The organism is Pseudomonas sp. MBLB4136 (assembly GCF_051904765.1).
Taxonomy (GTDB): Bacteria; Pseudomonadota; Gammaproteobacteria; order Pseudomonadales; family Pseudomonadaceae; genus Aquipseudomonas.
Genome location: NZ_CP196713.1, coordinates 4,509,513 through 4,620,367 on the forward strand (window position 1 = coordinate 4,509,513; position 110,855 = coordinate 4,620,367).

General features: G+C 68.2%; 101 protein-coding genes, 1 tRNA gene and 1 pseudogene. 40 read left to right on the plus strand and 63 right to left on the minus strand.

Going from position 1 to position 110,855, the window contains the following annotated elements; genetic code table 11:
• Positions 1-362 precede the first annotated feature (362 nt).
• A tRNA-Arg gene (locus ACSX1D_RS20640) sits at positions 363-439 on the plus strand.
• A gap of 68 nt (positions 440-507) precedes the next feature.
• Here the strand turns inward: ACSX1D_RS20640 and arsJ are convergent.
• From arsJ to ACSX1D_RS20665, 5 genes are all read right to left on the minus strand, one after another.
• A complete protein-coding gene (gene arsJ / locus ACSX1D_RS20645) occupies positions 508-1,728 on the minus strand; it encodes an organoarsenical effux MFS transporter ArsJ (RefSeq protein ID WP_439860231.1) in 1,221 nt (406 codons plus the stop codon).
• Positions 1,729-1,828: 100 nt separating this feature from the next.
• Complete coding sequence (locus ACSX1D_RS20650) at positions 1,829-2,833, minus strand: ArsJ-associated glyceraldehyde-3-phosphate dehydrogenase (protein ID WP_439860232.1); 1,005 nt, start codon at positions 2,831-2,833, stop codon at positions 1,829-1,831.
• Positions 2,834-2,885: 52 nt separating this feature from the next.
• Positions 2,886-3,242 carry a metalloregulator ArsR/SmtB family transcription factor gene (locus ACSX1D_RS20655; RefSeq protein WP_439860233.1) on the minus strand — a complete coding sequence of 119 codons (357 nt, stop codon included), beginning with the start codon at positions 3,240-3,242 and terminating at the stop codon, positions 2,886-2,888.
• A gap of 131 nt (positions 3,243-3,373) precedes the next feature.
• Positions 3,374-4,597, minus strand: coding sequence for a CaiB/BaiF CoA transferase family protein (locus ACSX1D_RS20660; protein WP_439860234.1), 1,224 nt, complete (start codon positions 4,595-4,597; stop codon positions 3,374-3,376).
• Between the two features lie 145 nt (positions 4,598-4,742).
• Positions 4,743-5,921 carry an acyl-CoA dehydrogenase gene (locus ACSX1D_RS20665; RefSeq protein ID WP_439860235.1) on the minus strand — a complete coding sequence of 393 codons (1,179 nt, stop codon included), beginning with the start codon at positions 5,919-5,921 and terminating at the stop codon, positions 4,743-4,745.
• 191 nt (positions 5,922-6,112) lie between these two features.
• Here ACSX1D_RS20665 and ACSX1D_RS20670 point away from each other — a divergent pair, with 191 nt between their 5' ends.
• The 10 genes from ACSX1D_RS20670 (at position 6,113) to ACSX1D_RS20715 (ending at position 15,396) form a co-directional block, all read left to right on the plus strand.
• On the plus strand, positions 6,113-7,021 hold the full coding sequence (locus tag ACSX1D_RS20670) for a LysR family transcriptional regulator (RefSeq protein WP_439860236.1): 909 nt from the start codon (positions 6,113-6,115) through the stop codon (positions 7,019-7,021).
• A 550-nt stretch (positions 7,022-7,571) separates the two neighbouring features.
• Complete coding sequence (locus ACSX1D_RS20675) at positions 7,572-8,693, plus strand: Re/Si-specific NAD(P)(+) transhydrogenase subunit alpha (protein ID WP_439860237.1); 1,122 nt, start codon at positions 7,572-7,574, stop codon at positions 8,691-8,693.
• A gap of 14 nt (positions 8,694-8,707) precedes the next feature.
• Entirely contained in the window at positions 8,708-9,022 is a 315-nt protein-coding gene (locus ACSX1D_RS20680; RefSeq protein ID WP_439860238.1) for an NAD(P) transhydrogenase subunit alpha, read from the plus strand.
• 2 nt (positions 9,023-9,024) lie between these two features.
• Positions 9,025-10,461 (plus strand): NAD(P)(+) transhydrogenase (Re/Si-specific) subunit beta, encoded by a 1,437-nt coding sequence (locus ACSX1D_RS20685; protein ID WP_439860239.1) that lies wholly within the window; start codon positions 9,025-9,027, stop codon positions 10,459-10,461.
• 415 nt (positions 10,462-10,876) lie between these two features.
• On the plus strand, positions 10,877-11,092 hold the full coding sequence (locus ACSX1D_RS20690; RefSeq protein ID WP_208707469.1) for a DUF1127 domain-containing protein: 216 nt from the start codon (positions 10,877-10,879) through the stop codon (positions 11,090-11,092).
• Positions 11,093-11,343: 251 nt separating this feature from the next.
• Positions 11,344-11,550 carry a DUF1127 domain-containing protein gene (locus ACSX1D_RS20695; protein ID WP_439860240.1) on the plus strand — a complete coding sequence of 69 codons (207 nt, stop codon included), beginning with the start codon at positions 11,344-11,346 and terminating at the stop codon, positions 11,548-11,550.
• Between the two features lie 94 nt (positions 11,551-11,644).
• On the plus strand, positions 11,645-11,962 hold the full coding sequence (locus ACSX1D_RS20700) for a DUF2388 domain-containing protein (protein WP_439860241.1): 318 nt from the start codon (positions 11,645-11,647) through the stop codon (positions 11,960-11,962).
• Between the two features lie 159 nt (positions 11,963-12,121).
• Positions 12,122-12,442 carry a DUF2388 domain-containing protein gene (locus tag ACSX1D_RS20705; RefSeq protein WP_439860242.1) on the plus strand — a complete coding sequence of 107 codons (321 nt, stop codon included), beginning with the start codon at positions 12,122-12,124 and terminating at the stop codon, positions 12,440-12,442.
• On the plus strand, positions 12,439-14,391 hold the full coding sequence (locus ACSX1D_RS20710) for a DUF7844 domain-containing protein (RefSeq protein WP_439860243.1): 1,953 nt from the start codon (positions 12,439-12,441) through the stop codon (positions 14,389-14,391). Before ACSX1D_RS20705 ends, ACSX1D_RS20710 begins: the two co-directional genes overlap by 4 nt.
• 96 nt (positions 14,392-14,487) lie before the next feature.
• Complete coding sequence (locus tag ACSX1D_RS20715) at positions 14,488-15,396, plus strand: AEC family transporter (RefSeq protein ID WP_439860244.1); 909 nt, start codon at positions 14,488-14,490, stop codon at positions 15,394-15,396.
• 9 nt (positions 15,397-15,405) lie between these two features.
• Here the strand turns inward: ACSX1D_RS20715 and ACSX1D_RS20720 are convergent, their stop codons facing one another.
• From ACSX1D_RS20720 to recC, 4 genes are all read right to left on the minus strand, one after another.
• Complete coding sequence (locus ACSX1D_RS20720; RefSeq protein ID WP_439860245.1) at positions 15,406-16,176, minus strand: substrate-binding periplasmic protein; 771 nt, start codon at positions 16,174-16,176, stop codon at positions 15,406-15,408.
• A 121-nt stretch (positions 16,177-16,297) separates the two neighbouring features.
• Positions 16,298-18,136 carry an exodeoxyribonuclease V subunit alpha gene (recD, locus tag ACSX1D_RS20725; RefSeq protein WP_439860246.1) on the minus strand — a complete coding sequence of 613 codons (1,839 nt, stop codon included), beginning with the start codon at positions 18,134-18,136 and terminating at the stop codon, positions 16,298-16,300.
• A gap of 103 nt (positions 18,137-18,239) precedes the next feature.
• Positions 18,240-21,947: a UvrD-helicase domain-containing protein gene (locus ACSX1D_RS20730; RefSeq protein WP_439860247.1), complete on the minus strand. Its 3,708-nt coding sequence runs from the start codon at positions 21,945-21,947 to the stop codon at positions 18,240-18,242.
• Entirely contained in the window at positions 21,944-25,246 is a 3,303-nt protein-coding gene (gene recC, locus ACSX1D_RS20735; protein ID WP_439860248.1) for an exodeoxyribonuclease V subunit gamma, read from the minus strand. The genes ACSX1D_RS20730 and recC overlap by 4 nt, the downstream gene beginning before the upstream one ends.
• Before the next feature lie 174 nt (positions 25,247-25,420).
• Between recC and ACSX1D_RS20740 the strand changes: the two genes are divergently transcribed.
• The 4 genes from ACSX1D_RS20740 to ACSX1D_RS20755 all read left to right on the plus strand — a co-directional run bounded on the left by ACSX1D_RS20740 (position 25,421) and on the right by ACSX1D_RS20755 (position 28,886).
• Complete coding sequence (locus ACSX1D_RS20740) at positions 25,421-26,092, plus strand: haloacid dehalogenase type II (protein ID WP_208707479.1); 672 nt, start codon at positions 25,421-25,423, stop codon at positions 26,090-26,092.
• Positions 26,093-26,287: 195 nt separating this feature from the next.
• Positions 26,288-27,934: a Na/Pi cotransporter family protein gene (locus ACSX1D_RS20745; protein WP_208707480.1), complete on the plus strand. Its 1,647-nt coding sequence runs from the start codon at positions 26,288-26,290 to the stop codon at positions 27,932-27,934.
• Positions 27,935-28,050: 116 nt separating this feature from the next.
• On the plus strand, positions 28,051-28,656 hold the full coding sequence (locus ACSX1D_RS20750; RefSeq protein ID WP_208707482.1) for an RNA polymerase sigma factor: 606 nt from the start codon (positions 28,051-28,053) through the stop codon (positions 28,654-28,656).
• Positions 28,650-28,886 carry a hypothetical protein gene (locus tag ACSX1D_RS20755; RefSeq protein ID WP_208707484.1) on the plus strand — a complete coding sequence of 79 codons (237 nt, stop codon included), beginning with the start codon at positions 28,650-28,652 and terminating at the stop codon, positions 28,884-28,886. Before ACSX1D_RS20750 ends, ACSX1D_RS20755 begins: the two co-directional genes overlap by 7 nt.
• A gap of 34 nt (positions 28,887-28,920) precedes the next feature.
• Here ACSX1D_RS20755 and ACSX1D_RS20760 read toward each other — a convergent pair whose 3' ends face one another.
• The 3 genes from ACSX1D_RS20760 to ACSX1D_RS20770 form a co-directional block, all read right to left on the minus strand.
• Positions 28,921-31,494, minus strand: a complete 2,574-nt coding sequence (locus ACSX1D_RS20760; protein ID WP_439860249.1) for a TRAP transporter permease — start codon at positions 31,492-31,494, stop codon at positions 28,921-28,923.
• 129 nt (positions 31,495-31,623) lie between these two features.
• The gene (locus ACSX1D_RS20765) at positions 31,624-32,595 is read right to left on the minus strand and encodes a TAXI family TRAP transporter solute-binding subunit (RefSeq protein WP_439860250.1); all 972 of its coding nucleotides are present in this window, start codon (positions 32,593-32,595) and stop codon (positions 31,624-31,626) included.
• 178 nt (positions 32,596-32,773) lie between these two features.
• Complete coding sequence (locus ACSX1D_RS20770) at positions 32,774-33,736, minus strand: NAD-dependent epimerase/dehydratase family protein (protein ID WP_439860251.1); 963 nt, start codon at positions 33,734-33,736, stop codon at positions 32,774-32,776.
• A gap of 156 nt (positions 33,737-33,892) precedes the next feature.
• On the opposite strand from ACSX1D_RS20770, the gene ACSX1D_RS20775 reads away from it, so the two are divergent.
• Positions 33,893-35,005: a DUF5924 family protein gene (locus tag ACSX1D_RS20775; protein ID WP_439862377.1), complete on the plus strand. Its 1,113-nt coding sequence runs from the start codon at positions 33,893-33,895 to the stop codon at positions 35,003-35,005.
• Here the strand turns inward: ACSX1D_RS20775 and ACSX1D_RS20780 are convergent.
• The 3 genes from ACSX1D_RS20780 to ACSX1D_RS20790 all read right to left on the minus strand — a co-directional run bounded on the left by ACSX1D_RS20780 (position 34,987) and on the right by ACSX1D_RS20790 (position 37,729).
• Positions 34,987-36,216, minus strand: a complete 1,230-nt coding sequence (locus tag ACSX1D_RS20780) for a nucleoside recognition domain-containing protein (RefSeq protein ID WP_439860252.1) — start codon at positions 36,214-36,216, stop codon at positions 34,987-34,989. The genes ACSX1D_RS20775 and ACSX1D_RS20780 overlap by 19 nt on opposite strands.
• 146 nt (positions 36,217-36,362) lie before the next feature.
• A complete protein-coding gene (locus ACSX1D_RS20785) occupies positions 36,363-37,139 on the minus strand; it encodes an N-acetylmuramoyl-L-alanine amidase (protein ID WP_439860253.1) in 777 nt (258 codons plus the stop codon).
• Positions 37,136-37,729, minus strand: a complete 594-nt coding sequence (locus ACSX1D_RS20790; protein WP_208707507.1) for a MarC family protein — start codon at positions 37,727-37,729, stop codon at positions 37,136-37,138. The genes ACSX1D_RS20785 and ACSX1D_RS20790 overlap by 4 nt, the downstream gene beginning before the upstream one ends.
• Before the next feature lie 192 nt (positions 37,730-37,921).
• On the opposite strand from ACSX1D_RS20790, the gene ACSX1D_RS20795 reads away from it, so the two are divergent.
• A complete protein-coding gene (locus ACSX1D_RS20795) occupies positions 37,922-39,340 on the plus strand; it encodes a DASH family cryptochrome (RefSeq protein ID WP_439860254.1) in 1,419 nt (472 codons plus the stop codon).
• Between the two features lie 18 nt (positions 39,341-39,358).
• On the opposite strand, the gene ACSX1D_RS20800 is transcribed toward ACSX1D_RS20795, so the two are convergent.
• The 5 genes from ACSX1D_RS20800 to ACSX1D_RS20820 form a co-directional block, all read right to left on the minus strand.
• Positions 39,359-41,161, minus strand: a complete 1,803-nt coding sequence (locus ACSX1D_RS20800) for a diguanylate cyclase (protein ID WP_439860255.1) — start codon at positions 41,159-41,161, stop codon at positions 39,359-39,361.
• A complete protein-coding gene (locus ACSX1D_RS20805) occupies positions 41,158-42,039 on the minus strand; it encodes an endonuclease/exonuclease/phosphatase family protein (RefSeq protein ID WP_439860256.1) in 882 nt (293 codons plus the stop codon). The genes ACSX1D_RS20800 and ACSX1D_RS20805 overlap by 4 nt, the downstream gene beginning before the upstream one ends.
• A 23-nt stretch (positions 42,040-42,062) precedes the next feature.
• Positions 42,063-42,692 carry a thiol:disulfide interchange protein DsbA/DsbL gene (locus ACSX1D_RS20810; RefSeq protein ID WP_439860257.1) on the minus strand — a complete coding sequence of 210 codons (630 nt, stop codon included), beginning with the start codon at positions 42,690-42,692 and terminating at the stop codon, positions 42,063-42,065.
• 155 nt (positions 42,693-42,847) lie between these two features.
• A complete protein-coding gene (locus ACSX1D_RS20815; RefSeq protein ID WP_439860258.1) occupies positions 42,848-43,456 on the minus strand; it encodes a c-type cytochrome in 609 nt (202 codons plus the stop codon).
• A 46-nt stretch (positions 43,457-43,502) separates the two neighbouring features.
• Complete coding sequence (locus ACSX1D_RS20820) at positions 43,503-43,793, minus strand: c-type cytochrome (RefSeq protein ID WP_439860259.1); 291 nt, start codon at positions 43,791-43,793, stop codon at positions 43,503-43,505.
• 247 nt (positions 43,794-44,040) lie between these two features.
• Between ACSX1D_RS20820 and yihA the strand changes: the two genes are divergently transcribed.
• Entirely contained in the window at positions 44,041-44,679 is a 639-nt protein-coding gene (gene yihA / locus ACSX1D_RS20825; protein ID WP_439860260.1) for a ribosome biogenesis GTP-binding protein YihA/YsxC, read from the plus strand.
• A 319-nt stretch (positions 44,680-44,998) separates the two neighbouring features.
• Here the strand turns inward: yihA and polA are convergent, their stop codons facing one another.
• The gene (gene polA, locus ACSX1D_RS20830; RefSeq protein WP_439860261.1) at positions 44,999-47,782 is read right to left on the minus strand and encodes a DNA polymerase I; all 2,784 of its coding nucleotides are present in this window, start codon (positions 47,780-47,782) and stop codon (positions 44,999-45,001) included.
• A gap of 74 nt (positions 47,783-47,856) precedes the next feature.
• On the opposite strand from polA, the gene ACSX1D_RS20835 reads away from it, so the two are divergent.
• Together ACSX1D_RS20835 and ACSX1D_RS20840 are read left to right on the plus strand one after the other, a co-directional pair.
• Positions 47,857-48,141 carry a DUF2782 domain-containing protein gene (locus ACSX1D_RS20835; RefSeq protein WP_439860262.1) on the plus strand — a complete coding sequence of 95 codons (285 nt, stop codon included), beginning with the start codon at positions 47,857-47,859 and terminating at the stop codon, positions 48,139-48,141.
• A 12-nt stretch (positions 48,142-48,153) separates the two neighbouring features.
• Complete coding sequence (locus ACSX1D_RS20840) at positions 48,154-49,104, plus strand: homoserine kinase (RefSeq protein WP_439860263.1); 951 nt, start codon at positions 48,154-48,156, stop codon at positions 49,102-49,104.
• A gap of 80 nt (positions 49,105-49,184) precedes the next feature.
• Here ACSX1D_RS20840 and ACSX1D_RS20845 read toward each other — a convergent pair whose 3' ends face one another.
• The 3 genes from ACSX1D_RS20845 to znuA form a co-directional block, all read right to left on the minus strand.
• Positions 49,185-49,871, minus strand: coding sequence for a TSCPD domain-containing protein (locus tag ACSX1D_RS20845; RefSeq protein ID WP_439860264.1), 687 nt, complete (start codon positions 49,869-49,871; stop codon positions 49,185-49,187).
• 41 nt (positions 49,872-49,912) lie between these two features.
• Positions 49,913-52,054 (minus strand): adenosylcobalamin-dependent ribonucleoside-diphosphate reductase, encoded by a 2,142-nt coding sequence (locus ACSX1D_RS20850; RefSeq protein ID WP_439860265.1) that lies wholly within the window; start codon positions 52,052-52,054, stop codon positions 49,913-49,915.
• Between the two features lie 173 nt (positions 52,055-52,227).
• Entirely contained in the window at positions 52,228-53,235 is a 1,008-nt protein-coding gene (gene znuA / locus ACSX1D_RS20855) for a zinc ABC transporter substrate-binding protein ZnuA (RefSeq protein ID WP_439860266.1), read from the minus strand.
• Between the two features lie 66 nt (positions 53,236-53,301).
• Here znuA and zur point away from each other — a divergent pair, with 66 nt between their 5' ends.
• The 7 genes from zur (at position 53,302) to ACSX1D_RS20890 (ending at position 59,003) form a co-directional block, all read left to right on the plus strand.
• Positions 53,302-53,787 (plus strand): zinc uptake transcriptional repressor Zur, encoded by a 486-nt coding sequence (gene zur, locus ACSX1D_RS20860; RefSeq protein WP_439860267.1) that lies wholly within the window; start codon positions 53,302-53,304, stop codon positions 53,785-53,787.
• Positions 53,784-54,587, plus strand: coding sequence for a zinc ABC transporter ATP-binding protein ZnuC (znuC, locus tag ACSX1D_RS20865; protein WP_439860268.1), 804 nt, complete (start codon positions 53,784-53,786; stop codon positions 54,585-54,587). The genes zur and znuC overlap by 4 nt, the downstream gene beginning before the upstream one ends.
• Positions 54,580-55,368, plus strand: a complete 789-nt coding sequence (gene znuB / locus ACSX1D_RS20870) for a zinc ABC transporter permease subunit ZnuB (protein WP_208707547.1) — start codon at positions 54,580-54,582, stop codon at positions 55,366-55,368. Before znuC ends, znuB begins: the two co-directional genes overlap by 8 nt.
• Before the next feature lie 83 nt (positions 55,369-55,451).
• Positions 55,452-56,300: a PA5502 family lipoprotein gene (locus ACSX1D_RS20875; protein ID WP_439860269.1), complete on the plus strand. Its 849-nt coding sequence runs from the start codon at positions 55,452-55,454 to the stop codon at positions 56,298-56,300.
• Positions 56,301-56,502: 202 nt separating this feature from the next.
• Positions 56,503-57,510, plus strand: a complete 1,008-nt coding sequence (locus tag ACSX1D_RS20880) for a methionine ABC transporter ATP-binding protein (protein WP_208707553.1) — start codon at positions 56,503-56,505, stop codon at positions 57,508-57,510.
• Positions 57,510-58,175: a methionine ABC transporter permease gene (locus ACSX1D_RS20885; protein WP_208707556.1), complete on the plus strand. Its 666-nt coding sequence runs from the start codon at positions 57,510-57,512 to the stop codon at positions 58,173-58,175. The genes ACSX1D_RS20880 and ACSX1D_RS20885 overlap by 1 nt, the downstream gene beginning before the upstream one ends.
• A gap of 57 nt (positions 58,176-58,232) precedes the next feature.
• Positions 58,233-59,003: a MetQ/NlpA family ABC transporter substrate-binding protein gene (locus ACSX1D_RS20890; protein WP_439860270.1), complete on the plus strand. Its 771-nt coding sequence runs from the start codon at positions 58,233-58,235 to the stop codon at positions 59,001-59,003.
• A gap of 108 nt (positions 59,004-59,111) precedes the next feature.
• Here ACSX1D_RS20890 and ACSX1D_RS20895 read toward each other — a convergent pair.
• A pseudogene (locus ACSX1D_RS20895) lies at positions 59,112-59,960 on the minus strand (LysR substrate-binding domain-containing protein); the annotation flags it as partial.
• A gap of 113 nt (positions 59,961-60,073) precedes the next feature.
• Between ACSX1D_RS20895 and ACSX1D_RS20900 the strand changes: the two are divergent.
• The gene (locus ACSX1D_RS20900; protein ID WP_439860271.1) at positions 60,074-60,499 is read left to right on the plus strand and encodes a VOC family protein; all 426 of its coding nucleotides are present in this window, start codon (positions 60,074-60,076) and stop codon (positions 60,497-60,499) included.
• A 93-nt stretch (positions 60,500-60,592) separates the two neighbouring features.
• Here ACSX1D_RS20900 and ACSX1D_RS20905 read toward each other — a convergent pair whose 3' ends face one another.
• Genes ACSX1D_RS20905 through ACSX1D_RS20925 form a run of 5 tightly spaced genes read right to left on the minus strand, consistent with a single transcriptional unit; the run spans position 60,593 to position 64,524 of the window.
• Entirely contained in the window at positions 60,593-61,228 is a 636-nt protein-coding gene (locus ACSX1D_RS20905; RefSeq protein ID WP_439860272.1) for an SCO family protein, read from the minus strand.
• A gap of 12 nt (positions 61,229-61,240) precedes the next feature.
• Complete coding sequence (gene cyoE / locus ACSX1D_RS20910) at positions 61,241-62,140, minus strand: heme o synthase (RefSeq protein WP_208707571.1); 900 nt, start codon at positions 62,138-62,140, stop codon at positions 61,241-61,243.
• Between the two features lie 25 nt (positions 62,141-62,165).
• Positions 62,166-63,227 (minus strand): COX15/CtaA family protein, encoded by a 1,062-nt coding sequence (locus ACSX1D_RS20915; protein ID WP_439860273.1) that lies wholly within the window; start codon positions 63,225-63,227, stop codon positions 62,166-62,168.
• 9 nt (positions 63,228-63,236) lie between these two features.
• Positions 63,237-63,818 (minus strand): hypothetical protein, encoded by a 582-nt coding sequence (locus tag ACSX1D_RS20920; protein WP_208707577.1) that lies wholly within the window; start codon positions 63,816-63,818, stop codon positions 63,237-63,239.
• Positions 63,793-64,524, minus strand: coding sequence for an SURF1 family protein (locus tag ACSX1D_RS20925; protein WP_439860274.1), 732 nt, complete (start codon positions 64,522-64,524; stop codon positions 63,793-63,795). Before ACSX1D_RS20925 ends, ACSX1D_RS20920 begins: the two co-directional genes overlap by 26 nt.
• 74 nt (positions 64,525-64,598) lie before the next feature.
• On the opposite strand from ACSX1D_RS20925, the gene ACSX1D_RS20930 reads away from it, so the two are divergent.
• On the plus strand, positions 64,599-64,802 hold the full coding sequence (locus tag ACSX1D_RS20930) for a twin transmembrane helix small protein (protein ID WP_439860275.1): 204 nt from the start codon (positions 64,599-64,601) through the stop codon (positions 64,800-64,802).
• A 5-nt stretch (positions 64,803-64,807) separates the two neighbouring features.
• On the opposite strand, the gene ACSX1D_RS20935 is transcribed toward ACSX1D_RS20930, so the two are convergent.
• From ACSX1D_RS20935 to coxB, 4 genes are read right to left on the minus strand one after another with little or no spacing between them, the layout of a single operon-like run.
• On the minus strand, positions 64,808-65,695 hold the full coding sequence (locus ACSX1D_RS20935; RefSeq protein ID WP_439860276.1) for a cytochrome c oxidase subunit 3: 888 nt from the start codon (positions 65,693-65,695) through the stop codon (positions 64,808-64,810).
• Between the two features lie 11 nt (positions 65,696-65,706).
• Positions 65,707-66,270, minus strand: coding sequence for a cytochrome c oxidase assembly protein (locus ACSX1D_RS20940; protein ID WP_439860277.1), 564 nt, complete (start codon positions 66,268-66,270; stop codon positions 65,707-65,709).
• Positions 66,271-66,288: 18 nt separating this feature from the next.
• Positions 66,289-67,872 carry a cytochrome c oxidase subunit I gene (gene ctaD, locus ACSX1D_RS20945; protein WP_208707587.1) on the minus strand — a complete coding sequence of 528 codons (1,584 nt, stop codon included), beginning with the start codon at positions 67,870-67,872 and terminating at the stop codon, positions 66,289-66,291.
• A 4-nt stretch (positions 67,873-67,876) separates the two neighbouring features.
• Positions 67,877-69,001 (minus strand): cytochrome c oxidase subunit II, encoded by a 1,125-nt coding sequence (gene coxB, locus ACSX1D_RS20950; protein WP_439860278.1) that lies wholly within the window; start codon positions 68,999-69,001, stop codon positions 67,877-67,879.
• Between the two features lie 363 nt (positions 69,002-69,364).
• Between coxB and ACSX1D_RS20955 the strand changes: the two genes are divergently transcribed.
• Positions 69,365-70,021: a hypothetical protein gene (locus tag ACSX1D_RS20955; RefSeq protein WP_439860279.1), complete on the plus strand. Its 657-nt coding sequence runs from the start codon at positions 69,365-69,367 to the stop codon at positions 70,019-70,021.
• Between the two features lie 63 nt (positions 70,022-70,084).
• Here the strand turns inward: ACSX1D_RS20955 and ACSX1D_RS20960 are convergent, their stop codons facing one another.
• The 12 genes from ACSX1D_RS20960 to ACSX1D_RS21015 all read right to left on the minus strand — a co-directional run bounded on the left by ACSX1D_RS20960 (position 70,085) and on the right by ACSX1D_RS21015 (position 84,447).
• A complete protein-coding gene (locus ACSX1D_RS20960; RefSeq protein ID WP_439860280.1) occupies positions 70,085-70,798 on the minus strand; it encodes a carbonic anhydrase in 714 nt (237 codons plus the stop codon).
• A 278-nt stretch (positions 70,799-71,076) separates the two neighbouring features.
• Positions 71,077-72,333: a maltoporin gene (locus tag ACSX1D_RS20965; RefSeq protein WP_439860281.1), complete on the minus strand. Its 1,257-nt coding sequence runs from the start codon at positions 72,331-72,333 to the stop codon at positions 71,077-71,079.
• 177 nt (positions 72,334-72,510) lie between these two features.
• Complete coding sequence (gene pgi / locus ACSX1D_RS20970) at positions 72,511-74,175, minus strand: glucose-6-phosphate isomerase (protein WP_439860282.1); 1,665 nt, start codon at positions 74,173-74,175, stop codon at positions 72,511-72,513.
• A gap of 50 nt (positions 74,176-74,225) precedes the next feature.
• Entirely contained in the window at positions 74,226-75,167 is a 942-nt protein-coding gene (locus ACSX1D_RS20975; RefSeq protein WP_439860283.1) for a carbohydrate kinase family protein, read from the minus strand.
• A gap of 45 nt (positions 75,168-75,212) precedes the next feature.
• Positions 75,213-76,685, minus strand: a complete 1,473-nt coding sequence (locus ACSX1D_RS20980) for a mannitol dehydrogenase family protein (RefSeq protein WP_439860284.1) — start codon at positions 76,683-76,685, stop codon at positions 75,213-75,215.
• A gap of 33 nt (positions 76,686-76,718) precedes the next feature.
• A complete protein-coding gene (locus ACSX1D_RS20985; RefSeq protein ID WP_208707602.1) occupies positions 76,719-77,822 on the minus strand; it encodes an ABC transporter ATP-binding protein in 1,104 nt (367 codons plus the stop codon).
• A 15-nt stretch (positions 77,823-77,837) separates the two neighbouring features.
• Positions 77,838-78,671 (minus strand): carbohydrate ABC transporter permease, encoded by an 834-nt coding sequence (locus ACSX1D_RS20990; RefSeq protein WP_439860285.1) that lies wholly within the window; start codon positions 78,669-78,671, stop codon positions 77,838-77,840.
• A gap of 10 nt (positions 78,672-78,681) precedes the next feature.
• Complete coding sequence (locus ACSX1D_RS20995) at positions 78,682-79,614, minus strand: carbohydrate ABC transporter permease (RefSeq protein ID WP_439860286.1); 933 nt, start codon at positions 79,612-79,614, stop codon at positions 78,682-78,684.
• 92 nt (positions 79,615-79,706) lie between these two features.
• Positions 79,707-81,017: an ABC transporter substrate-binding protein gene (locus ACSX1D_RS21000; RefSeq protein WP_439860287.1), complete on the minus strand. Its 1,311-nt coding sequence runs from the start codon at positions 81,015-81,017 to the stop codon at positions 79,707-79,709.
• Positions 81,018-81,242: 225 nt separating this feature from the next.
• On the minus strand, positions 81,243-82,148 hold the full coding sequence (locus tag ACSX1D_RS21005) for an AraC family transcriptional regulator (RefSeq protein ID WP_439860288.1): 906 nt from the start codon (positions 82,146-82,148) through the stop codon (positions 81,243-81,245).
• 157 nt (positions 82,149-82,305) lie between these two features.
• Complete coding sequence (locus tag ACSX1D_RS21010) at positions 82,306-83,364, minus strand: PA0069 family radical SAM protein (RefSeq protein ID WP_439860289.1); 1,059 nt, start codon at positions 83,362-83,364, stop codon at positions 82,306-82,308.
• Positions 83,365-83,451: 87 nt separating this feature from the next.
• Positions 83,452-84,447 (minus strand): bile acid:sodium symporter family protein, encoded by a 996-nt coding sequence (locus ACSX1D_RS21015; protein ID WP_439860290.1) that lies wholly within the window; start codon positions 84,445-84,447, stop codon positions 83,452-83,454.
• A gap of 97 nt (positions 84,448-84,544) precedes the next feature.
• Here ACSX1D_RS21015 and ACSX1D_RS21020 point away from each other — a divergent pair, with 97 nt between their 5' ends.
• Positions 84,545-85,336 carry an AraC family transcriptional regulator gene (locus ACSX1D_RS21020; protein ID WP_439860291.1) on the plus strand — a complete coding sequence of 264 codons (792 nt, stop codon included), beginning with the start codon at positions 84,545-84,547 and terminating at the stop codon, positions 85,334-85,336.
• A gap of 16 nt (positions 85,337-85,352) precedes the next feature.
• Here ACSX1D_RS21020 and ACSX1D_RS21025 read toward each other — a convergent pair whose 3' ends face one another.
• Both ACSX1D_RS21025 and prlC read right to left on the minus strand, forming a co-directional pair.
• Positions 85,353-85,625, minus strand: a complete 273-nt coding sequence (locus ACSX1D_RS21025; protein ID WP_439860292.1) for a YheV family putative zinc ribbon protein — start codon at positions 85,623-85,625, stop codon at positions 85,353-85,355.
• A gap of 11 nt (positions 85,626-85,636) precedes the next feature.
• The gene (gene prlC / locus ACSX1D_RS21030; protein ID WP_439860293.1) at positions 85,637-87,685 is read right to left on the minus strand and encodes an oligopeptidase A; all 2,049 of its coding nucleotides are present in this window, start codon (positions 87,683-87,685) and stop codon (positions 85,637-85,639) included.
• A gap of 136 nt (positions 87,686-87,821) precedes the next feature.
• On the opposite strand from prlC, the gene ACSX1D_RS21035 reads away from it, so the two are divergent.
• Positions 87,822-88,367, plus strand: coding sequence for a gamma carbonic anhydrase family protein (locus ACSX1D_RS21035; protein WP_439860294.1), 546 nt, complete (start codon positions 87,822-87,824; stop codon positions 88,365-88,367).
• A gap of 23 nt (positions 88,368-88,390) precedes the next feature.
• A complete protein-coding gene (locus tag ACSX1D_RS21040; protein ID WP_439860295.1) occupies positions 88,391-89,038 on the plus strand; it encodes an HAD family hydrolase in 648 nt (215 codons plus the stop codon).
• 25 nt (positions 89,039-89,063) lie between these two features.
• Here ACSX1D_RS21040 and ACSX1D_RS21045 read toward each other — a convergent pair whose 3' ends face one another.
• Together ACSX1D_RS21045 and ACSX1D_RS21050 are read right to left on the minus strand one after the other, a co-directional pair.
• Positions 89,064-89,294 (minus strand): DUF1161 domain-containing protein, encoded by a 231-nt coding sequence (locus ACSX1D_RS21045; RefSeq protein WP_208707615.1) that lies wholly within the window; start codon positions 89,292-89,294, stop codon positions 89,064-89,066.
• A gap of 30 nt (positions 89,295-89,324) precedes the next feature.
• Positions 89,325-90,434, minus strand: coding sequence for an aminopeptidase (locus tag ACSX1D_RS21050; RefSeq protein ID WP_439860296.1), 1,110 nt, complete (start codon positions 90,432-90,434; stop codon positions 89,325-89,327).
• 84 nt (positions 90,435-90,518) lie between these two features.
• On the opposite strand from ACSX1D_RS21050, the gene ACSX1D_RS21055 reads away from it, so the two are divergent.
• Positions 90,519-90,941 carry a PA0061/PA0062 family lipoprotein gene (locus ACSX1D_RS21055; protein ID WP_439860297.1) on the plus strand — a complete coding sequence of 141 codons (423 nt, stop codon included), beginning with the start codon at positions 90,519-90,521 and terminating at the stop codon, positions 90,939-90,941.
• A 13-nt stretch (positions 90,942-90,954) separates the two neighbouring features.
• On the opposite strand, the gene ACSX1D_RS21060 is transcribed toward ACSX1D_RS21055, so the two are convergent.
• The 3 genes from ACSX1D_RS21060 to ACSX1D_RS21070 all read right to left on the minus strand — a co-directional run bounded on the left by ACSX1D_RS21060 (position 90,955) and on the right by ACSX1D_RS21070 (position 93,348).
• Positions 90,955-91,959, minus strand: coding sequence for an LLM class flavin-dependent oxidoreductase (locus tag ACSX1D_RS21060; protein WP_439860298.1), 1,005 nt, complete (start codon positions 91,957-91,959; stop codon positions 90,955-90,957).
• A 198-nt stretch (positions 91,960-92,157) separates the two neighbouring features.
• On the minus strand, positions 92,158-92,373 hold the full coding sequence (locus ACSX1D_RS21065) for a dodecin (protein WP_208707618.1): 216 nt from the start codon (positions 92,371-92,373) through the stop codon (positions 92,158-92,160).
• An 87-nt stretch (positions 92,374-92,460) separates the two neighbouring features.
• Positions 92,461-93,348, minus strand: coding sequence for a LysR family transcriptional regulator (locus tag ACSX1D_RS21070; RefSeq protein ID WP_439860299.1), 888 nt, complete (start codon positions 93,346-93,348; stop codon positions 92,461-92,463).
• A 106-nt stretch (positions 93,349-93,454) separates the two neighbouring features.
• On the opposite strand from ACSX1D_RS21070, the gene trpB reads away from it, so the two are divergent.
• A complete protein-coding gene (trpB, locus tag ACSX1D_RS21075; RefSeq protein ID WP_439860300.1) occupies positions 93,455-94,666 on the plus strand; it encodes a tryptophan synthase subunit beta in 1,212 nt (403 codons plus the stop codon).
• A complete protein-coding gene (gene trpA, locus ACSX1D_RS21080) occupies positions 94,663-95,472 on the plus strand; it encodes a tryptophan synthase subunit alpha (RefSeq protein ID WP_439860301.1) in 810 nt (269 codons plus the stop codon). The genes trpB and trpA overlap by 4 nt, the downstream gene beginning before the upstream one ends.
• 210 nt (positions 95,473-95,682) lie before the next feature.
• On the opposite strand, the gene ACSX1D_RS21085 is transcribed toward trpA, so the two are convergent.
• From ACSX1D_RS21085 to ACSX1D_RS21110, 6 genes are all read right to left on the minus strand, one after another.
• Positions 95,683-96,168 carry a redoxin domain-containing protein gene (locus ACSX1D_RS21085; protein WP_439860302.1) on the minus strand — a complete coding sequence of 162 codons (486 nt, stop codon included), beginning with the start codon at positions 96,166-96,168 and terminating at the stop codon, positions 95,683-95,685.
• A gap of 20 nt (positions 96,169-96,188) precedes the next feature.
• The gene (locus ACSX1D_RS21090) at positions 96,189-96,848 is read right to left on the minus strand and encodes a hypothetical protein (protein ID WP_439860303.1); all 660 of its coding nucleotides are present in this window, start codon (positions 96,846-96,848) and stop codon (positions 96,189-96,191) included.
• On the minus strand, positions 96,845-98,095 hold the full coding sequence (locus ACSX1D_RS21095) for a peptidylprolyl isomerase (protein WP_439860304.1): 1,251 nt from the start codon (positions 98,093-98,095) through the stop codon (positions 96,845-96,847). Before ACSX1D_RS21095 ends, ACSX1D_RS21090 begins: the two co-directional genes overlap by 4 nt.
• 1 nt (position 98,096) lies before the next feature.
• Positions 98,097-99,086, minus strand: coding sequence for a hypothetical protein (locus ACSX1D_RS21100; RefSeq protein ID WP_439860305.1), 990 nt, complete (start codon positions 99,084-99,086; stop codon positions 98,097-98,099).
• 161 nt (positions 99,087-99,247) lie between these two features.
• The gene (gene pbpG / locus ACSX1D_RS21105; RefSeq protein ID WP_439860306.1) at positions 99,248-100,159 is read right to left on the minus strand and encodes a D-alanyl-D-alanine endopeptidase; all 912 of its coding nucleotides are present in this window, start codon (positions 100,157-100,159) and stop codon (positions 99,248-99,250) included.
• A 136-nt stretch (positions 100,160-100,295) separates the two neighbouring features.
• The gene (locus ACSX1D_RS21110; protein ID WP_439860307.1) at positions 100,296-101,216 is read right to left on the minus strand and encodes a choline sulfate utilization transcriptional regulator; all 921 of its coding nucleotides are present in this window, start codon (positions 101,214-101,216) and stop codon (positions 100,296-100,298) included.
• A gap of 113 nt (positions 101,217-101,329) precedes the next feature.
• Between ACSX1D_RS21110 and betC the strand changes: the two genes are divergently transcribed.
• The 3 genes from betC to ACSX1D_RS21125 all read left to right on the plus strand — a co-directional run bounded on the left by betC (position 101,330) and on the right by ACSX1D_RS21125 (position 105,506).
• Positions 101,330-102,838 carry a choline-sulfatase gene (gene betC / locus ACSX1D_RS21115; protein ID WP_439860308.1) on the plus strand — a complete coding sequence of 503 codons (1,509 nt, stop codon included), beginning with the start codon at positions 101,330-101,332 and terminating at the stop codon, positions 102,836-102,838.
• A 79-nt stretch (positions 102,839-102,917) separates the two neighbouring features.
• Entirely contained in the window at positions 102,918-103,844 is a 927-nt protein-coding gene (gene choX, locus ACSX1D_RS21120) for a choline ABC transporter substrate-binding protein (protein WP_439860309.1), read from the plus strand.
• 90 nt (positions 103,845-103,934) lie between these two features.
• A complete protein-coding gene (locus ACSX1D_RS21125; RefSeq protein WP_439860310.1) occupies positions 103,935-105,506 on the plus strand; it encodes a SulP family inorganic anion transporter in 1,572 nt (523 codons plus the stop codon).
• A gap of 439 nt (positions 105,507-105,945) precedes the next feature.
• Here ACSX1D_RS21125 and aroE read toward each other — a convergent pair whose 3' ends face one another.
• Both aroE and hemF read right to left on the minus strand, forming a co-directional pair.
• Positions 105,946-106,770 carry a shikimate dehydrogenase gene (gene aroE, locus ACSX1D_RS21130; RefSeq protein ID WP_439860311.1) on the minus strand — a complete coding sequence of 275 codons (825 nt, stop codon included), beginning with the start codon at positions 106,768-106,770 and terminating at the stop codon, positions 105,946-105,948.
• Positions 106,770-107,690, minus strand: a complete 921-nt coding sequence (hemF, locus tag ACSX1D_RS21135; protein WP_439860312.1) for an oxygen-dependent coproporphyrinogen oxidase — start codon at positions 107,688-107,690, stop codon at positions 106,770-106,772. Before hemF ends, aroE begins: the two co-directional genes overlap by 1 nt.
• A 190-nt stretch (positions 107,691-107,880) precedes the next feature.
• On the opposite strand from hemF, the gene ACSX1D_RS21140 reads away from it, so the two are divergent.
• Positions 107,881-108,858 (plus strand): NADPH:quinone reductase, encoded by a 978-nt coding sequence (locus ACSX1D_RS21140; RefSeq protein ID WP_439860313.1) that lies wholly within the window; start codon positions 107,881-107,883, stop codon positions 108,856-108,858.
• 181 nt (positions 108,859-109,039) lie between these two features.
• Here the strand turns inward: ACSX1D_RS21140 and ACSX1D_RS21145 are convergent, their stop codons facing one another.
• Positions 109,040-109,597, minus strand: coding sequence for an L-threonylcarbamoyladenylate synthase (locus tag ACSX1D_RS21145; RefSeq protein WP_439860314.1), 558 nt, complete (start codon positions 109,595-109,597; stop codon positions 109,040-109,042).
• 73 nt (positions 109,598-109,670) lie between these two features.
• Positions 109,671-110,777 (minus strand): DNA-processing protein DprA, encoded by a 1,107-nt coding sequence (dprA, locus tag ACSX1D_RS21150; RefSeq protein WP_439860315.1) that lies wholly within the window; start codon positions 110,775-110,777, stop codon positions 109,671-109,673.
• Between the last annotated feature and the right edge of the window lie 78 nt (positions 110,778-110,855).

Here is a 110,855-nt window from a genome sequence, read left to right on the forward strand (position 1 = left end):
CCTTCAAGTTCCGACACCCAGGCGTCGGACGGTCGTTACGGGGTCATGGGGCAGTGCCCGGCGAAAACTCTGGTCCTCGCGATCGCGCGAGCTGGCGGCCCTGACGAGCCCATGCAGAGTTCGAACGGCTGGTGGCGCACGGAGTTCCGCACAGTTTCAATCTCTGCGTTTGAAATCTCAAACGAATCCTAGGGTCGACAAGGGTAAAGGGCAATAGGCTGTTCGAAAAAATTAACGACGCATAGCGCCAGCTGGCAGGTACTGGTCGGTCCAGGGCAGGCTCGTGGTACTCGTGCAGAATCGCGAACATCGCGCCAGCATGGACGCCTGCAGGCCAGATGCGTATGATTGCGCCCCGCAACGCATCCGTAGCTCAGCTGGATAGAGTACTGCCCTCCGAAGGCAGGGGTCGTGGGTTCGAATCCCGCCGGGTGCGCCATCTCAAACAAAAGGCCCAGGTGAAAACCTGGGCCTTTTGTCTTTCAGCGGCAGAGGCCGGGCATAGCCCTAGCCGTCCGTGGCGTGCCTCGGCAAAGCCAGGGAGATCAGCGCCGCCAGCAGCACGAAGGCCGAGGAGACCCACAGGCAGGCCGGCAGGCCATGGGCCTGGTACACCCAGCCGGAGAGCAGGGTGCCGAGCAGGCGGCCGAGGGCGTTGGACATGTAGTAGAAGCCCACGTCCAGCGACACCCCGTCCTCCCGCGCGTAGGAGACGATCAGGTAGCTGTGCAGCGAGGAATTGACCGCGAACAGCGCGCCGAACAGCAGCAGGCCGCCGATCAGCACCGTCTGTGCCGGCCAGTCGGCGCCTAGGCCCAGGGCGATGGCGGCCGGCAGCCCGGCCAAGGCCAGGGCCCAGGCGCAGGCGGCGCGGCCGTCCGGAACCTGGCCGCGGCGCTTGCCGGTGATGGCCGGGGCCAGCGACTGGATCAGCCCATAGCCGATGATCCACAGGGCGAGAAAGCCGCCGACCTGCCAGAAATCCCAGCCGAAGGTGGTCGCCAGGTACACCGGCAGGGCCACCACGAACCACACGTCGCGGGCGCCGAAGAGGAACAGCCGGGCCGCCGAGAGGCTGTTGATCGCCCGGCTCTTGGACAGCAGCTCGCGGAACTTCGGCTTGGCGCGCGCCTTGCCAAGGTCGCGCTCCAGGCTGAGCACGCTGCCCAGCCAGATCAGCGCCAGGGCACCAGCCATCAGCAGCAACGCGCCGCGAAAGCCGAGCAGCGCCAGCAAGGCGCCGCCGAGGAAGAAGCCAACGCCCTTGAGCGCGTTCTTCGACCCGGTGAGCAGCGCCACCCAGCGATACAGCCGACCCTGTTCGCCATCGGCCACCAGCAACTTGATCGAGCTCTTGGCGCTCATCTTGTTGAGGTCCTTGGCGATCCCGGACAGGGCCTGGGCGGCCATCACCCAGGCGATGCCCAGCCAGGCCGTCGGCACCGTCAGCATGAGCAGGGCCAGCACCTGCAGGGCCAGGCCGATATGCATGGTGCGGTTCAGGCCCAGGCGCGCGCCGAGGTAGCCGCCGAGCAGGTTGGTGACCACGCCGAACAGCTCGTAGCCGAGGAACAGGGCGGCGATCTGCAGCGGCGAGTAGCCCAGGCTGTGGAAGTGCAGCACCACCAGCATGCGCAGGGCGCCGTCGGTGAGGGTGAAGGCCCAGTAATTGGCGGTCACCAGCAGGTACTGGCGGACCTCGGGGGCCAGGCGGGACAAGGCGTGCATGGGTGAACCCCGGAAGCGGATGGAGGGTGGAAATACCCGCGCAGCGACCAGGCGCGCGGATCGGGGCGGGAAAGGCGGCAGGCCTTTCCCGCCCCTGGGCTCAGCCGGCCAGGCCGACCAGGCGCGCCAGTTCGGCGGTGCGGTTGGCGTAGCCCCATTCGTTGTCGTACCAGGCGTACAGTTTCACCTGGGTGCCGTTGACCACCAGGGTCGACAGGGCGTCGATGATCGAGGAACGCGGGTCGCTGCGGTAGTCGATCGACACCAGCGGCCGCTCCTCGTAGCCGAGGATGCCCTTGAGCGGACCGGCGGCGGCGGCGGCGAGCAGGCCGTTGACCTCCTCCACGGTGGTGGCGCGCTCGACCTCGAACACGCAGTCGGTCAGCGAGGCATTGGCCAAGGGCACGCGCACGGCGTGGCCGTTGAGCTTGCCGCGCAGCTCCGGGAAGATCTCGGCGATGGCGGTGGCCGAACCGGTGCTGGTGGGGATCAGGCTCATGCCGCAGGCGCGCGCGCGGCGCAGGTCCTTGTGCGGTTGGTCGAGAATACTCTGGGTGTTGGTCAGGTCGTGGATGGTGGTGATCGAGCCGTGGCGGATGCCCAGGTGCTCGTGGACCACCTTGATCACCGGCGCCAGGCAGTTGGTGGTGCAGGACGCGGCGGTGACGATGCGGTGCTGCGCCGGGTCGAACAGGTCCTGGTTGACCCCCATGACCACGTTCAGCGCGCCGGCTTCCTTGACCGGGGCGCTGACCACCACGCGTTTCACACCCTGGTCCAGGTAGGCCTGCAGCACGGCGACCGTCTTCATCTTGCCGCTGGCCTCGATCACCAGATCGCAGTCCGACCAGTCGGTATCGGCGATGGCCTTGTTGGCGGTGACGCGGATGCGCTTGCCGCCGATCAGGATGCTGTCCCCGTCGGCCCCGGCCTCGTGCTGCCAGCGGCCATGCACCGAGTCGAAATTCAGCAGGTGGGCGTGGGTCGCCGGGTCGCCGGCCGGATCGTTGATCCGCACGAACTCCAGCTCCGGCCAGTCCCAGGCGGCGCGCAGGGCGAGACGGCCGATGCGGCCGAAACCATTGATGCCTACTTTGATGCTCATGTGATGCTCCGGTGTGGATTGCAGTCGATTCGCTTGCCCGGCGGGGCGCCGCTCAGCAACAGGCCGCCGCCCGCAGCGGGCGCTCGCCCATGGCCTCGAGACGCTGGGCAGCGGGGCTGAGCCAGGGCCGATTGGCCTCCAGCGTGGTGCGCAGCAGCGCCTGCACCCAGTCTGGCAGCTCGGGATGCAGCCGATAGTAGACCCACTGCCCCTGACGCCGATCGGCCAGCAGGCCGGCGCTGCGCAACTGCGCCAGGTGACGGGAAATCTTCGGCTGGCTCTCGCCCAGGGCGCAGGTCAGCTCGCACACGCACAGCTCGCCCTCGCCCAGGATCAGCAGCATCAGGCGCGCACGGGTGTCATCGGCAAGGGATTTGAACAGGGCGGTCGGGGTCGGCTGGTCGGCCATGGCAGGGCTCGCAGGGGCGCCCGCCGAGGTCGGACGCCGAATATATATGGGTAACCGAATATACGAGTTCGCGCATATGCTGTAAAGCCTGCATTGCACCCGCTGCGCAGCGGCGCCGGTGGGCGTCCGCCTCAGATCACCCCGGCGCCGCGCAACGCCTCGATCTGCTCCGCCGTCAGCCCCAGGTGCTGCTGCAGCACCTGCTCGGTGTGTTCGCCGAGCAACGGCGGGGCGTTGCGGTACTCCACCGGCGTGGCCGACAGGCGCAGCGGGCTGGCCACCAGCGGCGTGCTGCTGCCCAGGCCGTTGGGCAGCTCGATCTTCAGGCCGCGGGCCTGCACCTGGGGGTCGGCGAAGACCTGGGCCAGGTCGTTGATCGGCCCGCAGGGCACGCCGGCCTCCTCCAGCAGGGCGATCCATTCGGCGGTGCTCTTGAACACCGTGGCCTGGCGCAGCAGCGGGATCAGTTCGGCGCGATGGGCGACGCGGGCCTTGTTGGTGGAAAAACGCGGGTCGTCGGCCAAAGCCGGAAGGCCAGCGACCGCGCAAAGCTTGCGAAACTGACTGTCATTGCCCACGGCTATGATGAAGTTGCCGTCGGCCGAGGGAAAATCCTGATAGGGCACGATGTTCGGGTGGGCGTTGCCCAGGCGCTTGGGCGCGACCCCGGTGTTCAGGTAGTTCATCGCCTGGTTGGCCAGGCAGGCCACCTGCACGTCGAGCAGGGCCACGTCGATATGCTGGCCGATGCCCGACTGTTCGCGCTGGTTCAGCGCGGCGAGCACGCCGACCGTGGCGTACAGGCCGGTGAGGATATCGGTGAGGGCCACGCCGACCTTGACCGGGCCGGCGCCTTCCTCGCCTTCGGGGCGGCCGGTCAGGCTCATCAGGCCGCCCAGACCCTGGATCATGAAGTCGTAGCCGGCGCGCTTGGCGTAGGGCCCGGTCTGGCCGAAGCCGGTGATCGAGCAGTAGATCAGGCGCGGGTTGAGCGCCTTCAGCGAGGCATAGTCGAGGCCATAGGCGGCCAGGCCGCCGACCTTGAAGTTCTCCAGCAGCACGTCGCAGTTCTGCACCAGTTCGCGCACCAGGCGCTGGCCCTCGGCCTGGGTGAAGTCCAGGGTCAGCGACTGCTTGTTGCGGTTGGCGCCCTGGAAGTAGGCCGCCTCGCGCGAGTCGTTGCCCTCGCCATCCTTGACGAAGGGCGGGCCCCAATGGCGGGTGTCGTCACCGCTGCCGGGGCGCTCGACCTTGATCACCTCGGCGCCGAGGTCGGCGAGAATCTGCCCGGCCCAGGGCCCGGCGAGCACACGGGACAGGTCGAGCACGCGGATATGGGACAGGGCGCCGGGCATGGAAACTCCGTAGGGTGCGCCACGCGCACCGACAGCAAACAGGACGTGGGTTGGGTTAGCCGCCAGGCGAGCTAACCCTTAGAGCGATCTGATAGCGGCTGTGCGCAGCGCCGTCAAAGCGTGGTGCGCACGGCGCGCCCTACCTTCAGAAGAACGCCTGGATGCCGGTCTGCGCGCGACCGAGGATCAGCGCGTGAACGTCGTGGGTGCCCTCATAGGTGTTCACCACTTCCAGGTTGACCAGGTGCCGGGCCACGCCGAACTCGTCGCTGATGCCGTTGCCGCCGAGCATGTCGCGGGCCATGCGGGCGATGTCCAGGGACTTGCCGCAGCTGTTGCGCTTCATGATCGAGGTGATTTCCACCGCCGCCGTGCCTTCGTCCTTCATCCGCCCCAGGCGCAGGCAGCCCTGCAGGGCCAGGGTGATTTCGGTCTGCATGTCGGCCAGCTTCTTCTGGATCAGCTGGTTGGCGGCCAGCGGGCGGCCGAACTGCTGGCGGTCCAGGCAGTACTGGCGGGCGGTGTGCCAGCAGAACTCGGCGGCGCCCAGGGCGCCCCAGCTGATGCCGTAGCGGGCGGAGTTGAGGCAGGTGAACGGGCCCTTGAGCCCGCGCACCTCGGGGAAGGCGTTCTCTTCCGGGCAGAACACGTTGTCCATGACGATCTCGCCGGTGATCGAGGCGCGCAGGCCGACCTTGCCGTGGATCACCGGCGCGGAGAGACCCTGCCAGCCCTTCTCCAGGACGAAGCCGCGGATCTCGCCGGCGTCATCCTTGGCCCAGACCACAAATACATCCGCTATTGGCGAATTGGTGATCCACATCTTGCTGCCGGACAGGCGATAGCCGCCGTCTACCTTCTTCGCCCGGGTGACCATGGCGCCCGGGTCGGAGCCGTGGTTTGGCTCGGTCAGGCCGAAGCAGCCGATGTATTCGCCGCTGGCCAGCTTGGGCAGGTACTTCTGCCGGGTCGCCTCGTTGCCGAACTCGAAGATCGGCACCATCACCAGGGACGACTGCACGCTCATCATCGAACGGTAGCCGGAGTCGATGCGCTCCACCTCGCGGGCGATCAGGCCGTAGCTCACGTAGTTCAATCCGCTGCCGCCGTAGGCCTCGGGAATGGTCGCACCGAGCAGGCCGGTTTCGCCCATCTCGCGGAAGATCGCCGGGTCGGTCTGTTCGTTGCGGAAGGCTTCCAGCACCCGTGGCGAGAGCTTGTCCTGGGCGAACTGCTGGGCGCTTTCGCGCACCATGCGCTCTTCTTCGGTCAGCTGCTGGTCGAGCAGCAGCGGGTCGATCCAGTTGAAACTTGCCTTGGCCATGCCGGGAACCTCGAGTTGGGTCGGTGACGCCGCAGGACGAGCGCCGCTCGCCTGCAACAGAGATGGCATTGATCCTAGGCGCCAATGGCAGGCCGGGCAAACGAGTTATTCGCACGATGTTGTGCGGATTACGCACTTCGAGATAGGTTTAATACCTCATTAACGCAAGATTCTGTGAGAGGGCCGCACAGATGCGCCGCAAGATCCCCAGCACCGCCGCCCTGGTCGCCTTCGAGTCGGCCGCCCGCCACCAGAGCTTCACCAAGGCCGCCGAAGAACTGGCGCTGACCCAGAGCGCGATCTGCCGCCAGGTCGCCAGCCTCGAGGAATTCCTCAACATCGAGCTGTTCCGTCGCTCGCGGCGCGGGGTCAAGCTGACCGAGGCCGGGCAGTCCTACGCCCGGCGGGTGGCCGCGCAGCTGGATGCGGTGGAACGCGACACCCTGGCGGTGATGGGCCAGCAGGGCGCGATGAGCATCGAGCTGGCGGTGGTGCCGACCTTCGGCACCCAGTGGCTGCTGCCGCGGCTGAAGGACTTCCAGCGCCTGCACCCCCAGGTCACGGTCAACCTGACCAACCGCACCCGGCCGTTCCTGTTCGCCGACACGCCATTCGATGCGGCGATCTACTTCGGCGACGCCGACTGGTCCGGCACCGACTCGCACCTGCTGATGCGCGAGAACCCCATGCCGGTGTGCAGCCCGGCGCTGCTCGCCGGGCGCCAGCAGCTGAGCGCCGAGCGGATCGCCGAACTGCCCCTGCTGCAGCAGACCACCCGCCCCTATGCCTGGCGCCAGTGGTTCGGCTCGCTGGGAATGAACGTGGCCAGGGACCTCAGCGGGCCGCGCTACGAGCTGTTCTCCATGCTCGCCCAGGCGGCCATGCACGAGATGGGCGTGGCCCTGATCCCGCCCTTCCTGATCCAGCGCGAGCTGGCCGAGGGCCGTCTGGTGCTGGCCCTGCAACATGCCTGCCGCAGCGACAAGGCCTATTACCTGATGATTCCCGAGCGCAAGGTGGAATCCGCCGCGCTGCAGAGCTTTCGGGACTGGCTGGTGGCCGAGGCGCGACATTATGCCGCGGCCAGCGACCTGCAATAGGGCTTTGCGCCGGGACCGCGCATGTAGTTAGGCTCTTGGGCGGCGACCTCCTGTTTGCCGATTGCGTCATCGTCGCCAGCGCGGGGCCGCTGGACTCGGACCTGCAGCATAGTTGACCCCGTAGTCAGCAAATACTGACGCTACACTTCGCCCCACCGCTACCCTTGCCGATGTTCGATTTCCTGCACAGAAAGGCTCGTCCAAGCCCCGACGATTCTGGGCTGACGATAAACGGACAGGAAAATGTCGCGCTCAGACAGCCGCGCCCGCGGCAATGTCGCCATTATCTGAAAAAAACCGCCTGTACCGTCTGAAAGGCCCAGCCCAGCGGCTGGCGCTCGAAAATGCAGAACAGCTGGTCACGCTATGACCTGTAGTTATCGCAAGGTTTTGCTCCAGAACTTCTTGAAGGCCTGGTGCTTCGCCTGCAAAATGCCGCGCCCGCCCCTTGAGAAGCGACTGCTCGGGCGGATTTGTGCTGATCCTCCCCTCGCCAGCGTGCCACCCGCAGTGCGCCGGTCCACTAAAAAGATCACGCAGGAGAAAAGAAGTGCACATCGGTGTTCCTCTCGAAACCCAGGCCGGTGAGACGCGGGTGGCCGCGACGCCGGAGACCATCAAGAAGCTGATCGGCCAAGGCCATCAGGTAACCGTACAGAGCGGCGCGGGGGTCAGCGCCAGCATTCCGGACAGCGCCTACGCGGCGGTCGGAGCCTCCATCGGCAGCGACGCAGCCGCGTTCGGTGCCGACCTGGTGCTGAAGGTGGTGGCGCCGAGCGAAGGCGAACTGGCGCACATGAAGGCCGGCGCGGTGCTGGTCGGCATGCTCAACCCGTTCAGCAACGAGACCATCGCGCGGATGAACGCCCGCGGCATTACCGCCTTCGCCCTCGAAGCGGCGCCCCGCACCTCGCGCGCGCAGAGCCTCGACGTGCTGTCGTCGCAGGCCAACATCGCCGGTTACAAGGCCGTGATGCTCGCCGCCAACCACTACCCGCGCTTCATGCCCATGCTGATGACCGCCGCCGGTACCGTTAAGGCCGCCCGCGTGCTGATCCTCGGCGCCGGCGTCGCCGGCCTGCAGGCCATCGCCACGGCCAAGCGCCTGGGTGCGGTGATCGAGGCCTCGGACGTGCGCCCGGCGGTGAAGGAGCAGATCGAGTCGCTCGGCGCCAAGTTCGTCGACGTACCCTTCGAGACCGACGAGGAACGCGAGTGCGCCCAGGGCGTCGGCGGCTACGCCCGGCCCATGCCGCAATCGTGGATGGAGCGCCAGGCCAAGGCCGTGCACGAGCGCGCCAAGCAGGCCGACATCGTCATCACCACCGCGCTGATCCCGGGCCGCAAGGCACCGACCCTGCTGCATGAGAGCACCGTCGAGCAGATGAAGCCCGGCTCGGTGGTCATCGACCTGGCCGCGGCCCAGGGCGGCAACTGCCCGCTGACCGTCGCCGAGCAGGTGGTCATCCACCACGGCGTGACCATCGTCGGTCACAGCAACCTGGCTGCAATGGTACCGGCCGATGCCTCGGCGCTGTACGCGCGCAACCTGCTGGACTTCCTCAAGCTGGTCATCGACAAGGACGGCCAGTTCCACCTCAACCTCGAAGACGACATCGTCGCCGCGTGCCTGATGTGCCGCGACGGCCAGGTCGTCCGCAACAACGGCTAAGGGGAGACGCGCACATGGATATGATTTCCGATGGCATCTACAACCTGATCATCTTCGCCCTGGCGATCTACGTCGGCTACCACGTGGTGTGGAACGTCACCCCGGCCCTGCACACCCCGCTGATGGCGGTGACCAACGCGATTTCCGCGATCGTCATCGTCGGCGCCATGCTGGCCGCCGCCCTGACCGTCACCCCGCTGGGCAAGATCATGGGCACCCTGGCCGTGGCCTTGGCCGCGGTCAACGTATTCGGTGGCTTCCTGGTCACCCGACGCATGCTGGAAATGTTCAAGAAGAAGGCGCCGAAAGCGGCTGCGGAGAAGCACTGACCATGAGCATGAACCTGATCACTGTTCTCTACCTCGTCGCCTCGATCTGCTTTATCCAGGCGCTCAAGGGCCTGTCGCACCCGACCACCTCGCGGCGCGGCAACCTGTTCGGCATGGTCGGCATGGCCATCGCCATCGTCACCACCGTCGGCCTGATCTACAAGCTCGGCGCCGAGCTGGCCACCGCCGGCATCGGCTACGTCATCGTCGGCCTGCTGATCGGCGGCAGCGTCGGCACGGTCATGGCCAAACGGGTGGAAATGACCAAGATGCCCGAGCTGGTCGCCTTCATGCACAGCATGATCGGTCTGGCCGCGGTGTTCATCGCCATTGCCGCGGTGGTCGAGCCGCAGTCGCTGGGCATCGTCGCCAGCCTCGGTGATGCGATTCCCTCCGGCAACCGCCTGGAACTGTTCCTCGGCGCGGCCATCGGTGCCATCACCTTCTCCGGTTCGGTGATCGCCTTCGGCAAGCTGTCGGGCAAGTACAAGTTCCGCCTGTTCCAGGGTGCACCGGTACAGTTCGCCGGCCAGCACATGCTCAACCTGGCGGTCGGCCTGGCGATCGTCGGCCTCGGCCTGGTGTTCACCTTTACCGGTGACCTCACCTCCTTCGCCATCCTGGTGGCCCTGGCCTTCGTCATCGGCGTGCTGATCATCATCCCGATCGGTGGCGCCGACATGCCGGTGGTGGTGTCGATGCTCAACAGCTACTCGGGCTGGGCGGCGGCCGGTATCGGCTTCTCGCTGAACAACTCGATGCTGATCATCGCCGGCTCCCTGGTCGGTTCTTCGGGCGCAATCCTCTCGTACATCATGTGCAAGGCGATGAACCGCTCGTTCTTCAACGTCATCCTCGGCGGTTTCGGTGGCGCGGCGGATGCCGCCGGTCCTGCCGGTGCCCAGGAAGCCCGTCCGGTGAAGTCCGGCTCGAGCGACGACGCCGCCTTCCTGCTGACCAACGCCGACAGCGTGATCATCGTTCCCGGCTACGGCCTGGCGGTGGCCCGCGCCCAGCACGCGCTGATGGAGTTGGCGGAGAAGCTGACCCATCGTGGCGTCAACGTGAAGTACGCGATCCACCCGGTTGCCGGCCGTATGCCCGGCCACATGAACGTGCTGCTGGCCGAGGCCGAAGTGCCTTACGAGCAGGTGTTCGAGATGGACGACATCAACTCCGAGTTCGGCCAGGCCGACGTGGTGCTGGTGCTCGGTGCCAACGACGTGGTCAACCCGGCGGCGAAGAACGATCCGAAGTCGCCGATCGCCGGCATGCCGATCCTCGAGGCCTACAAGGCCAAGACCGTGATCGTCAACAAGCGCTCTATGGCCAGCGGCTACGCCGGCCTGGACAACGAACTGTTCTACCTGGACAAGACCATGATGGTCTTCGGCGACGCCAAGAAGGTGATCGAGGACATGGTCAAGGCAGTCGACTGACCCGCCGCCAGCACTCGATGAAAAAGCCCGGCCGCGCGCCGGGCTTTTTCATGCCTGAGGTTTTTTCTCAAGCATTTCATAGAGATACAGAACCGCACCGTTTCAGGTGCCGTTTTGCGTGAAAGCTGAACTCCAGGTCAGGCACACATAGCAGTCAATTTGAGGCTGTACCTGTAGATAATCACTGAATAGCAGCTACAAAATCAGATGAATCCACTGCTAATTTTACATAAGCACGATATTTAACTTATGGCCGTTACAGTTTTCACCAGAACAACTGAAACAGTTACAAAGCGAGCTATCTAATAGTCGAACAATCAGTATCAGCTGTGACTACTGATTTATTGGCCAGGAGCGGAAAATGGCCTCCAGTCAAAACACTCTCTAGACCCGCCACAAGCGGAAGGATGTCACCATGGAACGTACACTCAGTTCCGACCTGTTCTACGACAACAGCACCGCCAACGCCGCCGGTTCCCAGCCCCTGCGCCTGCTCGCCAACCTGCTGCTGTGGCAGCGCCGCATCGTCAGCCGCCGCCAACTGGCCCGCCTGGATGCCCGCCTGCTGGCCGACGCCGGCATCAGCGAAAGCCAGCGCCAGGCCGAACTGCGCAAGCCGTTCTGGCGCTAAGCGCCGCGGCGAATAGCCGACCGCGCTCGCAGACAAGACCCGCCCACGCTCAGCGTCGGCGGGTCTTGTCGTTTCAGGACCAGGCATCCGGCTGCGGCGGTACAGTTGGCGCGGCTACCAGCAGAACAGATTTAATCAGCGCAATACTGGACCAGTACAATTAAACCCCGCTGTAGCTGCAAAGCATTCCTCCACGGCGCGACCATGGTGCTCCATATCCCACCCCCGCCGGACGCGGGAAGGTCAGCGCCATGGAGCACACATTCAGCAGCACCTCACCGATCCGCCAGACCAGTCAGCCGCAATGGCTCAGCCAGCTGCGTGCCACCCTAGCGGTCTGGCAGCGCAACGCCCGTACCCGCCGGCAGCTGGCCGCCCTCGATGACCGCCTGCTGTCCGACGCCGGCATCTCCCCGAGCGAGCGGCGCGGCGAGCTGGACAAGGCCTTCTGGCATTGAGCCGTGGTGCGGCGGGGCGTCGCTGGGCTAGGCTTAGGGCGATCGCACACAGTCAATCGCCGAGCCTGGCGACGACTTCTCGGGAGTCCGTACCATGAACCCAATCCCCCTGTGCGGCTTGACCGCGCTGCTGCTGATCAGCGGCGGCGCGGCGGCCTCCAGCTTCGTCGGCACCACCGATGCCATCGGCAATGCCCTGGTGGGCACCTTGGACGCCAGTTCGGATGCCACCTCCTCGTTGCGGGATGACAAGGTGGTACTCGACGCCCGCGACGACGCGGCCAGCTTCGTCGCCAGCGCCGGACAGATCCGCGGCGTGCACCTGGAAGCGGCCCTGGCGCACATCCGCCAACAGCAGCCCACGCTGCTGGCCGATGATCTGCAACTGGCCAGGGCCATTCTCAGCCTCTGAATGGGCTTCGTCCCCCGCCCGGGCACTGCCGCAGCCGAGCCGCGATGCCTCTGGCCGGGCGACACGCATTCGGCTAGCCTTGCCGCCGCCAGGCTGGCGCTGGAACCGCGCCAGCCGCCCCGCGTCCAATAACCACCGCTCGCCTCCCGGAGATCCTCCATGCATCGCCCGCTGCTCGCCGCCTTTGCCTGCCTCGCCCTTTCCGTCGGCAGCGCCCAGGCGCAGACCCTGGTCGCCACCAGCAACATCCTGGTCCGCGCGCTGGATCGCAGCCTCGACTTCACCTCGGACACCACCACCTCGATCCGCGACATGAAGGTCGTGATCGAAGCCCGCGACGACGCCGCCAGCTTCGTCGCCAGCCAGGGCGCGATTCGCGGCGCCCATCTGCAGGCGGCGCTCGTCGCCATTCGCAGCCGCGTGCCCGAAGCCCAGGCCGTCTCCGACCTGGAGCTGGCCGAAGCCATCCTCGCGCAGTGAACATCCTGCGCGGCTGGCTGCTGGCCCTGACGCTGCTGACCAGCGGCGTCAGTCACGCCGCGCTAAACCTGGCGCTGGAGGGCGACGCGCTGGACAGCCGGCAGCGCCAGGCCAGCCTCGACCTGCTCAACGAAGCCGTCGCCGCCTTGCCCCCGCGCCTGCTTCAGGGGCTCGACCGCCGCGTGGCGGTGCGCTGGCGCGAGATGCCGAGACAGGTCTACGGCCGCGCCGGACGCCTCACCGGCATCGAGCTGAACGCCGCGCTGCTGCCGGCCCTGAGCGACGGCAGCGCCGCCCGCGCGCCAAGCGGGCGCAGCCACGGCACCCTGCGCCGCGAACTGCTGGCGACCCTGGTGCACGAACTCGCCCACCTCTATGACCGTGCCCGCCTCTGGCAGCCCGCCGAACGCCGTCAGCTGCAACGCTGCCGCCGCCTCGCCGCCAGCCTTGGCCCGGTCGGCCAGCCAGCCGACTGCCGCGGCCAGGAGGCACGGCGCTTCACCCTCAGCGACGATCCCTACCTGCTCGACCTGGCCGGCTGGCCGCAGCGGGTCGGCAGCCGCGGCCAGCGCGAGCGCGACAACGCCCAGCTGGCGCGCAGCCCGGATGTCTACGAGCTGCGCAATCCGCGCGAATACGTCGCAGTGAACCTCGAGTATTTCCTCCTCGACCCCGGCTACGCCTGCCGCCGACCCTCGCTGGCGCGCTACTTCCGTGCCCATTTCGCCTGGACACCGCCGCACTCCCAGCCCTGCGCCGACGGCTACGCCTACCTCAACGCCGGCCGCGATTTTGCCCGCCAGCCCCTGGCCAGCCTGGACCCCGAGCGGGTCTACCAGGTCGACTACCTGCTCGCCGAGGCCAACCAGGCCTGGGCCAGCCGCTGGGGCCACAGCATGCTGCGCCTGGTGATCTGCGCCCCCGGCCGGCCCCGGGGCCCGGCCTGCCGGCTGGACCTCGACCAGCACCTGGTGCTGTCCTACCGCGCCTTCGTCGGCGACCTGCAACTGTCCACCTGGGACGGCCTGACCGGCGCCTACCCCTCGCGGCTGTTCGTCCTGCCCCTGGCCCAGGTGATCGAGGAATACACCAAGGTCGAGCTGCGCAGCCTCGCCTCGGTGCCGCTCAAGCTCGAGCGCGCGCAGCTGGAGGCGCTGGTCACCCGCGCCGCCGAGCAGCACTGGAGTTACGACGGCGACTACTACTTCATCGCCAACAACTGCGCGGTGGAGACCCTCAAGCTGCTGCGCAGCGGCATCCAGACCCCGGCGCTGCAGGCCTTCGACAGCATCCTGCCCAACGGCCTGCTCGACGGTTTGGTCGCGCGCGGGCTGGCCGAGCCGAGCGTGCTCGACGATCCGCGCGAGGCCCTGCGCCTGGGCTATCGCTTCGACTCCTTCCGCGAACGCTACCAGGCCATGTTCAAGGTGCTGGGTGAGCGCCTGCCGATCAGCCAGCGGCGGGTCGAAGACTGGCTGCAGCTGCCCGCCGAGGAGCGGCGCGCCTGGTTCGCCCGGGCCGACCTGCGCGCCAGCGCCGCCCTGCTGCTGCTGGAGCAGGCGGCCCTGCGCCGCCAGCTGCTGCTGGCCCAGGACCAGCTCAAGCAGCGCTACCTGGGCGAGCCCGGCAGCGCCGAGCCGAGCCTGCAGCGGGCCGGCGGCGCGCTGCAGCAGATCCTCGCCAACAGCGGCTTTCTCAGCCGCCCGGCAGAACTGCTCGACGGCGGCTACGGCCTACCGCAGGCCGGCGAGTGGCAACGCCTGCAGACCGAGAGCCAGGCCCGCCAGCAACAGTTGCGCCGCCTCAGCGACGACCTCGACCGCGAGGTGCGCCAGTTGCTGGAGCCGGCGCTGCTGGCCGAACTGCAGGCCGCCGAGGCCAATCTGGGCGAACTGCGCACCCGGCTGCGCGCCCTGCACGAGGCCGGCGGCGGCCTGCAACTGCCCTGAGACCGACCACCCTCACGGCCTGCCGCCAGCAACAGCGGCCTTGCGTCGCCGCGCGGCGCTGGCCAATATGGCCGTTTTTCTGCGGGCGAGGCTGTCGTGCTGGAGTTGCTGCTGGCCCTGTGGCCCCTGTTTGCCTTAATCGTCGCCGGCTACTACCTGCGCCGCTGGGCGTTTCCCAACGAAGCCTTCTGGCCCGGCGCCGAGCGGCTGAACTACTTCATCCTGTTCCCGGCCCTGCTGTTCAGCAGCCTGGCCAACGCGCCGCTGGACAACCCGGCGCTGCCGCGCCTGGCCCTGGCGGTGATGCTCGCCCTGGGCATCGCTTGGCTGGCCCTGCTGCTCACGCGCCGCCTGCGCGGCTGGCGCGCCGCGCGCTTCGGCGCCTTCACCCAGGGCGCCCTGCGCTTCAACACCTACCTGGGCCTGGCCGCGGTGGCCAGCCTGTTCGGCCAGGAAGGCCTGACCCTGGCGGCGCTAATGCTGGCGCTGATGGTGCCGACGGTAAACGTGCTGTCGGTCTGGTCGCTGACCGCCGAGCGCGGCGTCAGCGCCCGCAGCCTGTTGCTGCCGATCCTCAAGAACCCGCTGATCCTCGCCTGCCTCGGTGGCGCCTTGGTCAACTTCGCGGGCCTCGGCCTGCCCGGCGGCACCGGGCGCCTGCTGAGCCTGCTGGCGGCCGCCAGCCTGCCGCTGGGCCTGTTCTGCGTCGGCGCGGCGCTGAAGCCCGAGCAACTGGGTGGGGAGATTCCGGCCCTGGGCTGGAACAGCCTGCTGCGCCTGCTGGCGATGCCGCTGCTGGCCTGGGCGGTGGCCTACGGGCTGCGCCTGCCGGTCGTGGAAAGCAGCGTGCTGGTGCTGTTCTTCGCCCTGCCGACGGCGCCGACCGCCTATGTGCTGACCCGCCAGCTGGGCGGCGACAGCCAGCTGATGGCCGGCCTGATCACCCTGCAGACCCTGCTGGCGGCGGCCAGCCTGCCGCTGGTGCTGATGCTGCTGGCGGCTTGAGGCCCCGCCTCAGAGGCCGGCCTGCTCATGGCGCTGCTGCAGGTAGCGCTCCAGCATGGGCCCGTACTCGTTGCGCTCGTGCAGCCGAGCCAGGCCGGCGTTGAGGCGCTGCAGGATATGCCGGGCCTGCGGGTGGCGCCGCGGCACTATGAGATGCAGAGAACTGCTGCCGAAGGACTGCTGCGAACGGCGGAAACGCTCCGGCTCGCCTGTGGCGCGCAGGGCCGCCTCGCCCAGCGGGAGGTTGGCGATGAAGAAGTCATCGCGGCCGAGCAGCACCAGCCTGGCGCAGGCGTTCAGGCCGACCGGCGCATGCAGGCTCAGGTGTCCCTGCTCGAGCAACCGCTGGATGACCGCCGGCGGCTGCCAGCCCAGGGGATAGCACAGGCGCTTGCCCGTCAGCGACTCCGGCCGGTCGGCCTCCAGCTCGACGCCGGACGGGCCGAAGATATGCTGGCTGACGTTGATCAGTGCATCCGAGTAGAGGTAGTCCGCGGCCCGCTCATCCGTGCGGACATAGGGAAAGGTGGCGTCGTAGGCGCCCTGCAGGGTCATCCGGTAGCCGCGGTTCCACGGCCGCCAGTCCAGCGTGCTGGTCACGCCCTGGCTCGCCAGGGCAGCCTGCACCAGCTGCGTCAGCAGGCCGCCGCCGGGCAAGGCGCGGCCGGTGAAGGGCGCATAGTCGTCGCCGGTCACCAGGCTCACCTTGTCCACCCCGGCCCACACCGCACCGCAGAGACACAGACTCAACAAGCCGCTACACAGCACACGACCCCGCATAAACCTGCACTCCTCGAAACCATCGGGCAACGAACCCGGCAGCCGGCAGAGTTCGTCCGTATCGCTCGAGTGTACGCACCATTCCTCGCCGCCCCCATCGACCGAAGGGCTGATACTGCGATCAGTCGAACAAACCCAGCTGACCGGTGGCCGCGGCTTTCGACTCCTCTGCCGGGGTCGCGGGTCGCCGCGCCAGGCGCTCGGCCAGGCCCGCCGCCCGCTCGGCGCGGGTCGCCACCGCCTCGCCGAGGCGCGGGGCCAGGGCCCAGATCTCCACCCGCTGCTTGGCCCGGGTGATGCCGGTGTAGAACAGGCTGCGGGTCAGCAGCGGGCTGGGCTGCTCGGGCAGCGCCAGCAGCACCTCGGTGAACTCCGAACCCTGGCTCTTGTGCACGGTCATGGCGAAGGCGCTGTCGTGGCTCGGCAGGCGCGCCGGGGCGAAGGGGCGGAAGCCGTCCTCGCCTTCGCCCTCTCCTTCGAAGAAGACCCGCAGGCCGTGCTCGCCATGCAGGCAGATGCCGATATCGCCGTTGAACAGGCCCAGGGCGTAGTCGTTCTGCCGCACCATCACCGGCCGCCCGACGTACCAGCGCTCGCGGCTGGCGACCTGGGCGCGACGCTTGATCCGCGCCTCCAGCGCCTCGTTGATGCCGCTCACCCCCCAGGCCCCTTCGCGCTGGGCGCACAGCGCGCGGAAGGCATTGAAGGCGGCGAAGGCCGTGGCCGGATCACCACTCCGGGCGGCGGCGAGAAAGGGCGCGTAGCCCTGCTCCAGGCGCTCGAGCAGGGCCTGCGGAGTCGGCTCGGCGATCCACGCCAGGTCGCCGCGATTCTCCCGCAACAGGCCGAGGGTGCCGGCGACATCGCCGCCGTTGATCCGCCGCGCCAGCTCGCCGATGCCGCTGTCGCCGGCGAAGCGGTGGCTGTGGCTCAGCAGCACCACCGCATCGCCCAGGGCCGAGGTGGGTTGCTCCACCGCCACCTGCTGGCCGGTGATGCGCTCGAGCTCGGCCGCCGCCAGGGCATCGAAGCCGCGACCCTCGCAGAGTTCGGCGAACACCGCGCCGGCCTCCACCGCCGCCAGCTGATCCTTGTCGCCGAGCAGGATCAGCCGGGCGCCGGGCGGCAGGGCATCGACCAGCTTGGCCATCAACGCCAGGTCGACCATCGAGGCCTCGTCCACCACCAGCACATCCAGGGCCAGGGGATTGCCGGCGTGATGGCGCACGGCGGGGGAATCGCCGCGGCTGCCGAGCAGGCGGTGCAGGGTGCGCGCCTCTTCCGGCAGGGCCGCCTTAATCGCCTCGTCGACCGGCAGCGCCGCCTTGGCGCCGCGGATCGCCTCGGCCATGCGCGCCGCGGCCTTGCCGGTGGGCGCGGCCAGGCCGATGGCCAGGCGCTGGTCGCCCTGCTCCAGCAGCGCGGCGAGCAGGCGCACCACGGTGGTGGTCTTGCCGGTGCCGGGGCCCCCGGAGATCACCGCCAGGCGCCGGCGCACCGCCTGGGCGGCGGCCAGGCGCTGCCAGTCGGGTTGCTGGCTGTTGAAGGCGAACAGCCGCGCCAGGCTCTCGGCCAGGCGGGTCTCATCCACCGCCGGGCGATCGCCGGCGCGGCTCAGCAGCTGCTCGGCCAGGCGTCGTTCGTAGGCGTGATAGCGCGCCAGGTACAGGCGCTCGCCGTCGAGAGTCAGCGGGGTGAAGTCGCCCGGAGCGCCGACCAGGGACGATCCCTGCAACCGGCTGCGCCAGTCGCCCAGGGCCGGCAGCACGCAGTCATGCTCGGGCCAGGGCCGCCGGCCGGCCAGGCGCGCCAGCGGCAGGCACACGTCGCCTTCGTCCAGGGCGCTGCACAGCAGCGCCGCGGACAGCAGCACCAGCGGCTCGGCATCGGCCTCGAGGCGCCGCAGGCTGTCGACCAGGGCGCGCTCCAGCGGGCCCAAGGGCAGGTCATCGAGGTTCATGCCACTCTCCCATCGGGTGCCGCGGGGCCGCCTGGACCATGCGCACCGCCGGCGACCGGATTGGTGCGCACGACGCACCCTACGGCTTGAATGCGCTCGGGCATCAGTGCAAACCCTCGAACAGTCGATCCAGGGCGTCCAGCAGGCTGTCGGCCGGACGGGCGAAATACACCCCGGCCTGTGGCATGCCGCGCAGGAACAGGTAGTAGGCGCCGCCCAGCTGGCTGTCGTCGAAGTCGGCCAGGCGCTGGCGCAGGAAGCGCCGCAGCGCCACCAGGTAGATTAGGTACTGCAGGTAGTAATGCTCGCCAGCCAGGGCCTGCACCAGCCGCTCACCCTGGTAGTAGCCGGCATCCGGGCCGAGCCAGTTGGACTTGTAGTCGGCGATGTACCAACGTCCGTCATGCTCGAAGGTCAGGTCGATAAAGCCCTTGAGGAAGCCCTTGAGGTCGTCGAACTCCAGGCGCGCGGCGGCCTCGCGCATCGCCGTCGGCAGGCCGTGATCCGGGTCGGCGAGTATCGCCCGCAGGCGCTGCACCGCCAGATTCGCCACCGGGAAGGTGAAGCCCAGCTCGGGCAGGCGCCGCGTCGGCTGCAGGGCGGAAAGGCGCAGGCCGTTGCCGTCCAGGTCGGCGTCGAGCACCGCCTGCAACTGCGCGCTGGCCACCGCGCACCAGTCGCTGCTGATGCCGTGTCCGCTCAGCGCCGGCTCGACCAGCTCGCTCAGCGCGCCCTTGCCCCGCGCCCAGTCCTCGAGGATGGCGTGCAGGCAGGTGCCGGCGCGGGCGCCGCGGGGAAAGGCGAAGAAGCCGCTGCCCGGCTCGCCGGCATCCGGCAAGACCAGGCCGTCGCGATCCGGCGCCTCCAGGTGCAGGCCGGCGGCCAGGCCGGAGAAACTACCGATGCGCCAGGCGCTGTGCAGGCTGCGCTGCAGGCTGGCCAGGCCCTGCGGGGCCGGCGCGCGGCGCTCGCCGGCGGCGCTGGCCTCCTGTTCGAGCAAGGGCTGCAGGGCCATCTTGCCGGCGCTGGCGGCGACCAGCGCCTCGAGCTCGCCGCGCAACGCCGCAGGGCCCAGCTGTTGCAGGTGCGCCGCCAGTTCGCCCAGGGCATCCTCGCCCGGCAGCTGGCGACCGTGCAGCAGCCAGGCCAGGGCGCTGCTGTGCAGGCCCTCCTCGCCGAGGCTGCCGTCCTTCTTCGCCTTGCAGTCCACCGGCCCCCAGTGCAGCCACAGGCGATCGCGGGCCCGGGTCAGGGCCACGTAGGTCAGGCGCAGGCGTTCGGCGAAGCGCTCCTGGCGGGCGCGCTGGCGATGCTCGTCGAGCCGTTCGCCGCCGAGGTCGAGCAGCGGCGTGCCGTCGTCGGCGTGGCAGCTGATGTCCTCCTGCTTGCGCAGCAGGGCGCCGTCCCACAGGAAGGGGCAGAACACCAACGGGTACTCCAGGCCCTTGGAGGTGTGGATGGTGACGATCTGCACCCGCTCGGCATCGCTTTCCAGGCGCAGCAGGGCGTCCTCGCCATGGGCCTCGGCGCGGCGCTGGTCGTCGAACCAGGCGAGCAGCTGCTCCAGGCCGGGGCGCTGCAGGCTCTCGCTCTGCAGCAGCTCGGCCAGGTGCAGCAGGTTGGTCAGCCGCCGCTCGCCGTCGGCCAGGGCCAGCAGGCGCTCGGCCACCCGCTGCTCGTCCAGCCAGGCGCGGAAGGCGCGCATGAAGCCCTGCTGCTGCCACAGCTGGTGGTAGCGTTCGGCGGCCTCGCGCTCCTCGTCCCAGGCCCGCGCGTCGTCCTGGCAGGCGGCCAGGTCGCGAGCGCTGCGGCCCAGCAGGCGAGTGGCCAGGGCGTAGCGCAGGGCGCCCTCGCGTCCCGGTTCGGCATAGGCGGCGAGCACCGCGGCCAGGGCCTCGGCCTCCTCGCTGTGCCAGACGTTTTCCTTGCCGCGGCGCACGCTGGGCACGCCGCGTGCGGCCAGCTCGGCGGCCACCTCGGCGGCCTGGCGATGGCTGGCGACCAGCACGGCGATATCGCCGCCGGCCAGCGGAGTCCGCTTAAAGCTGCTGCGCCCCGCGATAGCGGCGTCAGGTTCTCGCGCCAAGCTCGCCGTATCTTCAGTACTGTCTCGCTCGTCGCTGCGATCCTTCCTTGCTTTCACGGTGCTCGCGACGCTTTGCACGGATGCCGAAGGGTTCTCTTCTTCGAAATAGGCCTCGCCGCGACCGCTGGCCGCCAACACCGCGGCGATCCGCCGCGCCGTGTCGCGGGCCGCCAGGGCGCCGGCCTGGCCCTTGGTCAGGTGTTCGTCGTCCAGCCAGACCAGCGCCAGCGGCGCCGCCTGGTCCTCGTCCGGCAGCACCAGGCGCGGGCGCGGCCGCTGGCTGGCGCCGACCGGCGGATACTCCAGGCCCGGCTCGGCGAAGGGCATGGGCCGGTCGAACAGCTGGTTGAGCGCGGCGATCAGCTCGGGGGTGGAGCGGTGGTTGGTGGCCAGGCTGTACTGGCGCGCCGCCTCGCGCCGCGCCTGCAGGTAGGTGGCCAGGTCGGCGCCGCGGAAGGCGTAGATGGCCTGCTTGGGGTCGCCGACGAAGCACAGGTCGCCGCCCTGGCTGCTGCCCGCGTCGCCGGCCGCGTCGGGGCTCGAATAGATGCGCCGGAAGATCTGGTACTGGATCGGGTCGGTGTCCTGGAACTCGTCGATCAGCGCCACCGGATACTGCGCGCGCAGGGTGCCGGCCAGGTGTTCGCCGCCCTCGCCATAGAGCGCCTGCTGCAGCTTGTTGAGCAGGTCGTCGAAGGCCAGCAGGCGCTGCGCCGCCTTGCGCTGCGGCAGCTGCTGGTTGAGCTGGCCGATCAGCCGCACCTGCAGGTCGATCAGCCGCTGCTCGGCCTGCGGGCGCGCCGCCTCCAGCGCCTCGCAGAGCCCTTGCAAGGCGTCGGCCAGGGGGCTCGGCGGCAACACCGCGCCCTTCTTGCAGGCCTTGAACAAGCCCTCGCGGGACAGCCGCGGCAGCGCGTCGAGGCCGGCGAACAGCGCGGCGGCGTCGCTGAAATAGCCGTCCAGCGCCTGCTGCCAGGCGCCCAGCTTGGTCGCGTCGACCATGTTGCCCTTGAAGCCGTCGAAGGCCTTGAGCCGCTCCAGACACTCGCCGCTGTCACGCTGCCAGGCGGCGCGCGCCTGCTGCCAGGCGGCGCGCAGGGCACCGAGGTCGCTGGACGCACCCGGCGCAGGCTCAATGCGCAGGTAGGGCTTGCCCAGGTGGCTGCGCAGGCGCTGGCGCAGGCGCTGCGGGGTGAGCTTGTGCTGCACCAGGAAGGCCGCCCACTCCGGTTCGGCCAGCGCCAGCTCATGGCGCCAGAGGTCGGCGAGCAGGGCGTCGAGCACCTCGCGGTCGTCCTGGGTCAGCTCGTTGTCGAAATCGCCGCCGGCCTCGAAGGCGGCATCCTGCAGGGCGCGCTGGCAGAAGCCGTGGATGGTGAAGATCGCCGCCTCGTCGAAACCGTGCACCGCCAGGAGCAGGCGGCGGTGGCTGGCGTCATCCGGGTACCGGGCGTGCAGGCGGTTGAGCAGCTCGTCCGGGCCGGGCCCCTGCTCGTAGACCGCCAGCAGTTCGGCCAGGCGCCGGCGGATGCGCTCGCGCAGCTCGGCGGTGGCCGCGGTGGTGTAGGTGACCACCAGGATCTGCGCCACCGACAGCCGCTTTTCCAGCAGCAGGCGGGCGTAGAGCGCGGTGAGGGTCCAGGTCTTGCCGGTGCCGGCGCTGGCCTCGATCAGCGAGCGGCCGGCGAAGCTGTCCTGCAGCAGGTCCAGGGTGGCGCTGCTCATGCGTCGTCCTCCTCGCCCTGCAGGGCATCCAGGGCCGGGCCGTAGAGTTGCTCGGCCAGGGCCTCGAAACGTTCGTCGAGCGGCTCGCGGTCGCGGAAGGCCAGGGCGTTCCAGGGGTCCTGGCTCTCGCCGGTCATGAAGTCGTTGCCCTGCCACATGAGCCGCGCCTCGCTGCGCGCCGCGTCGATCGGCTCCTTGCGCCCGGGCTTGCGCCATTTCCTGGCGAAGCCGTAGCTGCACTTGGCCAGCACCGGCAGCGGCTCGCACAGCGCCGACTTGTAGGCCTCCAGCCAGGGTTCGAGCAGCTGCCGGGCATCGGCCAGCGGCCCCAGGCGCCATTCGCTCTTGGGCGACAACAGGCGGCTGTCACGGGCGATGCCCGGGGTGGCGGCGCAGTTGAGCAGCAGGTGGCGCAGCCAGAACGGCGCCAGCTCCCAGGCGCCGAGATCGCGCAGGCGGTAGTCGAACAGGCCGTCGGGCGTGACCCCGTCGAGCCAGCCGTGGATGCGCACGCCCGCCAGTTCGAGGTCGACCAGCAGCGGTTGCGCCACGTCGGCGGGGCGCTCGTCGAACAGGGTCGGGGCGAAGGCGCGGATCGGCCCGCGGATCTGCCCCCAATGGGCCTGGCCCAGCTCGCCCACCGGCAGCCAGCCGGAGGCGGCCGCCACCGCGCGTTCCTCGGCCTCGCTCCAGCCCCGTTCGATGGCCTGCAGCGCCAGCTGGCGCAGGCCGTGGGTGCTGGTCCACTCGACGCTGAACGGCTCGTCGCCGGCCAGGGCTTCCTCGCTCTGCGCCAGGCGCAGGCCGAGACGCTGCTCCAGCAGGTAGCGCGCCGGGTGCTTGAAGCAGTGGATCAGCTGGCTGGGCTCCAGGGTCAGCAGATCGCCGCCCGGCCCGTCCGGACCGGGCGCGGGCAGGGCGCTGGCGAAGGGCTCGGGCTGCGCCTGCACCGGCTCGCTGAGGCGCTGGGCGGCGCGGAACCAGGACGCGGCGAAGCCGGCCCGGCGCCCGGCGGCGAAGTTGTCCGGGGCGAAGGGCTGCAGCGGGTGTTCAAGGGTGATGTGGGCACTGGCGGCGCCGCCGTCGGCGCACGCGGCGGTGAGGTCGACCACCTCCAGCAGCTCGCTGACCAGCACCGAGGGCGGCAGTTCGGCGTTGCTGCGCGGGTCGCGGCCGACGTAGCTCAGGTACAGGCCGCCGCGCGCCGAGAGCAGGGTCTCGAGCAGCAGGTAGCGGTCGTCCAGGCGCCGCGCGCGATCGCCGCGCCGCGGCTTCTGGGCGATCAGGTCGAAGCCGGCGGCCGGGGTACGCCGCGGCAGGGCGCCGTCGTCCAGGCCGAGCAGGCAGACCTGGCGGAACGGCAGGCTGCGCATCGGCACCATGGTGCAGAAGGTCACCGCGCCGGAGAGAAAGCCCGAGGCGCCGCTGCCCTGCTCCAGTGCGGCGGTCAGCTGCTGGCGCACCAGGGCCAGCTCCAGCGGCCGCTCGATGCCGGCCGCCTCGGCCTGCTCGGCCAGCGCGGCGCAGGCCTTGGACAGCAGCAGCAGGGTATCGCCGGCCTCGCGTTCGTCGAACAGCGCGTCGACCAGCGCCACCAGGGTCTGCGCCCACTCGGCCAGCGGCCGCGGCCGCTGCAGGTCCCGGGCCAGGGCGGCGAGGCGCTCGACGAAGGCGGCCAGGCGCCCGAGCAGCTGGGCGCGGCCGCCTTCCAGGGCATCCAGCGGCCAGCTGTCGCCGAGCAGCGGCGCGCCCTCACCGGCCAGCTGCGGCGGGGCGGCGAAGCCCAGCAGCAGGCGGTCCAGACCCTGGCGCCAGGTGAAGGCGGCATCGGCCGGCAGGCCGAGCTGGGCGCGGTGGCCGGCGTCGCGGCCCCAGCGCACGCCGGCCTCGCGCAGCCAGTCGCGCAGCAGGCTCAGGTCCTCGGCCTCGATGCCGGCGCGGCGGGCGAGGGCCGGCTGCTCCAGCCAGCCCAGCACTTCCTCGGCGGTGAAACGGCTGTCGGGCAGGGCGAGCAGGCCGAGGAAGGCCTCGATCAGCGGGGTTTCCGCGCGCAGGCTGCGATCGGCCAGGGTGAAGGGGATATACGCCGCGCCACTGCGTCCCACGGCATCACGGGGGGCGCCGCCTCTGGCGGAGAAGACCGCCTCGATATAGGGGGCGTAGCGCTCGATGTCGGGGGTCAGCACCACCACCTGATCCGGGGTCAGGGCCGGATCGGCGGCGAAGCGGGCCAGCAGCTGGTCGTGGAGGATTTCCACCTCGCGCAGCGGCGAGTGGGCGATGTGCACCTCCAGCGAGCGGTCGTCCTCGCGCAGCAGCAGGCGTTCCTCGGGTGCGCGGGTGCGCAGGCGCAGGATGTCGTTCTGCAGGGCCTGCAACAGGCTGCCGTCGTGCAGGTCGGCATCCTCCGAATAGATGCCGGTTTCCTCCGCGCCCTCGCTGGAGGCCAGGGCGAACAGCGAATCGAAGAAGTCCCGGCCCTGCTTGCCCAGGCTGGCCAGCAACGGGTGGCCGACGTCCAGGTACCAGTCGTCCGGGCTGGCCTCCGGCTGTCTCGCCAGCTCGCGGATGTCGCGGATTTCGCCCCAGGCCTCGCGGCAGGGGTTGAGGGCGAACACCACCACTTGCGTGTGCCGCGCCAGGCCGTCGAGCACGCGCAGGTGGTGCGGCGCCAGGGCGCTGATACCGAACAGCAGCAGGCGCTCGGGCAGGCCGGCGATGGGCTCATCGGCGTACAGGCGGCGCAGCAGCTCCTCGAGCAGGCGAGCGCGGTGCGGGTGGCCGTCGCGGGTCATCTCGCGCCACAGCAGGGCCTGCCAGGCTTCGTCCGGGCCGAGGCCGAGCAACTCGTTGCGCTCCCAGGCGGCCAGCCAGTCGTCGCGGTACAGCAGGTACTGGTCGAACACGTCGGCGATCTTGCCGGCCAGCGACAGCCGCCGGCGCTCGTCGCCGCCCTCCAGGTAGTGCGCCAGGCGCGGCGCCTCGGCCAGCCGGGCCGGCTCGCACAGCCAGTCGTAGAGCCGCCAGGTCAAGGTGGCGGGGGAGAATGCCGACTGCTCCGGCAACTGGCCGAGCACCTGGCGCGACAGCTCCCAGACGAACTTGGCCGGCAGCTGCACGTCCAACTGCATGGCGATACCCTGCTTGCGCGCCAGTTCCAGGGTCAGCCAGCGGCCGATGCCCTGGCTCGGCACCACCACCTGGGCGGCGGCGAACGGCTCGCGCAACGGTTGCGCCAGCAGGGTGGTCGCCAGTTCGCCGAGGGTTTCCAGGTCGGGGGCATGGTAGAGGTTGAGCATCGGGCAGGGTCGCTTCCGTTCAATCGGGCTAGGTTACCAGTTCGCCCAGCTTGCCGGGGTCGGCCGACAGCTTGTGTCGCCGACCGCCCAGCCGCGATCTGCGACCAATGGCCAAGTGTCGCCTGCGCCTGACTCTGCAACCCTGAAGCCGGATTCACAACCGAGGTATTGCCCATGACTCCCTGCCTGGCCTTCGATGTCTACGGCACCCTGATCGACCCCAGCGACGTCACCCGCCAGTTGCGCACATGGCTCGGCGAGCAGGCCGAGGACTTCTACCAGCGCTGGCGCGACAAGCAGCTGGAATACAGCTTTCGCCGCGGCCTGATGGGCGCCTACGTGGACTTCTCCCAGTGCACCCGCGAGGCCCTGGCCTTCACCTGCGCCAGCAGCCAGGCGCCGCTCGACGCCCAGGCGCAACAGCAGCTGCTGGACGCCTGGTCGAGCCTGCCGGCCTTCGCCGACAGCGCTGCCGGCCTGCGGCAGCTGCAGCAGCAGGGCGCGCGCCTGTACGCCTTCTCCAACGGCAGCCACCAGGCGGTCAGCGCCCTGCTGCAGCAGGCCGGCCTGGCCGGGTATTTTCAGGATGTCGTCAGCGTCGAGGAGGTGCGCAGTTTCAAGCCGGACCCGGCGGTGTACCAGCACCTGCTGAGCCGCACCGGCAGCGCGGCCGAGGCCACCTGGCTGGTCTCCAGCAACCCCTTCGACGTGCTCGGCGCCGGCCATGCCGGGCTGCGCACGGCCTGGGTCCGGCGCAGCGCCAAGGCGCGGTTCGACCCCTGGGGCACAGAGCCCGATCTGCAGGTCGCCAGCCTGGAGGAATTGGCCGCGCGCCTGGCCGACTGAACATGCCGAACGGCGACCCGCGGCTGGCGCCGCGGCCATTCGCCGTCTACAGCTTAAGAAGGGGCCGGTAGAAAACCATCAAGGCCATATCAATCACCTGCCCGGCGTGTCCGCCACCGGTTCGAGGCCTTTGCCCAGGTGCGCCACATCCGGTTGTTGCCCGTATTTGGGCGACCCAAGACAGGGAGATGCACGATGCTGACCCTGCTCAATCTGTTATCGGCCGTCGCCCTGCTGATCTGGGGCACCCATATCGTCCGCACCGGCATCCTGCGGGTGTACGGCTCGAACCTGCGCAAGGTACTCAGCCACAACGTCAGCCGGCTGCCGATGGCCTTCGCCGCCGGGATCGGCGTGACCGCCCTGGTGCAGAGCAGCAATGCCACGGCCCTGCTGGTCACCTCCTTCGTCGGCCAGGGCCTGATGGCGCTGCCGCCGGCCCTGGGCATCATGCTCGGCGCCGACGTCGGCACGGCGCTGATGGCGCGGGTGCTGACCCTCGACCTAGGCTGGCTGTCGCCGCTGCTGATCACCCTCGGGGTGATCTTCTTCCTCTCGCGCCGGCAGACCCGCGCCGGCCAGCTCGGCCGTGTGAGCATCGGTCTGGGCCTGATCCTGCTGGCCCTGGAGCTGATCGTCAGCGCCGCCACGCCGATCACCCAGGCCCAGGGCATCAAGGTGCTGTTCGCTTCGCTGACCGGCGACCTGCTGCTCGACGCCCTGGTCGGCGCGCTGTTCGCCCTGATCTCCTACTCCAGCCTGGCGGCCGTGCTGCTCACCGCGACCCTGGCCGGCGCGGGCCTGATCAGCCTGCCGGTGGCCATCGGCCTGGTGATCGGCGCCAACATCGGCAGCGGCCTGCTGGCCTTCCTCACCGCCAGCCTGCAGACCCCGGCCGGCCGGCGAGTGGCCCTGGGCAGCCTGCTGTACAAGCTGATCGGCCTGCTGCTGGTGATCCCCATCCTCGGCACCCTGGTCGACTGGCTGGACAGCCTGGAGTGGAGGCCGGCGGAGCTGGTGATCGGCTTCCACCTGTTCTACAACAGCCTGCGCTGCGTGCTGATGCTGCCCAGCGTCGGGCCCATGGCGCGCTTCTGCAACTGGCTGCTGCCGGACCGCCCCGAGGACTCCGGCGTGGCCAGCCCGCGCCACCTCGACCGCACCGCCCTGGCGACGCCGAGCCTGGCCCTGGCCAACGCGGTGCGCGAGACCCTGCGCATCGGCGACCTGATCGAGACCATGCTGCGCCATCTGCTGGAAGTGCTGCGCAGCAACCAGCCGGCCCTGAGCAAGGAGCTCAGACGCCTGGACGACGATGTCGACGCGCTGTACAGCGCGGTCAAGCTGTACTTGGCCCAGGTGTCCCGCGACGGACTCGGCGAGCGCGACAGCCGGCGCTGGGCGGAGATCATCGAACTGGCGGTGAACCTGGAGCAGGCCGGCGACATTATCGAGCGCATGCTCGGCAAGGTGCAGAACCAGAAGACCGCCCAGCGCCACTCGTTCTCCGAGAGTGGCCTGGAGGAGCTGGCGACTCTGCACGCGCAGCTGATGGCCAACCTGCGCCTGGGCCTGAGTGTGTTCCTTTCCGGCGATGCCGAAAGCGCTCGCCAGTTGCTGCGCGAGAAGCGCCGCTTCCGCGCCCAGGAGCGGCGCCTGGCCCACGCCCACGTCGGCCGCCTGCACCGCCAGGTGGTGCAGAGCATCGAGACCAGCGCCCTGCACCTGGAACTGATCGGCGACATGAAACGCCTCAATTCACTGTTCTGCAGCAGTGCCTACGTGGTGCTGGAGGCCGGCGAAACCGGCGCGCTGAAAGCCGAGGAGCCCGTCGGCGAATAGCCGGCGCGCGGACCGAAGGTGTAACAAGGGCCGCTGCGTGCCCTCGAATATCAGGACGGGTCGAGTCCAGCCGTACCGCCCGCCCTCTGCGGCAGTGTCCTGCCCAGGAGGACCCGATGGACAACGAGCAAGAGCTGATCCGCGGCATGCAACGGGGCGACCCGCAAGCCTTCGAGGCCGCCATCCAGGCCCATCACCATTTTCTCGTGCTGATGGCCACGCCGCTGGCGGGTCCCGAGCTGGCCAAGGATGTGGCGCAGGAGACCTGGATCAAGGCCTTCGCCGCCATCGAACAATTCCAGGGCCGCTCCAAGCTGCGCACCTGGCTGGCGCGCATCGCCCTCAACGAGGCCCGGGCGATGCTGCGCAAATACAAGCGCGAGGTGACCTGGGACGCCTGGGGTGCCGACGGCGGCTCACCCATCGAGGGCCGCTTCAACCGCGATGGCAGCTGGACCCGGCCGCCGATCCGCTGGCACCACGACTCGCCGGAGGCCCTGCTGACCGAGGAAGAACTCTACCAGTGCATCCGCGAGCACCTGCACAAGCTGCCCCACGACCAACAATCGGTGGTGCTGCTGCGTGAGGTCGCCGGCCTGGACTTCAGCGAAATCGCCCAGTCGCTGAAGCTGGCCGAAGGCAACGTGCGCGTGCTGCTGCACCGCGGACGCCAGCGCCTGCACGCCATGCTGGAGCACTTCGAGGAGGTAGGCACATGCTGAGCTGCCAGGAAATGTCGGAACTGGGGTCGGACATCATCGACCGCCGCCTGGGCTGGCGAACGCGCCTGGCGGTGCTGATGCACACGCGCAAGTGCGATCGATGCCAGCTGTATCTCGATCAGCTGCGGCTGACCTCGGAAACCTTGCGCCGACTGCCGCTGGACGACGAACGGGTGGACAGCGCGGCGATACTCGCCGCCAGCCGCAAGAACGCCGAGCCGGGCGCCTGAACCGGCGCCCCCTTGCGGGGCGCCGGGTTGGCACTCAGACGCCGCCGGCGCCAGGCGCAGAAGGCTGCCGCCGCCGGCGTTGCAGCCAGATCACCAGGCCGAACAGGGCGAAGCCCGGCAGCCACATCAGCTCCTTGGCCCAGCGCTCGGTCGGCGCCCGCACCACCAGGATCTGCTGGTCGAACTCCAGCCCCGCCTCGGCCGCCGGGCTGCCGAAGGCGACGCTGTCGATCAGCACCTTGTCGCCGTCCTCGTAGGTCAGCAGGCCCAATGCCTGCAGGCGCTCGGCGCCGCTGGCGCCGTCCGGCACCGGCAGCAGCAGGGCGAACTCGCGCGCATCGCCGACCGCATCCTCACCGCGAATGCGCAGGCGCAGCTGGCTGCCGGCCTCGACATCGCCCAGCGCCTGCTCCAGCTGCGCCGGCGGAATGTCGCGGTAGGGGTCGTGCAGCAGGTCCATCCAGAAACCCGGGCGGAACAGGGTGAAGGCCACCAGGAGGAGCAGCAGGCCCTCGTACCAGCGGCTGCGCACCAGGAAGAAGCCCTGGGTACCGGCGGCGAAGATCAGCATGGCGCAGGTGGCAACCAGGAAGATCAACAGGCCGTGCCAGAAGTCCACGTCGATCAGCAGCAGGTCGGTGTTGAAGATGAACAGGAACGGCAGCGCCGCGGTGCGCAGGCTGTAGTAGAAGGCGGTGATGCCGGTCTTGATCGGATCGCCCTTGGACACCGCGGCGGCGGCGAACGAGGCCAGGCCCACCGGCGGGGTGACGTCGGCCATGATGCCGAAGTAGAAGACGAACAGGTGCACCGCGATCAGCGGCACGATCAGGCCGTTCTGCTGGCCCAGGGTGACCACCACCGGCGCCAACAGGCTGGACACCACGATGTAGTTGGCGGTGGTCGGCAGGCCCATGCCCAGCACCAGGCTGAACACCGCGGTGAGCATCAGCATCAGCAGCAGGTTGCCCATAGACAGCAGCTCGACCAGGTCGGCCAGCACCAGGCCGACCCCGGTCTGCGACACCGCGCCGACGATAATCCCCGCCGCCGCGGTGGCGATGCCGATGCCGATCATGTTGCGTGCGCCGGCCAGCAGCCCTTCGCGCAGGTCGACCAGACCATCGATGAAGGTGCCGTGCTCGTGCAGGCCATCGGTGCGCATCCAGCTCAGCAGCGGGCGCTGGGTCAGCAGGATGATCACCAGCATGACGCTGCCCCAGAAGGCCGACAGGCCGGGCGACAGGCGCTCGATCATCAGGCACCAGACCAGCACCACCACCGGCAGCACGAAATGCAGGCCGGAAAGCAGCACCGCGCGGGTCTGCGGCAGGGCGTCGAGGGGCGCGTCCGGGTCTTCCGGCTCCAGCGGGGCGACGCTGGCGGCGACCTTCAGCAGGCCCAGGTAGACCAGCGCCAGCAGCGCGCCGATGCCCTCCAGGGCGTAGTCGCCGAGCGCCGGCTTGAGCCAGCCGAGGCCGTAGTACACCGCCAGGGACAGGCCGCTGATCAGCGCCGCGCCGAAGGCGAAGCCGGTCAGGCGACGCAGCCAGGGCTTGGGCTGGTGGCCGCCGATCGGCTGCAGGCCGAGCTTGAGCGACTCCAGGTGGACGATGTAGAGCAGGGCGATATAAGAGATCGCCGCCGGCAGGAAGGCGTGCTTGATGATGTCGACATAGGGCATGCCGATGTACTCGACCATCAGGAAGGCCGCGGCGCCCATCACCGGCGGCATGATCTGGCCGTTGACCGAGGACGCCACCTCGACCGCGCCGGCCTTCTCGGCGGAGAAGCCGGTGCGCTTCATCATCGGGATGGTGAAGGTGCCGGTGGTGACCACGTTGGCGATCGACGAGCCGGAGATCATCCCGGTCAGCCCGGAGGCGACCACCGCCGCCTTGGCCGGGCCGCCGCGCAGGTGGCCGAGCAGGCTGAAGGCCAGCTGGATGAAGTAGTGGCCGGCGCCGGCCCGCTCGAGCAGGGCACCGAACAGCACGAAGAGGAAGACGAAGCTGGTGGACACGCCGAGGGCGATGCCGAACACCCCCTCGGTGGTGATCCACTGGTGGTTGGCCAGGGCGGTGAAGCTCACCCCGCGATGGGCCAGCAGGCCGGGCATATAGGGACCGGCCAGGCTGTAGATCAGGAAGATCAGGGCGATGATCGCCAGCGGCGGGCCGAGGGCACGGCGGGTCGCCTCGAGCAGCAGCGGAATGCCGATGCAGGCGGTGACCAGGTCGGCGGTGGTCAGGCTGCCAGGGCGCTGGGCCAGGTCCTGGTAGAAGATGAACAGGTAGGCGGCGCTGGCCGCGGCGACCAGGCCGAGGGCGATATCCACCAGCGGTACGCGCTCACGGGGCGAACGCTTGAACGCCGGGAAGGCGAGAAACGCCAGCAGCAGGGCGAAGGCCAGGTGAATGGCCCGGGTCTCGGTGTTGTTGAGCACGCCGAAGTTGAAGATGAACGGCAGCGGCGAAGCGATCCACAGCTGGAACAGCGACCAGAGCAGCGCCAGGCCGGCGATCACCCGGGCCATGGCGCCCTCTGGGGTGCGCGCACCGACGTCCTGGGCGATCAGTTCTTCGGTGGACAGTTGCTTGTCATGCATGGGTGCAACCTGCATTCGGGAGGTGAAAAGAACGGCAAAACCCGCGGCCTGGCGGCGCGCGGGCTTGGTTCAAGCTTAGTCAAGATTGCCGCCCGGACGCTGCCGGGCGCGAGCGGGCGAGCGCTGCCGTTACAGCCAGCCGCGTTCCTTGTAGTAGCGCACGGCGCCTTCGTGCAGCGGCGCGGTGAGGCCGACCGTGATCATGTCCTCGGCCTTGAGATCGGCGAAGGCAGGGTGCAGGCGCTTGAAGCGGTCGAGGTTGTCGAACACCGCCTTGACCAGCTGGTAGACCACTTCCGGGTCGGCCTTGGCGGTGGTCGAGAGGACCGCCTTGCCGCCGATCGACGGGGTCGCGGCGTCATTGCCCTTGTACAGCCCGCCGGGGATCTCGGCCTTGGTGTAGTAGCTCTTCTCGGCCAGCAGCTTGTCGATGTCCGCGCCGGTCACCGGTACCAGCACGGCATCGGTGGTGGTGGTGGCTTCCTGGATCGCGCCGTTGGGATGACCGACGAAGTAGGTCATGGCATCGATGTTGTTATCGCCCAGGGCGGAGGCCTGCTCGGCCGGCTTGAGCTCTGCGGACAGGGCGAATACCGACTTGTCCCAGCCCTTCACGCGCATGATCTCTTCCAGGGTGTCGCGCTGCCCGGAGCCCGGGTTGCCGACGTTGACGCGCTTGCCCTTGAGGTCGTCGAGGCCGGCGATGTTGGCGTCGCGGCGGGCGAGGATGGTGAACACCTCGCTCTGCAGGGAGAACAGCGCACGAATGTCGTCCATCGCGCCCTCGGCCTCGAACGGGGCCAGCCCCTTGAGCGCCTTGTACTGGTGGTCCGACTGCATGACCCCGAGATTGAATTCGCCGCTGCGCAGGCCATTGACGTTGGCCACGCCGCCGCCGCTGGCCGGCGCGTTGCACTTGATCCCGTGTTCAGTCGTACCGCGGTTGACGAAGCGGCAGATCGACTGGCCAGCCACGTAGTACACGCCGGTCTGACCGCCGGTGCCGATGGTGACGAACTTCTCCTCGGCCTGCGCCGCGCCGCCGAGGGTGATACCCGCAAGAGCAGCCGACAGGACCCATGCGAGGGATTTGCCTTTCATGGGAATTCTCCTTTTTCTTGATTTCTGGGCCGGACGCGCCTTCTGGGCGGCACCCGGAACCCAACAAGTCTAACCGCTCGGACAGAATTTGCACGGCCGCGGAGCGTCTAGCACGGCACCAGGCCATGCCCGGTAGTGCTCGCCGTCCGCCGCGAGGCGGGGCCGTCCCCCCGGACAATCAGCCCTGCGCCGCGATGCCCCGGGCCTGGAGAAACGCCACGAACGCCTGTCGACTGGTGTAACGCGGCGTATAGCCGAAGGCCTCCTTCAGTCGCCGATTGGCCAGCAGCGGTCGATAGCGCAGGAAATCCAGTTGCTCGACGCCATGGCGGCTCAGTCCCAGAGGCCTGGACAGGCGCCAGGCCATGCGCAACACCGCGGCCGGCAATGCCCGGCAGGGCTTGCCCAGCAGGGCGGCGATCTCGCGCAGCGACAGGGCGCCATCGCCGGCCAGGTTGTAGATGCCCTCGCACCCTTGCTCCAGGCCCTGGCGAATGACGTTCACCACATCCTGATCCCAGATGAAGCCGAATCGACTGTCGTGCCCCTTCACCCCCAGCACCGTGCGCGTGCTGATCAGCTCGCCGACCCGGCTGTCGATGCGTTTGCCGAGGATGCTGCTGGGACGCAGGACCAACTGCCTGAGGCGCGGATGACGCGCCCGGGCGGTGGCCAGCAACAGCTCGATTTCACGCTTGTGGCGGGCATGGGCGAACGCGCCATCGCCGCGCAGCGGCTGGTCCTCGTCGAGCCATTCGGCGCTCTGCGGACAGAAGCCATAGGCGGCACCGGAGCTGGTGACGGTCAGGTGCTCGACACCATAGGCCAGGGCCGCCTCCAGCAGCGCCTGGGTGCCGCCCACCTCGATGGCGTGCAGTTGCGCCTCGCTCATGGCCGCGGGTGGATTGACGACCGTGGCCAGGTGCAGGATGGCCTGCGGCCGGTAGTCGGCGACGCAGGCCCGCACCTGGGCGGGACGGCCGATATCCAGCCGCACCGGTTCGACATTGAGCTGCAGGCCCTGCAGGGTGACCGGGCGGATGTCGGCGGCGATCAGCATCCACTGCGGATGCTGGATGGCCAGATCGCTGAGCACCTGCTGGCCGATATAGCCCGCGGCGCCGGTGATCAGTACACGCATGCAACCTACCCTCGCCCGAAAATGATCTGCCGCACCCGCCGGATCGGCTCCGCGTGCTCACAGCATAGGTCAGGCCGTCGCGGCCCGGAGGCGGCGGATGCAGTATCCTTGGCCCGTCCGTCGCCCTTCTCCGTGAGCCTGCCCTTGCCACCGTCCATGCTCCACCGCGGCCTCGCCAAGCTGCCGCGACTCATCGCCCTGATCCAGCGCCACCCCTGGCTGGTGGCGATCTTCGGCTTCGCCTCCGGCCTGGCCAGCTTCCTGCTGGTCGAGCGCCAGGCGCAGCTGGCCAGCGTGCTGGCCCTGGTGATGCTGGTCAGCTGGTTGTGGCTGACCCTGGAGAACCTGCTGCGCGCGAGCATCGCCCGCTGGTTCGGCCTCGAGCTGCCGCCGCCGCTGCTGCGCTACGCGACCCAGCTGATCCACCAGGAAAGCCTGTTCTTCGTCCTGCCGTTCTTCTTCATCACCACCACCTGGAACAGTGGCCAGGCGCTGTTCAGCGGCCTGCTCGCCGGCGCCGCGCTGGTGTCGATCATCGATCCGCTGTACTACCGCTGGCTGGCGCCGCGGCGCTGGCTGTTCCTGGCGTTCCACACCCTGACGCTGTTCGTCGTGCTGCTCACCGCACTGCCGATCATCCTCAAGCTGACCACGGCGCAGAGCTACCAGCTGGCCCTGGCGGTGGCGGTGCTGCTGTCGTTCCCCAGCCTGTACGGCAGCATCAACGTGACCCGCTGGTGGCGCGGCCTGCTGCTGCTCGGCCTGACCCTGGCGCTCGGCGCCAGCGGCTGGCTGGCGCGCTTCTGGGTGCCGCCGGCGACCCTGTGGCTGACCGAGGTGGCGCTGTCCAGCGAGTTCGACGGCTACCGGCGCACGCCGGGCAAGCGGGTCAAGCAGCTCGACCTCGAGCAGCTGCGCCGCCAGGGCCTCTACGCCTACGCCGCGATCAGCGCGCCGCGCGGCCTGGACGAGCGCATCTACCATGTCTGGCTGCACGAGGGTAAGGAAATCGAGCGCATCGCCCTGACCATCCACGGCGGGCGCAAGCAGGGCTATCGCGCCTGGACCCGCAAGCAGAACTTCCCCGGCGACGCCCTCGGTCGCTGGCAGGTCCAGGTCGTCACCGAGGCCGGGCAGATGATCGGCGTGCTGCGCTTCCAGGTCCTGGCGCCAACGGCCGCGGCGCCGTCAGCCACGCCCGTCACGCCGACGGACGCGGCCCTGGAGGTCGATGAGCTGGCGCTGCCGGTTCAGCCGAAGAACCAGTAGCACACCGCGACGGCGGCGACGATGCCGCTGAGGTCGGCCAGCAGCGCGCAGCCCACGGCGTGACGCGCGCGCTGGATGCCCACCGCGCCGAAGTACACCGCCAGCACGTAGAAGGTGGTCTCGGTGCTGCCCTGCACCGTGGCGGCCACCAGGGCCGGGAAGCTGTCCACGCCGAAGTTCTGCATGGTCTCGATGAGCATGGCCCGCGCCCCGCTGCCCGAGAAGGGCTTCATCAGCGCGGTGGGCAGGGCGTCGATGAAGCGGGTGTCCCAGCCGAGCGCCTGGACCAGCGCGCGCACCCCGTCGAGGCCCATGTCCAGGGCGCCGGAGGCCCGCAGCACGCCGATCGCGCAGAGCATCGCCACCAGATAGGGCAGCAGGCTCTTGGCCACGTCGAAGCCTTCCTTGGCGCCCTCGATGAAGTTCTCGTACACCGGCACCCGGCGCAGCGCCCCCACCAGCAGGAACAGCAGGATCAGGCCGAACAGGGTCAGGTTGCCGAGCAGCGAGGACAGCGCCGCCAGCGCCGTGGCGCTCATCCCGCCGAGCAGGGCCATGAAGCCGCCGAGCAACAGCGCCCCGGGAACCAGGTAGGCCAGCACCACCGGGTCCCACAGGCGCAGGCGCTGCACCAGGGCCACGGCCAGCAAACCGGCCAGGGTCGAGGCGCTGGTGGCCAGGAGGATCGGCAGGAACACCAGGGTCGGGTCGTCGGCGCCCTGCTGCACCCGGTACATGAAGATGCTCACCGGCAGCAGGGTCAACGACGAGGTGTTGAGCACCAGGAAGAGAATCTGCGCATTGCTCGCCACGGTCTGGCTCGGATTCAGCTCCTGCAACGCGCGCATGGCCTTGAGGCCGATCGGCGTGGCGGCGTTGTCCAGGCCCAGGCCGTTGGCGGCGAAATTGAGGGTGATGAAGCCCAGCGCCGGATGGCCCCGCGGCACCTCGGGCATCAGCCGCGCGAACAGCGGGCCGAGGGCGCGCCCGAGCAGGTCGACCAGGCCGGCCTTCTCGGCGATGCGCAGGAAGCCGAGCCAGAGGGTCAGGGTGCCGAACAGCACCACCATCACCTCCACCGACAGCTTGGCCATGGCGAACAGGCTCTCGACCATGGCGGCGAACACCGCCGGGTCGTCACCGAACAGCCAACGCGACAGGCCGGCCACCGCCGCCACCAGGAAAAAACTCAGCCACAGGCCATTGAGCATGATTCATCCCCCCAAACGATGCGGCGGATGATAGCGCGCCTGGCGGCGGGAGGCGCCAGGGCTGCTTGAGAAAGGAACTGCCGCACCCAAATGGCAGGGCATCAAGGCGATCCGGCCGGAGCCGGACGCCACCCGGGCGCCACGGCTCAGGCCTGCTCGTTGAGCAGCAGCAGCAGGGCCGCCGTCTCGGCATCCGGCTCGCCGTCGTAGCGCTGCGGCCGGTATTTCATCTGGAAGGCCGCCAGCACGTTGCGGGTGGCCTTATCCAGCTCGCCGTGAGCGGGTACCTCGTAGCCCTGGCGCGCCAGCTGGGCCTGGAACCAGGCCACGCTCGGCAGGCTGTTGGCAAACAGCGCCTGCTGCCGCGCCAGCGCCTGGGCGTCCGGCCAGGGCAGCAGGCCGGCCTCGGCCAGGCGCTTCCACGGGAACAGCGGGCCCGGATCGACCTTGCGCTGCGGCGCCACGTCGCTGTGGCCGATGATGCTGCCAGGCGCCAGCTGGTGGCGCCGCACGATGTCCTCGAGCAGCACGATCAGCGCATCGATCTGCTCCGGCGGATAGGCCTGCCAGGTGCGCCCGTCGGGGCCCTCGCTATAGCCCTGGTTGACCAGCTCGATGCCGATCGAGGTGCCATTGAGCCAGGTCCGACCCTGCCATTGGCTCTGCCCGGCGTGCCAGGCGCGCCGGTCCTCGTCGACCAGCCGGTAGATGGTCGCCGGCCCATCGCCGATCAGGTAGTGGCTGCTCACCTCGCCCTCGGTCAGCAGGCGCAACGAGCGCGCCATGTCGGTGGAGGTGTAGTGCAGGATGACGTACTGCACCCGGCTGCTCTGCCCGACGGCGCTGTACTGAGTATCGATGCGCGGGCCGTGGACGCAGCCGCCGAGCAGGGCCAGACAGAATGCAAGACACAGCACTCTCATGGGCGGATGTGCAACACGCTTTGCAGGTTGTCCAGCAGCATGTCGACGCTGAGCATGATCAGCAGCATGCCCATCAGCCGTTCCACCGCGGTCAGCCCGCGGGCGCCGAGAAAACGCTGCAGGAACGAGGCCTGCAGGAGGATGAAGGCGGTGGCCGCCCACGCCAGGACGACCGCCAGGTACAGCTCCCACAGCGGCCCCTCGTGGGTGTTGCGCAGGGTCATCAGCACCGCCAGGGCCGAGGGCCCGGCCACCGCCGGCGTGGCCAGCGGTACCAGCATCGGCTCGCCGTCCGGCACGTCGCCGAGCAGGCCCTGGGGGCTGGGAAAGATCAGGCGCATGGCGATGACGAAGAGGATGATGCCGCCGGCGATCGCCGTCGCCTCGCGCGACAGGCCCAGGCCGCTGAGCACCTTGTCGCCGAAGGTGAGGAACAGCAGCAGCAGGGCCAGGGCGAACAGCAGCTCGCGGCCGGCCACCCACAGGCGGCGCTTGGGCGCGACGTTCTTCAGGGCGGCGATATAGATGGCGATATTGCCGAAGGGGTCGGTGACCAGAAAGATCAACGCGGCGATGCCGAAAATTTCCATGCTGCACTCCTTAACGCATCGACACAGTTTAGTGACAAGCGCGGCGTCCGTCTGTCGGTAAAGCGTCCTTCAGCCGGCGGATCGGCCACGCCCGTCAGCCCGTGGCTGACAGGGCGGCAGCAGTGGGACAGAGTAGGGACGCCCCTGCAGTAGTTTCCCTTTGGGCTTTGTCAGGCTTGCGAGGACCCCGCTATGCACGCCCTGCTCTGGTTCAAACAGGATCTGCGACTCGACGACCACCCGGCCCTGCAGGCCGCCCTGAGCGCCGAACGCCTGCTGCCGCTGTTCGTCTTCGACCCGGCGCTGCTGCAGCCGGGCGAATACGGCATGCGCCGCCTCGGCGTGCACCGCACGCGCTTCCTCCTGGAGAGTCTCGCCGCGCTCAATGGCGCCTTGCGCCAGCGCGGCTCCCAGCTGCTGGTGCTGCCGGGCCGCGCCGAACAGCTGATCCCGCGGCTGGTCAGCCGCCTGGGCCTGGACCAGGTGCTGACCCTGGAGGAGATCGCCCCGGACGAGCGCGCCCAGCTCGAGCGGGTGCAGCGTGGCCTGGGCGAAGTGCCGCTGCAACGACTGGAGGGTAACGGCCTGCTGCGCAGCGCCGAACTGCCCTGCGCGGTCGATCAACTGCCGGCGGTGTACAGCCAGTTCCGCGAACTGATCGAGCAGCGCCTGCAGGTGTTCCAGCCACAAGCGGCGCCGAGCCGAATGCCGCCGCTGCCCGAAGGTGCCGAGGCGCTGATGCAGCCGTTGCCCGGCCTGTCCCGGCTGGGCCTCGGCGAGCCGCTCAGCGTGCCGGCCAGCGCCTTTCCCTTTTCCGGCGGCGAAGCGGCCGGCCAGGCGCGGCTGCGCGACTACCTGTGGGAAAGTCGCGGCGTGCGTCACTACCAGCAGACCCGCAACCAGCTGCTCGGCAGCGAGTACTCGTCGAAGTTCTCGCCGTGGCTGGCCAACGGCAGCCTGTCGCCGCGGCGCATCGTCGTCGAGCTGCGCCGCCATGAGGCCCAGGCCGGGCGCAACGACTCGACCTATGCGCTGTGGCTGGAGCTGTTGTGGCGCGAGTTCTTCCGCTGGACCCTGGTGCGCCACGGCGCCGCGCTGCTCCGCGCCGGCGGGGTGAAGGCCACCGAGCGTGCGCCGCGGCGGCTCGATCAGCGCTTCCAGCGCTGGTGCCAGGGGCGCACCGGCCTGCCGCTGGTGGACGCCAACATGCGCGAACTGGCGGCCACCGGCTTCATGTCCAACCGCGGCCGCCAGGTGGTCGCCAGCTATTTGATCAACGACCTGCAACAGGATTGGCGGCATGGCGCCGCCTGGTTCGAGGAGCACCTGCTCGACTACGACCCGGCCAGCAACTGGGGCAACTGGGCCTACCTCGCCGGGGTCGCCTGCGACCCGCAGCGCAGCCGGATGTTCAACGCCCTGCGCCAGGCCCGCGCCTACGACCGCGACGCCGCCTACGTCAGCCTGTGGTTGCCGGAGCTGCGCCACCTGCCCCCGCACCTGCGACACACGCCGTTCCTGCTGCCGCAGCGGCAACTGCAGGCACTGAACTATCCACGTCTGGAACAGATCCCGGAGACCTGGCGGCCCTACCTGCCGAAGGCCGCCTGACGCCGCAGGCGGCGCGCCTCAGCCGCGCTCGATGCGGTTGCGCCCGCCGCGCTTGGCGCGGTACAGCGCCTGGTCGGCGCGCTCGAGGACCTGGTCGCTGCGCTCGCCCTCGGCGAATGCGCTGATGCCGGCCGACAGGGTGATGCTCACCCGCTCGCCGCGGAAGTGGAACGGGCAGCCCTGGATTCCCTCGCGCAGCGTCTCCAGCAGCTGCAGGCCGCCGTCGAGCGGGGTCGAGGGCAGCAGCAGGACGAACTCCTCGCCGCCGAAGCGGGCGATGAAGTCGATCTTGCGCAGGCGCCTGCGCAGCTCCTGGGCGATGATCTTCAGCACCTTGTCCCCGGCCAGGTGACCGTAGGCATCGTTGATTCCCTTGAAGTGGTCGATGTCTACTATCGCCAGCAGCAGGTCGCCGCCATAGCGCTGCCAGCGGGCCAGCTCCAGGTCCAGTCGCTCGCCCCAGGCGGCGCGGTTGGGCAGTCCGGTGAGCGGGTCGAGCAGGGCCTTCTGCCGCTGCTCTTCCAGGTGCTGGCGAAAGCCCTTGGCTTCCTCCTCCATGTGCGCCACCCGCTCGACCAGCGTCTGCAACCGCCCGCCCACCTGCTGGTCGCGCTCATCGCGCTGGCGCTGGTACTGCTGCATGGTGTCGAGCAGGCCATTGAGGCGACTCTCCACCAGCTCCTTCAGGCTGCCCAGGTCGGTCGCCTGGCGCACGCTGCTGTGCAGGCCGTCGACCTGCTGGCGCAGTTCGCTGTCCAGCCCGCGCACCACGCTGAGGGACTCGGCGTAGTCCTCGTGGGCGTCCTGCAGGGAGCCCTGGAAGGTCGCCAGGCGCTCGTTGAGCTGCTTGAGATAGACCTCGAAGTCGCGCTGGCCGACATCGGCGATGGCCAGCATCAGCACCGCCAGGTCGTCCAGCACCGGCACCAGCTCGTAGAGGTTCAGGCCGGCGCGGATACGCTCGCGCAGCAGGTCGGCCTGGGCCTGGTGACGGTCCGGCAGGGGCAGCTCATCCAGCAGGCCGAGCAGGCTCGCCTCGACACGCTCGGCAATGGCGCTGTAGCCGGGTTCGGGCGGCGCCGGCAGGGCATATTCGACATCCGCCACCGGCTCGACTGGCGCAGGATCCATAAGCCCGGCATCGGCTGGCTGCTCCGTTTCTGGCTCTGGCTCTGGCTCTGGCTCCACAGCCTGCGCGCCCGGCAGCAGGTCCGCCGGCGCGGGCAGGCTGTCCAGCGGCGGCAGGCCAGGCGTCCGTTCGGCCATGGGCGCGGCGCCGGGCGCCAATGGCTCATTGCCGTCACGCCCACCGAACCAGCGTTGCAGCAGGCCAGGTCGCGCGGGCTGATCCTGGCTGCGCTCGGCCAGCGCCCGCTGCTGCAACTGCGCCAGCTCGGCGAGCAGCACCGGCAGCTCGCGCATCTGCCCGACGCGCGCGTCGAGCCCCTTGGCAAAGCGCTTCAGCGGCTTGTGCACCTCGCGCGGCAGGTCCAGGTCGAGCAGCGGCTCGACCAGCGCCGCCAGCGCGCCGGCGACCTGGGCGATGCGCTGCTGGCGCTGTTTTTCCGAGTCGAGCACCGCCCGTTCCAGCCGTGGCACCAGGGCCGCGAGGCCGACATCGATGTCGTCGCGGCGGAGGATCTCGCGCAGATCCTGCATGCATTGATCGACCGCCTTGTCGGCGCCCTCGGCGGCCAGGCTGCTGCGCACCAGGCCGCGGCGCATCAGGTCGAGGCGGGCGTCCCAGCGCCGCTCGAGTTTTTCCTGCTGCTCCAGGCTGGCCAGGTACTTGTCCTTCCAGCGCTGCGCGTCGTCGCTCATCTCAGGTCCCCCGCGCGGGTACCACTCAGCACCGGCGTGCGGCGCGACTCGGCACCGTTCGGCAGGCGAATCTCCACGGCCACCGGCAGGTGATCGGAGATCGGCAGCGACAGCACTTCGAAACGCTCCAGCTGCAGCTGCGGACTCAGCAGGATGTGATCGAGGCAGCGCTGCGGCCGCCAGCTGGGAAAGGTTGCCTCGAGCTGCGGCGCCAGCAGGCCGAGGTCGCGCAGCGGCGAGTGCTGCAGCAGGTCGCGGGCATGGGTGTTCATGTCGCCCATCAGCACCTGGTGACGGTAGTCGCCGATCAGCTCGCGGATATAGGCCAGCTGGCGCGTGCGGGTGCGCGCGCCGAGGGCCAGGTGCATCATCACCACCACCACGGCATCGGGCCCCTCGCCGAGGCGCAGGAGCATCGCCCCGCGCCCGGGCGGCCCCGGCAACGGGTGGTCCTCCAGCAGGCTGGGGCGCAGGCGGCTGAGCACGCCGTTGCTGTGCTGGGCCAGGCGGCCGAGGTTGCGATTGAGCTGCTGGTACCAGTAGGGGAAGGCGCCGAGGTGGGCCAGGTGCTCGACCTGGTTGACGAAGCCGGAACGCAGGCTGCCGCCGTCGGCTTCCTGCAGCGCCACCAGGTCGTAGTCGGCGAGCAGGGCACCGATGCGCTGCAGGTTGCCGGCGCGCCCGGGGTGCGGCAACAGGTGCTGCCAGCCGCGGGTCAGGTAGTGGCGATAACGCTCGGTGCTGATGCCGACCTGGATATTGAAGCTGAGCAGGCGCAGACGGCCGCCACTGGGCCAGTCGGCGGCAGGTGTGCAGCCCGGGTTGACCCGCGGATCACACAAGCCTGCCTGGCGTGCGTTGGACCACCTGCGCAACATGCTCGGCGCTCGCGGCGTGCCGCTTACTGCGCGGCACGCTCCTGGGCGATCAGGTGGTCAGCCACCTGCAGGGCCTGCTGCGGGCCGCCGGAGCTGCCGATGTCGAAGCGGTACTTGCCGTTGACGATCATCACCGGCACGCCGCTGATCTGGTAGGCCATGGCCAGCTTCTTGGCCTTCTCCATCTGGCCCTTCACGGCGAAGGAGTTGTAGGTGCTGAGGAACTTGTCCTTGTCGACGCCCTGGGTGGCGAGGAACTCGGCCAATTCCTCGGGGGTGGCCAGCTTCTTGCCCTGCTTGTGGATGGCCTCGAACACCGCGTCATGCACCTTCTGCTCGACCTTCATGCTTTCCAGGGTGATGAAGGCCTGGCCGTGGACGTTCCACACACCGCCGAACAGCGCCGGCACGCGCACGAAGTTGACGTCCTCGGGCAGCTGCTCGACCCACGGATTGATGGTCGACTCGAACTGATAACAGTGCGGGCAGCCGTACCAGAACAGCTCGACCACTTCGATCTGCCCCGGCTTGGACACCGGCACCGGGCTGGTCAGCTCGACGTACTGCTTGCCGGCCTGGATCGGCTCGGCCTGAGCAGCCATGCCAAACAGGCTGGCGGTGGTGAGGGCGGCACTGAGAATCAGGTTACGCATGTGTGACTCCTTGACGATTGAGCGGCGCCCTGTGGCGACCAGCGTTCGACCCGCCGGGGCGGTTCCGGGTTCCCAGCATTGTAGCGGGGCGACAAACGAAAAAGGGTGGCCGAAGCCACCCTTTCCCTGTCACAGCATTGCAGGCTGTTTCCGCATCAGTGCAGGCCTTGCACGTAGCTGGACAGCGCTTCGATGTCCTTGTTGCTGAGCTTGGCCGCGATGCCGCGCATGATCTGGCTGTCGCCGTCGTTGGTGCGGTTGCCTTCGCGGAAGTCGGTCAGCTGCTTGGCCACGTAAGCCGCGTGCTGGCCTCCCAGCTGGGGGAAACCGGCCGCGTCGAGGCCGGCGCCGTCCGGCGAATGGCAGCCGGTGCAGGCCGGCATGCCCTGGTCCAGCTTGCCACCACGGAACAGGGCTTCGCCCCGAGCCACCAGCTTCGGGTCCGCCGCGCCGACGCTCATCTTCTGGCTGGTGTAGTAGGCCGCGATGTCGGCCAGGTCCTGCTCGCTGAGGTTGTCCAGCAGGCCGGTCATTTCCACCACGCCACGATTGCCGGACTTGATGTCGTTCAGTTGCTTGAGCAGGTAGCGCTCGCCCTGACCGGCCAGTTTCGGGAAGTTCGGTGCAGCGCTGTTGCCATCGGCGCCATGGCAGGCGCCACACACGGCGACCTTGCCCTGACCGGCGGTGGCGTCACCGCCAGCGGCTTGGGCCAGGCCGGTGATGCCCAGGGTCAACAGCAGACTCACGAGTACTTTGTTCATCAGCTAATCCAACTACGGCTAAGAGAGAAAGAGTTTTGCGTCGGACCTACTCGGCCATCAATTCGATGACCGCCTGGTAGTCCTCGGCGCTGCAGTCCATGCACAAACCGCGGGGCGGCATCGCATTCAGACCATTGGTGACGTTCTGTACCAGTACGTCCATGCCCTTGGCCAGACGCGGCTCCCAGGCAGCCTTGTCACCCCGTTTCGGCGCCATCGGCAGTTGACCGTTATGACAGGCCGCACAGGCGCGCGCGTACACGGCCTCCGGGTCCTGAGCGGCCTGGACCTGGAGCGACAGCATCGACACAACGGCGGCTAGCACTATTTTTTTCATGAGATCGGCCTCATCGGGGAGGGGAACGGCCTGCTTTCTACGGGCAGATGATCTATCGCGTTCCCGTGAACACCTATCCAGCAGCTGGGACAAAGCGCACACAAAATCGCCGGCATTATATACTGGCGCCACTGAAACGGAAACGACGCCACTTGCCGCGCGCCGCTGCGCCCGGCAGGCTGCGCGCAAATGTCGCAAGGGCCACGCGCTGCCCCACCTCCCACGCCCGCCCTCAACGGATGCCCCGATGCAAGCCAAGAACCCCATTATCGGTCTGTGCCAACAGGCCAGCTTTCTCATCAGCGCCGCCAAGGTCGACCAGTGCCCGGACGACCTCGGCTATGAAGTGGCCTTCGCCGGCCGCTCCAACGCCGGCAAATCCAGCGCCCTCAACACCCTGACCCATGCCAGCCTGGCGCGCACCTCGAAGACCCCGGGGCGTACCCAGCTGCTGAACTTCTTCCGCCTCGACGACGAGCGTCGCCTGGTCGACCTGCCCGGCTACGGCTACGCCAAGGTGCCGATCCCGCTGAAGCAGCACTGGCAGAAACACCTGGAGGCCTACCTGGGCAGCCGCGAGAGCCTGCGCGGCCTGATGCTGATGATGGATATCCGTCACCCCCTGACCGAGTTCGACCAAATGATGCTGGACTGGTCGGGCGCCAGCCAGATGCCCATGCACATCCTCCTGACCAAGGCCGACAAGCTGGCCTTCGGCGCGGCCAAGAACGCCCTGCTCAAGGTCCAGCAGGAGATTCGCAAGGGCTGGGGCGAGCGGGTCAGCATCCAGCTGTTCTCGGCGCCCAAGCGCCAGGGCGTGGAAGAGGCCCAGGCGGTGCTGGCCAACTGGCTGGAGCTGGGCCGGACGGCCGCGGCCGAGGACTGAGCAGGCCGCCGGAGGGACGCGGAGACTTTTTTGCGGACAAAAAAAACCCCGAGCTTCGTATGGGGAGGGAGAAGTTCGGGGTTTAAGGCTCTGAACCGCTAGGGCGGGGTTCAGATGTCTGCCAACACTTAACACAACATCAGGAGCATCGAAGGGCCTGTCGGCCATTCCTAGACTCTGACTGCCCGCGCAAACGCAAAGTTCAGGCGCTTTTTAAAATCTATTGGCAATAAAAACCTCAATAGCTAAGAGATTCTGATTCTAAAGAGCCCGCGCCCGTGGCCCTGTGCCCCGGGCGCCGGCTCGACCAGCCCGGGGCTCAGTGCGCCTCGTCCCAGTTGTCGCCCACCCCGACCTCCACCAGCAGCGGCACGTCCAGCTCCGCAGCGCAGCCCATCAGCGCCTTGATCCGCTCGCCGACCTGCTCGACCAGGTCCTCGCGCACCTCCAGCACCAGTTCGTCGTGCACCTGCAGGATGACCTTGGCGTCCAGCGCGGACTCGCTCAGCCAGGCGTCCACGGCGACCATGGCGCGCTTCATGATGTCCGCGGCGGTGCCCTGCATCGGCGCGTTGATCGCCGTGCGCTCGGCGCCCTTGCGCAGGGCCGGGTTCTTCGCGTTGATCTCCGGCAGGTACAGGCGGCGGCCGAACAGGGTCTCGACGAAGCCCTGCTGGGCCGCCTGCTCGCGGGTGCGCTCCATGTAGGCCAGCACCCCCGGATAGCGGGCGAAGTAGCGATCGATATAGGCCTGGGACTGCTTGCGGTCGACGCCTATCTGCTTGGCCAGGCCGAAGGCGCTCATGCCGTAGATCAGGCCGAAGTTGATCGCCTTGGCGCTGCGCCGCTGGTCGGTGGTCACCTCGTCCAGGGCCACGCCGAACACCTCTGCGGCGGTGGCGCGGTGCACGTCGAGGTCATGGCGGAAGGCATCCAGCAGGCCGGCGTCCTTGGCCAGGTGGGCCATGATGCGCAGCTCGATCTGCGAATAGTCGGCGGCCAGCAGCTTGTAGCCCTCGGGCGCGACGAAGGCCTGGCGGATGCGCCGGCCCTCGGCGGTGCGGATCGGGATGTTCTGCAGGTTCGGGTCGCTGGAGGACAGCCGCCCGGTAGCCGCCACCGCCTGGTGGTAGCTGGTGTGGATGCGCCCGGTACGCGGGTTGATCTGCTCCGGCAGGCGGTCGGTGTAGGTGCTCTTGAGCTTACTCAAGGAGCGGTACTGCATCAGCACCTTGGGCAGCTCGAAGTCCTGCTCGGCCAGCTCGGCGAGCACCGCCTCGGCGGTGGACGGCTGGCCCTTGGCGGTCTTGCTGAGAATCGGCAGGCCGAGCTTGTCGTAGAGGATCACCCCGAGCTGCTTGGGCGAGGCCAGGTTGAACTCCTCGCCGGCGATGGCGAAGGCCTGGCGCTCCAGCTCCACCAGCTTGTCGCCGAGCTCCTGGCTCTGCTGACCGAGCAGCTTGGCGTCGACCAGCGCGCCCTGGCGCTCGATGCGCGCCAGCACCGGCACCAGCGGCATCTCGATCTCGCGCAGCACCTTGGCCAGGGACGGCTCGGCCTCGAGCCTGGCCCACAGGCACTGGTGCAGGCGCAGGGTGATGTCGGCGTCTTCCGCCGCATAAGGCCCCGCCTGCTCCAGGGCGATCTGGTCGAAGGTCAGCTGCTTGGCGCCCTTGCCGGCGATGTCCTCGAAGCGCACGGTGCTGTGGCCGAGGTACTTGAGGGCCAGGCTGTCCATGTCGTGGCGGGTCGCGGTGGCGTCCAGCACATAGGATTCGAGCATGGTGTCGAAGGCCACGCCCTGCACTTGGACCGGCGTGGAGGCGTTGGCCAGGACGTTGATGTCGTACTTGGCGTGCTGGCCCACCTTGGCCCTGGCCGGGTCCTCGAGGATCGGCTTGAGCGCCTGCAGCACCGCGTCGCGATCCAGCTGCTTGGGCACGCCCATGTAGGAGTGGGCCAGGGGGATATAGGCCGCCTCGTGGGCGCTGACCGCGAAGGACAGGCCGACCAGCTGCGCCTGCTGGGGGTCGAGGCTGGTGGTTTCGCTGTCGAAGGCGATCAGCTCGGCGCCCGCGAGCTTGCCCAGCCAGGCCTCGAACTGCGCCTGTTCGAGGACGATCTGGTAGTCCGACTCGACGGCGGCGGCCTCATCTGCCGCCGCGTCGGTTGGCGCGGCGAACAGGTCGCCGGCCGGCGCCGCGGCCTGCTCGGCCAGGCGCTTGTCCTGGCGCAGCAGCTCGTCCAGCCAGCTCTTGAACTCCAGCTCGGCGTACAACTCGGCCAGCGCCGCCCGGTCCGGTTCGCCCGGATGCAGGGCGTCGATCTCGATGTTCAGCGGCACGTCCAGCTTGATGGTCGCCAGCTCGTAGGACAGGTAGGCCATCTCGCGGTGCTCGGCGAGCTTGGCCGGCAGCGTCTTGGCGCCGCGGATCGGCAGTTCCGCGACCTTGTCGAGGTTGGCGTAGAGCACGTCGAGGCCGCCGCCGAGGCCGACCAGCAGGCCCAGGGCGGTCTTCTCGCCGACCCCGGGGACGCCGGGAATGTTGTCGACCTTGTCGCCCATCAGCGCCAGGTAGTCAATGATCAGTTCGGGACCGACGCCAAATTTCTCTTTCACGCCATCCACGTCGTAGACGCTTCCGGTCATGGTATTGACCAGCGTAACGTGCGGGCAGACCAGCTGCGCCATGTCCTTGTCACCGGTGGAGATCACCACGTCGCGGCCCTGGGCGGCGCTCTGCCGGGCCAGGGTGCCGATCACGTCATCGGCCTCCACCCCCTCGACGCACAGCAGTGGCAGACCCAGGGCGCGCACGCTGGCGTGCAGCGGCTCTACCTGCACCCGCAGGTCATCGGGCATCGACGGCCGGTTGGCCTTGTACTCGGCATAGAGTTCGTCGCGGAAGGTCCCGCCCTTGGCGTCGAAGACCACCGCGAAGGGGCTGTCCGGGTATTGCTTGCGCAGGCTCTTGAGCATGTTCAGCACGCCCTTGACCGCGCCGGTGGGCAGGCCCTTGGAGGTGGTCAGCGGCGGCAGGGCGTGGAAGGCGCGGTACAGGTACGAGGACCCATCGACCAGCACCAGGGGAGCGTTTGACATGAGCAGGATCAACCTTTTCGGCGGGGGCAGCGCTAGAATGACTGCACCATTGACGACAAAGGGACAAGGTTATCATGCGCACAGCCAATCGCCTGTTGCTGGCCAGCCTGCTGGCACTCGCCTCCGTCGCGGCTCACGCCGAGGACCCGGTGTCCGGCGATCCGGACGTAACCATTCGCCAGGAAGGCGACAAGACCATCGAGGAATACCGGGTCAATGGCTTCCTCTATGCAATCAAGGTCACGCCGAAAGGCGGCAAACCCTACTTCCTGGTGCGTGCCGATGGCAGCGATGGCAACTTCGTGCGCTCCGACCATCCGGACATGCTGATTCCGGCGTGGGAAATCTTCAAATGGTAAAGCGATCCTGATATGTCGGTTTTCACCCCCCTCGAACGCCATGAACTGGAAACCTTTCTCGCGCCCTACGGGCTCGGTCGCCTGCGCGACTTCCAGGGCATCGCCGCCGGTAGCGAGAACAGCAACTTCTTCGTCAGCCTGGAGCAGGGCGAATTCGTCCTGACCCTGATAGAGCGCGGCCCGAGCGGCGACCTGCCGTTCTTCATCGAACTGCTCGACGTGCTCCACGAGGCCGACCTGCCGGTGCCCTACGCCCTGCGTACCGAGGCCGGCGAGGCGCTGCGCGAGCTGGCGGAGAAGCCGGCGCTGCTGCAGCCGCGCCTGCCCGGCAAGCACATCACCCACCCCAACGCGCACCACTGCGCGGAGGTCGGCAGCCTGCTGGCCCACCTGCACCTGGCCACCCGCGGGCACATTCTCGAGCGCAAGAGCGACCGCGGCCTGGACTGGATGCTCGCCGAAGGCCCGAGCCTGGCCCTGAAGCTGCCGGAGGCCGACCTGCCGCTGCTGCGCGACGCCCTGGCCGAGATCGCCGCGCTCAAGGCGAAGATTCTCGCCCTGCCGCGGGCCAACCTGCACGCCGACCTGTTCCGCGACAACGTGCTGTTCGACGGCAATCACCTCACCGGGGTGATCGACTTCTACAACGCCTGTTCGGGGCCGATGCTCTACGACCTGGCGATCACCCTCAACGACTGGTGCTCGGAGCCCGACGGCAGCCTCGATCAGCCCCGCGCCCAGGCCCTGCTCGGCGCCTATGCCGCACTCAGGCCGTTCGGCGCTGCCGAGGCCGAGCTGTGGCCGGCCATGCTGCGTGTGGCCTGCGTGCGCTTCTGGCTCTCGCGGCTGATCGCCGCCGAGTCCTTCGCCGGCCAGGAAGTGCTGATCCACGACCCCAACGAGTTCCTCCGCCGCCTTGCCCAGCGCCAGCGGGTCGACCTGCCCCTGCCGTTCGCCCTGTAGCGGCCCGTAGGGTGCGCCCTGCGCACCGCTTGCCGGTTACGGTGTGACCGGCTCGCACGGCGCACCCTACGGCAGCTGCCTTAGCCGCACCGGGAATAGCCGCAATTGAGGCAGGTGGCGCAGCCCTCCAGCTGCACCACCGCCTGGGTCTGGCACTTGCCGCACAGCTGCGCCCCGGGTGGGAAGCCTTCGCCGGGTTCCACCGAGGCGGCGTCCTGGCTGGCCTGGTAGACCGCCCACTTCTCCGCCAGCAGGCGCCGTTGCTGCTCATCCAGCTCATGACCCTCGAGCAGGCCGATGGCGGTCAGGTGGCGTTCCAGCACCGCGCCGATCTCCGCCACCAGCGACGGCATGTAAACCCCACCGCGCTTGAGGTAGCCGCCGCGCGGGTCGAACACCGCCTTCAGCTCCTCGACCAGGAAGGTGCAGTCGCCACCCTTGCGGAACACCGCCGACATGATCCGGGTCAGCGCCACTATCCACTGGAAGTGCTCCATGCCCTTGGAGTTGATGAAGATCTCGAAGGGCCGGCGCTGCTCGTGGGGCGTGCCGGCGTTGAGCAGGATGTCGTTGATGGTGACGTACAGGGCATGCTCGAACAGCGGCGACTTGATCTTGTAGGTCACCCCGAACAGGGTTTCCGGGCGCTGCAGGGTCTCGTCCATCTGCACCAGGGCAGGCGTCGCCTCGGCCTCGGCGGCCGGCGAGGGCGGCGCCTCGTCGACCAGCTGGAAGCCCGTGATGCGTTGTTCGATCTTCACCACCATGCTCTTCTCCGCCGGGCTGCCCAGGATCGGCGCAGCGCCGCTCAGTACTTGCCGTAATAGCCTTCCTTCAGCGCCTCGAACAGGTTGGCGGCGCTGTGCAGCTGGCCGTCGTACTCCACCTGCTCGTCGCCCTGCAGTTCCACCTGGCTGCCATCCGCCAGTTCGAAGCGGTAGCGGGTGCGCGCCAGGTCCGCCTGCTTGACCAGCACCCCCTGGAACGCCGCCGGGTTGAAGCGGAAGGTGGTGCAGCCCTTGAGGCCCTGGCGCCAGGCGTACAGGTAGATGTCCTTGAACGCCTCGAAGGGGTAGTCGGTGGGCACGTTGGCGGTCTTGGAGATCGACGAGTCGACCCATTTCTGCGCCGCCGCCTGGATATCCACATGCTCGGTGGGGCCGATGTCCTCGCTGCTGACGAAGTAGTCGGGCAGGCGCTCGGCCGGGTCCTGCGAGCCGGGCATGGCCCGCGGGTTGACCAGGCTGCGGTAGGCCAGCAGCTCGTAGCTGAACACCTCGACCCGCTCCTTGCTCTTGCGCCCGGGGCGGATCAGGTTGCGCCAGTAGTGCTGGGCGAAGCTCGGCTCGATGCCGTTGGAGGCGTTGTTGGCCAGGCTCAGGCTGATGGTGCCGGTGGGGGCGATGGAGCTGTGGTGGGTGAAACGCGCGCCGCGCTCGGCCAGGGCATCCACCAGCTCCGGCGCCTGCCCGGCCAGATGCTGCATGTAGCGCGAATAGCGGGCGTGCAGCACCCGCCCGGGCAGGCGGTCGCCGACCTTGTGGCCATCGCGGGCCAGCTCAGGGCGCAGCCGCAGCATCTGCGCGGTCACCTCGAACTCCTCGGCCAGCAGCGGCGCCGGGCCCTTCTCCTCGGCCAGCTCAAGCGCCACCTGCCAGCCGGTCAGGGCCATTTCCCGGGCCACTTGCTCGGTGAATGCACAGGCCTCGGCGCCGCCGTAGCGCAGCTTGAGCAGGGCCAAGGTCGAGCCCAGGCCGAGAAAACCCATGCCATGGCGGCGCTTGCCGAGGATCTCGGCGCGCTGTTCGGCCAGCGGCAGGCCGTTGATCTCCACCACGTTGTCCAGCAGGCGGGTGAAGATGCGCACCACCCGGCGGAAAGCGTCCCAGTCGAAGCGCGCCGCGGCGCCGAAGGGGTCGAGGACGAAGCGGGTCAGGTTGACCGAGCCGAGCAGGCAGGAGCCGTAGGGCGGCAGCGGTTGTTCGCCGCAGGGGTTGGTGGCGCGGATGTTTTCGCACCACCAGTTGTTGTTCCACTGGTTGACCCGGTCGATGAGGATGAAACCCGGCTCGGCATAGGCGTAGGTGGCGGCCATCAGCTGGTCCCAGAGCTCGCGAGCCGGCAGGCTGCCGTGGACCTTGCAGGCCACCCGGCCTTCGTCGTCAACGCAGTAGCCCTGCTGCAGCGGCCAGTCGCGCCAGCGCACCTGGGCCGGATCGTCGAAGTCGAGGTCGGCACGCTCCTTGGGATGCACCGGGAACAGCAGCGGCCAGTCGGCGTCCTGCTCGACCGCCTGCATGAAATCGTCGCCGACCAGCAGGCTCAGGTTGAACTGGCGCAGGCGGCCGTTCTCGCGCTTGGCCTCGATAAACGCCTGCACGTCCGGGTGGGCGATGTCAAAGGTGGCCATTTGCGCGCCGCGGCGGCCGCCTGCCGAGCTGACGGTGAAGCACATCTTGTCGTAGATATCCATGAACGACAGCGGCCCGCTGGTCTGCGCCCCAGCCCCGGAAACCCGGGCGCCGCGCGGGCGCAGGGTGGAGAACTCATAGCCGATGCCGCAGCCGGCCTTGAGCGTCAGCCCGGCTTCGACCAGGCGACCGAGGATCGCCTCCATCGAGTCCTCGAGGGTCCCCGACACCGTGCAGTTGATGGTCGAGGTGGCCGGCTTGTAGGCCTCGGCACCGGCGTTGGCGACGATGCGCCCGGCCGGGATGACGCCGTGGCGCAGCGCCCAGAGGAACTCCCGGTACCAGTGCTCGCGCCGCTCGGGCTGCTCGACCGCCGCCACGGCGCGGGCGATGCGCTGCCAGCCGTGGTCGATGCTGGCGTCCAGCGGCTTGCCGTGCCCGTCGCGCAGGCAGTACTTCTGCGCCCAGATGTCCAGCGCGGCGGCCTGCAGGGGAATGTCAGGGGCCGTCGTCGCTGGGGACTTGCCGCGCTTGGCCATGTGCGGTCCTCCCGTCGCCGAGCCGAGCGACCCGGTGCGGGATCGACCGCCCCGACCTGTCGGCAGCCGGCGGGCGAACAGCAGGGTCGCTGACCTTTACCTTAGCCCCTGCGCGACCGCCGCGACGTTGTTCGGCCCGCCGGCAGCGGTTCCAGGCCAGGCGCCAGGCGGCGCTACAGCGGCTCGAGGCAACCGGCGAGGGTCTCGCCCAGCTGCGCCAGCAGGCGCTCGTAGCCGCTTGCGTCGACCGCCAGGCTGCCGCCCATGCCGTCCAGCTCGGCCAGGGTCACCGGCAGGCCGGCGCTCAGGGTTTCGGCCAGGCGCGGGCGCAGCGGCGGTTCGCTGAACACGCAGGCCGGTCCGCCCGCCTTCAGCCGTTCGCGCATCGCCGCCACATGGCGGGCGCCGGGCTGCACCTCGCCGGAGACGCTGAACACCCCGGCATGCTCCAGGCCATAGGCGGCCTCGAAGTAGTCGTAGGCCTGGTGGAAGACGAAGTAGGGCTTGCCGCGCACGCCACTCAGGCGCGCACGCAGACGCTCATCGAGGGCCGCCAGGCGCTGCTCGAAGCCGGCGAGATTGCTCTGGTAGCGCGCGGCGTTGGCCGGGTCGGCGGCAGCCAGGTCGGCGGCCATGCGTGCGGCGATCACCCGGGCATTGGCCGGCAGCAGCCACAGGTGCGCGTCCAGGCTGCCGGGACGGTGGGCGTGGTCGTGCTCTTCCAAGTCGGCCTGATGCTCTGGTTCGTGCCGGCCATGTGCATGCTCTGCATCGTCATGCCCGCCATGCTCCTCGTGCCCGTGGTGCTCATCGTGCTCATCGTGTGCGGCGTGTCCGTCGCCGAAATGCCGCAGCTGCATCCCAGGCAGGTCCTGCACGGCGACGCTGGGCTTGTCCCGCGCCTCCAGCACCCGCGGCAGGAAGCTCTCCAGATCGGCTCCGACCCAGTACAGCAGCTCCACCTCGCGCACCCGGCGCACGTCGGAAGGTCGCAGGGCGTAGTGATGCGGCGAGGCGCCCGGCGGCAGCAACACCTCAGGCTGGCCGACACCGTCCTGGACGGCGGCGGCGATCAGCTGCAGCGGCTTGATCGAGGTCAGCACGCGCACCTCGGCCTGCACCGCGGCGCTGAACGAGAGGAGGACACACAAGAGGCTGGCAGCTGAACGTAGACGCGACACGAGGAACACCCGGGCAGGAAGAAACAGGTAATATAATAACGTCTCCCAGCCAAGGCGTCGCCGCCCATGATCCTCACTCCGCTGGCCTCACGTCCCCACGACCATTCGCGCTGCGTCAGCCAGGCCCTGGCCGATGCCGAGAGCATCTGCATGCGCCAGGGCCTGCGCCTGACCGCATTGCGCAAGCGCGTGCTGGAGCTGGTCTGGCAAAGCCACAAGCCGCTGGGTGCCTATGACATCCTCGCCGTGCTGAGCGAGGAGGACGGGCGCCGTGCCGCGCCGCCGACCGTCTACCGCGCCCTGGACTTCCTCCTCGAGCACGGCCTGGTGCACCGCATCGCCTCGCTCAACGCCTTCGTCGGCTGCAACCGGCCGGAGCACGCCCACCAGGGCCAGTTCCTCATCTGCCGCCAGTGCCACGCGGCGATCGAGCTGGAACAGACGGCGATCAGCCAGGCCATCGTCAGCGCCGCAGCAAATGTGGGCTTCAGCGTGGAAGGCCAGACCGTGGAAGTGGTCGGTCTGTGCAGCGGCTGCCGGGAGGTCGAATGAGCGATGCCCTGATCCGCCTCGACGGCGTGGGGGTCCGCTTCGCCGGGCAGGCCGTGCTGCAGGACGTGCAGCTGAGCGTCGAGCCCGGGCAGATCGTCACCCTGATCGGCCCCAACGGCGCCGGCAAGACCACCCTGGTGCGTGCCGTGCTCGGCCTGCTCAAGCCGCAGGTCGGCAGCGTCTGGCGCAAGCCCAGGCTGCGCATCGGCTACATGCCACAGAAACTGCACGTCGACGCCACCCTGCCGCTCAGCGTGCTGCGCTTCCTGCGCCTGGTGCCGGGGGTCGATCGCGCCAGCGCCCAGGCGGCGCTCGCCGAGGTCGGCGCCGGCCAGGTGCTCGACAGCCCATTGCAGGGCATCTCCGGCGGCGAGCTGCAGCGTGTGCTGCTGGCCCGCGCGCTGCTGCGCAAACCCGAGCTGTTGGTGCTCGACGAGCCGGTGCAGGGCGTCGACGTCGCCGGCCAGGCCGAGCTGTACCGCCTGATCACCCGCCTGCGCGACCGCCACGGCTGCGGCGTGCTGATGGTCTCCCACGACCTGCACCTGGTGATGAGCACCACCGACCAGGTGGTCTGCCTCAATCGCCACGTCTGCTGCTCCGGCCACCCGGAGCAGGTCAGCTTCGACCCGGCCTTCGTCGAGCTGTTCGGCCAGGACGCCAAGAGCCTGGCGGTCTACCACCACCACCACGACCACGAGCACGACCTGCATGGCGCCGTGGTCAAGGAGCCGGGCGGCCTGAGCATCCAGGGCCCGCTCAAGCCGCACGTCCACGGAGATGGCTGCAACCATGGCTGATTTTCTGCTCAACGCCCTGCTCGCCGGCCTGGCCCTGGCCCTGGTCGCCGGCCCTCTGGGCTCCTTCGTGGTGTGGCGGCGCATGGCCTATTTCGGCGACACCCTGTCCCACGCCGCGCTGCTCGGCGTGGCCCTGGGCCTGATGCTGGACGTCAGCCCGACCCTGGCGGTGACCGTCGGCTGCGTGCTCCTGGCGGTGCTGCTGGTGACCCTGCAGACCCGCCAGCCGCTGGCCTCCGACACCCTGCTGGGGATCCTCGCCCACAGCACCCTGTCCCTCGGCCTGGTGGTGCTGAGCTTTATGCGCGAAGTGCGCATCGACCTGATGAGCTACCTGTTCGGCGACCTGCTGGCGGTCGGCCCGAGCGACCTGGCCTGGATTCTCGCCGGCAGCGCCCTGGTCCTGCTGGCGCTGGCATTGCTCTGGCGGCCGCTGCTGGCGATCACCGTGCACGAGGAGCTGGCCCGGGTCGAGGGCCTGCCGGTGGCGGCGATCCGCCTGAGCCTGATGCTGCTGATCGCCGTGGTGATCGCCGTGGCGATGAAGATAGTCGGCGTGCTGCTAATCACCTCGCTGCTGATCATTCCCGCGGCCGCCGCCCAGCGTCACGCCCGCACCCCGGAGCAGATGGCCCTGGGCGCCAGCCTGCTGGGCGTCGTCGCGGTGTGTGGCGGGCTCAGCCTGTCCTGGTTCCAGGACACCCCGGCCGGCCCCTCGATCGTGGTCAGCGCCGCCAGCCTGTTCCTGCTGAGCCTGGCCTGGCCGCGGCGCACGGCCTGACGGCGGCGCATGATACGGTTTGGTGCCGCCCGGTCAGGGGGTGTAGAATTGCGCACTTTTTGCGCAACCCGAGACTCGCAGCAATGAAGTCGTTCGCCTCACGTTGTCTAGCCCTGGTCGCGGCGTCCTTGCTGCTCGCCGCCTGCCAGCAGGCCCCGCAGGTCGCCGCCCCGCCGACCGACGAACTGGTCAGCGCCTTTCGCCAGCTCGACCACAGCCTGGCCGCCGGCCAGCTGGACGCCGCCGAGGGCCAGCTCGCGGCCCTGCAGCAGCGAGCCAGCGGCGACACCCGCCTGGAGCAGTATCAGCGCCAGCTGGCCGAAGCCTACCTGCAGCGCGGCCAGCAGGCCCTGCAGAGCGGCGACCTGGATCGCGCCACCAAGGCCTTGAGCCACGCCCGCAGCCTGATGCCCCAGGCGCCGGCCCTGACCACCGGCCTGGATGGCGCCATCACCCAGGCCCGGGATGCCGAACTGGATGCCGCCGACCGCGCCCACAGCGCCGCCGAACAGGCCGCGGCGCGAGCCGAGGAAGCCCGCCAGGAACAGGCCCGCCAGCTGCGCCAGGCCGCGGAGCGGCAAGCCGCCGCCATCCAGGCGACCCAGCTGCCGAACACCCCGCCCCCACCGAGCCCGCCCCAGGCCCGACTGATCGATCCGAACGCCGCCAGCACCCCGGTGCCGCTGCCGATGCTCGACCGCCAGGACAACGACAGCCTGCGCGATCTGCTCGACCAGGTCGCCGAGGACGTGGTGGCCTTCCGCTGCACGGTCAGCATCGAGGTGCGCCAGGCCAAGGATTTCCACTGGGTCGCCGCCCTGCTCAACGCGCGGGTCAAGCGTCTCGACCCGACCTTCAGCCCGCGCCTGACCCAGGTGGTCAAGCCGGCGCAGACGCCGCAACTGGTGCTCAGCCCGACCCGCCGGCCTTAGTCACTCGCTGCGCAGGCACGGCCGGGTTCGCCCGGCCGTTTGCATTGGCGCTGACTAGACTGCTTCGGGCGGCCCGCCTCATTAATTCAATTCAGCTATAACCATAGGCCTATAAAGATTTTTGCGGCCTAAACAGCGACGGGTAGACTAGCCGGCCTTTCCGGCCTACCCGCCCGTTCGACGAACCCAAAAGGTTTCCCGCGTGATCGAATTCCAGTCAGTCCACAAGGCGTACCACGTCGCCGGACGCGCCATTCCGGCCCTGCAGCCGACCGACCTGCACATCGCCCGCGGCGAGGTGTTCGGCATCATCGGCCATTCCGGCGCCGGCAAGAGCACCCTGTTGCGCCTGATCAACCGCCTGGAGGAACCCAGCGGCGGGCGCATCGAGGTCGACGGCGTCGACACCACCGCCCTGGATGCCGACGGCCTGCGGCGCTTCCGCCAGCGCGTGGGGATGATCTTCCAGCACTTCAACCTGCTGTCCTCCAAGACCGTGGCCGACAACGTCGCCCTGCCGCTGAAGCTGGCCGGCGAGCTGTCGCGCAGCGCGATCGACCAGCGCGTCGCCGCCCTGCTGGCCCGGGTCGGCCTGCAGGAGCACGCGGGCAAGTACCCGGCGCAGCTGTCTGGCGGGCAGAAGCAGCGGGTCGGCATCGCCCGCGCCCTGGCCACCGAGCCGAAGATCCTGCTGTGCGACGAGGCCACCAGCGCCCTCGACCCGCAGACCACCGCCTCGGTGTTGCAGTTGCTGGCCGAGATCAACCGCGAACTGGGCCTGACCATCGTGCTGATCACCCACGAGATGGACGTGATCCGCCGGGTCTGCGACCGCGTGGCGGTGATGGACGCCGGCCAGGTAGTCGAGCTGGGCCCCGTGGCCGAGGTGTTCCTGCACCCGCAACACCTCACCACCCGACGCTTCGTGCTGGAGTCCGAGCATGTCGACGAGCACGAACAGCACGACGACTTCGCCCATGTCGAAGGCAGCATCCTGCGCCTGACCTTCCAGGGTGAAGCCACCTACGCGCCGCTACTCGGCACCGTGGCCCGAGAAACCGGGGTGGACTACAGCATCCTGGCCGGGCGCATCGACCGAATCAAGGACACGCCCTACGGCCAGCTGACCCTGGCCCTCACCGGCGGCGACCTGAACGCCGCGCTGGCGCGCTTCGAGGCCGCCGACGTGCACCTGGAGGTGCTGCGCTGATGGACACCCTGTTCCCCAACGTCGACTGGCCGGAAATCTGGCAGGCCAGCCTGGACACCCTGAGCATGCTCGGCGGCTCGCTGCTGTTCACCGTACTGCTCGGCCTGCCCCTGGGCGTGCTGCTGTTCCTCACCGGGCCACGGCAGATGTTCGAGCAGAAGGCCCTGTACGGCGTCATCTCGCTGCTGGTCAACGTGCTGCGCTCGGTGCCCTTCGTCATCCTGCTGATCCTGATGATCCCGCTCACCGTGCTGGTCACCGGCACCTCCCTGGGCGTCGCCGGGGCCATCCCGCCGCTGGTGGTGGGCGCCACGCCGTTCTTCGCGCGCCTGGTGGAAACCGCCCTGCGCGAGGTCGATCGCGGCATCATCGAGGCGACCCAGGCGATGGGCGCCAGCACCCGCCAGATCATCCTCAACGCCCTGCTGCCCGAAGCCCTGCCGGGCCTGATCGCGGCCATCACCGTCACCGCCATCACCCTGGTGTCCTACACCGCCATGAGCGGCCTGATCGGCGGCGGCGGCCTCGGCGACCTCGCGGTGCGCTACGGCTACCAGCGCTACCAGCCGGACGTGATGCTGGTCACCGTGGTGCTGCTGCTGATCCTCGTGCAGATACTGCAAAGCACCGGCGACAAGCTGGTGGTGCATTTCTCCCGTAAATAGAACGGCAGCCGCGCGGCCATCCGCCGCCGCCTGCACCTTTCCCACAAGGAGTCGATCATGAAAAAACTGCTAGTAGCCGCCGCGGCCTTCGCCGCCCTCTCCGCCCAGGCGGAAAGCCTGAGCGTCGCCGCCACCGCGGTGCCCCACGCGGAAATCCTCGAGTTCGTCAAACCGGCCCTGGCCGCCGACGGCGTCGAGCTGGAGATCAAGGTGTTCACCGACTACGTGCAGCCCAACGTGCAGGTGGCGGAGAAGCGCCTGGACGCCAACTTCTTCCAGCACCAGCCGTACCTGGATGAGTTCAACAAGAGCCGCGGCACCGAACTGGTCGCCGTCGCCGGCGTGCACGTCGAGCCCTTCGGCGCCTACTCCAGCAAGATCAAGAGCCTCGACGCCCTGCCCGAGGGCGCCCAGGTGGTGATCCCCAACGACGCCACCAACGGCGGCCGCGCCCTGCTGCTGCTGCAGAAGGCCGGGGTAATCACCCTCAAGGACGCCAGCAACATCCTCGCCACGCCCAAGGACATCGCCGAGAACCCCAAGGGCATCAAGGTGCGTGAGCTGGAAGCGGCCACCCTGCCGCGCGTGCTGAACCAGGTCGACCTGGCGCTGATCAACACCAACTACGCCCTGGAAGCCAAGCTCAACCCGACCCAGGACGCCCTGGCCATCGAGGGCAGCGACTCGCCCTACGTCAACATCCTGGTCGCCCGCGCCGACAACAAGGACGGCGCGGCCCTGCAGAAGCTGGTCAAGGCGCTGAACAGCGCCGAGGTGAAGGCCTTTATCGAAGAGAAGTACCAGGGCGCCGTGGTGCCGGCGTTCTAAGCCGCACGCACGTCCCACACCACCAGGAGCCCGCCGCGTGCGGGCTCTTTCATGTCGGTCACTGCACAGTGGTGCGCGTGGCGCACCCGCCTCACCGCCCAGGCAGTCCAGCAGGCAGTCCAGCAGGCACTCCAGCGCCGGCTGGCGCTGCGCCCGGCGCATCACCGCGACCAGTTCGCGGTGGAAGGTCAGCGGGCCCAGGTCGATCACCCGCAGCCGGGTCGGCCGCTGCAGCCACAGGCCGGCGCGCGGGATCAGCGACACCCCCATGCCGCACTCGACCATCCGCACGATGGCCTCCAGCTCGTCCAGTTCCAGCGCCTCGCGTACGTTCAGGCGCTGTTCGCGCAGGAACTGGCTGACCCGCCGGCCGCCGAAGGAGCTGCGGTCGTAGCGCACGAAAGGCTGCTCGGCGAGCAGGCGCAGGGGCGCATCGCCCTCGACGTCCAGGGGCGCGATCAGCACGAAGGGCTCCCGCGCCAGGCTGACTTGCAGCAGCTCCTTGGGCAGCTCGAAGGGCGGCCTGATCAGCAGCGCCAGATCCAGCTCGCCGGCATCCACCTGGCTCAGCAACTGCAACGACACGCCCGGCACCAGCTTCAGCTCGACCCGCGGAGCGGCGGCGCGAAAGCGCGGCAGGGCCTCGGGCAGCAGGCCGGTCTGCACCGTGGCGATGGCGCCGACCCGCAGCTCGCCCTGCCACTGCGCCAGTGCGGTGGGCAGGGCCATCTGCGCATAGAGCGCGAGGATCTGTTCGGCCAGGGGCAGGGCGTGGCGACCGGCGGCGTTGAGCACCGCGGCGCGGCCGCTGCGGTCGAACAGGCGCACGCCGAGATGCTGCTCCAGCACGCGCATCTGCGCGCTGACCGCCGACTGGGTCAGGCCGATGTGCTGGCCGGCGGCGGCGAAGGTGCCGTGTCGGGCGACCATCAGAAAGGTTTTCAGCTCACGCAGCATCGATGCCTCGACTGATCGATTTTGTTTTTGCTTGCGCGCAAGGATATTCGCTTTAAATCAGTTTCGTCGTTACTAGAATGGGCAGACCCACCTAGCCGACAAGGAGCCACACCATGCCACTCGCCCCCTTTCATCTGGCCATCCCCGTGCATGACCTGGCCGCCGCCCGGCATTTCTACGGCGAGGTATTCGGCTGCGCCGAGGGACGCAGCAGCGCGCAATGGGTGGACTTCGACTTCTTCGGCCACCAGCTGGTGATCCACCAGGCGCCGAAGATGGCCTATCAGGAAGCGGCGCACAGCAATCCGGTGGACGGCCACGACGTGCCGGTGCCGCATTTCGGCGTGGTGCTGGCGTGGGACGACTGGCAGCGCCTGGCGCAGCGGCTGCAGGCCAGGGGCACGCGCTTCGTCATCGAGCCCCATGTGCGCTTTCAGGGCCAGGTCGGCGAGCAGGCCACCCTGTTCCTCCTCGACCCCTGCGGCAATGCCCTGGAATTCAAGGCCTTCAAGGACATCGCCCAGCTGTTCGCCAAGTAGCCACAGCCAAGCTGCCGACAGCGCAGACGGAACCCTCCGCCGCTGCCGTACATACGGAGCGGCGGAGGGATTCGTCCAGTAGGCGGGATGGAATCAGCCGGCAGGCTTGAGCAACTCGGGCAGCTGCACGGCGAGCTTCTGGTTGTTCAACGGCGCGCGAATGAAGCCACGCTGGGTGCCATCCGGGCCGAGGATCACCAGGTTGCCGCTGTGGCTGACGGTGTAGTTTTCCTCGCTGGTGTCGGCCGGGATGTAGGGAATGCTCACCGCGTTAGCCAGTTTCTGGATGGCATCCGGCTCGCCGGTCAGGCCGATGAAGTCGGCGTCGAAATAACCCAGGTACTTCTTCAGCTGCTCCGGGGTATCGCGGTGCGGATCGACGCTGACCAGCACCACGCGCAGGTTGGCCCGCGCCTCCTCGGGCAACAGGCCGCGCAGCTGCCGCAATTCGGCCAGGGTGGCCGGGCAGATGTCCGGGCAGAAGGTGTAGCCGAAGAACAGCAGGCTCCACCGGTCCCTGAGCTGGTCGAGCTGGAACGCCTGGCCGTCCTGGTCGACCAGGCTCAGCTCCGGCAGGTTGCGGCTCTGCGGCAGCAGCACGATGCCGGCGTCGAGCAAAGCGGTGGGGTCGGCCTGGCCCTTGGCGGTGAGCACCTTGTTGACGGTCAGGCCGAGGATCAGGGCGACCAGCGCGACGAGGATGAAGACGGTTTTCTGGGTTCGAGTCATGACACCAACGGTTTACAGATTGAGCAGCAGGTAGTGGTCGACCAGCAGGGCGATGAACAGCAGGAACAGGTACCAGATACTGTACTTGAAGGTGTTGATCGCCGCGTGCGGCCGGCTGTCACGGTACAACACCCAGGCCCAGTGGAGAAAACGCGCGCCCAAGCCGATGGCACAGACCAGGTAGAGCAGGCCACTCATGTGGATGGCGTAGGGCAGCAGGGTCACCGCAAACATCACGCAGGTGTAGAGCAGGATGTGCACCTTGGTGTAGTGCTCGCCGTGGGTCACCGGCAGCATGGGGATGTCGGCCTTGGCGTACTCGGCCTTGCGGTGGATGGCCAGGGCCCAGAAGTGCGGCGGGGTCCAGGCGAAGATGATCAGCACCAGCAGCAGCGGCTCGGCGGACAGCTGGCCGGTCACCGCGACCCAGCCGAGCAGCGGCGGCGCGGCGCCGGCCAGGCCGCCGATGACGATGTTCTGTGGCGTGGCGCGCTTGAGAAAGCCGGTGTAGATCACCGCATAGCCGAGCAGCGAGGCCAGGGTCAGCCAGGCCGCCAGCTGGTTGGTGAAGCTCAGCAGCAGCGCCAGGCCGGCCACCGCCAGCACCAGGGCGAAGCTCAGGGCCGCGGCCGGCGAGACACGGCCCTCGGCCAGCGGACGCTTGTGGGTGCGGGCCATGATCGAGTCGATGCGCCGATCCACCACGTGGTTGACCGCCGCCGCCGCGCCCGCGCACAGGCCGATGCCCAGGTTGCCGAACAGCAGCACCTGCCAGGGCACCCCGGCGCGGGTGGCGAGGAACATGCCGACCAGCGAAGTGATCAGCATCAGCACCACCACCCTGGGCTTGGTCAGCTCCAGGTAGTCGCGCCAGCCGGCGTGGACATGCTGCTTGCGCAATAGAGTAGCCATCGGCGTTTCTCCTCGATCGTTCTTGTTATTCGCTTGGCAGCGCGTTCAAACCGACGCTGCCCGGCTGTCCGTCGCTTAGCGGACGGGGCACGGCGGCCCTCGCCGTCAGCGCGAGGTACAGCCGCTGATTGATCAGTACCAGGCACAGCAGCAGCAGGGCGCCGCCGGCGTTGTGCGCCACCGCCACCGCCAGCGGCAGGTGCAGCACTACGTTGCTGATGCCCAGGGCGAGCTGCACGCCCAGCGCCAGCAACAGCAAGCCGGCCAGGCGCGGCAGGCCGGCGGTGCGCAGGCGCCAGGCCAGCAGCAGCAGTACCAGGGTGACGACCAGGGCGCCGAGCCGGTGGGTCATGTGGATGGCGGTGCGTGCGTCGCTGTCGAGCTGGCCGCCCAGGTAGTTGGGGCCGATGTGCTGGGTCAGGTGGAAGCCGTTGGCGAAATCCATCGCCGGCCACCATTGACCGTGGCAGGTGGGCAGGTCGACGCAGGCGACCGCCGCGTAGTTGCTGCTGACCCAGCCGCCGAGGGCGATCTGGCCGACCACCAGGGCCAGGGCGCCCGCCGCCAGGGCGCGCAGCCCCGCAGGCGGCCGGGGCAGCGGCGCGGCCGTGCCGGACAGGCGCAGGGTCAGCAGGAACAGCAGGCTGAGGGTGGCAAAACCGCCGAGCAGGTGGGCGGTGACCACCTGCGGCCACAGTTTGAGGGTCACCGTCCACATGCCGAACGCCGCCTGCAGGGTGACCAGCCCCAGCAGCAGCAACGGCAGCTTCAGCGGCTGGTCCGGCGCGCCACGACGGCGCAGCGCCTGCACGGCCAGGGCCAGAATCACCAGGCCGAGGCTGCCGGCGAAGTAGCGATGCACCATTTCGTACCAGCCCTTGGCCACTTCCAGCGGCGCCTCGGGGAAGCGCGCCTCGGCCAGGGACTGGCTCTGCTCGCTCATGGGCACGCCGAGGAAGCCGTAACAACCGGGCCAGTCCGGGCAGCCGAGGCCGGCGTGGCTGAGCCGGGTATAGGCGCCGAGCATGACCACCAACATGGCCAGCAGGGTGGCGAACAGGGCCAGGCGGTATCCGGGTTTGCGCATCGTGAGTCCTTAGCCGATTTGCGAGATCTTCAGCAGATAGCGTAGGTCGTCGAGGATGCCTTTGCCCTTGCTGCGGCTGTCATAGCGCAACACCAGATTGCCGTGGGGGTCGACTATCCACAGCTGGGCGCCGGCGCCCTCGCCGGCTGTCCGCGCGTGGGCCGCGGGCTGCAGGGCATATCGCGCCAGTTGCGGGTACTCGCGGCGCAGCCTGGCATCGTAGTCGGCCTCCAGCGCCTGGCCGCTGGCCAGGGCGTGGGTGGCGCGCGGCGCGTCGCGGTTGAGACCGATATGAATCTGCCGGGCGAGGAACACCAGTTGCTGGCAGTCGGCTGCGCAGGCATCCGGAGTGGTTACCAGCAGCTGCCAGCGGCTTTCCTCGGCCGCCACGCCCAGGTCGGCGCGGGTCAGGCCGTTGCCGATCAGCTCGCCGTGGTAGCTGCGGCTGTCCGGTACCCAGAAACGCCACTGGTACATGGCACTGGCCAGGATCATCGGTCCGATGACCACGGCCAGCAGCAGGACCAGTTGCAGGCGGCCGCGCCGACGGCGGCTGGTTGAGGCGTCAGGCATGGCGATGGCTGGGTTCATGGCGAGTCTCCCGCGCGTTATGCAATCCGAAATAGATGAACAGGCCAAGCAGGGTGGCTGCCAGGGCGAACCACTGCACGGCATAGCCCAGGTGCTTGTCCGGGCTCATGGCGACCAGCGGCCAATCGACCTCGAAGGCCGCCGGCCCGGGTTCCAGGCGCAGTTCATGGCCCAGCCCGGCGCGCCCGAGGCGCTGCCAGAGCGCCTGGGGCTCGACCTGAGTGATCAGTCTTGGCCAGCCCTGAGCCGGCGCGTCCTGTTGCAGCAGGAAGGGTTCGCCCAGGGGCACATAGGCCCAGGCGGTCAGGCTCAGGGTGTCGTCGGGGGTGGCGAACGTCGGCGCGACGCGGCGATCGGGCCAGGGCAGCCAGCCACGATTGAGCAGCAGCCACAGGCCGCTGGCCTGGTCATAGAAGGGCTGCAGGACTTCCACCCCGGCCTGACCACCACGGATACGGTTGTCCAGCAACAGGGCGTGCTCGCCATCGAAGCGCCCGCGCAGGCTCACCCGGGTATAGGCCCAGTCCTGCCGCTGCGCCAGCTGATCGACGCTGAGCGGCGCGGCGAGCCGGCGGGCCTGCTGCGCGTCGAGCAGCGCGCGCTTGTCATCGGCCCGCGACAATTGCCAAGCACCCAGGCCGAGCAGCAGCGGCAGCAGCGCCAGTACCACCAGGCTGGGCAGCAGGCCGGGACGGAAGGCGGTCATGGGCACCCCGCAAAAGCACCGATCAAGCTGGGTATACTGGGTCTAACGTGCATTTCCCTTCCCCGGAGTCCCACATGCTCAAGGCCGCGATCATCCTCCTGCTGCTGGCCACCATCGCCAGCCTGTTCAGCGGCCTGTTCTTCCTGGTCAAGGACGAGGGCCGCAGCTCGCGCCTGGTCAACGCGCTGACCGTGCGCGTGACCCTTACCGCGCTGACCGTCGGCCTGATCGCCTGGGGCTTCTACAGCGGCCAACTGATTCCCCAGGTCACCTGGTAGGGCCGTCACAGCACATAGACGAAGACGAACAGGCCGATCCAGACCACGTCGACGAAGTGCCAGTACCAGGCGGCGGCCTCGAAGCCGAAGTGCTGCTGGGGCGTGAAGTGACCGCGCAGGATGCGCACCAGCATCACCGTCAGCATCAGCGCGCCCAGGGTCACGTGGGCGCCGTGAAAGCCGGTGAGCATGAAGAAGGTCGCGCCATAGATGCCCGAGCCCAGGGTCAGACCCAGTTCGGTATAGGCGTGCACGTACTCCTCGACCTGGAACACCAGGAAGGCCAGGCCCAGAATCACGGTGAGGGCGAGCCACAGGGTCAGCGGCTTGCGCTGGTTCTTGCGCAGGGCATGGTGGGCGAAGGTCAGGGTGAAGCTGGAGCTCACCAGCAGCACGGTGTTGAGCAGCGGCAGGCCCCAGGCGCTGATGATGCCGCTGGGCGCCGGATAGAGCTTGGGGTCCGGGGTATTGAGCAGCGGCCAGCTGTATTCGAAACCCGGCCACAGCATGTTGGCCACGCCCTTGTCGCCTTCGCCGCCGAGCCACGGACCGGCAAAGGTGCGCACATAGAACAGCACGCCGAAGAAGGCGGCGAAGAACATCACCTCGGAGAAGATGAACCAGCTCATGCCCCAGCGGAACGAGCGGTCCATCTGCGCGCTGTACATGCCCGCGCGACTTTCCTTGATCACGTTGCCGAACCAGCCGAACAGCATGTAGGCGAGGAACAGGCTGCCGATGAAGAAGATCAGCGGACCGTTGGAGTCCGCCCGCGCGGCCTTCATGTCGTTGAACCAGGTGCCGACGCCGTAGACCGTGATCAGTAGGCCCAGGGTGGCGATGATCGGCCACTTGCTCTGGGCCGGAACATAGTACTGCTCGTGACTCGACATTGTTGTTCTCCTTATGGAGCCGCCCGGGCTAGGGTCGCCTGGGCGACAGGCGGTTTACGCGCAGTGATATCGAACAGGGTGTAGGCCAGCGTCAGGTGATGCACGTCCTCGGGGAGATCCCTGTCGACGATAAAGCGCACCGGCATCTCGATCCTCTCGCCGGGTTGCAGCACCTGCTGGGTGAAGCAGAAACATTCGGTCTTGTGGAAATAGGCGGCGGCCTTGGACGGTGCCACGCTGGGCACCGCCTGGGCGGTCATCGGCTTGTCGGTGGGGTTGTGGGCGATGAACAGCATCTGGTTGCTGGCCCCGGGATGGGTCAGCAACTCGTCGTCCAGCGGGCGGAACTCCCAGGCCATGCCGGCGGCGTTGGTGGCGAGGAACTGCACCCGCACCTGGCGCCGCTCATCCGCCACCTGGGCGCCGTCGTAGGCCCCGGCGGTCTTGCCGTTGATGCCGAAGGCCTGGCACATGACGTCGTAGATCGGCACCAGGGCGAAGCCGAAGCCGAACATGCCGACCACCACGGCCAGTAGGCGCAGGACCAGACGGCGAGTGCCGACGATGTCGCTCATGGCAGCCTCTCCCCGTCCCTATTTCACATCCGGCGGCGTCTGGAAGGTGTGGTAGGGCGCCGGCGAGGGCACCGTCCACTCCAGGCCCTCGGCGCCGTCCCAGGGCTTGGCCGCGGCCGGCTTGCCGCCGCGAATGCACTTGATGACGATGAACAGGAACAGCAACTGGGTGGTGCCGAACATGAAGGCACCGATCGAGGAGACCATGTTGAAGTTGGCGAACATCATGTTGTAGTCGGGAATGCGCCGCGGCATGCCGGCCAGGCCGACGAAGTGCATGGGGAAGAACGCCAGGTTCATGCCGACGAAGCTCATCCAGAAGTGCAGCTTGCCCAGGGTCTCGTCGTACATGTGCCCGGTCCACTTGGGCAGCCAGTAGTAGGCCGAGGCGAAGATGCCGAAGATCGCCCCGGGCACCAGCACGTAGTGGAAGTGCGCCACCACGAAGTAGGTGTCGTGGTACTGGAAGTCCGCCGGGGCGATCGCCAGCATCAGGCCGGAGAAGCCGCCGATGGTGAACAGGATGACGAAGGCCACGGAGAACAGCATCGGCGTCTCGAAGGTCATCGCGCCCTGCCACATGGTGCTGGCCCAGTTGAACACCTTCACCCCGGTGGGCACGGCGATCAGCATGGTGGCGTACATGAAGAACAGCTCGCCGGTCAGCGGGATGCCCACGGTGAACATGTGGTGGGCCCAGACGATGAACGAGAGGAAGGCGATCGAGGCGGTGGCGTAGACCATCGAGGTGTAGCCGAACAGCGGCTTGCGGGCGAAGGCCGGGATGATCGCGCTGACCGCACCGAAGGCCGGCAGGATCATGATGTACACCTCGGGGTGGCCGAAGAACCAGAACACATGCTGGAACAGCACCGGGTCACCGCCGCCGGCGGCGCTGAAGAAGCTGGTGCCGAAGTGGATGTCCATCAGCATCATGGTCACGCAACCGGCCAGCACCGGCATCACCGCGATCAGCAGGAAGGCGGTGATCAGCCAGGTCCAGACGAACAGCGGCATCTTCATCAGGGTCATGCCGGGGGCACGCAGGTTGAGGATGGTGGCGACCACGTTGATCGCCCCCATGATCGAGCTGATGCCCATCAGGTGCACGGCGAAGATGAAGAAGGTCACCGACTCCGGCGCGTAGGTGGTCGACAGCGGGGCGTAGAAGGTCCAGCCGAAGTTCGGCGCACCGCCGGCGCTGAACAGGGTGCTGACCAGCAGGCCGAAGGCGGCCGGCAGCAGCCAAAAGCTGAAGTTGTTCATCCGCGGCAGGGCCATGTCCGGCGCGCCGATCATCAGCGGAATCATCCAGTTGGCCAGGCCGACGAAGGCCGGCATCACCGCGCCGAAGACCATGATCAGGCCGTGCATGGTGGTCATCTGGTTGAAGAATTCCGGCTGCACGATCTGCAGGCCGGGCTGGAACAGTTCGGCGCGAATCACCATGGCCATGCTGCCGCCAAGCAGGAACATGGCGAAGCTGAACCACAGGTACATGGTGCCGATGTCCTTGTGGTTGGTGGTCAGCACCCAGCGCATCAGACCCTTGGCCGGGCCATGGTGGTGGTCAGTATGACCGTGATCGATCACTGCACTCATGTCCTTACTCCTGAGCCTTTTTGAACGCGACGATGTCCTGCGGGGTGACCATGTCACCGACCTTGTTGCCCCAGGCGTTGCGTTCGTAGGTGATGATGGCGGCGATGTCGACTTCCGACAGTTGCTTGCCGAAGGCGGCCATGGAGGTGCCCGGCTTGCCGTTGACCACTATGTCGATATGGTCCTGGGCTGGGCCGATGGCGATGGGCGAGCCCTTGAGCGCGGGGAACATCGGCGGCAGGCCTTCGCCGCCCGCCTGGTGGCAGGCCGCGCAACTGGTGTTGTAGGCCTTCTCGCCGCGGGCCAGCAGCTCGTCCTGCGTCCAGACCTTGCTGGTCAGCTCCTTCTCGGCGGCGGCGGCTTGCTGGCGCTCGGCCAGCCAGGCGGCGAAGTCCTCCTTGGACTTGGCCTCCACCACCACCGGCATGAAGCCGTGGTCCTTGCCGCACAGCTCGGTGCACTGGCCGCGGAAGACGCCGGGCTCGTCGATGCGGGTCCAGGATTCGTTGACGAAGCCGGGGATGGCGTCCTTCTTCACCGCCAGCGCCGGCACCCACCAGGAATGGATGACGTCGGCCGAGGTGATCAGAAAGCGCACCTTGGCGCCCACCGGCACCACCAGCGGCTCGTCGACCTCGAGCAGGTAGTTCGGGCCTTTCTGCGCCTGGTTGTTGATCTGTGCCTGGGGCGTGGTCAGGTTGCTGAAGAACTCGACGTCCTGGCCCAGGTACTTGTAGTGCCACTTCCACTGGTAGCCGGTGACCTGGATATCCAGTTCGGACTCGCTGCTGTCGTAGATGTCGATCAGGGTCTTGGTCGCCGGAATGGCCATCACCACCAGGATCGCCAGCGGCACCACGGTCCAGAGGATCTCCACCGTGGTGCTCTCGTGGAAGTGCGCGGGTTCCTGGCCGTTGGAGCGGCGATGGACCAGCATCGACCAGAACATGGCGCCGAACACCAGCACGCCGATGGCGACGCAGATCCAGAAGATGGTCATGTGCAGGTCGAAAACTGAGCGGCTGACCTCGGTGGCCCCGGGCGCGATGTTCACGCCCCACTCGGCCTGCGCCGAGCCGATTGCCAACCACAGCAGGAGGCCCATCCAGACTCGTGGATGTCGCATCATTGCGGGTTCCCCTTATGGTTCTTGTTATCCCGCCGGCGGCGCCTGCGGCAAAGGGATCGACTGCCATAACTGCTGGCGACTACTGTCGAAACCTCTCCGTGCCGAAGCCCGTCCGGTTCCATCAGATAAAGCCTTTCGCGTTCGAGTATAGACGGCGACTTCTAGCTGGCAACGCGCAAGCGAAAAAGTCCGAAGCCGCGCAAGCCTTGTCCTAAACGCCACGCACGACCACCGCGGGCGTCAATCCGCCAGCTTGGAGATATAGCGTGCTCGCATAAGCATTTAAGAATTATGACAATTGCATCTTAGCTGACGCGTCCAGCCAGCTATGGTTCTCGCCCATGACCCACCTCAGGAGTTGTCATGAATACTGCCGCCTTGCGCGAACTTATCCAGCGCGCCCACCATCACGAAGCCAGCAGCGGTCAGCTGGCGCGCCAACTGCACGGCCAGCTCGAACGCCTGCACCCCTCCATCCGCCTGCCCAGCCAGGACGCCCTCGGCGTGCTGACGCGCTTCGTCAGCGCCTATATCGACCAGGTACCGGACATGCTCGACGCGGCCAGTCAGGTCGCCCGAGAAGCCGGCATAGAGGCGCCAGTCAAGCCGGTGCTGAAGGTGGCCGAGCAGTTCTTCCTGCAGCCGCCGGCACTGATGGAGGGCCACGAGGGCCTCGATGGGCTGCTCGACGAGGCCTACCTGGCCCACCGCCTGATCGAGGAGGTCAACGATCGTTACAGCAGCCACCTGGGCCAGCCACTGATCCCGCTGGACACCACGGTGGCCAACCTGATCGCCCACCAGCTGATCGGCGAGCCCTTCGCCAACCAGCTGGACGAGGCCGTGCACCACGCGGTAGACGGCATGCTCGCCGAGGACAGTTTCACCCAGGCTTCGGTGCGGACCTTTCGCGAGCGCCTGAGCGACCCACACACCGAGGCCGCCTGGGAGCGCTGGCCTTGCCTGTCGCGGCAGCTGGGCGTGGAGCTGCAGCTGGATCAGACCCGCGCCGCGAGCTGATCGACCTCTGCGGCGAACCTCGACGGCGCGGGCGCTTGCCGCCCCGCCGTCGGCATGCAGCAATCAGCCCTGGGGATAGCGTGCCCGCGGCGTCGCCATTGGCAGCGGGCCCTCGTCGATCGCGCGGAACTCGCCCGTCTCCGCATCGTAGGCCCTGATCGCGCAGGTCTCGATGTCATACACCCAGCCATGGATGAACAGCTGACCGCTGGCCAGCCGCGCGGCGACCGCGGGGTGGGTGCGCAGGTGGTCGAGCTGGGCCACGACGTTCTCCTCGGTGAGGATCTCCAGAGTGTTGTGATCGGCGCAGCCGCAGTTTTCCGCCACCACCGTCTTCGCCACCTCGGCATGGCGCAGCCAGGCCTTGACCGTCGGCATGCGTTCCAGGGTCTGCGGGTCGAGCACCGCCTTCATCGCACCGCAGTCGGAATGCCCGCAGACGATGATGTGATGCACGCCGAGGGCCATCACCGCGTATTCGATGGCGGTGGACACCCCGCCCATCATCTGCCCGTAGGGCGGCACCACGTTGCCGACGTTACGGGTGACGAACAGGTCGCCAGGATCGCTCTGGGTGATCAGGTCGGGGACGATGCGCGAGTCTGCGCAGGTGATGAACATGGCGCGCGGCGCCTGGGCGTGGGCAAGCTTCTTGAACAGCGCCTGCTGCTGTGGGAAGACATCCCGACGAAAGCGTCGGAAACCCTCGACGATATGGCGGAGCGCGTCCTCGGCGCTTTCCGTCACGCTGCTGTTCTGCTGTTCTTGTTTATCCATTTGGCCTACCTCGAAAAGCTGCGGGGGCGCTTCGGCTTGGCCCGGCCAGTAGGCCGGGCAAGCGACGGCGAACCTTTACTGGACATTCGTCGCGCATTTCGGGTCACCACTCACCCGGCCAGTAGTGGTCTGAATGCGCGGAATCGATCGGCAACCGCCAGCGACAAGCCGGCCAGGAAGAGACGCGCTGCCCTCTCCTCGCCGGCTTGTCGGTGCCCGTGTCTAGGCGCGCAACGAGCGCTGCCGCCTGGCCGCAGCGACGCGCCCGCAACCGCCGATCACCACCAGTACTCGACCTGGGCGCCGAAGTTGGAGCCATGCCGGGCACTGCCGAACACGCCGCTGTCGGAGAGTGCCGAGCCGGCCGCCATCTGGCTGGCGGCATCCTGGGCCGCCTGGTTCCAGGTCGCGTAGGTGTAGTACAGGCGGAACTCGGGACGGGCCCAGAAGCCCGGTCCGGCCGGCGACCAGGTCGGCGCCACGGTGAACTTGCTCAGCTTGCGCGTGCCGCCGCTGGCATCGACCTGATCGTGGCCCAGCTCGCCGACCAGCTTGAACCGCTCGGTGAAGGCATAGCTGGTACGCCCGCCGACCGACAGCCAGTTCTCGTCGTCCTGGTTGGCGCGCTCGTCCTTCTGGTACACCACCAGGAACTGGCCACCCAGGCGCGGGGTGATCTGCCAGTCGAAGTGCTCCACCAGGCGATAGCGCTTGGCGCTGTCGTCGAGCATCACGTCACCGGTCGAGCCCAGGGCGGTACCCGGGCCGGGACCGTACTGCAGGGCGAAGGTGTTCTTGCCGCCGAGGCCGAGGAAGTCCTGCTGCTTGTGCTGGGCGGTGATCGACCAGCCGCTGTGGGCGCCTTCGATGTGGCGCGGCTTGTCGATGAAGCTCAGGCCGAATTCCAGCTCGCCATTGGGGTTGGTGTCGAAGCCGGCGACGTTGAAGTCGTGGCGGTTGATGTATTCCTTCTGGAACACGCTGTCCTTGCGCGAGAAGGCGTAGCTGTACTTCAGCCCGCCCAGCTCATAGTCCTCGATGCCGGCGCCGGTGGCGCTCTGGTTCCAGTAGAAGAAGTCGCTGATATGGATGTCGTTGCGCTTGTAGAAGCGTCGCCCGGCCCACAGCGAGCCGCCGTTTAGCGCCGGTACCTTGCTCCACTCGACGAAGGCTTGGTTCATCCGCGTGAAGCCATGCTCGCCGGTGAATGTCGGGGTATGCCCATATTCGTTGAAGAACTGCGCCATGCCCTCGACGCTGACCACCGAGCCGTCGTCCAGGGTCAGCAGATCCTGGCGCAGGTCCAGCTCGGCGTACTGCTCGCACTCGTTGCCGAGGCGGAACTTCGACAGCGCGCCGGGCAACTGGAAACAGGATTGGCGGTCGCCGTCGGAACTGCCGGCGCCGCTGCGCACATAGCCACTGAACTCCAGGGCCTGGGCCTGGGGCAGAACCAGCGCCAGGGCGAACAGGTAGGATGCGCCACGCGCAGCACTGACTACCGGCGATGACTGAGGGTTGAGACTGGTCTTCATGGTTGCTCCTGATTGTTTTTGTTGTCTGAGGTGCTGCGGATAACCGCCGCAGCAGCGGGTTCTTGCGGATCATTCAGGCGCACAGCCCCCCGCCGAGCGACGAATCGCCCGGTGTTAAGAACCCATGACGTTTGGGGGGCCTGCGCCGCGCGTTACCTAAGTCGGCGAGGCGACCTGTCAGCCACGATGACGGCCGCGGAAGAAGTCGATCAGGCCCTGGGTGGAGGGATCCTCGGCCGGTCCCGGTTCGCTGCTGAGCAGGCGCGAGTAGACGTTCTTGCCCAGCTCCTTGCCCAGCTCCACGCCCCACTGGTCGAAGGCGTTGATGCCCCAGATCGCGCTCTGGGCGAACACCTTGTGCTCGTACAGCGCCACCAGGGCGCCCAGGCGGCGCGGGCTGACCCGTTCCATCACCAGGGTGTTGCTCGGCCGGTTGCCGGGGATCACCTTGTGCGGCGCCAGGCGCTGCACCTCATCCTCGTCCAGGCCCTTGGCGCGCAGTTCCGCCTCGGCTTCGGCCTGGGTCTTGCCGAGCATCAGCGCCTGGCTCTGCGACAGGCAGTTGGCATAGAGCCACTGGTGATGGTCGGCCACCGGGTTGTAGCTGACCACCGGGACGATGAAGTCGGCCGGGATCAGCGCGGTGCCCTGGTGCAGCAGCTGGTGGTAGGCGTGCTGGCCGTTGCAGCCGACCCCGCCCCAGATCACCGGACCGGTGGCGTAGGGCACCGGGCGGCCGTCCTGCAGCACGCGCTTGCCGTTGGACTCCATATCCAGCTGCTGCAGGTGCTTGGTGATGTTGCGCAGGTAGTGGTCGTACGGCAGGATCGCCTGGGTCTGGGCGCCCCAGAAGTTGCCGTACCAGATCCCCAGCAGGGCCATGAGCACCGGCATGTTTTCTTCGAACGAGGCGTTCTGGAAGTGCTCGTCCATGCGGTAGGCGCCGGACAGCAGTTCCTTGAAGTTGGACATGCCGATGGACATGGCGATCGGCAGGCCGATGGCCGACCACAGCGAGTAGCGCCCGCCGACCCAGTCCCACATCGGCAGGATGTTCTCCTCGCGGATGCCGAAGGCCACCGCCGCCGGCACATTGCTCGACACGGCGATGAAGTGACGATGCAGCTCTCCCTCGGTGCCACCCTGGGCCAGGTACCAGCTGCGCGCGGCCTGGGCGTTCTTCAGGGTTTCCAGGGTGCTGAAGGTCTTCGAGGAGATGATGAACAGGGTGGTTTCGGCGCGCAGCTTGGCCGCCAGCTCGTGGAACGAGCTGCCGTCGATATTGGCCAGGTAGTGGCAGCGCACGCCGCGCTGGGCGAACGGCAGCAGCGCCTCGGAGACCAGCTGCGGGCCGAGGAAGGAGCCGCCGATGCCGATGTTGACCACATCGGTGATGGGCTTCTCGCTGTAGCCGCGCCACAGCCCGTCATGCACCTTGCCGACCAGCTCGGTCATCTGGTGCAACACCCGGTGCACCTCGGGCATCACGTCGACGCCGTCGACCAGCACCTTGTCGCCGATCGGCCGACGCAGGGCGGTGTGCAGGGCCGGGCGGCCCTCCGAGGCGTTGAGCCGTGCGCCGTCGAACAGCGCGCCAATCGCCTGCCGCAGGCCACACTCTTCGGCCAGGCGCACCAGCAGGTCGCGGGTTTCGCGGGTGATCAGGTTCTTCGAGTAGTCGAGGAACAGCCCGCAGTCGTTCAGGGAAAACTCGGCGAAGCGTTGCGGCTGCTCGGCGAATGCGTCGCGCATGCTGAACTCGGCAAAGCACTCGCGGTGCGCGGCAAGGCCCTGCCAGGCGGACAACTGCGTGACATCGTGGGAAGGCTGAGAGTGCGGCATGACAACTCCTGGAAAGTTAATGGACGAAAGGCTTGAGGCTCCGGCGCGGCTCAAGGCTGTTCCAGTTCATGGGCGTAGGGCAGGTCCGGCCCGATTCGCGAGCAGGTCACCGCGGCGGCGCGCACGGCGTAGCCGAGCATCGCCTCGATATGCCCGCGCGGCAGCGTGGCCAGCGCCTGCGGGCTGTCCAGGCCGTGGCGGCTCAGGTAGGCCAGCAGTGCGGCCTGGAAGGTGTCGCCGGCGCCGACCGTGTCGCGCGTGTCCACCGCCTGCGCCGGCACCGCCCAGCGCCCGTGCTGGCGGCTGTGCACGCTGGCGCCGTCGCTGCCGTGGGTGAGGAACACCAGCTGGCAGCGCTGGCCGAGCCACTGGCTGACCACGTCCTCGGGATCGCGCTGCGGGTAGAGCAGGGCCAGGTCTTCCTCGCTGACCTTGATCAGGTGCGCCTGGGCGGCGAAGGCCTCGACGCGCTGGCGCCACAGCTCGATGCTGGGCTCGACGCCGAGGCGCACATTGGGGTCGAGGCTGATCAGGCGCCGATCGCCCTCGCGCCGCACCAGTTCGAACAGGGTATCGGCGATCGGCGTCACCACCAGGGAGTAGGAGCCGACATGAATGCCGCGCACCCGTGCCTCCAGCGTCGGCAGATGTTCGAGGCCCAGCATGCGATCGGCACAGCCCTCGCCGCGAAAGCTGTACTGCGGCACGCCCTGGGCGTCGACCGCGACCATCGCCAGGGTGGTCGGCGCGTCGCTGGACACCAGATAGGCGTCGCTCACGCCTTCCTCGTGCAACACCTTGCGCAGGCGCTCGCCGAGAAAATCCGTGGAAATTCCGGCGAACAGCGCCGAATCGGCGGCCAAGCGGCGCAGGCCGACGGCCACGTTGAACGGCGAACCGCCGGCAATCGCCTGCAGCTCTAGCTGACTGCTGCGCGCGCCTTCGTCCAGGCTGAAGACATCGAACAAAGCCTCGCCACATACCAGATACATAACTGACTCCTTATCAGGGGAAGGCGCCTTCGCGGGCATGGGGGGTTAGGCGAGCAGGGCCTGCAGGGTGGCGCTCACCCCCTGGCTGCGCAGGCTCTCGAGATTGCGCTCGAAGGCGGCGACGAAGGCCGGGGAGGCGGCCAGTGCGCTGCCGAAGATCGTCTCCTCACCCAGTACCCGGGCGGTTAGCTGCTGGTCGTCATCGATCAGCGCCTGGCAGTGCTCGGCGCGTGGGTCGACGATCCGGTACTGCTCGCCGTTCTCGTCGACGCCCTTGAGGTACAGCGCCCAGGCCGCCACCACCAGGGCGCCACGCTCCAGCGCGGCGCCGTCTTCGAGCAGCCGGTTGAGGGTCGGCACGATGAACTTGGGCAGTTTCGACGAGCCGTCGGAGCAGATCCGCTCCAGCTGATCGGCGATGGCCTGGTTGCAGAAACGCTCGATCAGGGTGTCCTTGTAGACCTCCAGGTCGATGCCCGGCACCGGCGCCAGTTGCGGGGTCACGTCCAGGTCCATGAAGGCGCGCACGTAACGCCGCAGCAGCGGGTCGTTCATCGCCTCGTGGACGAAGCGATAGCCCTGGAGGAAGCCCAGGTAGGTGAGCGCCAGATGGCTGCCGTTGAGCAGCTTGATCTTCATCTCTTCGTAGGGCGTGACGTCGTCGGTGAACTGCACGCCGACCTTTTCCCAGGCCGGCCGGCCGTTGACGAACTTGTCCTCCAGCACCCACTGGGCGAAGGGCTCGCAGACCACCGGCCAGGCGTCCTCGATGCCGTGGCGCTCGGCCAGTTGCTGGCGGTGCGCATCGCTGGTCATGGGCGTGATGCGATCGACCATGGCGTTGGGAAAGCTGACATTGGCCTGAATCCAGGCGGCCAGCTCGGGGTCGGCCAGGCCGGCGAAGCTGAGCAGCGCCTTGCGCGTGACCGCGCCGTTGTGCGGCAGGTTATCGCAGGACATCAGGGTGAACGCCGGGGTGCCGGCGGCGCGGCGCCGGGCCAGGGCCGCACAGAGAAAGCCGAAGACGCTGCGCGGCGCCTCGGGGTGGGTCAGGTCGTGCTGGATGTCCGGCAGCTCGGCGAGAAACTCGCCGCTGCTGTCGTCCATGCAGTAGCCGCCTTCGGTGATGGTCAGCGAGACGATGCGGATCGCCGGATCGGCCAGCTTGTCGATCAGCGCCTGGGGCGAATCCTCGGCCAGCAGCATGCCGCTGATGGCGCCCACCACCTGCACCGCGTTGTCCGCATCGTCGCCCAGCTCGACCAGGGTATAGAGGTAGTCCTGGGCGGCCAGGGCATCGCGCATGGCGCGGTCGGCGCCGCGCAGGCCGACGCCGCAGATGCTCCAGTCGAGGGCCTCGCCCTGGTTCATCAGGGCCTCGGTGTAGTACGCCTGGTGGGCGCGATGGAAACCACCGACACCGATGTGGACGATGCCCTGCTGGGTGGTGTCGGCACGGTACGCGGGCAGCGCGATAGGCGCCGCCAACTGGTCGAGGTGCTGGCGATTGAGTTTCATCTGTGCATTCCTGGATGGGTCTGGCGGGCGGCCTCAGGCCGCCTGCTGGAGTCGTTTGGCAATGGCCTGGCCATCGGCGTCGAACAGGTGGCAGTGGGCCGGGTCGAAAGCCAGCTCCAGGACTTCGCCGGCGCGCGGGGCGAAATCGCCACGTACGCGGATGGTCAGCATCTCCCCGGAGGCGCAACGCACGTGGCAGTAGGTATCGCTGCCCAGGCGCTCGCTGACATCGGCGGTGACCCGCAGCTGGCCCTGGCCGGCCGGCACGATGTCGAAGTGCTCGGGACGCACGCCCAGGGTCACCGCGCTGCCCGCGGCCAGGCCGGCGGCGGCCAGCGGCAGGCTCAGCTGCGCGCCGCACTCCAGCTTCACTTCGCAGGCGGCAGCGTCGACCTTGGCGGTCTGGCCCCGCAGGAAGCCCATCTTCGGCGTGCCGAGGAAGCCGGCGACGAACAGGTTGGCCGGATGGTGATACAGCTCCATGGGCGAGCCGACCTGCTCGACGCGCCCGCCGTTGAGCACCACCACCTTGTCGGCCAGGGTCATGGCCTCGACCTGGTCGTGGGTCACGTAGATCATGGTCGCCTGCAGCTCCTGGTGCAGACGCGCCAGCTCCAGGCGGGTCTGCACCCGCAGGGCCGCGTCGAGGTTGGACAGCGGCTCGTCGAACAGGAATATCTTCGGGTTGCGCACGATGGCGCGGCCGATGGCCACGCGCTGGCGCTGGCCGCCGGAGAGTTGCTTGGGCTTGCGCTCGAGCAGCGGCTTGAGCTCGAGGATGGCCGCGGCGTTGTCGACCTTCTCCTGCACCTCGCGCTTGTCCACGCCGGCCAGGTCGAGGGCGAAGGACAGGTTCTTGCGCACGGTCATGTGCGGGTACAGGGCGTAGGTCTGGAACACCATGGCCAGGTCGCGCTTGGCCGGGGCCGTGTCGGTGATGTCCTTGCCATCCAGTTCGATGGTGCCGCTGGTGACTTCCTCCAGCCCGGCGATCAGCCGCAGCAGGGTGGACTTGCCGCAGCCGGACGGCCCGACGAACACCACGAACTCGCGGTCGCGTACGTCCAGGTCGATGCCCTTGATGATGGCGGTGCCGTCGAAGCCTTTTTTCAGGTTGCGAATCTTCAAATCTGCCATGGGGAAATCCTCTTGTTACTTGACTGCGCCGAAGGACAGGCCGCGTACGAGTTGTTTTTGGCTGATCCAGCCGAAGATCAGGATGGGCGCACAAGCCAGGGTCGAAACCGCCGAGAGCTTGGCCCAGAACAGGCCTTCTGGACTGGAGTAGGAAGCGACCAGCGCGGTCAGCGGGGCGGCGGCCGAGGAGGTCAGGTTGAGCGACCAGAACGCCTCGTTCCAGCACAGGATCAACGACAGCAACATGGTCGAGGCCAGGCCACCGCGGGCGATCGGCAGCAGCACGCGGCCGATCTCCTGCAGGGTGGTGGCGCCGTCCAGACGTGCGGCTTCGAGGATGTCGACGGGGATGTCCTTGAAGTAGGTGTAAATCATCCAGACCACGATCGGCAGGTTGATCAGGGTGTAGATGACGATCAGCGCGATGCGCGAATCGAGCAGGCCCAGGCTCTGGCAGATCAGGTAGATCGGCATCAGCACGCCCACCGGCGGCAGCATCTTGGTCGACAGCATCCACAGCAGCGTGCGCTTGGTGTGGCGGCTCTCGAAGAAGGCCATGGAGTAGGCCGCCGGCACCGCGATAAGCATGCACAGCAGGGTCGCCACGGAGGAAATCAGCAGCGAATTCCAGGCGAAGCTGAAGTAGTCACTGCGCTCGTTGATCAGCAGGTAGTTCTCCAGCGTCGGCATGAAGACGAACTGCGGCGGCGTGGCGAACGCGGCGATTTCGGTTTTGAAGCTGGTGAGGATCATCCACAGGATCGGGAAGAAGATCAGCGCGGCGATAGCCCAGGCCGAAGAACCCACCAGCACACTCTGCAGGCGACGGGATTGTTTAAGCGTCAGCATGATCAAGGCCTCATTGCTGGTTGGTGAGGTTCTTGCCGATCATTCGGATCAGCACGATCGCCGCCAGATTGGCGATGACCACCGCGATCAGCCCGCCCGCCGATGCCATACCGACGTCGAACTGCAGCAGCGCGTGGTTGTAGATCAGGTAGGCCAGGTTGGTGGACTCGAAGCCCGGACCGCCGCTGGTGGTGGTGAAGATTTCGGCGAACACCGAGAGCAGGAAGATCGTCTCGATCATCACCACCACGGCGATCGGCCGCGCCAGGTGCGGCAGGGTCAGGTGCCAGAAGATCGCCAGGGAGCCCGCACCGTCGAGACGCGCGGCCTCCTTCTGGTCCTGGTCCAGCGACTGCATGGCGGTCATCAGGATCAGGATGGCGAACGGCAGCCACTGCCAGGACACGATGAAGATGATCGACAGCAGCGGGTACTGGGCCAGCCAGTCCACCGGCTCGGCGCCGAAGAACTTCCAGATCGCCGCGAGGATCCCGGAGACCGGATGCAGGATCAGGTTCTTCCACACCAGTGCACTGACCGTCGGCATGATGAAGAAGGGCGAGATCAGCAGCACCCGCACCACGCCCCGACCCCAGAACTCGCAGGCTTCCAGCAGCGCGGCGATCAGCACGCCGAACACCACGCTGATCAGCAGCACGCTGCCAACCAGCAACAGGGTATTGAGAGCACCGGGCATGAAGCCGGCGTCGCTGAGGAAGTACTCGAAGTTCTCCAGACCGACGAACTGGTTCTCGCCGGGATACAGCAGGTTGTAGCGAATCAGCGAGAAATAGATGGTCATGCCCAGGGGGACGATCATCCACAGCAGCAGCAGGGCCACCGAAGGGCTGACCAGAAACCAGCCCGGCTTGAGCGCGCAGCGCTTGCCGCTGGCGGTCGCGGGCGCACTTTTCAGGTGCGTATCGAGGGTCGAAGTAGTCATGGCGACTCCGTGTAGATTCGGCGAGAACGGACGGTCGGGCACCGGCCTACGGGGCGGTAAGCGCGGCGCCAGGACGGTCTAGGTGAGGTGGGCTACTTAGGATAGCCCGCGCGCTTCATTTCGCGCGCCGTGGACTGCTGGGCCGCCATGAGCGCCTGGTCGACCGACATGTGGCCGGTAAGCGCTGCAGTGAACTGCATGCCGACCTGGGTGCCGATGGCCTGGAACTCGGGAATGGTGACCAACTGGATACCCACATAGGGCACCGGCTTGAGGGTCGGATCGGCCGGGTCGGCCCGCTTCAGCGACTCCAGGGTGACCTTGGCGAACGGTGCGGCCGCCATGTAGGCGTCGCTGTAGGTCGAGGCGCGGGTGCCCGGCGGCACGTTGGCCACGCCATCGGTGTCGGCGACCAGCTTGGCGTAGGCCTGGGACGTGGCCCAGGCGCTGAAGCGCTTGGCCGCCGCCTTGGATTTGGAACTGGTGGGGATGCCCAGTGCCCAGGAATACAACCAGGCCGAACCCTTGTCGGTGACCTGCTGCGGCGCGCGGCTGAAGCCTACCTTGTCGGCGACCTTGCTCTGGCTGGTGTCGGTGACGAAGGAGCCGGCCACGCTGGCGTCGACCCACAGCGCGCACTTGCCGCTGTTGAACAGCGCCAGGTTCTCGTTGAAGCCGTTGCTGGAGGCGCCCGGCGGACCGTACTGCTTCAGGGTATCGACGTAGAAGTTGAGCGCCTGCTTCCACTCGCTGCCGGTGAATTCGGGCTGCCACTGCTCGTCGAACCAGCGCGCGCCGTAGGCGTTGGCCACGGTGCTGATCAGCGCCATGTTCTCGCCCCAGCCGGCCTTGCCGCGCAGGCAGATGCCGTACTGCTCCTGCTCCGGCTTGTGCAGCGCCGCGGCGAACTCGCGCATCTGCTCCCAGGTCGGTTGCTCGGGCATGCTCAGGCCGGCCTGCTCGAACAGGTCGGTGCGGTAGTAGGTGATCGAGCTTTCGGCATAGAACGGCAGGGCGTAGAGCTTGCCATCAACCGACAGACCTTCGCGTACCGAGGGGAACACGTCGTCGAGGGCGTAGTCGGCCGGCAGGTTGGTCATCGGCTCCAGCCAGCCTTTCTCGCCCCACAGCGCCGCCTCGTACATGCCGATGGTCAGCACGTCGAACTGGCCGCCCTTGGTGGCGATATCGGTGGTCAGGCGTTGGCGCAGGACATTCTCTTCGAGCACCACCCACTTCAGGTTGATCTGCGGGTTCTGCTCTTCGAAGGTTTTGGCGAGCCGCTGCATGCGGATCATGTCGCTGTTGTTGACCGTGGCAATGGTCAGGTTTTCGGCGGCATGGGCAGACACCGAGAGGGACAGGCAGGAAACGGCAACTAATGCTGTAGCTAATTTGTTCATTGTATGGACTCCCCTCCTGCATCGCCAAAGCGACCGGAGATCGATATTGTTTTTGTATTAGTCGACCTGCATTACACCTCTCCGTAAAACCTCGAACAAAGCCTCGACTGCACCTCAACCAATACTTTTTTGCACTGAAACGAGCGCGCGCAAACCCCGAAATCAGGCTCAATGCCTCTGAAACCAGGTCTGTAGCGGGGATAGTGGCGCTAGCGACTGACCGAATCAGTACAGGTTCTGCTCGGTCAAGCGCTGGACCACCAGCTTGCGGTAGTCGGACGGGGTCACCCCCTTGAGCTGCAGGAAGCGTCGGTTGAAGTTGGAAATATTGCTGAAGCCGGACTCGAAGCAGATATCGGTCACCGGCATGTCGCTCTTGCTCAACAACTCGCAGGACTTGCTCACCCGCAGGCGATTGACGAACTCGACGAAGCCGCGCCCGGTGGCCTGCTTGAAGAAACGCGAGAAGTAGGTCGGGGTCATGCCCAGATACTCCGCCACCTCTTCCTGGCTCAGGTCCTGGGCGTAACGCTGGAAGATGTAGTCCACCGCCCGGTTGATGCGGTCGACGTGCTGCTCGTCGGCAGGCTGGTCGGGGAGCCGGCCGGAGAGCAACTGGTAGTCCTCGCAGGCCGCCAGCAACTCGAGGAGGATGAAGAAGTGACCGAGCCGGGTCGCACCCTCGGAGTCGGCGATCTTCTGCAGCAGCTGCCGCGCCTCGCGAATGCAGCGCGGGTCGCGAAACTCGATGCCGAACTGCGCCCGCGCCAGCAGCGGCGCCAGGCTCTTGAGCTCGTCGAACACCGCGATACCGCTGTCCAGCACCTTGTCGGTGAAGTTGACCAGCATGTCGCGCTGCTCGAAGTTCTCGCCCTCTTCGACCTGGCTGATCCAGTTGTGCGGCAGGTTGGGCCCGGTGAGGAACAGGCTGTCCGGGGAAAAGTTGCCGATGTAGTCGCCGATGAACACCTTGCCGGAGCTGGCGACTATCAGGTGCAGCTCGTACTCCTTGTGGAAATGCCAACGCACCAGCGGCGACGGAAAACCATGCTGACGATAGATCAGCGAGTGACCTTCGTGGTCATCCATCAGTTCGAAGGAGGGTTCGGGTACGCGCAGATAACGGGTCATGGTTCGTGGTAGCTTCGTGGTGGCCCAAGTGGCACAGCTGGCGGGCTGCTGCTCGGCCTCGGCAACGCTGGATGGCAACTCCCGTGCGCCACGCAGCTCGTCAGCCTCATCCATTAATTTAAGCACATCCCTTCACCGGACCAATGCACCATGGCGTTCACAGCAGCGCCAGCTGTCCACCCGGCGGGCAGAAGCGCGAGCAGTCCAGGTCGAAGCCTTCGCGACCTTGCAGACCGAGGCGCCTTCTGGCCACGGCGAAGCGTTGCGCCAGCAGCGCGGCGAAGGCGCCCTCGCCACGCATGCGCGCGCCGAAGCGGCTGTCGTACAGCTCGCCGCCGCGGCTCTGCCGCACCAGGCTCAGCACATGCTCGGCGCGCTGCGGGTAGTGCGCCTGCAGCCACTCCGCGAACAGCGGCGCGACCTCGCGCGGCAGGCGCAGGAAGATGTAGCTCGCGCGTTGCGCGCCGGCCTCCTTCGCCGCCTCGAGCAGGCGCTCGAGCTCCATGTCGTTGATCATCGGGATCATCGGCGCACAGAGCACCCCCACTGGAATGCCGTTGTCGCGCAGCACGCGGATCGCCCGCAAGCGGGCCGCCGGCGCCGCCGCGCGTGGTTCCAGGGTGCGCTTGAGCTGGTCATCCAGGGTGGTCAGGCTGATCATCACCGCCACCAGGCGCTGACGCGCCAGCTCGGTCAGCAGGTCGAGGTCACGCAGGATCAGCGCGCCCTTGGTGACGATGGTCAGCGGATGACGGTGATCCAGCAGCACCTGCAGGGTGCGCCGGGTCAGCTGTTGCTGGCGCTCGATCGGCTGGTAGGGGTCGGTGTTGGAACCCAGGTTGATCGGCGCACAGACGTAGCCGGGCTTGGCCAGCTGCTGTTCGAGCAGGCTCGGCGCGTTGCTCTTGGCGATCAGCCGGGTCTCGAAATCCAGCCCCGGCGACAGGTCCCAGTAGGCATGGCTGGGCCGCGCGTAGCAGTAGATGCAACCATGCTCACAACCGCGGTAGGGGTTGATCGAGCGGTCGAAGGGCAGGTCCGGGGACTGGTTGCGGGTGATGATGCTCTTGGCCATCTCCACCCGCACCTCGGTGGCACGGCTGGGCGGCACTTCCTGCAGCCAGCCGTCGTCCTCGGCCACCGAGCGGCTCGGGGCGAAGCGATTGGCGGGGTTGCTGGCGGTGCCGCGGCCTCGCGGCGGCAGGGGAACGGACATGGCGCGACTCCGACGGAATACTGTACAAAAATACAGTTACTCGACCGTTTCACCAAGTGTCCGTCGTCGCCGTCGCCCGCCAGCCGCTCAGGACGCCCGAGTCGCGCCCAGAGCCGCGTCGAGCGGCCGTTTGGCGTAGCGCTGGGCCAGCACCGCACAGACCATCAGCTGGATCTGGTGGAACAGCATCAGCGGCAGGATCAGCAGGCCCAGCGGGCCGCCGGCGAACAGCACCTGGGCCATGGGAATGCCGGTGGCCAGGCTCTTCTTCGAACCGCAGAAGAGGATGGTGATGCGGTCTTCCTGGTCGAAGCCCAGCCACCTGCCGAGCAGCTGGGTCAGCAACAGCATCAGCGCCAGCAGCACGACGCAGGCCAGCGCCAGGGCGAGCAGCTCAAGCGCTGCCACCTGCTGCCAGATGCCCGCCACCATCGCCTCGCTGAACGCGGCGTAGACCACCAGCAGGATCGAGCCCTGGTCGACGTACTTCAGCCAGTCCTTGTTGCGCCCGACCCAGGCGGCGATCCAGCGTCGGGCGACCTGCCCGGCGATAAAGGGCACCAGCAACTGCAGGGTGATCTTGCCGATGGCGTCCAGGGTCGAGCCACCGCCGCCCTGCACGTCGAGCAGCAGCGCCACCAGCAGCGGGCTAAGGAAGATGCCGAACAGGCTGGAGGCCGCCGCGCTGCAGATCGCCGCCGGGATGTTGCCACGGGCCAGGGAGGTGAAGGCGATGGCCGACTGCACCGTGGCCGGCAGGGCGCAGAGGTAGAGCATGCCCAGGTACAGCTGCTCGCCGACCAGCGGCGACAGCAGCGGCTTGAGCGCCAGGCCGAGCAGCGGGAACAGCACGAAGGTGCAGGCGAACACCAGCAGGTGCAGGCGCCAGTGGGCGGCGCCGGCGACGATCGCCTCGCGCGACAGCTTGGCGCCATGCAGGAAGAACAGCAGGGCGATGGCGGCATTGGTCAGCCAGCCGAAGGCCACCGCCGCCTGGCCACTGACCGGCAGAAGGGAGGCGACGGCGACCACCGCGATCAGGGTCAGGGTGAAGTTGTCGGGCAACAGGCGGGAACGGGCCATGGCGATGAGTCCGAAGCAGGAATACGGGGCTTGCCACGCTGGGCTCGCCCACACTACCTTGGCCACTGGATGCCGACTAACGCCACCAGGGCAGATAATGTCGCCAAACGGACAAAGACCACTGCCCGAACGGCAGATCCCCGCGTTGCGCCGTCTGCCACGGCCGCTCTACGCGCGCAACGAATCCCTGCCGCGCCAGGTCGGCACCGCCTGGCACAGCCACCCCTGGGTCCAGTTGTCCTATGCCATCGAAGGGGTGCTGCACGTGCACACCAGCGCCGGCAGCTTCGTCGCCCCGCCGCAGCGGGCGATCTGGGTGCCCGCCGGGCTGGAGCACGGGGTGATCAGCTCGGCCAATACCGAGATGCGCAGCCTGTACCTGGACAGCACCGTCACCGCCTGGGCGCCTGGGCATTGCCGGGTGCTGGAAATCGACCGGCTGACCCGCGAGCTGATCAACCGCTTCTGCGCCGGCCCGGTGGAATACGACGAACAGGGCGCGGACGGCCGTCTGGCCCAGGTGCTGCTGGATCAGCTGCGCGGCGCCGCGGAAGTCCGCCTGTCCCTGCCGCTGCCACGCGACCCGCGCCTGCAGCCCCTGTGCCGTCAGCTGCAGGCACAGCCGGACGATGGCCGCAGCCTGAGCCAGTGGAGCGCCGAGCTGGCGCTGTCTGAGAAGACCCTGAGCCGCCTGCTGCTGCGCGACACCGGGCTGACCTTTCGCGCCTGGCGCCAGCGCCTGCGCCTGCTCGCGGCGCTGACCCCGCTGGAACAGGGCCAGCGGGTCACCGACGTGGCCCTGGCCAGCGGCTACGACTCCACCTCGGCCTTTATCGCCGCCTTCCGCCAGCAGTTCGGCCGCACCCCCGGCGAATTCTTCCGCGACTAGCGGCGCGGCCGGACGGCTAGTCCTTGGGCTTGTTCAGCTTGGGATTGGGGAAGAACTGCACCGCCTTGACCTTGGGATCGGCGGCCTTGGGTTTCAGCGCGCTGACGTTGACCCGGGTCGGCAGTTCCTTGGGCACCGAGTTGCCGCGCTCGTCCAGGGTGTCGGCGTAGCCGCAGCTGACGCACTCGCGGTGCGGCACGCCGTCCTCGTCCCACATCTTGATGGTGTCCATCTCGCTGCAGGCCGGGCATACCGCGCCGGCGATAAAACGTTTGGTGGGGATGCTCATGGTCGATCCGCTTACGCGGCCTCCTGGCTCAGGCCGAGGTGACGGAGCAGGGCGTCGATGCGCGGCTCGCGGCCACGGAAGTCGACGAACAGCACCATGGGTTCCTCGGAGCCGCCGCGGGCGAGGATCGCCTCGCGGAAGGCGCGGCCGGTGTCGCCGTTGAACACGCCCTCTTCCTCGAAGCGCGAGAAGGCGTCGGCCGACAGCACCTCGGCCCACTTGTAGCTGTAGTAACCGGCCGCGTAGCCGCCGGCGAAGATGTGGGCGAAACCGTTGGCGAAACGGTTGTAGGCCGGCGGACGCAGCACCGAGACCTCGTCGCGCACGCCCTCGAGCACCTGCAGCACGCTGCGGCCGTCGCCGTGGTGGGCATGCAGCTCGAAGTCGAACAGCGAGAACTCCAGCTGGCGCACCATCATCAGCCCGGACTGGAAGTTCTTCGCCGCCAGCATCTTGTCCAGCAGGTCCCGGGGCAGCGGCTCGCCGCTCTCATAATGGCCGGAGATCAGCGCCAGGCCTTCCGGCTCCCAGCACCAGTTCTCCATGAACTGGCTGGGCAGCTCGACCGCGTCCCAGGCCACGCCGTTGATGCCCGAGGCACCGGCCTGCTCGACCCGGGTCAGCAGGTGGTGCAGGCCGTGGCCGAACTCGTGGAACAGGGTGGTGACCTCGTCGTGGGTCAGCAGCGCCGGCTTGCCGTTCACCGCGGGGGTGAAGTTGCACACCAGGTTGGCCACCGGGCTGACCAGCTCGCCGCTGGCGCTGCGGCGCTTGTCGCGGGCGCCGTCCATCCAGGCGCCGCCGCGCTTGTGGGCGCGGGCGTAGAGGTCGAAGAAGAAGCGCCCGACGTGCTGGCCGTTTTCCTTGATCTCGAACAGGCGCACGTCCGGGTGCCAGGTGTCGAAGCCGGAGAGCTCCTCGATCTGGATGCCGTAGAGCTTCTCGACGATGGCGAACAGGCCGCTCAATACCTTGTCGATGGGGAAGTAGGGCCGCAGGATTTCCTGGGAAATGCTGTAGCGCTGCTCGCGCAGCTTCTCGGCGTAGTAGCCGACGTCCCAGCTCTGCAGGTCCGCACAGCCCTGTTCGGCGGCGAAGGCGCGCAGCTCGTCCAGGTCCTGGGCGGCGAAGGGCTTGCTGCGCACGGCCAGGTCGCGCAGGAAGCTCAGCACCTGCTCGCTGGACTCGGCCATCTTGGTCGCCAGGCTCAGCTCGGCGTAGTTGGCGAAGCCGAGCAGCCGGGCCAGTTCCTGGCGCAGGTCGAGGATCTCCTGCATCACCGGGCCGTTGTCGTGCTCACCGGCATTCGGCCCCTGGTCGGAGGCGCGGGTGCAGTAGGCGGCATACAGCTCTTCGCGCAACGCACGGTCGTCGGCGTAGGTCATCACCGCGTAGTAGCTGGGGAACTCCAGGCTGATCAGCCAGCCGTCCAGGCCCTTGGCCGCGGCGGCCTGCTGCATCTGCGCCTTGGCCGAATCGGTCAGGCCGGCCAGCTGGGCCTCCTCGCTGACGTGCTTGGTCCAGGCCTGGGTGGCATCCAGCAGCTGGTTGGAGAAGCGGCTGCCGAGCTCGGCGAGCTTGCTCTGGATGGCGCCGAAGCGCTGCTTGTCGGCCTCCGCCAGGTCGATGCCGGACAGGTGGAAGTCGCGCAGCGCGTGCTTGAGGATGGTCTGCTGGGCCACCTCGAAGCCGGCGGCCGCGGGGCTGTCGGCGAGGGCCTGGTAGGCCTGGTACAGCGCGCGGTTGTGGCCCATCTCGGTCCAGTATTCCGACAGCTTGGGCAGGCAGGCCTCGTAGGCCTGGCGCAGTTCGGCGCTGTTGCACACCGCATTGAGGTGGCTGACCGGGCCCCAGGCCCGACCCAGGCGCGCATGCAGCTCATCGAGCGCCAGCACCAGGCCGTCCCAGCTCGGTGTGCCAGACTGTTGCTTGAGCAGCGCGGCGATGGCCGCGCGACTGTCGGCGAGGATGGCGTCTATGGCCGGCTCGACGTGCTCGGGACGGATGGCGGAATAGGGTGGCAGGTCGAAGTCTTGCAGCAGGGGGTTGTTCGCAGTCACGACTGAGTCACCTGTAACCAAGGGGAATTCATGCTGTACCCGGCGCTGGCAAAATGCCTGCAAAGCCAGGTTTCAGCGGATTTGCCGGCTATCTTAATTACAATCACCGCTCACCGCAGCTCAAGAGGTTTCTATCGTGGCGATTCGCAGTTACCAACAGTTCACCCCGCAACTCGGCGAGCGGGTGTTCGTCGACGCCTCCGCCGTGATCCTCGGCGACGTGGAGATCGGCGACGACAGCTCGGTCTGGCCGCTGGTGGTGATCCGCGGCGACATGCACAGCATCCGCATCGGCGAGCGCTCCAGCGTGCAGGATGGCAGCGTGCTGCACATCACCCACGCCGGGCCGTTCAACCCCGGAGGCTATCCGCTGAACATCGGCGACGACGTGACCGTCGGCCACAAGGTCACCCTGCACGGCTGCAGCGTCGGCAACCGGGTGCTGATCGGCATGGGCAGCATCGTCATGGACGGCGTGGTGATCGAGGACGAAGTGGTGCTCGGCGCCGGCAGCCTGGTGCCGCCGGGCAAGCGCCTGCAGAGCGGCTACCTGTACGTCGGCAGTCCGGCCAGGCAGGCCCGCGCGCTGACCGCGCAGGAGCGCAGCTACTTCCGCTACAGCGCCGACAACTACGTGCGCCTGAAGGACCAGCACCTGATGGAAGGCTATTCCTCCAACTGATCGCGGCCCGCACAAGGTTGTCCATGCACTACCAGAACCTCCTCTTCGACCTCGACGGCACCCTCACCGACCCGCGCGAGGGCATCACCCGTTCGGTACAGCACGCCCTGGCGCAGCTGGGCATCGACGAGCCTGAACTGGCCAGCCTGGAGCACTTCATCGGCCCGCCGCTGCTGCAGTGCTTTATGCACAGCTATGACCTGGATGAGGCCACGGCCTGGCAGGCGGTGCGCCATTACCGCGAGCGCTTCAGCGAGGTCGGCCTGTACGAGAACCGCGTCTTTGACGGCATCCAGGCGCTGCTGGAAACCCTCAACGGCCAGGGCCGCCGGCTGTATATCGCCACCAGCAAGCCGACCCTGTTCGCCGAGCGGATCGCCGCGCACTTCGGCTTCGCCCGGCATTTCCAGGCGATCCATGGCAGCGAACTGGACGGCACGCGCACCGACAAGGCCGAGCTGATCGGCCATCTGCTGCAGGTGGAGGTCCTGAACCCGGCGGGCACGCTGATGATCGGCGACCGCAAGCACGACCTGATCGGCGCACGACGCAACGGCCTGGACGCGGCGGCGGTGGGTTATGGCTTCGGCAGCGCCGAGGAACTGCAGGCCGAGGCGCCGACCTATCACTTCGCCACCCTGGGCGAGCTGCGTCGGGCGTTCGCGGCCTAGGCGCCGTCGCCCCGGCTGGCCGGGCTCAACCGTTCTTCTGGTAGATGATCTTCCTGGTGCCGTTGTCGCAGCTGCCGACCACCATGCTCGGGTCATGCACCTCGTCGTTGGTCACGATCTCCAGGGTGTAGCTGGCCACCCCGGCGGCCTGGATCTTCACCTCGATCTCCTGCTTCAGCTCCTCGCAGGGCTTGGGCGCCGCCCAGCTGGCCGCGCTCAGCAGGCCAAGCAGCAAAACCACGATGCATCTGTTCATGGCGCGGCACCTCTCTCGTTCGGACGATTCCTAGGGTTCGACCGCGGGCGCCGACGACCGGTTCTGTCCGGCGGCCGCCAAGGCCTGCAGCGCCTCGCCGCGTTGCTCTGACGGCAACTCGCCAAGCAGGGCGACGCGCCTGTAGAACGCCGGCCAGTCGCCGCCCACTTCGCCGAACATGCGGGCGAAGGCCGGCACCCAGCGATCATAGAGGCCGAACGGCAACAGCTTGGCGTTGTTCAGCGGCCCCTCGATCCAAGCATCGTAGCGGCCCACGCCGCCCCACTGGCGCTCGCGCAGCGCCCGGTAGTCGCGGCGCAGGCGTTCGAACTCGGCCTGCTTGGCGGCGCGCATGGCCGGCGCCGGCAGTTCACTGGCATACAGGGCGCGCAGGCGCTCGCGGCTGGCCAGCACCAGCGCGGTGAACTGCGCGCGCCGCTGGTCCGATTGCGCATTCACCGCCGTCAGCCCCCGTGCCGCCCGCCACTGCCGCAGGCCCTCGTACTCGACGAAGCTGGCGAAGGACTCGTTGAACGCGGTGTCATCGGCCACGTACAGCTGCTGGTGCGCCAGCTCGTGGAAGATCACCGCCACCAGGCGCTCGTCGCTCCAGGCCAGCATGGTGTTGAGCAGCGGGTCGTCGAACCAGCCCAGGGTCGAATAGGCCTCCACGCCGCCGATATAGGTGTCCAGCCCCTGCTGGCGCAGCAGCGCCGCCGCCCCGCGGGCGCGGCCCTGATGGTAATAGCCGCGGTAGGCGACGCAGCCGGCGACCGGAAAGCAGTGCAACTCGGGCTCGACCGAGAACTCGGCGGTGGCGAACAGGTTCCACAGCACATAGGGCCGCTGCACATCGGCATACAGGCGGTAGCTCCGGTTGTCCGGCAGGGCCAGCTCGGCACTGGCGAAACGGCGCGCCTGCAGCGCCAGGGCCAGGCGCGCGCGCAGCGGCGCGGCGGTGGCAGGATCGGCCAGCAGGTCCTCGACGGGCTGGCGCGCGCGCAGCAGCTCGAGCTGGCCGCGGGCCAGCTGGGCGTAATAGTCCAGGGTGCTGCAGCCCGCCAGCAGCAGAGCCGCCAGCAGCGGAACCCAGCGCCAGGCGGGCGAGTCGATAAGGAAGAGGGTAGAGGCGCTCGTCATGCCCGTCACGCTAGCGCATCGCCGCCACTGCCTCCAGTTCGGAATCGGCGTAGGCTGGTTCCATGACCCGTTCCGGAGAACCCAATGCGCCGCTTCGCCCTGATCGCCAGCCTGTCCCTGCTCGGCGCCTGCGCCTCACCGCTGCCGCCCCACGACCCGGGGCAGGCCTGGGTCGAGCTGTACAGCCCGGCCAGCGACCTGCTGATGGCCGACGAGCTGGACGGCAAACGCCTCAACGACGGCCGCTACTTCCAGGTATCGCCAGGTGCCCACGAGCTGATCAGCCGCTTCCAGTTCGAGGTACCGGGCGGCGGTAGCGGCTCCGACATGATGTCCGAGCCGATCCAGCGCACTTGCGAGATCCGCGTGCGCTACGCCGACTTCGCTGCCGGCCAGCGCTACCGTCTGGAAGCGCGCTCCATCATGTACAACGCCCAGGCCTGGCTGTACGACGACCAGCGCAACGTGCTGGCCCGTGGCCGGGTGCTGCGCTGCGGCACCTTCTGAGCGGGACGCCGGACTAGGCGGCCTGGCGCAGTTCGGCCAGCAGTTCGAAGGAGCGCAGGCGATCATCGAAGTCGTAGAGGTCGCCGGTGAAGATCAGCTCGTCGGCGCCGGTCTGCTCCAGCAACACCTCCAGCTTCGCCCTTACCTTGTGCGGGCCGCCGATCACCGCCAGGCCGAGGAAGTCGCCCACCGCCTGCTTTTCATGGGGCAGCCAGAGTCCGTCCATGCTCGCCAGCGGCGGGCGCTGCACCAGGCTCTGGCCACGCAACAGGGCAAGCACGCGCTGGTACACCGAGGTCGCCAGGTAGTCGGCGCGCTCGTCGCTGTCCGCCGCCACCAGCGGCACGCCGAGCATCACATAAGGCCGCTCGAGCAGCGCCGAGGCCTTGAAACTGTTGCGATAGACGCGAATGGCCTCGTGCATGTAGCGCGGCGCGAAGTGCGAGGCGAAGGCATAAGGCAGGCCCATCTCGCCGGCCAGCTGGGCGCTGAACAGGCTGGAGCCGAGCAGCCAGAGCGGCACCTGGGTGCCGCTGCCGGGCATGGCGATCACCCTCTGATCCGCCGTGCGCGGGCCCAGGTAGCGCTGCAGCTCGGCGACATCCGCGGGGAAGTCGTCGGCGCTGCCGGAGCGCTCGCGGCGCAGGGCCCGGGCGGTGAACTGATCGGCACCCGGGGCGCGACCCAGGCCCAGCTCGATGCGCTCCGGATAGAGGGTGGCAAGGGTGCCGAACTGTTCGGCGATCACCAGCGGCGCGTGGTTGGGCAGCATCACCCCGCCCGAGCCGAGGCGGATGCTGCTGGTGCCGGCGGCCAGGTAGCCGAGCAGCACCGCGGTGGCCGAACTGGCGATGCCATCCATGTTGTGATGCTCGGCGACCCAGAAGCGGCTGAAGCCAAGGCGCTCGGCGTGCTGCGCCAGCTTCAGCGAGTTGCCCAGGGCTTGCGCGGGACCGCCGTCGTCGCGGATCGGTGCGAGGTCGAGAATGGAAATCCTGGTCTGTGCTAATACGCTCATCGGCCCGCCTGGTCGTAGACACCTGCTGATCGGCGCCGGGGCGGCGCCAATATCCGAGTGTAATAGTGGGGCTTGTTGACGAAATTCCAAGGGCAGACGACCAGTCGCGCGCTTGCCGCCGAGCGGCTGCGTTCGCGGCCGCAGGCTTCGGGGCCAGCGCCGGGCCTATATGGCGTCTCTACCGGCCAGACATGGACCTCAGCTATCGGCGATGCGGAAACCGACCTTGAGGGTCACCTGATAGTGGCCGACCTTGCCATTGTCGATGTGGCCGCGGGTTTCCACCACCTCGAACCACTCCAGATTGCGAATGGACTTGGCGCACTCGGCCAGGGCGTTGTTGATCGCCTCGTCGGAACTGATGGGCGACGAGCCGACTATCTCGATCTTCTTGTAGGTGTGATGGTTCGACATGGCGATTCCTCCTCTGCGCGATAGTTAAACGCTAGACGAGAAGTGCCGGCCGTGCGGTGCAGATTCGGCCGTGGCAGGTCGCAGCGCTCAGCCGCCCAGCTGGCCGCGCAACCACTCGGCCAGCTGCCGTGCGCGCCCATCCAGCTGCCGCGCCGGCACCCACAGGGCCAGGCGTGCCGAGGTTTCGAGGAAGCCCCAGGGCGCGACCAACCGACCACTGGCCAGGTCGTCGGCCACCAGCTGCTGCGGGGCGATGGCCACGCCCAGGCCGGCGGCGGCCGCCTCCAGCAGGTAGTAGAGGTGCTCGAAACCCTGGCCCAGTTTCAGCGCGGTCGAATCCAGGCCGCTGCTGGCCGCCCAGCTCGGCCAGGCCTGGGGCCGCGAGGCGGTGTGCAGCAGAGGCTCGTTCAGCAGCGCCGCCGGCGATGCCTGGCGCAGCTCGGCGAAGCGCCCGTAATGCGGGCTGAGCACCGGGCCGATGCGCTCAGCGGCCAGTTCGAACACCTGCATGTCCGCCGGCCAGGGCGGCTCGGCGAACAGCAGGGTGGCATCGACGCCGGCACGGCGCGGGTCCAGCTCGCCCTCGCTGGCCGACAGCTGCAGGCGCAGCTCCGGCAACTCGCGCTGCAGGCGATCGAGGCGCGGGATAAACCAGCGCGCCAGCAGGCTGCCGGGGCAGGCGAGAACGAATGGCGCCTCGGCCCGCCCCTGCTGCAACTCGGCGCACACCGTACGCAGGCGGGCGAACGCCTCGCCGCTGGCATCGCGCAGGCGCAGCCCGGCATCCGTGAGTTTTAGGCCGCGCCCTTCCTTGACGAACAGCGCCAGCCCCAGATGCTCTTCCAGCGTCCTGATCTGCCGGCTGACCGCACCGTGGGTAACATACAGCTCGTCCGCCGCCAGGCTGACGCTCTGCAGGCGCGCCGCCGCTTCGAAGGCGCGCAGGGCATTGAGTGGCGGTAGCTCCTGAGTCATCTGTGAGATTTCCTGACAGGTCGAGGCGATCTTATCGCTTTTATGATCGGCGCCACAGCCTTATCCTCTGCCCATCGCCCATTCGCACGCTCCCCAGGAGAACGCCATGACCTCTTTGACCACCGGCCCCGACGCCAACGGCCTGTTCGGCTCGTTCGGCGGCCAGTACGTCGCCGAAACCCTGATGCCGCTGATCCACGAACTGGCCGCCGAGTACGACAAGGCCAAGCAGGACCCGGCATTCGCCGAGGAACTGGCCTACTTCCAGCGCGACTACGTCGGCCGGCCCAGCCCGCTGTACTTCGCCGAACGCCTGACCGAGCACTGCGGCGGCGCCAAGATCTACCTCAAGCGCGAGGAGCTGAATCACACCGGCGCGCACAAGATCAACAACTGCATCGGCCAGATCCTCCTGGCCAAGCGCATGGGCAAGCAGCGCATCATCGCCGAGACCGGCGCCGGCATGCACGGCGTGGCCACCGCCACCGTGGCCGCGCGCTTCGGCCTGGAGTGCGTGATCTACATGGGCACCACCGACATCGACCGGCAGCAGGCCAACGTGTTCCGCATGAAGCTGCTCGGCGCCACCGTGATCCCGGTCACCGCCGGCACCGGCACCCTCAAGGACGCGATGAACGAGGCCCTGCGCGACTGGGTGACCAACGTCGACAGCACCTTCTATCTGATCGGCACCGTGGCCGGCCCGCACCCCTACCCGGCGATGGTCCGCGACTTCCAGGCGGTGATCGGCAAGGAAACCCGCGAGCAGATGCACGCCCAGGAAGGCCGCCTGCCCGACAGCCTGGTCGCCTGCATCGGCGGCGGGTCCAACGCCATGGGCCTGTTCCACCCCTTCCTCGACGACGAGTCGGTGAAGATCGTCGGCGTCGAAGCCGCCGGTTACGGCATCGATACCGGCAAGCATGCCGCCAGCCTCAACGGCGGCGTGCCCGGCGTGCTGCACGGCAATCGCACCTTCCTGCTGCAGGACGACGACGGCCAGATCATCGACGCCCACTCGATCTCCGCCGGCCTCGACTACCCCGGCATCGGCCCGGAACACGCCTGGTTGCATGACATCGGCCGCGTCGAATACACCTCGGTGACCGACGACGAGGCCCTGGCCGCCTTCCACCAGTGCTGCCGCCTGGAGGGCATCATCCCGGCCCTGGAAAGCGCCCACGCCCTGGCCGAAGTGTTCAAGCGCGCGCCGTCGCTGCCCAAGGATCACCTGATGGTGGTCAACCTGTCCGGCCGCGGCGACAAGGACATGCAGACCGTGATGCACCACATGAGCGAACAGGAGAAGCACGCATGAGCCGCCTGCAGAGCCGCTTTGCCGAGCTGAAAGAGCAGAACCGCGCCGCCCTGGTGACCTTCGTCACCGCCGGCGACCCGAACTACGACGCCTCCCTGGCGATCCTCAAGGGCCTGCCGCAAGCCGGCGCCGACGTGATCGAACTGGGCATGCCCTTCACCGACCCCATGGCCGACGGCCCGGCCATCCAGCTGGCCAATATCCGCGCCCTGGAAGGCAAGCAGAACCTGGCCAAGACCCTGCAGATGGTCCGTGAATTCCGCGAAGGCGAGCAGAAGACGCCGCTGGTGCTGATGGGCTACTTCAACCCGATCCACAAGTACGGGGTCGAGCGCTTCATCGCCGAGGCCAAGGAGTCCGGAGTCGACGGCCTGATCGTGGTCGACCTGCCGCCGGAGCACAACGCCGACCTGTGCAACCCGGCCCAGGTCGCCGGCCTGGATTTCATCCGCCTGACCACCCCGACCACCGACGACGCGCGCCTGCCCAAGGTGCTCGACGGCAGCTCCGGCTTCGTCTACTACGTCTCGGTGGCCGGCGTCACCGGCGCCGGCTCGGCCACCGTCGAGCACGTCGAGCAGGCGGTAGCGCGCCTGCGCCGCCACACCGACCTGCCGATCAGCATCGGCTTCGGCATCCGCACCCCGGAACACGCGGCGACCATCGCCCGCCTGGCCGACGGCGTGGTGGTCGGCTCGGCGCTGATCGACCAGATCGCCAACGCCAAGGACGACAAGCAGGCGGTGGACGGCGTGCTCGGCCTGTGCCGCCAGCTGGCCGAAGGGGTACGCGGCGCGCGGGGCTAAGCCACGCCGCCAGCCCAAACAAAGCCGCTGCCTCCGTGGGGAGGCAGCGGCTTTTACGTGTCGAGCGATCTGCTGGCGATGCGTTGCGGTCAGTACCCCTAGCTGGTGGACAAGCACGCGTTGTCCACCCTACCCAGCCATCGAGTTCGCCCAGGCTGGCAAGTCGCCCAGCGCTTTCCAGCAAATGCCACCCGGCTCGCGCCTGCCGATCTAGGTGACCTCAGCAGCCTCGGCCAGCAACATGGCGATCTCCGCGCCGAGTGCCAGGTCGCTGACCTTGCCGAAATGCTGCTGGCGGATGTAACCCTCTGCATCGATCAGAACCAGCGTGGGTGTGCCCTGCATCGCATAGTCGCGCATGGTGCATGGCACCGATCCCTGCGGGTCCGGCAAGTCGACGGCGACCGGAAAGTTGATGCGGTATTCGTGCAGGAAGGCAGCCAGGCAGGTCGGCGTCATGGCCTGGTGGTGTTCAAACACCGTATGCAGGCCGATCACGGCCACCTGCTCCGGGGAGAAGGTGGCGTGCACCCGCTGCGCCTGGGGCAGGCCTTCGCTCACGCAGCCCGGACAGAGCATCTGGAAGGCTTCCAGAACGATTACCTTGCCGCGCAGGCCGGCCACGCTCGGCGCCTGCTGAGTGTTGAACCAGCGCTGCACCTGCCACTCGGGGGCAGGCATAAGTGGGTGGGCCATGGCGGACTCCCATACAGGCGTCAACAAGAGGGGACAGCTGTAGGTATAGGCCAGCGCGCCGGCACCAGCCTAGCCCGCCCCATCCACAGGGCAGACGAGGGCACGCCCGGCAGCAGTTCCGGCGCCTCGCGCTGCAGTTTGCGCTGGAGCATCTCCAGCTGTTCCAGGGCCGCGCGGGCCTCGTCCAGCTCGGCGGCATTGCGTTCGCCCGACTGCGCCGCCTGTTCGATGCGCTCGCGGATCGCCGGGATCTGCTGCACGCCGCCGACGTAGGCCTGGATCTGCGCGCGGCTGTGCTGGTCTTCGAAGGCCTGGTACTGCGCCGGATCGGCCAGCACCGCTGGCGACGGCGTGGGTCGCGGTTCGAGCTCGCCCAGGGCCGGGCTGCGCGGGTCGCCGCGTTCGAGCATGAGCTGCATCAGCACCTGGGCCTCCAGCGGATCGAGACTGGGCGCTAGCGGCACCTCGGCAGGCGGTTCCTCAGCTGCGCCAGTGCCTGTCACGTGCGCCTCGGCGGCAGCGGGCGCAGCCTCGACAGGCGTCGGCGGGGCGAGCCCGGGCATCTGCACGGCCTGGGCCGGCGCGGACTGGCGCACCGGCGCGGCCGCTGGCGCCAACCAGAGGGTCAGGACCACGGCGCCGGCACAGCCGAGCAGCGCCGCGGCCAGCCAACGCTTCACAGGCCTTCCACTCGGGCCGCGTCCAGCAAGCCCTGCAGACGCGCCTGGAACTGCGCGGCCAGCTTCTGCTTGGCCACCGCCTGGTTGACCTCGTAACGCACGCTGGGGTCGCTCAGGGGCAATTGGCGATCCTCGCGTGCGCGCACCTGGACAATCTCGAAGGCGCCGTCGATCAGCATCGGCTGAGAGACCGTGCCGGCCTTCTGGAGCAAGGCAGTCTTGCGCAGGAAGTCCAGCTGGCCGTCCTCGGGGCGAATCAGGCCGAGATCGCCGGCTGGCTCACGGTCCTTGTCGTCTGCCAGGGAGTAGCGGCGCACCGCCTCGTCGAAGGCCAGGCCGGCCTGCAGTTCGGCGTAGACCCGGTCGGCGCTGGCCTGGTCGGCCAGGCGGATGTGCGCGGCCTGCACCTCGGCGACATTGCGGTATTGCGCCAGGTGGCGCCGGTAGTAGGCCTCGGCCTCGGCATCGCTGACCTGGCGCGCCAGCTGCTTGAGGCTCTCGGTTTCGTGGTGGAAGTCGTTGTGCAGGCCGATCTGGTGCAGGTACTGATGACGGATCAGCTTGTCGCGCACCAGCTGTCGCAGGCCCTCGCGCTCGGCCGCGTCGAAGCCCTGCCCGGCCAGCTGGTACCAGAGGTAGTCGCGCAGCACATGCTGACGCACCTGCTCGGCCAGGTAGACGAGGTTGCCCTGCTGCAACTCCACCCGGCCCTGGACATTGTCGCCCTGGTACAACGCCAGCAGGTCGAGGCGCCGCTCCGGCTGGCCGGGGAACTGCCAGGTGATCAGCGCCACCTCGGCCGCCTGCGCCTGCTGCGCCGCGCTCAGCTGCAGGCTGTCGAGCACCACGCCCTGCTGCGCGGGCGCCAGCACCTGGCGCAGCCGCTCGGCGCTCAGTGGTTGCGGCTGGCGCAGGAAGGGCCGCACGTCATGCTCGAAGCGGCGGCCATGGACCTGCTCGATCAGGTTGGCCGTCTCGACCTCGACCAGGCCATCCAGCTCGGTGCGGTAGTTCGGCAGCAACTCGGCCTCGACCACGCGGGCCAGCAGGCGATTCTCCACCAGGCCGCGGCGCAACTGCGCCGGGTCGGTGTTGAACTTGATCCTGGTCAGGGCCCATTCGAGCAACTCGATGCTCTTGCCCGGCAGGCGTTCGCCGTCGACGCGCAGGTCCTGCGCGGCCATGGCCGGCAGGCCAATGCCCGCCAGCCCCAGCACGATCAGGGCACGGCTCAGAAAAGCCGCCACCTCAGAGCCCGCCCTGGCCGTAGAAGCTGTTCGCCCCCTTGGTCAGCACGTTGACGGTCAACGCGATGGACTCCGGAATCAGCGACTTGGCCACGCGCAGACGCGTGGCGTAGCTGGTGTCGTAGAGCGGCTCGGGATGCTGGTAGGCGACCTGGGCGGTCTGCGTCAGCAGGTCGCGCAACGGCTTCTGCGGATCGTAGCGGCCGACCAGGTTGGCCACCGCCGCCGGGTCGCCCAAGCGCTCGCGGAAGTAATGGTCGTCGACCCAGCCTTCCCAGCCGGAGTGGCCTTTGCCCGAGGTGACCCAGGCGTGGTGCGGCTGGGCCACGTCGCCGGTGGCGTGCAGCGAATAGCCGATGGTCTGCAGCGAGGGCGCGGTCTTGAACTGGTCGAACCAGTACTTGGCCAGGTTGTCGATCGGCTGGAAGGCGGCGGTCTGGAAGTCGCCGTAGTGCTCCTGCCAGTTCGAGCGGCTGCCCTGGCGGTAATGCGCCTCGGTGCTGTCGAAGTCGCTCTTCTTCAGCTCGCGGTTGTACAGGTAGACCATGGCGTACCAGTCGACGTCGCCGCTCCAGCTGCCGTCCACCTTTCGGTAGCGGTAGTCGTAGCCGCCATGGTCGTTGCCGTGGCTGTCGCTCTGGCGGGCCATGTTGATGAAGTGCCAGTAGGAGGTGTAGTTGACGATGGAAGCGGCGGCGCCGCCCACCGGGGCGTGCTCGTAGCCGATCCACCAGCCGCCGAGGCGGGTGTCCTTGAAGTCGTCGACGTCATAGGCGGCCTGGCCGAGGATCTCGCCGGCGCGGGCTTCGCTGCCAGCGGCGCCGACGTAGAACTGGTAGGCGCGACGCATCTCGGCGCTGGCCGAACCGGAGTTCATGAACACCAGGGCATCCTTGACGATGTTCTTGTGGGTGGGTTGCGACCAGGCGGCCGCCTGACCGGCGCAGCAGGCCAGGCCTAGACCAAGGGCCAGGGTGGAGATCGTTTTCATGGGCAGGGCGCTCTTTTGTTGTTGGAGTCGAGCATTGCTAGCCGGCGCCGATGGCAGAACCATGACAACGCCGGACTCCAACTAAAGCGCAATCGCTATTGGCCCATCTACCCAACTAAGGTTGGGACGGTCTAGACCAGATGAACTTGTAGACCAACGGGTTACTGCGCCACCTGCAGACGGCGCTCCGCCTGCTTCTGCTTGCGGTAGCTGAGCGCCGCCGCCGGCACCGGCGATACCCGGCCGGTTTCCAGCCATTTCTTCAGGCGGTTGGCGTCGGCCATATGGGTGTACTTGCCGAAGGCATCGAGCACCACGAAGGCCACCGGCCGCTTGGCCATGACGGTGCGCATCACCAGGCAGTGGCCGGCCTTGTTGGTGAAGCCGGTCTTGCTCAATTGCACGCTCCAATCGGCCTTGCGCACCAGGGCGTTGGTATTGCGAAAGCCCAGGCTGTAGGTGGGTTTGCGAAAGGCCACGGTCTTCTCCGTGGTGGTACTGAGCTCACCGATCAGCGGGTACTCCAGGCTGGCCTTGAGCAGGCGCACTAGGTCCCGGGCGCTGGAGACGTTGCGCTCGGACAGGCCGGTGGGCTCGACGAAGCGGCTGCTGCTCATGCCCAGGGCCCTGGCCTTGGCGTTCATCGCCGCGATGAAGGCCGCGTAGCCGCCCGGGTAGTGGTGCGCCAGGCTGGTGGCGGCGCGGTTCTCCGAGGACATCAGGGTCAGCAGCAGCATGTTGGCTCGACTGATCTCGCTGCCGATGCGTACCCGCGAGTACACCCCTTTCATATGCGGGTTGTCGCGGATAGTGACTGCCAGGACCTCGTCCATGGGCAGCTTGGCATCCAGGCTCACCATGGCCGTCATCAGCTTGGTCACCGAGGCGATCGGCACCACCAGATCGGGGTGGCTGGAATACAGCACCTCGTCGGTCTTCAGGTCGACCAGCAGGGCGCTGCCGGCGGCGAGTTCCTGTTGGCGGGGGAGTTTCTGTGCGGCAAGGCTGTTCGATGCAACTACAACGCAGCTGCAGATCAGCAGCAGGCTTACTATCGAATGACGGATTTTCACGAATGGCTTCACTGGGTTGAATGGAAGACGGCGAAACCCCGGGTTTCGCCCCAGCAAGTATAGGGAATCCCTCCGCCGCCTTGGAGGATCGGCCCACCTTCCGTCGCCTCGCTGCACGCCAGCGACGCCCGTCTGATCAGCCGGGCCGACCCTCGCTGGCCAGCTCCGCCTGCAGCCAGTCGACGAACAGCGCGGTCAGGCGCTGGCGCCGCTTGCGTTCGGGCAGCACCACGTAATAGCCGAACTCGGTATGGGCCACTTCGCTGCAGACGCGGCACAGCAGGTTCTGCTCGAGCAGCTCGTCGACCAGGTGGCGCCAGCCGATGGCCACGCCCTGGCCGGCGATGGCCGCCTGGATCAGCAGGGTGTAGTTGTCGAAGCGCAGGCTGCCGGGGTTCGGCGCCTCGGCGATGGCCAGGGCGCGAAACAGGCCGTTCCAGTCCAGCCAGCGCGAGCGGCTGTCCGGGCGCAGGTGCAGCAGCGGCAACTGCACCAGGGCCGCGGTCGGCAAGGGCGGCGGACGCTCGCGCAGCAGCTGCGGGCTGCACACCGCAAAGGCCTCCTCGGCGAACAGCAGGTGGCACTCGCCATGCTTGAAGCGGCCATCACCGAAGGCGATGGCCACGTCGATCTCCGGGGGCAGCACGCCGAGGTCGCGATTGGTGGTGATCAGGCTTACGTCCAGCTCCGGGTAGCGCTGGTTGAAACGGTGCAGGCGCGGCATCAGCCAGTAGGCGGCGACGGCGAAGTCGGTGGCCACCTGCAGCACCTCGTGCTGCGGCTGGGCGGTGACCGCCGCCAGGCCGTCATCCAGGCTCTGCAGGCCATCGCGCACATGGCGCAGCAGCAGCTCGCCGGCCTCCGTGAGGACGATGCCGCGGTAGACCCGGTCGAACAGGCGGGTCGCCAGCTGCTGCTCGAGGCGCTTGATCTGCTGGCTGATCGCCGGCTGGCTGCTGCCCAGCTCGCTGGCCGCCGCGGTGAAGCTCAGGTGGCGCGCGGCGGACTCGAACACCAGCAGCGCGTCCAGGGACAGCCCATCGAAGTGTTTAAACATAAGCAGAACTTATCCGAGTCATGTATTCCCAGCGGGTTTACCCGCTAGCCTTGAGGCGTGATGATCGAACCAGCAATTTCGCATAAATCCCTCATATGGAATACAGGCTCGCCATGAAACGTCCGAACATCCTCTTCATCATGGCCGACCAGATGGCCGCGCCGATCCTGCCGCTGCACGATGCCACCTCGCCGATCAAGCTGCCCAACCTGATGGCCCTGGCCGCCGAAGGCGTGGTGTTCGATTCCGCCTACTGCAACAGCCCGCTGTGCGCGCCGTCGCGCTTCACCCTGGTCAGCGGCCAGTTGCCGAGCAAGATCGGCGCCTACGACAACGCCGCCGACTTCCCCGGCGACGTGCCGACCTATGCCCACTACCTGCGCCGCCAGGGCTACCGCACCGCGCTGTCGGGCAAGATGCACTTCTGCGGCCCGGACCAGCTGCACGGCTACGAGGAACGCCTGACCAGCGACATCTACCCGGCCGACTACGGTTGGGCGGTGAACTGGGACGCGCCGGAGGAGCGCCTGAGCTGGTACCACAACATGTCCTCGGTGCTGCAGGCCGGCCCGTGCGTGCGCACCAACCAGCTGGACTTCGACGAGGAGGTGGTGTTCAAGGCCCAGCAGTACCTCTACGACCACGTGCGCAGCAACGCCGACCAGCCGTTCTGCCTGACGGTGTCGATGACCCACCCCCACGACCCCTACACCATCCCCGAGGAGTTCTGGAACCTGTACCGCGACGAGGACATCCCGCTGCCCAGCCAGACCATCGAGCAGGCCGAACAGGACCCGCACTCGCAACGCATCCTCAAGGTCATCGATCTGTGGGGCAAGCAGATGCCCGAGCAGAAGATCAAGGACGCCCGCCGCGCCTACTTCGGCGCCTGCAGCTACATCGACGCGAACATCGGCAAGCTGCTGAAGACCCTCAAGGACTGCGACCTGGCCGACGACACCATCATCGTCTTCTCCGGCGACCACGGCGACATGCTCGGCGAGCGTGGCCTCTGGTACAAGATGCACTGGTTCGAGATGTCGGCCCGGGTGCCGATGCTGGTGCACGCACCCAAGCGCTTCGCCGCGCGGCGAGTGAGCCAGTCGGTGTCGACCATGGACCTGTTGCCGACCCTGGTGGAACTGACCGGCGGCAGCCTCGAACCGGGCCTGGCCCTGGACGGCCGTTCGCTGCTGCCCCACCTGCAGGGCGAAGGCGGGCACGACGAGGTGCTCGGCGAGTACATGGCCGAGGGCAGCATCGGCCCGCTGATGATGATCCGCCGCGGTGAGTGGAAGTTCGTCTACTCCGAGGTGGACCCGCTGCTGCTGTTCAACGTCGCCAACGATCCCCAGGAGCGCGAGAACCTGGCGCAGTCGCCCGACCACCGGGAGCTGCTCGACGCCTTCGTCGAGGAAGCGCGCATGCGCTGGGATGTTCCGGCGATCCACCAGACCACCCTGGCCAGCCAGCGCCGCCGGCGCCTGGTCGCCGAGGCGCTGACCCACGGCAAGCTGAAGAGCTGGGACCATCAGCCGATGGTCGACGCCAGCCAGCAGTACATGCGCAACCACATCGACCTCGACGACCTGGAGCGGCGCGCCCGTTATCCACAGCCCTGAACACCGCAACCCGGCAGGAGCAATACGCTCCTGCCGCCTCCCCCATAGAACAAGAGCGACACACAAGCGGAGAGTAGGCATGAACAAATTCAGCACAGCATTGGCCAGCGGCCTGATCCTGGCAACCGGCGCCTTCCACGCCCAAGCCGAAGACGCCAAGTGCGCCACGGTGAAGCTCGGCGACCCGGGCTGGAGCGATATCGCGGTGACCAACGGCATCGCCAGCTTCCTGCTCGAGGGCCTCGGCTACAAGGCGCAGAGCCAGACCCTGGCGGTGCCGATCATCTTCGCCGGCCTGCAGAAGGGCCAGGTCGACGCCTTCCTCGGCAACTGGATGCCCGCGCAGCAGAGCAACTACGACAAGTTCGTCGCCAGTGGCGAGGTGGCCAAGCTGGCGCAGAACCTGGACGGCACCGAGTACACCCTGGCGGTGCCGAGCTACGCCTACGAGGCCGGCGTGAAGACCTTCGCCGACCTGGACAAGCATGCCGAGAAGTTCGGCCACAAGCTCTACGGCATCGCCTCCGGCTCGCCGGCCAACGAATCGATCCGCCAGATGATCGAAGCCGACGAATTCGGCCTGGGCGACTGGAAGCTGGTGGAATCCAGCGAGCAGGCCATGCTGGTGCAGGTCGGCCGGGCGGTGAAGCGCAACGAATTCGTGGTGTTCCTCGGCTGGACCCCGCACCCGATGAACGTCAACTACGACATGCAGTACCTGCGCGGCGGCGAGAAGTACTTCGGCGAGAGCGGCAGCGTCAACACCCTGGCGCGCAAGGACTACGCCAGCCAGTGCCCGAACGTCGGCAAGCTGCTGAGCAACCTGAGCTTCACCCAGGAGATGGAGAACAGCATCATGAACCAGGTGCTGAGCAAGCAGGCGAGCAACGCCGAGGCGATCAAGGCCTGGCTCAAGGCCAACCCGGCGGTGCTCGACGGCTGGCTGCAAGGGGTGACCACCCGCGACGGCGGTGACGCGCTAGCCGCGGTGAAAGCACAGCTCTGAACCGCAGGGTAAATTTGGCGTAGGGTAGGCTTCGGCCTACCCTTGTCGCACGTGGTGGGCCGCAGCCCACCCCCGCACAGAACGACACCGATGCCGCTACCCAGCCGCCAGACCCTTCTGCCCTTCCTCAGGTGGTTGCCCAACACCAGCCGCCGCAGCCTCGGCAACGACCTGCTGGTGGGCCTCAGCGGCGCCATCCTGGCCCTGCCGCAGTCCATCGCCTACGCCCTGATCGCCGGCCTGCCGGCCGAATACGGCCTGTACGCGGCCATCGTGCCGGTGATCATCGCCTGCCTGTGGGGCTCGTCCTGGCACCTGATCTGCGGGCCGACCGCGGCGATTTCCATCGTCATCTTCACCAGCGTCAGCCCCCTGGCCACCCCGGGCAGCGAGGACTTCGTCGCCCTGGTGCTGCTGCTGACCTTCGTCGCCGGGCTGTTCCAGTGGCTGCTCGGCCTGCTGCGCTTCGGCGCCCTGGTCAACTTCGTCTCCCATTCGGTGGTGCTCGGCTTCACCCTCGGCGCCGCGGTGGTCATCGCCCTCGGCCAGCTGCCCAACCTGTTGGGCATCGAGGTACCGAGCCAGGTCACGGCCCTGGCCACCCTGCTCAATCTCGGCGAACACCTGCGCGACACTGACTGGCGAGCCCTGGCCCTGGCCCTGTTCACCCTCGGCGTCAGCCTGCTGATCCGCCGGCTGTGGCCGCGGGCGCCGGCCCTGCTGCTGGGCCTGGTGGCCGGCAGCCTGCTGGTGCTGCTGCTGCCGCAACGGCTGACCGCCGGCATCGCCCTGGTCAGCGCCTTCGAGGGCAGCCTGCCGCCGTTCAGTCCGTTGCGTCTGGAGCTCTCCAGCCTGCTGCAACTGCTGCCGGCGGCGGTGGCCTGCGGCATGCTCGGCCTGGTCACCAGCCTGTCGATCGCCCGTGCCCTGGCCGGCAAGTCGCAGCAGTTCCTCGACGCCAACCAGGAGGTGCGTGCCCAGGGCCTGTCCAACCTGATCGGCCCCTGGTTCAGCGGCTACCTGTCGGCCGGCTCCTTCACCCGCTCCGCGCTGAACCTGCAGGCCGGCGCGCGCTCGCCGCTGGCCGGGGTGTGCTCGGCGCTGCTGGTGGCGCTGTTCGCCCTGTTCGGCGCGCGGCTGCTCGCGCTGATCCCGCTGCCGTGCATGGCCGCCGGCATCCTGCTGATCTGCTGGGGACTGATCGACGTCGCCGGGGTGCGCGCGCTGTACCGGGTCAGCCGCGCCGAATTCCTGGTGATGGCCCTGACCCTGCTGGCGACCCTGCTGCTGGAGCTGCAGACGGCGATCTACGCCGGGGTGCTGGCCTCGCTGTTCTTCTACCTCAAGCGCACCTCGCAGCCGCGGGTGAAGCTGTGGCAGGAGGACGAGGAGGAGCTGCTGCGGGTCGAGGGCTCGATCTTCTTCGGCGCCTGCCACTACCTGCAGCAACTGCTGCAGCGCACCCGCAGCGGGCGGGTGGTGATCGACGCCCACCACGTCAACTTCATCGACTACGCCGGGGTGGAGATGCTCCATCAGGAGGCGCGCCGCCTAAGGGCACAGAACCGCTTCCTGATCATGCGCCGGGCGCGGCCCCAGGTGATCGAGGAAATCCACAAGCTGGAAGGCGCCGAGCGCTGCCCGGTGCAGTTCGAGGACTAAGGCGTAGGGTGCGCCATGCGCACCAGAACCGGCGCCAGCCCGGGCGCCCGTACCACTGCTTCGGTGCGCGCGGCGCACCCTACGGAGTCAGGCCAGCGTCCGCACGGCGCCGCGCGTGGCCCCAAGTAATCGAGGAAATCCACAAGCTGGAAGGCGCCGAGCGCTGCCCGGTGCCCGTCGAGAACTAAGGCGTAGGGTGCGTCATGCGCACCAGAACCGCGCCAGCCCAGTCGCCGGTATCACCGCTTCGGTGCGCGCGGCGCACCCTACGGAGTAAGGCCAGCGGCCGCACGGCGCCGCGCGTGGCCCCAAGTGATCGAGGAAATCCTCAAACTGGAAGGCGCCGAGCGCTGCCCGGTGTAGTTCGAGGACTAAGGCGTAGGGTGCGCCTTGCGCACCAGAACCGGCGCCTTCGGTGCGCGCGACGCACCCTACGGAATCAAGCCAGCTGCAACTGGCGGCGCAGCTCGGCCAGCACCGGCGCGCTGTCCGGACGCACGCCGCGCCACAGGCAGAAGGCCTCGGCGGCCTGTTCCACCAGCATGCCCAGGCCATCCAGGGTCCGCGCCGCGCCGTGCTCGGCGGCCCAGCGGTTGAAGGCGGTGGCTTGCTTGGCGTACATCATGTCGTAGCAAAGCGTATGGCCGAGGGCGATCAGGCTCGGCGCGATCGGCGGCAACTCGCCGGCCAGGCTGGCCGAGGTGCCGTTGATGATCAGGTCGACCGGCGCGTCGAGCCAGTCGAAGCCGCTGGCCACCAGCGGTCCCAGGTCGGCGAACTCGCTGGCCAGTTGCTCGGCCTTGGCCACCGTGCGATTGGCGATCACCAGCACCGCCGGCCGCTGCGCCAGGATCGGTTCGAGCACGCCGCGCACCGCGCCGCCGGCGCCGAGCAGGAGGATGCGCTTGCCGCGCAACTCGCAGCCGGCGTTGACGGTCAGGTCGCGCACCAGCCCGGCGCCGTCGGTGTTGTCGCCGAGCAGGCTGCCGTTGGCGCGCTTCATCAGGGTGTTGACTGCGCCGGCGCGGCGGGCCCGGTCGCTCAGCGCGTCCGCCAGCTGGAACGCCTGCTCCTTGAACGGCACCGTGACGTTGGCGCCCCTGCCTTCGACGAAGAAGGCCCGGGCGAAGCCGGCGAAGTCGTCCAGCGGCGCCAGCAGCGCCTCGTAGCTCAGCTGCTGGCCGGTCTGAGCGGCGAACAGGCGGTGGATCAGCGGCGACTTGCTGTGGCCGATGGGGTTGCCGAATACGCCGTAGCGGTCCATCAGTTCGCTCCCAGCTGCAGCCAGTCGCGGTCCTGCAGGAAGTACGCGGTCAGGCGTTCCTCCTCGCTGCCCGGCTCGGCCTTCCAGTCATAGCCCCAGCGCACCTGCGGCGGCAGCGACATGAGGATCGACTCGGTGCGCCCGCCCGACTGCAGGCCGAACAGGGTGCCGCGGTCGTAGACCAGGTTGAACTCGACATAGCGGCCACGGCGGAACGCCTGGAACTCGCGTTGACGCTCGCTGAAGGGGGTGGCCTTGCGCCGCTGCACGATCGGCAGGTAGGCCTCCAGATAGGCATCACCGATGGCGCGCATGAAGGCGAAGCTGGTGTCGAAGTCCCATTCGTTCAGGTCGTCGAAGAACAGCCCGCCGATGCCCCGCGGTTCGTCGCGGTGCTTGATGTGGAAGTAGCGGTCGCACCAGGCCTTGTAGCGCGGGTAGACATCCTCGCCGAAGGGCGCGCAGGCGGCCTGGGCGACCCGGTGCCAGTGCACGCAGTCTTCCTCGTTGGCGTAGTAGGGGGTCAGGTCGAAGCCGCCGCCGAACCACCAGACCGCCTCCTCGCCCTCTTTCTCGGCGATGAAGAAGCGTACGTTGGCGTGGGAGGTGGGCACATGCGGGTTGATCGGATGGATCACCAGGGACACGCCGAGCGCCTCGAAGCCGCGCCCGGCCAGTTCCGGGCGGTGGGCGCTGGCCGAGGGCGGCAGGCCGCTGCCGTAGACATGGGAGAAGTTCACCCCGCCCTTCTCGATCAGCGCGCCGTTCTCCAGCACCCGCGTGCGGCCACCGCCGCCGGCGGGGCGCTGCCAGGCGTCCTCGATGAAGTCGGCGCTGCCGTCTTCGGCTTGCAGGGCTGCGCAGATACGGTCTTGCAGGTCGAGCAGATAGGCCTTCACGGCCTCAGTACGGTCACTCACGGCGGCACCTTGAAAAGCGAGTCAGGCCGGCAGCGCGGCGCTGTCGGCGAAATCGGCGGGCAGCATAGCATTTGCCACCGGGGCCCCGCAGTTGACGCCGGTCAATAGGGACGATTGGATAGGTGCCCACGCCAGCGCCCGGCGGCATCATGCTCGGGTTGCGCGATCCCCCTATGCACAGGAGCCAGATATGGCCAAGCGAATCCAGTTCAGCCGCCACGGCGGCCCCGAAGTCCTCGAGTACGGCGACTACCAGCCGGCGGCGCCCGGCCCCCACGAGGTGCGGGTGCAGAACCAGGCGATCGGCCTGAACTTCATCGACACCTACTACCGCAGCGGCCTGTATCCGCCACCGGCGCTGCCGTCCGGCCTGGGCACCGAGGGCGCCGGCATCGTCGAGGCGGTGGGCGAGGGGGTCAGCCAGTTCCAGGTCGGCGACCGCGTGGCCTACGCCACCGGCCCGCTCGGCGCCTACAGCGAGCTGCACGTGCTGCCGGCCAGCAAGCTGGTCAGGCTGCCGGAGGCGATCAGCTTCGAGCAGGCCGCCGCCGTCATGCTCAAGGGCCTCACGGTGCAGTACCTGCTGCGCCAGACCTTCGTCCTGCAGGGCGGCGAAACCATCCTGTTCCATGCCGCCGCCGGCGGCGTCGGCTCCTTCGCCTGCCAGTGGGCCAAGGCCCTGGGGGTCAAGCTGATCGGCACCGTCAGTTCGCCGCAGAAGGCCGCGCGGGCGATGGAGCAGGGCGCCTGGGCGACCATCGACTACAGCCACGAGAACGTCGCACAGCGGGTACTGGAGCTGACCGACGGGAAGAAGTGCCCGGTGGTCTACGACGGCGTCGGCAAGGATACCTGGGAAACCTCGCTGGACTGCGTCGCCCCGCGCGGCCTGCTGGTCAGCTTCGGCAATGCCTCCGGCGCGGTCACCGGGGTCAACCTGGGCATCCTCGCGCAGAAGGGCTCGCTGTACGTCACCCGCCCGACCCTGGCCGGCTATGCCGATACCCCGGAGCGGCTGCAGGCGATGGCCGACGAGCTGTTCGCCATGATCACCAGCGGCCAGCTCAAGGTGGAGATCAGCAGCCGCCACGCGCTGCAGGACGCCGCCCAGGCGCAAACCGCCCTGAGCACGCGGCAGACCACCGGTTCGACCATTCTGCTGCCGTGAAACCCTAGGGTGGGTCAGGCGCCCCAACTGGTTTCACCGGCACAGTCAAATGCCTGCCGCGCCGTAACCCACCATGGCCATCTGCCGCGCCTGAATGGTGGGTTACGCAACGCCCACACACCGCGCAACTGTCGATTTCGTGGCAATGCGCTGCTGACCCACCCTACGCATGCGGAAACCTTCAGGACGGGCGGATCACCTCGCCACTGCGCAGGTCACGGATCAGGCTGGGATTGCTGCGCCCGCCGAGGGCGCCGCCGAGCACCTGGTCCAGCTGCCGCGGGAAATACTGCTCGACCCGCAGGCGGCTGCGTGCCGCCGGGCGGCCGCTCGGGTTGGCCGAGGTCGACACCATCGGGCCGGTGAGGGCGCAGAGCCGGCGGACCAGGGGATGGTCGCTGACCCGCAGGGCCACGCTGGCATGGCGTCCCGTGATCCACTCCGGCAGGCGCTGCTGGTGCGGCACCAGCCAGGTGTTCGGCCCCGGCCAGCTGCTGGCCAGGCGTTCCTGCCAGACGTCCGGCAGGTCCTCGAGGAGGAAATCGAACTGCTCGATGCAGTCGGCCACCAGGATCAGGCCCTTGTCCATCGGCCGCTGCTTGAGCGCCAGCAGACGCGCCACCGCCAATTCGTCCCAGGGATCGCAACCCAGGCCCCACACCGCCTCGGTCGGGTAGGCGATCAGCCCGCCCTGGCTCACCACCCGCGCCGCCTGCCGCACCTGCCAGTCGCTGGTCATCCACTGCTCTCCGCCGAACACTTCGCTGCAGTGTATCCACGCCTGCCGTCCCCTACGCAACCCTGCGCGCACCTCAGCCGGCGCGGCCGATCCAGCGCCCCCCTTCGCAAGCGATGCGTCCCTCCAGCTCCAGCTCGGTCAGCGCCGCCAGCACCTTGGACAACGGCCAGCCACTGGCTGCGGCCAGGGCTTCGCTGCTGTGCGGCGCCGCGTGTAGCAGGTCGAGCAGCGGATGGGCCTGTTGCGCCGGCAGTTCGGCCGTGAGCGCTGGCACGGCCTGCCAGCCGCGCAGCGCCTCGAGGATGTGCTCGATGCTTTCCACCAGGGTGGCGCCTTCGCGGATCAGCTGGTGACAGCCGCGCGCGCCCGGGTGATGGATGGAGCCGGGGATCGCATAGACCTCGCGGCCCTGCTCGGCGGCCAGGCGGGCGGTGATCAGCGAACCGCTGGAGGGGCTGGCCTCGACCACCAGCACGCCGAGTGACAGGCCACTGATGATGCGGTTGCGCCGGGGAAAGTTGCCGGCCTGGGGCGGGCAGTCCAGCGGCAGCTCGGAGACCAGCGCACCGCCGCCCTCGATTATCGCCGCCGCCAGTCTGGCGTGGCGTGCCGGGTACAGCTGCTCGAGGCCGGTGCCGAGCACCGCGACGGTCTTGCCGCCGACATTCAGCGCCCCCTGATGGGCCGCGCCGTCGATCCCCAGGGCCAGGCCGCTGGTGATCACAAAACCGCCGGCGGCCAGGCTGCGGGCAAAGCCCTGTGCGGTATCCAGCCCGGGGCGCGAGGCGCGACGGCTGCCGACCATGGCCAGCTGCGGCTGCTCGAGTAGACCGGGGTCGCCGGCGACGAACAGCAGCGGCGGTGCATCGCTCAGTTCGGCGAGCAACCCCGGGTAGGCCGGGTCGTCCCACATCAGCAGGTGCTGGTCCTGGGCCTCCAGCCAGGCCAGAGCGGCGCCGGCCCGTTCACGCACCTCGCTGCTGCGCCGCGCCTCGGCGCTGGCCGCCGGGAGGCCCAGGGCCCGCCAGGCGCTGGCCGGCGCACTGAGGGCTGCCGAGGCCGTTTCGAAGGCCGCCAGCAGCTTGCGAAAACGCCGCGGGCCGAGCTCCGGCAGGCAATGCAGGCGCAAGCGGGCTTCCAGTTCGGCGGGGGAAAGGCTATGGCTGATGCGCTGCGACATATTGATCATCCTTGATCGGTCGCGCCGTTCAGGCGGCAGGTAAACGGCAGGCAGAAAAAAGCCCCGCGAATGCGGGGC

Bases quoted from the DNA above. Each gene is read 5' to 3' on its own strand.
- arsJ (WP_439860231.1), bottom strand. From the start codon at position 1,728: ATGCACGCCTTGTCCCGCCTGGCCCCCGAGGTCCGCCAGTACCTGCTG.
- ACSX1D_RS20650 (WP_439860232.1), bottom strand. From the start codon at position 2,833: ATGAGCATCAAAGTAGGCATCAATGGTTTCGGCCGCATCGGCCGTCTC.
- ACSX1D_RS20655 (WP_439860233.1), bottom strand. From the start codon at position 3,242: ATGGCCGACCAGCCGACCCCGACCGCCCTGTTCAAATCCCTTGCCGAT.
- ACSX1D_RS20660 (WP_439860234.1), bottom strand. From the start codon at position 4,597: ATGCCCGGCGCCCTGTCCCATATCCGCGTGCTCGACCTGTCCCGTGTG.
- ACSX1D_RS20665 (WP_439860235.1), bottom strand. From the start codon at position 5,921: ATGGCCAAGGCAAGTTTCAACTGGATCGACCCGCTGCTGCTCGACCAG.
- ACSX1D_RS20670 (WP_439860236.1), top strand. From the start codon at position 6,113: ATGCGCCGCAAGATCCCCAGCACCGCCGCCCTGGTCGCCTTCGAGTCG.
- ACSX1D_RS20680 (WP_439860238.1), top strand. From the start codon at position 8,708: ATGGATATGATTTCCGATGGCATCTACAACCTGATCATCTTCGCCCTG.
- ACSX1D_RS20685 (WP_439860239.1), top strand. From the start codon at position 9,025: ATGAGCATGAACCTGATCACTGTTCTCTACCTCGTCGCCTCGATCTGC.
- ACSX1D_RS20690 (WP_208707469.1), top strand. From the start codon at position 10,877: ATGGAACGTACACTCAGTTCCGACCTGTTCTACGACAACAGCACCGCC.
- ACSX1D_RS20695 (WP_439860240.1), top strand. From the start codon at position 11,344: ATGGAGCACACATTCAGCAGCACCTCACCGATCCGCCAGACCAGTCAG.
- ACSX1D_RS20700 (WP_439860241.1), top strand. From the start codon at position 11,645: ATGAACCCAATCCCCCTGTGCGGCTTGACCGCGCTGCTGCTGATCAGC.
- ACSX1D_RS20705 (WP_439860242.1), top strand. From the start codon at position 12,122: ATGCATCGCCCGCTGCTCGCCGCCTTTGCCTGCCTCGCCCTTTCCGTC.
- ACSX1D_RS20720 (WP_439860245.1), bottom strand. From the start codon at position 16,176: ATGCGGGGTCGTGTGCTGTGTAGCGGCTTGTTGAGTCTGTGTCTCTGC.
- recD (WP_439860246.1), bottom strand. From the start codon at position 18,136: ATGAACCTCGATGACCTGCCCTTGGGCCCGCTGGAGCGCGCCCTGGTC.
- ACSX1D_RS20730 (WP_439860247.1), bottom strand. From the start codon at position 21,947: ATGAGCAGCGCCACCCTGGACCTGCTGCAGGACAGCTTCGCCGGCCGC.
- recC (WP_439860248.1), bottom strand. From the start codon at position 25,246: ATGCTCAACCTCTACCATGCCCCCGACCTGGAAACCCTCGGCGAACTG.
- ACSX1D_RS20740 (WP_208707479.1), top strand. From the start codon at position 25,421: ATGACTCCCTGCCTGGCCTTCGATGTCTACGGCACCCTGATCGACCCC.
- ACSX1D_RS20745 (WP_208707480.1), top strand. From the start codon at position 26,288: ATGCTGACCCTGCTCAATCTGTTATCGGCCGTCGCCCTGCTGATCTGG.
- ACSX1D_RS20750 (WP_208707482.1), top strand. From the start codon at position 28,051: ATGGACAACGAGCAAGAGCTGATCCGCGGCATGCAACGGGGCGACCCG.
- ACSX1D_RS20755 (WP_208707484.1), top strand. From the start codon at position 28,650: ATGCTGAGCTGCCAGGAAATGTCGGAACTGGGGTCGGACATCATCGAC.
- ACSX1D_RS20760 (WP_439860249.1), bottom strand. From the start codon at position 31,494: ATGCATGACAAGCAACTGTCCACCGAAGAACTGATCGCCCAGGACGTC.
- ACSX1D_RS20765 (WP_439860250.1), bottom strand. From the start codon at position 32,595: ATGAAAGGCAAATCCCTCGCATGGGTCCTGTCGGCTGCTCTTGCGGGT.
- ACSX1D_RS20770 (WP_439860251.1), bottom strand. From the start codon at position 33,736: ATGCGTGTACTGATCACCGGCGCCGCGGGCTATATCGGCCAGCAGGTG.
- ACSX1D_RS20775 (WP_439862377.1), top strand. From the start codon at position 33,893: ATGCTCCACCGCGGCCTCGCCAAGCTGCCGCGACTCATCGCCCTGATC.
- ACSX1D_RS20780 (WP_439860252.1), bottom strand. From the start codon at position 36,216: ATGCTCAATGGCCTGTGGCTGAGTTTTTTCCTGGTGGCGGCGGTGGCC.
- ACSX1D_RS20785 (WP_439860253.1), bottom strand. From the start codon at position 37,139: ATGAGAGTGCTGTGTCTTGCATTCTGTCTGGCCCTGCTCGGCGGCTGC.
- ACSX1D_RS20790 (WP_208707507.1), bottom strand. From the start codon at position 37,729: ATGGAAATTTTCGGCATCGCCGCGTTGATCTTTCTGGTCACCGACCCC.
- ACSX1D_RS20795 (WP_439860254.1), top strand. From the start codon at position 37,922: ATGCACGCCCTGCTCTGGTTCAAACAGGATCTGCGACTCGACGACCAC.
- ACSX1D_RS20800 (WP_439860255.1), bottom strand. From the start codon at position 41,161: ATGAGCGACGACGCGCAGCGCTGGAAGGACAAGTACCTGGCCAGCCTG.
- ACSX1D_RS20805 (WP_439860256.1), bottom strand. From the start codon at position 42,039: ATGTTGCGCAGGTGGTCCAACGCACGCCAGGCAGGCTTGTGTGATCCG.
- ACSX1D_RS20810 (WP_439860257.1), bottom strand. From the start codon at position 42,692: ATGCGTAACCTGATTCTCAGTGCCGCCCTCACCACCGCCAGCCTGTTT.
- ACSX1D_RS20815 (WP_439860258.1), bottom strand. From the start codon at position 43,456: ATGAACAAAGTACTCGTGAGTCTGCTGTTGACCCTGGGCATCACCGGC.
- ACSX1D_RS20820 (WP_439860259.1), bottom strand. From the start codon at position 43,793: ATGAAAAAAATAGTGCTAGCCGCCGTTGTGTCGATGCTGTCGCTCCAG.
- yihA (WP_439860260.1), top strand. From the start codon at position 44,041: ATGCAAGCCAAGAACCCCATTATCGGTCTGTGCCAACAGGCCAGCTTT.
- polA (WP_439860261.1), bottom strand. From the start codon at position 47,782: ATGTCAAACGCTCCCCTGGTGCTGGTCGATGGGTCCTCGTACCTGTAC.
- ACSX1D_RS20835 (WP_439860262.1), top strand. From the start codon at position 47,857: ATGCGCACAGCCAATCGCCTGTTGCTGGCCAGCCTGCTGGCACTCGCC.
- ACSX1D_RS20840 (WP_439860263.1), top strand. From the start codon at position 48,154: ATGTCGGTTTTCACCCCCCTCGAACGCCATGAACTGGAAACCTTTCTC.
- ACSX1D_RS20845 (WP_439860264.1), bottom strand. From the start codon at position 49,871: ATGGTGGTGAAGATCGAACAACGCATCACGGGCTTCCAGCTGGTCGAC.
- ACSX1D_RS20850 (WP_439860265.1), bottom strand. From the start codon at position 52,054: ATGGCCAAGCGCGGCAAGTCCCCAGCGACGACGGCCCCTGACATTCCC.
- zur (WP_439860267.1), top strand. From the start codon at position 53,302: ATGATCCTCACTCCGCTGGCCTCACGTCCCCACGACCATTCGCGCTGC.
- znuC (WP_439860268.1), top strand. From the start codon at position 53,784: ATGAGCGATGCCCTGATCCGCCTCGACGGCGTGGGGGTCCGCTTCGCC.
- znuB (WP_208707547.1), top strand. From the start codon at position 54,580: ATGGCTGATTTTCTGCTCAACGCCCTGCTCGCCGGCCTGGCCCTGGCC.
- ACSX1D_RS20875 (WP_439860269.1), top strand. From the start codon at position 55,452: ATGAAGTCGTTCGCCTCACGTTGTCTAGCCCTGGTCGCGGCGTCCTTG.
- ACSX1D_RS20885 (WP_208707556.1), top strand. From the start codon at position 57,510: ATGGACACCCTGTTCCCCAACGTCGACTGGCCGGAAATCTGGCAGGCC.
- ACSX1D_RS20890 (WP_439860270.1), top strand. From the start codon at position 58,233: ATGAAAAAACTGCTAGTAGCCGCCGCGGCCTTCGCCGCCCTCTCCGCC.
- ACSX1D_RS20900 (WP_439860271.1), top strand. From the start codon at position 60,074: ATGCCACTCGCCCCCTTTCATCTGGCCATCCCCGTGCATGACCTGGCC.
- ACSX1D_RS20905 (WP_439860272.1), bottom strand. From the start codon at position 61,228: ATGACTCGAACCCAGAAAACCGTCTTCATCCTCGTCGCGCTGGTCGCC.
- cyoE (WP_208707571.1), bottom strand. From the start codon at position 62,140: ATGGCTACTCTATTGCGCAAGCAGCATGTCCACGCCGGCTGGCGCGAC.
- ACSX1D_RS20915 (WP_439860273.1), bottom strand. From the start codon at position 63,227: ATGCGCAAACCCGGATACCGCCTGGCCCTGTTCGCCACCCTGCTGGCC.
- ACSX1D_RS20920 (WP_208707577.1), bottom strand. From the start codon at position 63,818: ATGAACCCAGCCATCGCCATGCCTGACGCCTCAACCAGCCGCCGTCGG.
- ACSX1D_RS20925 (WP_439860274.1), bottom strand. From the start codon at position 64,524: ATGACCGCCTTCCGTCCCGGCCTGCTGCCCAGCCTGGTGGTACTGGCG.
- ACSX1D_RS20930 (WP_439860275.1), top strand. From the start codon at position 64,599: ATGCTCAAGGCCGCGATCATCCTCCTGCTGCTGGCCACCATCGCCAGC.
- ACSX1D_RS20935 (WP_439860276.1), bottom strand. From the start codon at position 65,695: ATGTCGAGTCACGAGCAGTACTATGTTCCGGCCCAGAGCAAGTGGCCG.
- ACSX1D_RS20940 (WP_439860277.1), bottom strand. From the start codon at position 66,270: ATGAGCGACATCGTCGGCACTCGCCGTCTGGTCCTGCGCCTACTGGCC.
- ctaD (WP_208707587.1), bottom strand. From the start codon at position 67,872: ATGAGTGCAGTGATCGATCACGGTCATACTGACCACCACCATGGCCCG.
- coxB (WP_439860278.1), bottom strand. From the start codon at position 69,001: ATGATGCGACATCCACGAGTCTGGATGGGCCTCCTGCTGTGGTTGGCA.
- ACSX1D_RS20955 (WP_439860279.1), top strand. From the start codon at position 69,365: ATGAATACTGCCGCCTTGCGCGAACTTATCCAGCGCGCCCACCATCAC.
- ACSX1D_RS20960 (WP_439860280.1), bottom strand. From the start codon at position 70,798: ATGGATAAACAAGAACAGCAGAACAGCAGCGTGACGGAAAGCGCCGAG.
- ACSX1D_RS20965 (WP_439860281.1), bottom strand. From the start codon at position 72,333: ATGAAGACCAGTCTCAACCCTCAGTCATCGCCGGTAGTCAGTGCTGCG.
- pgi (WP_439860282.1), bottom strand. From the start codon at position 74,175: ATGCCGCACTCTCAGCCTTCCCACGATGTCACGCAGTTGTCCGCCTGG.
- ACSX1D_RS20975 (WP_439860283.1), bottom strand. From the start codon at position 75,167: ATGTATCTGGTATGTGGCGAGGCTTTGTTCGATGTCTTCAGCCTGGAC.
- ACSX1D_RS20980 (WP_439860284.1), bottom strand. From the start codon at position 76,685: ATGAAACTCAATCGCCAGCACCTCGACCAGTTGGCGGCGCCTATCGCG.
- ACSX1D_RS20985 (WP_208707602.1), bottom strand. From the start codon at position 77,822: ATGGCAGATTTGAAGATTCGCAACCTGAAAAAAGGCTTCGACGGCACC.
- ACSX1D_RS20990 (WP_439860285.1), bottom strand. From the start codon at position 78,671: ATGCTGACGCTTAAACAATCCCGTCGCCTGCAGAGTGTGCTGGTGGGT.
- ACSX1D_RS20995 (WP_439860286.1), bottom strand. From the start codon at position 79,614: ATGACTACTTCGACCCTCGATACGCACCTGAAAAGTGCGCCCGCGACC.
- ACSX1D_RS21000 (WP_439860287.1), bottom strand. From the start codon at position 81,017: ATGAACAAATTAGCTACAGCATTAGTTGCCGTTTCCTGCCTGTCCCTC.
- ACSX1D_RS21005 (WP_439860288.1), bottom strand. From the start codon at position 82,148: ATGACCCGTTATCTGCGCGTACCCGAACCCTCCTTCGAACTGATGGAT.
- ACSX1D_RS21010 (WP_439860289.1), bottom strand. From the start codon at position 83,364: ATGTCCGTTCCCCTGCCGCCGCGAGGCCGCGGCACCGCCAGCAACCCC.
- ACSX1D_RS21015 (WP_439860290.1), bottom strand. From the start codon at position 84,447: ATGGCCCGTTCCCGCCTGTTGCCCGACAACTTCACCCTGACCCTGATC.
- ACSX1D_RS21020 (WP_439860291.1), top strand. From the start codon at position 84,545: ATGTCGCCAAACGGACAAAGACCACTGCCCGAACGGCAGATCCCCGCG.
- ACSX1D_RS21025 (WP_439860292.1), bottom strand. From the start codon at position 85,625: ATGAGCATCCCCACCAAACGTTTTATCGCCGGCGCGGTATGCCCGGCC.
- ACSX1D_RS21040 (WP_439860295.1), top strand. From the start codon at position 88,391: ATGCACTACCAGAACCTCCTCTTCGACCTCGACGGCACCCTCACCGAC.
- ACSX1D_RS21045 (WP_208707615.1), bottom strand. From the start codon at position 89,294: ATGAACAGATGCATCGTGGTTTTGCTGCTTGGCCTGCTGAGCGCGGCC.
- ACSX1D_RS21050 (WP_439860296.1), bottom strand. From the start codon at position 90,434: ATGACGAGCGCCTCTACCCTCTTCCTTATCGACTCGCCCGCCTGGCGC.
- ACSX1D_RS21055 (WP_439860297.1), top strand. From the start codon at position 90,519: ATGCGCCGCTTCGCCCTGATCGCCAGCCTGTCCCTGCTCGGCGCCTGC.
- ACSX1D_RS21060 (WP_439860298.1), bottom strand. From the start codon at position 91,959: ATGAGCGTATTAGCACAGACCAGGATTTCCATTCTCGACCTCGCACCG.
- ACSX1D_RS21065 (WP_208707618.1), bottom strand. From the start codon at position 92,373: ATGTCGAACCATCACACCTACAAGAAGATCGAGATAGTCGGCTCGTCG.
- ACSX1D_RS21070 (WP_439860299.1), bottom strand. From the start codon at position 93,348: ATGACTCAGGAGCTACCGCCACTCAATGCCCTGCGCGCCTTCGAAGCG.
- trpB (WP_439860300.1), top strand. From the start codon at position 93,455: ATGACCTCTTTGACCACCGGCCCCGACGCCAACGGCCTGTTCGGCTCG.
- trpA (WP_439860301.1), top strand. From the start codon at position 94,663: ATGAGCCGCCTGCAGAGCCGCTTTGCCGAGCTGAAAGAGCAGAACCGC.
- ACSX1D_RS21085 (WP_439860302.1), bottom strand. From the start codon at position 96,168: ATGGCCCACCCACTTATGCCTGCCCCCGAGTGGCAGGTGCAGCGCTGG.
- ACSX1D_RS21100 (WP_439860305.1), bottom strand. From the start codon at position 99,086: ATGAAAACGATCTCCACCCTGGCCCTTGGTCTAGGCCTGGCCTGCTGC.
- ACSX1D_RS21110 (WP_439860307.1), bottom strand. From the start codon at position 101,216: ATGTTTAAACACTTCGATGGGCTGTCCCTGGACGCGCTGCTGGTGTTC.
- betC (WP_439860308.1), top strand. From the start codon at position 101,330: ATGAAACGTCCGAACATCCTCTTCATCATGGCCGACCAGATGGCCGCG.
- choX (WP_439860309.1), top strand. From the start codon at position 102,918: ATGAACAAATTCAGCACAGCATTGGCCAGCGGCCTGATCCTGGCAACC.
- ACSX1D_RS21125 (WP_439860310.1), top strand. From the start codon at position 103,935: ATGCCGCTACCCAGCCGCCAGACCCTTCTGCCCTTCCTCAGGTGGTTG.
- aroE (WP_439860311.1), bottom strand. From the start codon at position 106,770: ATGGACCGCTACGGCGTATTCGGCAACCCCATCGGCCACAGCAAGTCG.
- ACSX1D_RS21140 (WP_439860313.1), top strand. From the start codon at position 107,881: ATGGCCAAGCGAATCCAGTTCAGCCGCCACGGCGGCCCCGAAGTCCTC.
- ACSX1D_RS21145 (WP_439860314.1), bottom strand. From the start codon at position 109,597: ATGACCAGCGACTGGCAGGTGCGGCAGGCGGCGCGGGTGGTGAGCCAG.
- dprA (WP_439860315.1), bottom strand. From the start codon at position 110,777: ATGTCGCAGCGCATCAGCCATAGCCTTTCCCCCGCCGAACTGGAAGCC.